Below are 115343 nucleotides of genomic sequence, written 5' to 3' on the forward strand. Positions count from 1 at the left end.
CGATTCGCAGACGTATTCATGTGCATCCTTGGAAAAGATGACATTTGCACCCGTTGGGCGACGTCCGTATTTTTCCAGAATTTCGCCAAGCTCGGTTTTCACGTGGATTTGTAGCGCTTCGCCGATGTCGATCTGTTTGCCACTGATTTGGTAACGCATCCTGTCTCCTTCATATTTTGGTACCAACGCACGGCATCCGAAGGGAGCGTGCGGTCCTGATGTCAGGTTTGGTGGACAGAGAATGACGTATTTGCAGATTGCAGACCGCCGGTCCCTGGTGAGACATGAAGCGGCCAAAGATACGAAATCCTGCAAAACATCATACCGTCAGTTGACGACAATCCGGGGCTGGCTGTCAATGAAATCCGAAGGATAGCGACAATAAAGTGATGAGACTTTTTACGAAATTTTAAAGTTGTCGCCAAGATAGACGCGGCGCACGTTTTCATTTTCAACCACATCTTCGGGTGTGCCTGACATGAGAACCTGCCCGTCATGCAAAATATAGGCACGATCTACGATTTCGAGCGTTTCGCGCACGTTGTGATCGGTGATCAACACGCCGATGCCGCGCTTTTTGAGGTCTGCAACAAGATGGCGAATGTCGCCAACTGAAATTGGATCAACACCAGCAAAAGGTTCGTCAAGCAGCAGGTATTTGGGATCAGCCGCCAAACAACGGGCAATTTCGACGCGGCGGCGTTCACCGCCCGAAAGCGCCAGTGCAGGCGCGCTGCGCAGATGTTCGATGGAAAATTCTGATAGCAGCTCTTCTAGCCGCTCGCGTCGTTTTTGGCGATCCTTCAGAGAAATATCGAGGATCGAGGCAATGTTGTCCTCGACGCTCATGCCGCGAAAGATTGACATTTCCTGTGGCAGATAGCCGATGCCGAGCTTGGCGCGGCGGTACATCGGAAGGTTCGTCACATCGCGCCCGTCGATAGAAACGGTGCCGCCTTCAGGATAGACGAGGCCCGCGATTGCGTAAAAGCTCGTGGTCTTGCCAGAGCCGTTAGGCCCAAGCAGTGCGACCACTTCGCCGCGTTCCAGCTTCATGGAAACGTCGCGAATGACCACTTTCTTCTTGTAGCTCTTGCGCAGGTTGTCGATGCGCAGGCCAGAGCCGCCTTCGGTGAGACGTAGATCCGGAGGGCTCATTCGTTGTCGCCGGTTTGTGGGTTGGAGTTGGTCCGCAACAGTGATTTTACGCGCCCGGTCATCAGCGCCGTGCCGTCTTCAAGGTCGATGGTCATTTTGTCGGCGGCAATCGCACTCAAGCGTTGGGTGACAAGAACATTGCCGCGCATAACGATGGTGTCCCCGGCGAGATCATAATCCGCCTCAGCGCCCTCGGCGGCTTCATCGCCTTGAATAAGCGTGACACCGTCACGCGCCTGCATATGCGAAATGCCGCTTTGATCCTCGAGGTAGAACACCTTCACCCAAGGCGCATACATTGTCATCGTGTCCTGCACGACGACGACGTCGCCGGTGAACAGCGCGGTATTCGCATCCTCGTCAATGGCAAGCTGCGCCGAGGTGACGTCGATCGGAGCGTCCGTGTCTTGCTGGCGATCGCCAAAGGCGATGGACGTGCCGCCTGTGGCCTCTTGCGCGTGAAGTGGTACGGCAAAAGTAAGAGGCAGCGCCAAGGACAGCACGAAAAGGATAAGGGAGGTTCTTGTGATCAACTGCACGCGGTTCGCCTATTCATCTTTTTTATTCTCATACACCAAATGCACACCTTGGGTAAAAAGTAAAAGGATGCGGCCGGTTTCATCGTCAGTGCGCACCAACATTTTACCCGCGTTCAGCGTGCCGGGGGGACCATAGCCAGTAATTGCACCAGCTGATTCCCCTTCTATTTTGGACAATAGGGACGACAATTGGCTGGTGCGGATATCATAGCCGTCTGTGGTAAGAATGTGCACATTTCCGCTCAAAACTGCGAGATCCTGGTTCTCATCGACGATTCCTGTGTCGGCGATGATGTTCATAACCTCACCGTTGTCGAGGTTGATGAATGCGTTGACCATCTGTCCGTAGGTCTTGCCGTCGATTAACGGATCGGGACGCGCGGAGCGGGCCGTGACGGACAGGCTTTTGCCACTGGTTGTATTGCCGTCATACTGTGGCTCGCTCAGTTGCGAGCGATCGATCCTGTCGCGAAAGGCTTGATCGGAGAGGGCGATGGCGGCGGTCGGGTCTACTTTGCGCGATAGCATGAACATCATCGACAAAAGCATCAGTGCGAGTAGCGGCAGCGTGACTTTGAGGCCCCTTATGATGCGTGTGTATACGTGATCCCCAAAGGCCATATGTCAACCAAGGCCTGCGCGCAGGCAGTCGTGGATATGCAGCAGGCCTTCAACCTTGCCGCGCTCGTCGGTGACGAAAAGGCAGGTGATCTTGCGCGCGTTCATGATGCCCAGCGCCTCTTCGGCAAGCGCGCCGGCGCGCACTGTGGTCGGCGCTTTGGTTTGCACGTCCGATGCGCGCAGATCAAGAAGCCCGTCCATATGGCGGCGCAAATCGCCGTCGGTGATGATCCCCTCAAGCGTTCCATCTGTGCAGGCGACGCCGACGACGCCAAAGCCCTTTTGCGAGATTTCCAGAAGCGCATCACCCATGCCCGTTTGTGGTGTCACCAGAGGCATCGCATCTCCAGCGTGCATCAGATTGCCCACCAAGGACAGACGCGCGCCCAGTTTTCCGCCCGGGTGGAAGTCGCGGAAATTGGCGGGGGTAAATGCGCGGTGCTCCATCAGCGCGACGGCCATCGCATCGCCCAGCGCTAGGGTCATCGTGGTAGAAGTTGTGGGCACAACGCCTGTGCCGCAGGCTTCCGGCGCGGCAGGCAGAACGATGGCGACATCGGATTGGGTGAGTAGGGTGGACGCGGCATTGCTTGCCACGCCGATCATTGGAATGTTAAAGCGCCGTGTGTGCGCGATCACATCGGCGAGTTCGGGTGTTTCGCCCGAGTTGGACAGCACCAGTGCCACATCGCCTTTTGCCATCATCCCAAGATCGCCGTGGCTGGCTTCGGCAGGATGCACGAAATGCGCGGGCGTGCCGGTGCTGGCGAAAGTCGCGGCAATTTTGCGAGCCACATGGCCCGATTTACCCATGCCGCAAATGATAATGCGCCCTGGTGCATCGAGGATCAATTGAACGGCGGCGGCGAACGGATCACCGATGCCATCGGCCAGAAGGTCAAGCGCATCGGCTTCAATACGGATCACACGGCGCGCGGTTTCGAGAAATTTGGATGTATCAGCCATCAGTGTGAAAAGATGTCCTGTTCAGGCCAGCCCGCAAGATCGAGGCTGGCGCGCATCGGCAGAAAGTCGAAGCAAGCCTGTGCCATCACCATGCGATCCTCGCGGATGAGGCGTTTGTTCAATTCAGTGCGCAAACGGTGAAGATAAAGAACATCGCTAGCCGCATATTCGATCTGCGCTTTGCTTAGCCTTGCAGCGCCCCAATCGCTTGATTGTTGTTGCTTGGAGATATCCACGTTCAGCAATTCTTGCAGCAGGTTCTTGAGGCCGTGACGATCCGTGTAGGTCCGGATCAGCTTGCTGGCGATCTTGGTGCAATAGACTGGCGCGGTGACGATGCCGAAGGTATTTTGCAGTGCTGCGATATCGAAGCGCCCGTAATGGAACAGTTTGAGCACATTGGGATCGCCGAGCATTCTGCAAAGATTGGGAGCCTCGGTCTGTCCTTTGGTCAATTGCACCAAATGCGCATTGCCATCGCCGCCCGACATCTGGATGACGCACAAGCGGTCGCGGTGCGGATGCAGCCCCATCGTTTCGCAATCAATCGCAACAACAGGACCAAGGTCCAGTCCATCGGGAAGATCGTGTTGATAGAGTGTGTTGGTCATGCGTGATCCGATTTAGGTGCCGGCATCAACATAGTGTCATTGCGGCAGTTTTATAAGAGAGCGTTTAGCCCACCTTGGCGTTGCCGCTCACTAATACGCGCAGTGTGGGCAAATTCAAGCCAAGTTCATTACGCGAAAATATGCTTGCGCGCCTAAATTATCGCAGCTTCAAGCAGGTCTGCATCCTCGAAAGCGGCGCTGGTTGGGTCTGCGGCATCCGCCTCGGGATCGCTGAGGGCGAGTATGATATCGTCCACGGCAGAAACTTGGACCATCGTGTCGTCGCGCATGACTTCAAAGGTCAAAAATTCACGCACGACCAGTGCGTCCGTGTCGTCGGCTGCGGTGCGGGTCAGGTCATATATATTGTCTTCGTTTTGATCCCATGGGTCGTCGTAGGTCGGGATGAACCAGTCCTTTAGCGTGACAGCGCCGGTGTACTGCGCCATTTCGAACAGGAACGCGTCTGGGCCGGACAGGGTGTAGGTGAGAGCGCTGGGCATGGGTGGTTCGGGATCTGGCAGATCGCTTGGTGGCGTGCCCTCGTCCTCCGGGTCCATCGGTGGCTCGTCGGGTGCGCCTGGATCATCGCCAGTATCGTCCACCAACGTCAGTACATTTTCGGCAGTTGTCTCAAAGGACATGGCCTGAGTCGTCACGGCGTTACCATCGCTGGATGTGGCGATAAGGGTAATGTCATAGGTGAAATCTTCGTTTGCATCCCAAGCATCCTGCAAGCTGGGCGCGAACCAGTCTTTCGTAGCGACCTGCCCTGACAGCGGGTCCACGTCGAAATAGAAACTGTCGGGCTGATCGCCGAGCGAATAGATCACTTGAGTGACTGGATCGTCATCGGGAACCACAGGATCATCTGGTTCGTTTTCGGGACCCGTGTCATCATCGCTAACAGGAACGCCTGGCGCGTCGAGCAAGGTCAGCACGCCTTCGGAGGTGGTTTGAAAGCGCAGCAATTCAGTGGTCGGCGCGCTACCGTTCAAAGGCGTGGAAATGCGCGTCACATCAAAGATGTAATCCGCATCGGCATCCCATGTGTCTTGCAAGCTCGGGCTGAACCAATTCTTCGTGGTCAAGTCGCCGGTGAGCGGGTCAACTATGAAATAGAAATTGTCGGGGTGATCGCCAAGCGAATAGGTGCTCTGATTCGCAGGGTCATCGCCGCTATCCGGTAGCTCGATAGGATCATCAGGGTCGGGATCATCCGGCGGCAGATCATCCTGCTCGCCCTCTATATAACTCTCGGCGATGTGCTGACGCGTGGTCCAGTCCACAAAAACAGGTAAAAGCGTGCCAAATTCGTCCGTGACGCCGGTATCGTGAGCCGCATAGGCCTGCATGACTTCCAGTGAAAATGCGGCCTCAGCATCCGTGAGGTTGGGTGCAAGTTGATCGGACTGATAATTAACGTAATGGGTGACTTGATAGCCCGTGCCACTGAACTCATCCATCGCTTCCAGCGCGAATTCCGTCGCATGCACGTGATCCGTATGTTCACCCTCTGCATAGTCACCTTCGGCAACTTGAAGGCGAAAGCCCTCGGGATCATGCGCTTCCATCATGCCACTCAGAACATTGACAAGATCTGTTCGGGTATAGCTTGCGTAGCCGTCCACGGTTTCGACGTTCAGGCGGGTTCCATCCTCAAGGCGTGCAAGAGATTGGTAATCGGCAGGGTCTGCGATCGCCCCTGCGCCGTCGGGAATTCGCAGAAAATAAAGCCGCACGTTCGGGGCGCTTTGCAAGTACGAGGAAGTGACGTTGAAACTGCTGCCCGCTTGCTCGATCGTGACGAATTCATCGACCCAATCCTCGGCACCGGCCATCACGGAGTAGGCCGCTTTCGCCCCTGTTTCGCGCCCCTGCCAATACTCCGCATCGCGCCCTGCATCGCCCGCAGTCACGTAAACGATGGTCGAAGTTTCGCCCTGCGAGATTGCGTTGGATATGTCGGGGTTCATGAACAGCAGATCATCATCTACGTGCGCCACGATAGTCATGGTGCCATTTTGATAAAGCACTGGCATGTGCGGACGTTCCAATCACTTGGGGTACTTTCAATGCTCTACCCTAGCGTGTTTCGCGCCTTTAACCTAGGGTGAATTGATTTTGAGCAGAGAGGATTGGGCAAAACTGTTCAAGTGAGCCCCACCACTACCTGTTCGGAATGAGGACGTCTTGGAGATGCAGGTTATCTGCGGTGTCGCGTTGATCAGTCTTGACTGAACGAACTTGACTAAACTTGGTGGTGAGGCGTAGGTGCTCCTCAATTAGAAGGAAGACCTGATATCTTAAGGCGTGTGTTGATTAGGTTGATTTGTGGCGGTAAAATCGTGTCTTTTTATAATTTTGCGAGAAAATCACATGTGGGCTGCGTCAGAATAAGCAGCAGTGCTCGTAATACTTGTAGGATGCGGATTAGCGACTGTTTAAATCTCCACACCTCCTTGGACGTGGCTGTCGCTGCTGCTTTGTCCGACATAGACACATCCCAAAACCTAGCGATGGAATAGTGTTTCACCGCAGCGAAGGACGAAAAAAATGGCAAATAAGACACTCGAACGCGTTGGCACAAAGGGCGTTCAAGTAGATGCGGCCAAAACGTCTACAGCTGATCCGAAACCGGCCCTGATCAATGCGGCACTAGCTGAGGGCGGACCGCAAAGATTGACGTTTACATCTGACAAAGGCGCTGCGCGGTCCACGTGGTTTGCCGCCTTTCTAGTACTCGCCATCGTTGGCTGGATGGGAAGTGGGTTCATCTTCCCGCAAGGGGGTACTGACCCCGTTGTCGTCCGAGAAGAACTGAAACCGGTTGCTGTTGCTGTCACGACGTCGGTGGCTGAAACCGTTACCCAGTTCTATCAGGCCGAGGGCCAAGCGCTTCCCGATCGCGATACGATGATGCGGGCTGAGACTTCTGGTGACATTGCCGAAGTGCTCATCAACAAGGGGGAGAATGTCGCCGCTGGTGATGTCATTGCCCGTTTCGACCCCACAGGGAACCAAGCCGATGCCAACCGCGCTTCTGAGGAGTTGGCACGAGCGCAGCGCGAGTTCGACAATGCGGAGCAGCTTCTTGAAAGGGGGGTCTCTACGGCAGACCGCGTCTCTCAAGCGCGGGCAACCTTGGCCTCGGCGCAAGCGCAAGTCATAGCGGTGAGCCAAGCTGCTGACGCACTCACGATCACCGCACCCTTTGCGGGTCGCGTAGAGACATTGGACCTTGATCAAGGAGAGTTTGTTTCCTCAGGTGACGAAGTTGGCCGTCTGGTTGATATCACGCCACTGACGGTTGCCATTCAGGTGCCACAACAGTCTCTTACGCGTCTGTCGGTAGGCCAACGCGCCAAGGTTCGCTTTATCACTGGCGAGGAACGGGCTGGCGTAGTCACATTTGTAGGCACGTCTGCGGCGTCCGAAACGCGCACATTTCTCGCTGAGATCGAGGTCGAGAACACGGATGGTGCAATTCCCGCAGGTATTTCAGCCGAAGTCATTATCCCGACAGGTGAAGCAACGGCACATTTTTTATCGCCATCAATCGTTTCGCTGAATACCGAAGGGGCTTTGGGCGTTAAGACTGTGAACGGCGACAACGTGGTCGAGTTTTACCCCATTCAAATCGTGAAGGCACAGATTGATGGTATCTGGGTTACGGGCCTGCCCGAAAGCGTGGACGTTATTACCGTCGGTCAAGGCTTCGTCAATGAGGCGGAAACCGTCTCTCCGCGTGCGGGTGAGTAAAGCAAATGAACAGCATCATCGATTTCGCATTCTCCCGCTCACGGGTCGTTGTCATGGCTTTGGTCTTGATCCTGTCGGTCGGCATTTACGCCTACGTTTCGATCCCCAAGGAAGCCAATCCAGAGGTGCCGTTGCCGCTGTTCTATGTCTCAACGGGACTCGACGGAATTAGCCCGACTGATGCAGAACGTTTGCTGCTGGAACCCATGGAGACCGAGTTCGGGTCAATCTCGGGCTTGAAATCCATGAACTCTGACGCGACTGAAGGCTTTGCATCGATACAGCTAGAATTCGAGGCGGGTGGTGACAATCAAGAGGCCTTGGACAAAGTGCGCGAGGCGGCAGATCGCGCACAAGGTGACTTACCCGATGATGCGCGCGACATCACGATCACCGAGATTAACACAGCACTGTTCCCGATTATAACAGCGATCCTTTCCGGCCCCGTACCGGAACGGACACTCAATAGTCTTGCTGAGCAAATGCAGGAAGAAATCGAAGGTCTTGGCGGTGTTCTCGAAGTGGACATTGGCGGGCAACGGTTCGAGTTCCTGGAAGTCCTTATCGACCCTACTGTTTTCCAAACCTACAATCTGTCATTCGACGAATTGATCGGGCAAATCCAGCGCAACAACCGACTTATTGCAGCTGGCGCGATTGAGACCGGATCGGGGCGTATCGTTCTGAAAGTTCCCGGCCTTATCGAGGACCTTGAGGACGTCATGGCAATGCCAGTCAAGGTGCGCGGCGATGCGGTTGTAACGTTTGGGGATGTCGCCACAATCAGGCGCACGTTCGAAGACCCCAACTCATTCGCACGCATCAATGGCCAACCGGCCTTGGCGCTGGAGATCACCAAGCGATCTGGTGCGAACATTATCGACACAGTGGACGACGTGAAAGCTGTGGTAGAGGCGTTGCGCGTTGATTGGCCGGAAAGTGTTGAAATAACTTACCTTCAAGATCAGTCCAAGCAGGTCAAAGACATGCTGAGCGATCTGGAAGCAAACGTGATTGCCGCGGTAATCCTCGTGATGATTGTAATTGTTTTTGCCCTTGGTACACGGTCTGCGATCCTGGTGGGTTTGTCGATTCCCGGTGCGTTTCTGGCAGGTGTCGTGGCCTTGTGGGTGATGGGCTATTCAATGAACATAATTGTTCTCTTTGCCTTGATCCTTGTGGTTGGGATGCTGGTGGATGGGGCGATCGTCACTGCCGAGTTGGCGGATAGAAAGCTACAAGAAGGTGCCGATCCGAAAGAGGCATATTCCTTCGCTGCCAAACGCATGTCATGGCCGATCATTGCATCGACTGCGACGACCCTATCGGTGTTCTTTCCATTGTTGTTCTGGAGCGGCATGGTCGGCGAGTTTATGAAATACCTTCCCATCACCGTGATCCTTACGTTGTCTGCATCCCTTTTCATGGCGTTGATCTTCATTCCGGTCATGGGCGGGCTGATTGGCAAGCGGCCGCCGCAAACTGCTAAGGCGAAAGCCGCGTTTCACGCTGCCGAAATTGGCGATCCGCGCGAGATGGGCGGATTTACAGGCGCCTACGTCCGTTTGCTGGAAAAAGCTATCACGCGGCCGGCCGCGACGCTCTTGTTGGCAATCGCGTTGTTGCTGGGCGGGTTTGGTGCATATGGGCAATTCGGCAAAGGCGTCAGTTTCTTCCCGTCGATCGAACCCGATTTCATGCAGGTGCAAGTCCGCGCCCGCGATAATTTTTCCATTTTCGAACGTGATGCGTTGGTGCGTGCGGTTGAAGAACGCCTTCTCGGCTATGACGAGATCGCTAGTATTTATGCGCGATCCATGATGTCGGCAGGGCAAGGCGACGAGGAAACCATTGGCACATTGCAGTTGGAATTGATGCCCTGGGATACCCGCCGCACTGCCGCTGAGATCGGTGTGGATATCCGCGAAAGCGTCTCTGACATTGCAGGTATTGACGTTCAGGTTCAGACTGAAAGTGGGGGCCCAGTAGCGGGTAAACCCGTGAATCTAAAAATTACGGCCCGCAATCCCGATGTGCAGAACGAAACAATCCAGCAAATTCGTGATATTATGGATCGCATCGGTGGATTTACCGATGTGACGGACACGCGTCCTGTGCCGGGCGTCGAAGTGTCGATCCTTGTGAACCGCGCTGAAGCTGCTCGTTTTGGAGCTGATGTGAGTTTGCTGGGCCAAGCGGTGCAGTTGCTGACCCAAGGTATAACCGTAGCTGACTATCGTCCTGATGATATTGATGGATCTCTCGATATTCGAGTGCGGTTCCCTCGCGAAGAGCGATCCCTTGCGGAGCTGGCAAGTTTGCGTGTTCCGACCAGCTCTGGTCTTGTTCCAATTTCGAATTTCGTGACCTTTGCCCCGGCCGAGCGTACAGGTGTGATCCGACGCATCGACGAAAAGCGCGTGGCGACGATTGAAGCCAACGTTGCGCCTGGCGTGCTGGTAAACGATCAGGTCATCGCCCTGACCGCTGCGTTGAATGGGGCTGATTTGCCCGAAGGCGTGGCCTTCAGCTTCGCGGGCGAAGCAGAGGACCAGCAAGAAAGCATGATCTTTCTAGTCGGTGCGTTCATCACGGCGATCTTCCTGATGTTCGTGATTCTAGTGCTCCAGTTCAACAACTTCTTCCAAGCGTTTGTCGTAATGTCGGCGATCATATTCTCTATCGCAGGGGTTCTGCTTGGCTTGATCGTCACAGGCCGCCCGTTCGGGATCGTCATGGGGGGTATCGGTGTGATTGCCTTGGCGGGCATCGTGGTAAACAACAATATCGTATTGATTGACACCTACAATGATCTGAAACGCTTAGGCCAATCCCCGCTGGAGGCCGCACTTCGCACCGGCGCACAGCGTCTGCGGCCTGTGGTCCTGACATCCGTTACGACGGCCTTGGGTCTCATGCCAATGGTTATCGGTGTAAATCTGAACTTCTTCACGCGCGAGATCGTCTACGGCGCCCCCTCAACCCAATGGTGGACCGAATTATCATCGGCGATCGCAGGAGGTTTGGTCATCGCGACCGTTCTCACGCTCGTGGTCACGCCCGCGATGTTGATGCTTGGCGAGAAGAGGCGCTCTCGCGGAGTATCACAACGACTGCTGGTTCCGGCAGAGTGAATTATAACCCGCGTGGGCGCGTGCATGCTGGCTAGAAAATCGGGGCGGTGGATTTTGATGCAATCAGGCAAAGACTGCAGTGAGCCACCTCACCAGCTTGTTTGTGTGCCCAATTTCTGGCCACGGTTTGATCTATCAGGTCAGCCGAGCGTGACGTGTTAAGCTTAAGAATGCCTGGATCTAATTTTTGTTGGGGAAGAGGAGATATTTGGTGCCCAGGAGAGGACTCGAACCTCCACATCCTTGCGAATACTAGCACCTGAAGCTAGCGCGTCTACCATTCCGCCACCTGGGCAGGTGGTTGTTCGCCGGATTTAGACTTGGGTGCCCATAGTGTCAACGAGATTCGCCTCGGAAATCGACACTCTTGCATCATCAATTTCACGTTTAATCCAAAATCCAGCATGTTTCGCCCAAAATGCCACGGATAAGCGTCTTGCCCGTGCGCGCGGGGGTGGGTACATCTGCACCAAGCATTAGACAAAGGATTACGTGCATGTCCAAACTTGTCACGATCTACGGCGGCTCCGGTTTCGTGGGCCGCTACATCGCCCGACGCATGGCGAAAGAAGGCTGGCGCGTGCGCGTTGCGGTCCGTCGCCCGAACGAGGCGATGTTCGTCAAGCCCTACGGTACGGTCGGCCAAGTCGAACCTGTGCTGTGCAATATTCGCGACGACGCATCCGTTGCTGCGGTGATGCAAGGTGCGGATGCTGTGGTGAATTGCGTGGGTCTTTTGACGCAAAACGGTAAAAATAAGTTTGATGCCGTACAGGCGGAAGGTGCCGGCCGTGTGGCGCGTGCCGCCGCAGCTGCTGGTATCGATACGATGGTGCAGATTTCTGCGATTGGTGCGGATGCGGACGCTGCTAGTGATTACGCGCGTACCAAAGCGCTGGGCGAAGCCAATGTGCTAGAGCATATGCCAAACGCCATGATCCTGCGTCCCTCGATCGTGTTTGGTGCGGAGGATCAGTTCTTCAACCGTTTCGCTTCCATGTCGCGCGTTGGCCCCGTCCTGCCTGCGATTGGCGCGGATACAAAGTTTCAGCCTGTCTATGTAGATGATGTTGCTGCCGCTGCTGTAAAAGGCGTGCTGGGAGAAGCGCACGGTGTATATGAACTCGGTGGGCCTGACGTGAACACGTTCCGCGAGTTGCTGCAAGAGATGCTTCATGTGGTGCAGCGTCGCCGTTTGATCCTGAACATCCCCTTCCCGATTGCGCGCCTTATGGCGTTCGGGTTTGATGTGCTGGAGATGGCGACGCTTGGCTTAATTAAAAATCCGGCTGCAACACGCGATCAGGTGAAGAACCTGCGCCTTGATAATGTCGTGTCCGAGGGCGCTAAAGGCTTCGCCGATCTGGGTATCGTCCCGACCGCGCTTGAAGCTGTTCTGCCCGACTACCTCTATCGCTTCCGCCCGTCCGGTCAGTACGCTGCGATCAAGGATTCAGCGAAGAACTTGAGGGCTTAAGCAGAAGTTAGAACTTTCGAAAAGGCGGCCCTTTTGGGCCGCCTTTTTTACGAGCTGTGCCCGATCCAAATTAGCACAATGCCCAGCACCACGCGATAGATCACATAGGGCGTAAAGCTCACTGATTTTAACAAGCGCATCATTAATGTCAGTGCCAGCATTGCAGCAACAAACGCGAAGACGGCGGCAATGGCCCCATCGCGGGCGAGGGCGGCATCTGCATTTGCAGCGACTTCCACGGCAAGCAAAGTGCCGCCCGCAAGGATCGTCGGGATCGACATGAGCATCGCGATCTTGGCGGCGTCCTCGCGTGCGTAGCCAAGATAGCGAGCGGCGGTGATCGTGATGCCGGAGCGCGACGTGCCAGGGATCAACGCAATGGCTTGCCATAGCCCCATGATGATTGTGTCCTTCAGGTTCCAATCCCCAGCAACCTTCGCTGTCGGTCCTTTTTGATCTGCCCAATAAAGAACAAGACCGAAGATCAGCATTGTCCAGCCAATCACCGTGATCGAGCGCATGGCATCATCGATGCCTGTGATTTTGAGAAGCAAGCCAAAGAGGATTACAGGAATCGTTGCGATCATCAGCAGAAAGGCGAGTTTCGCACCCGGGTCCTCCAGCTTGCCGCTCAGCATTTTCGGGATGCCGAGCAGGGCAAGGCGTACATCGCGCCAAAAATAGATCACCACAGCGAAGAGCGTGCCAACGTGAACAGCCACGTCGATGACCTGGCCTTGGTCCTTCATCCCCGTGAGGCTGGGCAATAGGATGAGGTGGCCAGAGGAAGAGACTGGCAAGAATTCGGTGATGCCTTGGATGATCGCCACGAGTAAAAGGTAAAAGAGGGACATATGTGTTTCCTGAAATTTCTATTCGCAGCCCTAACGCAGAGCGATTCGTGAGGGAAGAGAGAGGTTGGTTCCGTATCGGACCTTTAATTTTGATTTGAAGTGCGATTAGTGCGGAGGGCACGGTGAAATTTAACTATTTAGGTAACTCTTTCTGACTTTTATTTCGAAATGACTTTGGCTAAACAATCCTGACCGGGTCTGTGCCGGATTTATAGGAGTGCTAGATCATGGCAAAGCAGCCAATGCTGAAATTCATCTCGGTCGAGCGTGATATGCCGATCAAACGCGCGCCTGATCTGCGGAACAAGGATTTCGGCGAGATTTACGCTGAATACGCGAGCGACAAAGCCAAAGAGCAATCCAGCCGCTGTTCGCAATGTGGTGTGCCTTATTGCCAGACGCATTGCCCGCTGCACAACAACATCCCCGACTGGCTGCGCCTCACGGCGGAGGGTCGCTTGCAGGAGGCCTATGAGCTGTCGCAAGCGACGAACACTTTCCCTGAAATTTGTGGGCGTATCTGTCCGCAGGATCGGCTGTGCGAAGGCAATTGCGTTATCGAAAGCTCTGGCCATGGCACGGTCACCATCGGCTCTGTCGAGAAGTACATCACAGATACGGCGTGGGAGAACGGTTGGGTCAAAGCGATCAAGCCCGCTTGTGAGCGAACAGAAAGCGTTGGCATCATTGGCGCGGGCCCCGGTGGATTGGCTGCCGCTGACGTTCTGCGCCGCCAAGGTGTGCAGGTCACGATCTACGACCGCTATGATCGAGCGGGCGGTTTGTTGACCTACGGCATTCCCGGTTTCAAGCTGGAAAAAGACGTGGTCATGCGCCGCAATGATCAACTGGCTGAGGGTGGCGTGACCTTCAAGCTGAATTGCAACATTGGCACGGATATCTCGTTCGAGGACATCCAGGCGGCCCATAACGCGGTGATTATCGCGACTGGCGTTTACAAAACCCGCGACCTTGCTGGCCCGGGTTCCGGCGCGGCGGGGATTGAGCGCGCGATTGATTATTTGACGGCGTCGAACCGCAAAAGTTTCGGTGATGCTGTGCCTGAATTTGACAGCGGTCAGCTGGATGCCAAGGGCAAAAAGGTCGTCGTGATCGGCGGAGGTGATACTGCGATGGACTGTGTGCGCACGGCAATCCGTCAGGGTGCGACGTCGGTCAAGTGTCTCTATCGCCGCGACAAGGCGAACATGCCGGGCAGCCAGCGTGAAGTCCAGAACGCCGAGGAAGAGGGCGTGGTGTTCGAATGGCTCTCTGCGCCGAAAGGTTTCACCGAAGCAGGCGGCAAAGTCGCTGGTGTGATGGTGCAGAAAATGCGCTTAGGCGCGCCGGATATGACGGGCCGCCAAGCACCCGAAGTGATCGAGGGTGCAGACTACGTCGAAGAGGCGGACATCGTGATTAAAGCGTTGGGCTTTGAACCTGAAGACCTGCCGAAACTTTGGGGCGTCGAGGGCCTTGAGGTCACGCGCTGGGGCACTGTCAAAGCCGCCTTCACGACAGGTGCGACCGATATGCCCGGCGTCTATGCCGTTGGCGACATCGTGCGCGGTGCGTCCTTGGTGGTTTGGGCGATCAAAGACGGCCGTGATTGCGCCGAGGCGATTCTTGATCAGTTGAATGCAAGCGCAGCAGTGGCCGCTGAATGAGCGCGTTGAGCCCGATCGAGGGACGCTGCATGTGCGGCGATGTCACCGTGCAAGCTACGATGGTGGATCCGATCATGCGCGCGTGTCGCTGCGATATGTGCCGCCAGCATACATCAAGTATGTTCCTCTCCTTGACTGTGGACGAGGGTAGCCTTGTGTTTGACGGGCCGGTGAAAACCTACCGCTCAAGCGAATGGGCAGAGCGCGGGTTTTGCGAAACCTGCGGATCAACGCTGTTTTATGGCACGATTGGAGACGGTGTGCGCCGCCCCGCGGCAGGCCTGTTCAAGGACGCGGCAGGAGCGATGCTGACGGGGGAGTATTTCACCGACAATGCCCCAAGCTATGAGCTCAGTGGCACGCACACCAAGATGACGACAAAAGAAACACTTGCACTTTTCGCACCCGAGTTAGGAGAAAACCAATGACCAAGTATGATGCTGATTGGGTGAAGAACGAAGAAGCCAAGCGCGCGTATATGGCCGAGAACGGCCTTTACAACGATAGCGAAGAGCATAGCTCTTGCGGCGTTGGCCTTGTGGTGTCCATTGACGGCAAGCCGTCGCGCAAAGTGGTTGAATCCGGTATCGACGCGCTGAAAGCGATCTGGCATCGTGGCGCTGTTGACGCAGATGGCAAGACCGGCGATGGCGCTGGCATCCACGTGCAAATACCCGTGTCCTTTTTCTACGATCAGATCGAGCGCACAGGCCACACGCCGCGCAAGAACGAGTTGATGGCGATTGGCCAAGTCTTCCTGCCGCGCACAAACTTTGGCGCGCAGGAAACCTGCCGAACCATCGTTGAATCCGAAGTGCTGCGCATGGGCTATTACATTTATGGTTGGCGCCATGTGCCCGTGGACATCACTTGTCTTGGCGAAAAGGCCAATGCGACCCGCCCCGAGATCGAGCAGATCCTGATCTCCAATTCCAAGGGCGTCGATGAAGAGACGTTCGAGCGCGAGCTATACGTGATCCGTCGCCGCATCGAAAAGGCGGCAGCGGCTGCGAATGTCGGCCAGCTATATATTGCGTCGCTCTCGTGCCGCTCCGTGATCTACAAAGGAATGATGCTGGCCGAGCAGGTCGCCGTGTTCTACCCCGATCTTATGGATGAACGCTTCGAGAGTGCGTTTGCGATCTATCACCAGCGCTATTCCACGAATACCTTTCCGCAGTGGTGGCTTGCCCAGCCGTTCCGCATGTTGGCGCATAACGGCGAAATCAACACGCTCAAGGGCAACGTAAACTGGATGAAAAGCCATGAAATCCGCATGGCGTCCGGTACGTTCGGCGATATGGCCGAAGATATCAAACCGATTATTCCGGGCGGCTCTTCGGATTCCGCTGCGCTGGATTCAGTGTTCGAGGTTCTGGTGCGCGCGGGGCGCAATGCACCGATGGCCAAGACGATGCTTGTACCTGAGTCGTGGTCCAAACAGGCGGTGGAACTGCCGCAAAGTTGGCGCGATATGTATTCCTATTGCAACTCCGTGATGGAGCCTTGGGATGGTCCTGCCGCGCTTGCCATGACCGATGGTCGCTGGGTTTGTGCGGGCCTTGATCGCAACGGTCTGCGCCCGATGCGCTACGTGGTGACAGGCGATGGCCTTTTAATCGCCGGATCAGAGGCCGGCATGGTGCCGATCGACGAGGCCACAGTCGTCGAGAAAGGTGCGCTTGGACCGGGCCAGATTTTGGCCGTGGATATGCAGGCGGGCAAGCTGTTCCGCGATACGGAAATCAAGGATCAACTGGCCGCATCCCAGCCGTTCGGCGAATGGGTCGGCAAGATCAACGAATTGGATGAACAACTGGCCGCTGTCACCGAAAAGGCGATCTATTCCGGCGGCGAGTTGCGCAAACGCCAGATCGCGGCGGGTTACACGATTGAAGAATTGGAGCAAATCCTTGCCCCGATGGCGGAGGACGGCAAGGAAACGCTGGCCTCTATGGGCGATGATACGCCCTCGGCTGTGCTGTCCAAAAAGTACCGCCCGTTGAGCCATTTCTTCCGTCAAAATTTTTCGCAGGTCACGAACCCGCCGATTGATTCCTTGCGCGAATTTCGCGTGATGAGCCTCAAGACGCGCTTTGGCAACCTCAAGAATGTGCTGGACGAAAGCTCGGCCCAGACGGAAATTCTGGTGCTCGACAGCCCCTTCGTGGGCAATGCGCAATTTGAAGAATTGATGCAGAACTTCAATGCGGACCGCGTCGATATCGATTGCTCGTTCGAGCGCGGCAAAGGCGCGCTGCAAGCTGGCCTTGAACGTATTCGCGCCGAGGCGGAGGATGCCGTGCGCTCTGGTGCGGGTCACATCGTTCTGACCGATCAAGGACAGGGCGAGGGCCGCGTCGGCATGCCGATGATCCTTGCGACATCAGCGGTGCACAGCCACCTCACGCGCAAGGGTTTGCGCACCTTCTGCTCGCTCAACGTGCGCGCGGCAGAGTGTATCGATCCCCATTATTTCGCGGTTCTGGTCGGCTGCGGCGCAACTGTTGTGAACGCCTATCTGGCCGAGGATTCCCTCGCTGATCGCATTGAACGCGGTTTGCTGGATTGCTCCCTGACCGAAGCTGTCGCGCGCTACCGCGAGGCGATTGATCAGGGCTTGCTCAAAATAATGGCGAAGATGGGTATTTCTGTTGTTTCATCCTATCGCGGTGGTCTGAATTTCGAGGCGGTGGGCCTGTCGCGCGCCATGTGCGCCGAGTTCTTCCCCGGCATGACGTCACGCATTAGCGGCATTGGTGTCACGGGTATTCAGCATAAGGCCGAAGAAGTGCATGCCCTTGGCTGGCAAGGTGGCCGCGATGTTCTGCCGATTGGCGGCTTTTACAAAGCGCGCAAAACTGGCGAAACCCACGCGTGGGAAGCGCAGTCGATGCATATGCTTCAAACCGCGTGCAACACCGGCTCTTTCCAGATGTGGAAGAACTATTCGGCGAAAATGCAAAGCAATCCGCCGATCCACTTACGCGATTTGCTGGCGATCAAGCCGATGGGCGCGGCGATCAATGTGGACGAAGTGGAAAGCGTCACAGCGATCCGCAAGCGTTTCGTAACGCCCGGCATGTCGCTTGGTGCTTTGTCCCCCGAGGCGCACAAGACGCTCAACGTCGCAATGAATCGCATTGGGGCACGCTCTGATAGCGGGGAGGGCGGCGAAGATCCGGCACATTTCGTACCAGAGCCGAATGGCGATAACCCGAGCGCCAAGATCAAGCAGGTGGCATCCGGTCGCTTCGGCGTAACGGCTGAATATCTGAACCAATGCGAAGAGCTGGAGATCAAGGTCGCACAGGGTGCCAAGCCCGGTGAGGGTGGTCAGCTTCCGGGCATGAAGGTCACAGACCTGATTGCACGTCTGCGTCACTCGACCAAAGGCGTGACGCTGATTTCACCACCGCCCCATCACGATATCTATTCCATCGAAGACCTCGCGCAGCTGATCTATGATCTCAAGCAGATCAATCCGCGCTGCAAAGTGACGGTCAAGTTGGTTGCTTCGTCGGGCGTCGGCACGATTGCGGCTGGTGTGGCCAAAGCAAAGGCCGATGTGATCCTGATTTCAGGTCACAATGGTGGCACGGGCGCATCGCCTGCGACCTCGATCAAATATGCGGGTTTGCCGTGGGAAATGGGCCTGACCGAAGCGCATCAAGTTCTTGCGATGAACAACCTGCGGGATCGTATCACCCTGCGCACAGACGGTGGTTTGCGCACAGGCCGTGATATCGTCATGGCCGCAATGCTGGGCGCTGAAGAATATGGCATCGGCACTGCTGCTCTGATCGCGATGGGCTGCATCATGGTGCGTCAGTGCCAGTCCAACACATGCCCCGTTGGCGTGTGTACGCAGGACGACGCGCTGCGCGCCAAGTTCACGGGCAACGCAGATAAGGTTGTCAATCTGATCACTTTCTATGCACAAGAAGTGCGCGAAGTGCTCGCCTCTATCGGGGCGCGCTCCATGGATGACGTGATTGGACGTGCGGACCTTCTGCACCAAGTCAGCCGCGGCTCTGCGCACCTTGATGATCTTGATCTCAACCCGCTGCTTATCACCGTCGATGGCGCTGCGGATATTGTCTATGATCGCGCGCGCCCACGCACACCTGTGCCTGACACGCTCGATGCCGAGATTGTGCGCGACGCTGCGCGCTTCTTGGAGGACGGTGAAAAAATGCAGCTGAGCTACGCGATCCAGAACACGCACCGCACGGTTGGCACGCGCGTCTCCAGCCATATCGTGAAGAAATTCGGTATGCGTAACTCGCTTCAGCCGGATCATTTGACGGTTCATCTGAAAGGTTCTGCGGGTCAATCACTTGGTGCCTTTGCAGCGCCTGGTCTGAAACTGGAAGTCAGCGGCGATGCCAATGATTACGTGGGCAAGGGTCTGTCTGGTGGCACAATCGTCGTGCGTCCGCCCATGGCCAGTAAACTGAAAGCGTCCGAGAATACAATCATCGGCAACACAGTGCTTTATGGGGCAACCGATGGCTTCCTCTTTGCCGCGGGTCGCGCAGGCGAGCGGTTCGCGGTTCGCAATTCTGGTGCGCATGTTGTGATCGAGGGCTGTGGCTCTAACGGTTGCGAATATATGACTGGCGGCGTTGCTGTGATCCTTGGCTCGATTGGTGCGAACTTCGGTGCGGGCATGACGGGGGGGATGGCTTATTTATACGACCCAGACGGCCTTGCGCATAAGCTGATGAATCACGAAACGCTGGTCACTTGTGCTGTGATGACCGCACATTGGGAACGTCAGTTGAAATCGCTCGTCGAGCGTCATTTGGCTGAAACGGGTAGCCGCAAAGCAGAAGAGTTGCTGCAACATTGGGACTTGGAGCTGCAAAATTTTGTGCAAATCTGCCCAATCGAAATGCTGAACAAGATTCCGCATCCGCTTGGTATTGAAGAAACCGCTGTTCCTGCGGAGTAAGCGCAACTGAAATTATAAAAACGCCCGAAGCAGTGCTTCGGGCGTTTTGCTGTTGCAGTGCGCGCTGTAAGGTCGCTTTCATGGCACGCGCAGCAAAGAAAAAGACAGCACCCAATAAAACGACCAAAACCAAGGTGAAGCGCTCTCTTGCGGAGCGGATCACATTCGCGCGTTTGTTCGTGAGACGCTGGGCCTTGCGCACTACCATTCTTACCGCTTCCGCGGTTCTGTTATGGGTCTGCTTCTATGCTTGGGTGAACCCGAATAAGACGCCCTACATGCGCAGCGAAGAGTTGCGCATTGGTAGCGAAGTCGATCACGAATGGACCGACATGGAAGACATTGCGCCTGTGATGGCGCGCTCTGTCGTGGCGGCGGAGGATTCGAATTATTGTAATCATTGGGGTTTTGATATGACCGCAATCCGCGCAGCGGTGGATTCGGGCGGCGCGCGCGGGGCGTCTACGCTAAGCCAACAAGTTGTGAAGAACGTCTATCTTTGGCACGGACGCAGTTATGTGCGCAAAGCGCTGGAGGCTGTTTTGACGCCGCTCGTCGAACTTACATGGTCCAAGAAGCGCATCTTGGAAGTCTACCTGAACATCGCAGAATTTGATGAGGGCGTGTTTGGCGTCGAGGCGGCGGCGCGTCATTACTTCGGGGTTGGGCCAGAGCAACTAAGCGCGATGCAATCCGCGCGGCTGGCAGCGATCCTACCCTCGCCAAAGACGCGCAGCGCATCGCGTCCGTCAAATTATGTACGAAAACGCACGCGTCAGATTATTGATGGGGCGGCTACGATCCGCCGCGATGGGCGCGCTGCCTGTTTTCAGGATTGAACTCGGCGGCCAAGCGGGGCATTCAGAACTGCACACATCTTTGAGTAAGAACCTGTATCCTATGGCCCGTCTTTACCACGTTCCCCTTTCACCGTTCTGCCGCAAAGTGCGGCTGGTTCTGGCCGAGAAAAAGATCGATGTGGAGCTGATCGAAGAACGCTATTGGGAAGCTGATCCCGATTTTCTGCGCCGGAACCCGGCGGGCAAAGTGCCGATCCTAAAGATGAACGGGCGCACGATGCCCGACAGCATGGCGATCTGTGAATACCTCGAAGAGAAAAACCCGACTCCGCCGTTGATGCCGCAAAGCGCAGAAGGGCGTTATGAGGTGCGCCGTCTGGTGGCCTGGTTCGATGACAAGTTTCATCAGGAAGTGACATCCAAGCTGCTCTATGAGCGGGTGAACAAGAAGTTAATGAATCAAGGCTATCCCGATAGCCGTAATGTCAAAGAGGGTGCGAAGGCGATCAAGTATCACCTCGATTACATGGCGTGGCTCTTGGATCATCGTCGCTGGTTGGCTGGGGATAGCATGAGCATCGCGGATTTTGCAGCGGCCTCGCATCTGTCGGCGCTTGATTACAATTCGGATGTGGATTGGACGCGTTCGGATACGGTCAAGGACTGGTACGCGAAGATCAAATCACGCCCTGCGTTCCGCTCGATTCTCGCAGATCAGGTGCCGGGATTTCCGCCTGCGAAGCACTACAACGATCTTGATTTCTGATCTTAAAAACCGGCTCGCGTCACAGGCGCATGAGATTGGTTTTGACGCATGTCGCATTTGTCGCCCTTGGGACGTACCGCATGTGCCGGAGCGTTTAGAGACGTTCGTGCGCGAGGGCCGTCATGGCCAGATGGGCTGGATGGCCGAGCGCATGACGTGGCGGGGCGATCCAGCGGCGCTTTGGCCAAAGGCGCGCAGCGTGATTATGCTGGGCGAAAGTTACACGCCCGAACATGATCCACTGGATATTCTAGGCCACCGCGATCGCGGCGCGATATCGGTTTATGCGCAGAACAAGGACTATCATGATCTGGTGAAAAAACGGCTTAAACGGCTCGCGCGATGGTTGATTGATGCGCAGGCCTGTGAAGTAAAGGTGTTTGTCGATACAGCCCCTGTGCCGGAGAAGCCTTTGGGCGAAGCGGCGGGTCTGGGATGGCAGGGCAAACATACCAATCTTGTGAGCCGTCAATTGGGCAGTTGGTTTTTTTTAGGCTCTGTTTTCACCACGCTGGAGTTACCTGTCGATGCGGCGGAGGTCGATCATTGCGGATCGTGCCGCGCCTGTCTGGATGTCTGCCCGACGAAAGCCTTTCCCGCACCCTATCAACTCGATGCGCGACGCTGTATTTCCTATCTGACGATCGAGCATAAAGGCCCGGTTGACGAAGATCTGCGCGCCTTGATGGGCAACCGCATTTACGGTTGCGATGATTGCCTCGCGGTCTGTCCGTGGAACAAATTCGCGGTGGACGCGCGAGAGTTGCGCTACGCCGCGCGCGAGGAATTGCGCGCGCCGCGTCTTGCAGACTTGGCGCGACTTGATGACACAGCGTTCCGCGCCATGTTTTCCGGCTCGCCCATCAAACGGATCGGGCGCGATAGGTTCGTGCGCAATGTGCTGTATGCGATTGGCAATTCGGGCTTGGCGGAGTTGCGCGAAGTTGCGCAAGGCTTGGTGGGTGATCCTGATTCGGCAGTTGCGGATGCGGCGCGCTGGGCGATCGTTCGATTGGCTTGAGAGTGCAGGACGCTCCGCGGGAAGTTTATTTGGAAAGATGAAGGGCAATGGCGTGAACAGGCGGGACGTGTCGGGTTTGTTTGCTAGGTCGTTGTGGAACTAAGGGAGGCTGGTCATGGCGCTTTTGCTGGGTGTGGATACGGGTGGGACATATACCGATGCGGTTTTGCTGCGCGACGAGAGCGTCGTAGTGGCCTCTGCGAAGTCGCTGACGACCAAGCATGATCTGGGGGTTGGCATCGGTGGTGCGATTGAGGCGGTGCTGAAAGAAAGCGGCGTTGATCCAAGCGAGGTGGCGATGGCATCCTTGTCCACCACGCTTGCAACCAATGCGCTGGTTGAGGGGCAGGGCGGGCGTGTGGCGCTGGTCTATATCGGGTTTAAGGAGCGTGATCTTGATACGCATGGTCTTCGCGATGCGCTTAAGGGTGATCCAGCCTTGGTTATTGCAGGGGGCCATGATCATGCGGGTGGGCAGGCGGAGCCACTGGATATTCAGGCTCTAAAGCGCTTTTTAGAGACGCACAAGGACGTTTCTGCCTTTGCCGTCGCCGCGCAATTCGCCACGCGAAACCCTGCACATGAGTTGCAAGCAGCGGCGCTTATTTCCGAAGTGACAGGCGCGCCGGTGAGCGCCTCGCATCAGCTCTCGGCCAAGCTCAATGGTCCCAAGCGTGCGATGACGGCGGTGCTCAATGCGCGGCTGATCGGGATGATTGACGGGCTGATTGCATCGGCGCAAGGGACGTTGAAGCGGCTTGGAATCGACGCGCCGCTTATGGTGGTGCGCGGAGACGGCGCGCTTATTGGCGCGGACATGGCGCGGGAACGACCGATCGAGACGATCCTGAGCGGGCCTGCGGCCTCGATCGTCGGCGCGCGTTGGCTCACGGGGGCGGATCATGCGTTGGTGTCCGACATTGGCGGCACGACGACAGACATCGCAGTGCTGCGCGACGGGCGTCCTGCGATTGATCCGATGGGTGCACAGGTTGGACCCTACCGCACGATGGTCGAGGCGGTGGCGATGCGCACCCATGGACTTGGCGGCGATAGCGAGGTGCATTTCATCGGCTCAGGCCTGAGAGGCGGTGTCACGCTAGGGCCGAGGCGCGTCGTGCCTGTGTCTTTAGTGGCACTGGATGCACCTGACGTGGTGCACGCGGCGCTTGATGCGCAGATGCGCGCCGCTGTGCCGGGGGAATATGACGGGCGGTTTGTGCGCGCTGTTAAGGGCCTGCGCAGGGATGGTTTGGGCGCGCGCGAGGAGGCGCTTTTGGAGCGGATCGGCGGCGGCGTTTTGCCGATGGGCCATGCGCTGAAAAACCGGATCGAGGCGCAAGCGCTCAAGCGGCTGGTAGAGCGCGGTTTGGTGCAGATTGCAGCGCTGACACCGAGCGATGCAAGTCATGCGCTGGGACGCGTTGATGTTTGGGACGTGGAGGCCGCCAAAAAGGCGCTGTGCCTGATGGGGCGTCGGCGCACGGGGGCTGGCGATAGGCTTGCACCCGAGCAAGATGTGATGGCGCAGATTGTGATTGATCAGTTGACGCATCAAACGGCTTTGGCCCTGTTAGAGACGGCTTTTGCGGAGGAAGCAGAGAGCTTTGGCCTGCCCCCTGCTGATCTGGCGCGCCATGTTTTGACGCAAAGGGGGCTGCAAGGGCATCGCGGCCTGCTGCGCATTGAGGTTGGGTTGAACCTGCCGATTGTCGGCCTTGGGGCTTCTGCGATGAGCTATTATCCTGCGGTTGGCGAGCGCCTTGGCTGCGAGGCGATCCTGCCTCAACATGGCGGCGTAGCCAATGCGATCGGTGCGGTCGTCGGGCGCGTCACGATGCGCAGACAAGGGACTGTGACCGCACCAAGCGAGGGGCGCTACCGCGTACATTTCGAAACGGGGCCGGAGGATTATGCCGACAGCGCAGCGGCGCTTGGCGCGCTGGAGGATCATTTGCGCGCGCAGGCTTTGGCGGATGCGCAAGGTTCGGGGGCTGAGGATATCCACATCCATGCGACGCGCGACATTAAAAGCGTCGAGGCGGAGGCGCGTGAGGTGTTCATCGAGGCGGTGATTACGGTGGAGGCGTCAGGGCGCCCAAGAATCGCAGCTTGATAAAGTTGAAATAATGCTGCTGTTACGCACTTTCAATTTCATGTTTCAATGTTTCACAGAGCCGCGCGCACATTGAAATCTCGCTTTGATTTTTGCACATCGGCACCATGTAATACCAGACAGACATTTCAGGAGGATGCCATGGCTGAATATCGCAAGGATATGGACGTGATCGCGACGCTCGATCCCGAGCAGTATCGCGTCACGCAGGAAAGCGGAACGGAGCGGCCCGGTACGGGCAAATACCTTGGCAATAAGGAGCCAGGAATTTACGTGGATATCGTTTCGGGCGAGCCTCTGTTTGCCTCGTCGGACAAATACGAGAGCGGCTGTGGCTGGCCATCTTTCACCAAGCCGCTGGTGGATGAATTTGTGGCAGAGCTGAAAGATGTGACACTTGGCATGGTGCGCACAGAAGTGCGATCCTCGCACGGTGATAGTCACTTGGGCCATGTATTCAACGATGGACCGCCCGATTGCGGTGGCTTGCGCTATTGTATCAACTCGGCGTCTTTGCGGTTTATTCACCGCGACGACATGGAGGGTGAGGGTTATGCAAAATATCTGGATCAAGTGGAGGATGTAGTATGACAGAGCGCGCAGTTTTAGCAGGGGGGTGTTTCTGGGGTATGGAAGACCTGATCCGTAAAATGGACGGGGTGATTTCAACGCGTGTAGGCTACACTGGCGGAGATGTGCCGAACGCGACGTATCGCAACCATGGCACGCACGCGGAGGGGATCGAGATTATCTTTGATCCCGCGCGCATCACGTTCCGCTCGCTTTTGGAATTTTTCTTCCAGATACATGATCCCACTACAGAGAACCGCCAAGGCAATGACCGTGGGCTTAGCTACCGCTCTGCGATCTACTATGTGGGCGATGCGCAAAAGGCGGTTGCGCTGGATACGATTGCAGATGTTGATGCGTCTGGCCTGTGGCCTGGCAGGGTTGTGACTGAGGTTGAGGCGGTGAGCGATTTCTGGGAAGCAGAGCCAGAGCATCAGGACTATCTGGAACGCGTTCCAAATGGCTACACCTGTCACTTTATTCGCCCGGATTGGGTGTTGCCCAAGCGCGCGGCGGAGTAACCCTTTCAACACGTGCGATGCTGGTATAGCGATGGGGCATGTCCTCATTTACTGGCATCGCGCTCAAACTCGCCTCGGTCGTTCTGTTCGTCATTATGTCCGCCTTGATCAAGGCGACGACGGAGGATGTGCCCACAGGGCAGGCGATGTTCTTTCGTTCCTTCTTTGCACTGCCGGTCATCTTGGGTTGGCTCGTTTGGCGACGTGAGTTGTCTACGGGATTAAAGACGAAGCGCCCAATGGGTCATGTTTGGCGCGGGCTGATCGGTGTGTGTGGCATGGGTTTCGGGTTTTCGTCGCTTGCCTATTTACCTTTGCCTGATGTGACTGCGATAGGCTTTGCCGCACCGCTGATGACGGTGATTTTGGCAGCCTTGATCCTTGGTGAGCGCTTGCGCGTTTATCGCATGTCGGCGGTTCTGCTGGGTTTGATTGGCGTTATGGTGATCTTGTCGCCGCGCTTGTCGATCTTCTCTGGAGAGGCGATGGAAAGTGCGGCGCAGATAGGCGTGATGTTGGTGCTGGCCTCCGCGATGTTTCGCGCTTTGGCACAGATCCATATCCGCCGTTTGGCGCAGACAGAGCAGACATCCGCGATTGTGTTCTATTTCTCGATGACGACGACTATTTTGTCGCTACTGACGCTGCCGTTTGGCTGGACCCTGCCGGATGCGGGCGCGATCACAATGCTGGTTTTTGCGGGTTTGATTGGCGGCGTTGCGCAGATTTTCATCACATCGGCTTATCGGTTTGCGGATGCGGCGGTGATTGCGCCGTTTGATTATGCCTCGATCCTGTTTGCGATGATCATTGGCTATGTTTTCTTTGCAGATGTTCCGACGCCGCAGATGTTGGCCGGTTCGGCTATTGTGATTTTTGCAGGGCTGTTGATCATTTGGCGCGAGCGGGCGTTGGGGTTGAAGCGTGGCAAGGCGCGACCGAATTTAACGCCGCACGGGTAGGCTGACGTTAGGGATAGAGTTTATTTGGCAAGATGAAGCGGTTAGCGGTCCGCGATGCCCATAGCGGCGTAGATCGGCGGCAAGAGCCAGCGGCGTTTGGTGCCGAGCGGGATCTTGTTTGGAATGCTTTTAAGGATGTCTGGATACGGGTTTGTCGTTGGCTTTTCTTGTACGAGATCGGCGAGGAGCGCGCCGCAGTAGCTTGCCATGGCCACGCCATTTCCGTGGTATGAAAGCGAGGCAAACGCGCCGGGCATCTCCGGGATCGCACCTGTGAAAGGTGCGCGTTTGGCGTTCATGCAGACAAGTCCCGACCACATATGTGGGGTTTCCACATGCGACCACGCGGGGAATATCTGCTCGAAGTCCTTGCGGATAAGCGCCTTGATTCTTGCGTCAGAGCGCGCGTTCGCGAAGATGCCGCCGCGCATGCCGAACAGGAAACGACGGTTGGGCATCAGGCGGAAATAGTGCAGCAGATTACGGCTATCGAAAGCCATTTGATCGGACGTCCAGCCAGAGGCTTGGATTTCATCGTCTGTCAAAGGGCGAGTGACGAGGATACTGGATTGCACAGGCATGAAGCGTGCAGCGAGCCAATTCGGGACATCCTCGGAGGAATAGCCGTTTGTTGCGATGATCAGGCGCTTCGCGGTGAGTTTACCTTGGGGCGTGTGAAGTGTGAATTGCGTACCTTGTTCAATGCGTGTGACGGGGGTGCGCGCGTTCAGTTTTGCACCAGCCTTGATCGCTGCGCGCGCGATGCCAAGGGCGTACTTCAGTGGATTGAGTGCGTAGCCAATAGGGATCGTGAGTGCGCCATGGAAGGGGCCAGCGAGGCCGTGATCGGCGAGATCGCTTTCGGGTATCAACGTAGGTTCGGTATCATAGTCATTTGCAGCCTGTTCTGCGTGTGCTTGAAACATGGACCAACGAGCAGGTTTGTGCGCAAGGAGCGTTTCGCCCTTGGAATGGATGTCAGCGTCGATATTGTGTTCGGTGAGCAAATCTGCGACATGGCTGATTGCGCCTTTTTCGCACTGGCGCCAAGCGATGCGCGCGTCTACGCCGTAATGCTTGTCGATCTGGGCGTTCTCTAGGATGCCGCCACCGAGGCAGCAGAAACCTCCATTACGCCCACTTGCGCCCCAAGCGATTGTTTCGGTGTCCAGCAGGGTAACTTCGGCTCCATCCTTTGCCAATTGAAGTGCGGCGTTCAGCCCAGTGAAGCCAGCGCCAATGATGGCCACATCCGTTTGATGCGTGCCTTGCAAGGCGGGCTGATCAAGCGGCGGTGTCGTGGTTTGCCAATACCCATTGCGAATAGGCTTGGGGCCGTAAGCGTGCGGTTCATATATGCGTTTCATCCGCGTGCGGCGGCTTGTTCATCGCGCTGTTGTTTCAGGCTCGCTTGCTTGGAGATTAGCGATGCGCTTATGACGCCGACGGTGACGATTGCGATCATGATCGTAGAAAGCGCGTTTATTTCAGGGCTGACGCCAAGGCGCACTGCGGAGAAAATTTTGATCGGTAGCGTCGTGGCGGACGGGCCAGCGGTGAAGCTGGCGATCACCAGATCATCCAAGCTGAGCGTGAAGGCGAGCAGCCAGCCGGAGATGACTGCAGGCGCTATGATCGGCAGCGTGACAAGGCGGAAGGCCTGCCAAGGGGAGCAACCAAGGTCGAGCGCGGCTTCCTCCAGCGAACGATCGAAGCTGACGAGGCGCGAGGAGACGACGACGGAAACGTAGCACATTGCGAAGGTCGTATGCGCGAGGACGATGGTGAGTACGCCGCGATCAAGGCCGATGCCGATGAATAGTAGCAGGAGCGAGAGGCCGGTGATGACTTCGGGCATGACGAGGGGCGCGTAGATCATGCCGGAAAACAGCGTACGTCCCGAAAAGCGCCCGGCCCGGACGAGGACATACGCAGCCATCGTGCCGAGCACTGTGGCCAGTGTGGAGGAGAACACGGCAACTTTGATCGTGACCCAAGCCGCATTGAGGAACGCCTCGTTTTGCATCAACTCGGCGTACCATTTGGTTGAAAAGCCTGCCCAAACAGTGACCAGTTTGCTCTCGTTGAAGCTATAGATCACCAGAATGATCATGGGCAGGTAGAGGAACGCAAAGCCGAGCGTCAGGGCTGTGATGTTGAACCATGAAAAGCGCTTCATCCCTCCATCTCCCGCTGTTTCTGTTCGTTTCGCTGGAACAGGATGATTGGGATGATGAGAATCAAAAGCAGGATAATCGCAACGGCTGAGGCGACGGGCCAATCGCGGTTGTTGAAGAACTCTTCCCACAGGACTTTGCCGATCATCAAGGTTTGTGAGCCACCCAGGAGGGAGGGGATTACGAATTCACCCAAGGTAGGAATGAAAACGAGGAAACAGCCTGCGATGATTCCTGTTTTGCTGAGTGGAATAGTGACGAGCCAGAAGGCGGATGTGCGCGAACAGCCAAGGTCCTCGGCGGCTTCCAGCAGGCTGTCGTCCATTTTTTCCAGTGCGGAGTAGATCGGCAGGATCATGAAGGGCAGGTACGTGTAGACGATGCCGATGTAGACTGCAGTGTTGGTGTTCAAGATCGTTAGCGGCTCGGAAATGATGCCGGTCCAGAGCAGGAATTGATTGAGCAGACCCTCGTTCGCGAGGATGCCCATCCAAGCGTAGACGCGGATCAGGAAGCTGGTCCAGAACGGTAGAATGATCAGCATCAGCAGCGTCGGGCGCCATTCGGGTGCGGCGCGTGCCATGGAATAGGCGATGGGATAGCCAATGAGAAGCGCGAGTGAGGTTGATATCAGCGCGATCTTGAAGCTGGAGAGATAGGCTTTCCAATAGAGATCGTCGGTGGTGAGGAAGACGAAGTTCTCGAAATCCAGCTCAGACAGGAAAGTTTTGAGGCCGTTCCAGCCCTCGGCAATATCAAGCTGGGGCGTATAGGGCGGAATTGCCAAAGCGCCGTCACTGAGCGAAATTTTCATAACGATCAGGAACGGGACCAGAAACAGCGCCAAAAGCCAGAAGTATGGCACAGCGATGAGGGCGGCGCGGCGCATCTGCTAGCGGTCCAACAGGACACCGGCGGTGTCCGTGAAGCTGACCCAAACGTCGTCTTCCCAAGTGAGCGAGCGGCGCGCAAGGCGTCGGGTGTTGGCGGTTTGCGCCTTGATGATGTGACCTGTTGGCAGTTCAACATGGTAAGTCGAAATATTGCCGAGGTAGGCAATATCAAGGATCTTGCCGTGCAGCGCGTTGGGCGCATCGGGTTTGTCGGGCGAAATCGCCACCTTCTCGGGGCGGATTGCGAAATGGCAGGTCTGGCCTTCGCTAAAGTCGCGCGTTGTGCTGCCAATGATATCCGGCTGGCCTTCGGCCCAAGCGATGTGGGTCTTATCGCCTTTGCGCGTTGCTTTGCCTTCGATGATGTTCACATCGCCAATGAAATCAGCGACGTAAGTTGAATTTGGGGCCTCATAGATGGCATCAGGGGTGGCGACCTGAATGATGCGGCCCTCGTCCATCACCGCTACGCGGGAGGCGACGGTCATTGCTTCCTCTTGGTCGTGTGTGACGATCACAAAGGTCGTGCCTGTTTTTTCCTGAATATCCATCAACTCGAACTGGGTGTCCTGACGCAGCTTTTTGTCGAGCGCGCCGAGAGGTTCATCGAGGAGGAGGAGCTTGGGCGCTTTTGCGAGCGAGCGGGCGAGCGCGACGCGCTGACGCTGGCCGCCTGAAATCTGGTGCGGCTTGCGGCGGGCGAATTTTTCAAGGCGCGTGAGCTTGAGCATTTCTGCGACGCGCGCATCAATGGCGTCTTTATCCATGTCGGTGCGGCGCAAACCGAACGCGATATTTTCATAGATGGAAAGATGCGGGAACAGCGCATAACTTTGGAACATCATGTTCACCGCGCGCTTGTTCGGCGGGACTTTGTTCATATCCCGACCTGAGATGCTGATCTTGCCCTCACTGGGGGTTTCAAAGCCGCCGAGCATGCGCATCATCGTAGTTTTGCCACATCCCGAGGGCCCAAGAAGCGCGAAGAATTCCCTCTCGTAGATATGCTGTGTCAGATCATCAATCGCCACGAAATCACCAAAACGCTTGGTGACGTTCTGGAAGGTGATCAGAGGGGTTTGGGTTGGATCGTCCCAAGGGGCAAATACAGGTTGCTGCGCCATTCATGCACTCCGCAATAGGAGGAAGCCCCGCGCGCGCTGTGTTGGATGCGCGCGCGGGGGTCGATCGGCTTATGTGCCGGACTTGATCTTGGTCCACAAACGGGTAACGACGCGTTGCACCTTTGGGGCATAGGGCGATGTGGTGAACAGGTTGTTCAACGTTGCCTCATCCGGATAGATCGCCGTGTCGCCGATCACGTCTTCAACGAGAAACTCCTTGGAGGCCTCATTACCGTTGGCGTAATAGACATAGTTCGATGCCGCAGCCATGTTCTGTGCGTCCATGATGAAGTTCAGGAATACATGGGCTGCGTCAGGGTTTGGCGCATCCACGGGGATCGCCATCTGGTCAAACCACATCTGCGCGCCTTCCTTGGCGGCATGATATGCGATTTCAACGCCATTGTCGGCCTCTGCCGCGCGATCACGCGCTTGCAGAATGTCGCCAGACCAACCGATGGCCACGCAGATATCACCGTTGGCGAGCGCATTGATATACTCAGAGCTGTGGAACTTCTGGATGTAGGGGCGCACGGCGGACAGAACCGGCTCGGCCTTGGCGATCACGTCAGGGTCCTGGCTGTCGGGGTTTTCGCCGATATACTTGAGCGCCATCGGGATCATCTCGGCAGGCGCGTCGAGCATGTGGACGCCGCACTCGGCCAGTTTCGCCATATTGTCGGGGTTCAGGATCAACTCGAGGCTGTCGATGGGTGCATCTTCGCCAAGTGCTTCTTTCACCTTTCCAAGGTTCACGCCAATGCCTGTGGTGCCCCACATGTAGTTGATGGAGTAGGCGTTGTCCGGGTCATACTGCTCGGTGCGGGCCGAAACCACGTCCCACATATTCACAATGTTTGGCAGCTTGGACATGTCGAGCTTCTGGAACGCGCCCGCTGTGATCTGGCGCTGCAAGAATGTGCCGGAGGGTACGACAACGTCATAGCCAGAGCCGCCAGCGAGCATCTTGGTTTCCAAGAGTTCGTTGCTGTCGAAGACGTCATAAATCAGCTTGATACCGGTGTCGGCCTCGAACTTTTCCAGCAAGGCTTCGTCGATGTAATCTGACCAGTTATAAACACGGACTTCGTTGGCGTGTGCGCTGGCCGCGACTAGGGCAAGCGTTGCGCTTGCGAGCATTAGGTTCTTCATCTGGTTAACTCCCCAAGACATGATACGGGCCGCATTTCTGTGCCGCGGCATCCTGAACGGCATTGTTTTCATGCAGTTTGCAGAGTCGCAAGTTTTTATTGCGATGAACGGCGCTGATTGACATGGCAGAGCCGCCTCATATGCTGCGCGCAGCTTAGATAGAATGCCTCTTGCCCTGAAAAGGAGCGCCACATGAACAAGATTACCAATCACATGCCGACGGCAGAATTGCAGGCCCTCGATGCGGCCCACCACATGCACCCGTTTACGACGGGCGACGAAATTAACACCAAAGGCGCGCGCGTAATTACAGGGGCAAGCGGCGTGATGCTGCGCGATTCCGAGGGCAATCAGATTTTAGACGCCATGGCAGGCCTTTGGTGCGTCAACGTCGGCTATGGCCGCGAAGAATTGGCTGAGGTCGCAGCGCGTCAGATGCGCGAATTGCCGTATTACAATACGTTCTTTCAGACAACTCACGTGCCTGTCATAGCACTAAGTCAGCGCCTTGCGGAACTTGCACCGGAGGGCATGAACCATGTGTTCTATGCGGGCTCTGGTTCGGAAGCGAATGACACCAACATTCGCATGGTGCGGACCTATTGGGACATGAAGGGCAAGCCCGGAAAAAAGGTGATCATTTCTCGTCACAACGGTTATCATGGCTCGTCCGTCGGGTCCGGCTCGCTTGGTGGAATGTCGGGCATGCACGCGCAAGGCGGGATGCCGATTCCCGATATTCATCACATTGGCCAGCCGAACTGGTGGGCCGAGGGCGGCGATCACACGCCTGAAGAGTTCGGGCTTATGCGTGCGCAAGAGCTTGAACAGGCGATTGAAGCGATGGGCATCGACCGAGTTGCCGCCTTTATCGCCGAGCCTGTGCAGGGTGCGGGCGGCGTCATTGTTCCGCCCTCGACCTATTGGCCGGAAATTCAGCGCATTTGTGACAAATATGAAATCTTGCTGATCGCGGATGAGGTGATTTGCGGCTTCGGGCGCACGGGTGAATGGTTTGGATCAACCACCATGGGTATTCGCCCTGATATTATGACGATCGCCAAGGGCCTTAGCTCTGGGTATCAGCCTATTGGCGGCTCGATTATTTCGGACGAGATTGCGTCTGTGATCAACTCCGGTGAGTTCAATCACGGCTACACCTATTCGGGCCATCCCGTTGCGGCGGCTGTGGCGTTGGAGAATCTGCGCATCCTTGACGAAGAGGGGATCGTGACCCGTGTGCGCGAGAAAACCGCTCCCTATCTCAAGCAAAAATGGGACAAGATGCTGGATCACCCGTTGGTGGGCGAAGCGAATATGGTCGGAATGATGGGGTCGCTGGTTCTAACTCCGCACAAGGAAAGCCGCGCGGCGTTCAAATCGGACGCGGGCACGGTTGGTTTCATCTGCCGCGAGCGGTGTTTTGCGAATAATCTGGTGATGCGCCATGTGGGGGATCGGATGATCATTTCACCGCCACTTGTGATCAACGAAAAGCAAATCGACATGCTAATGGAGCGCGCATGGCAGTCCTTGGATGAATGCCATGCCATCCTTAAGCGCGATGGCCTGATGGTCGCGGCTTAGGCTATCCGTTGCGTGCTGGTTCATTCGGATCGCTTGAGAACAGAGCGATCTTGTTGCCCTGCGGGTCGCGCAGATAGCTGACGTAGAAATGAGCGCCATAGGTCGGGCGAAAGCCCGGCTGGCCCTCGTCTCCCCCGCCTGCGGCAAGCGCTGCCGCGTGCAATTCGCGCACTTGGCTTTGGCTGCGCGCCTCGAAAGCGATCATTGATCCGTTGCCTGCCGTAGCCGGCTGGCCGTTGAAGGTTGGTTTCACGTAGAAATCTGGCAGTAGAATGGTTTGCCCCTCTGCGACAGGTAAAACGTAGCTAAGCCCCTCACGCCCCTCTTTCAGCCCGTAGCCAAGCGCAGGCAGAAACGCGGTGTAGAACCGTTTCGCACGTGCGATGTCGTCGGCGCCGACAGTGACGTAGGCTATCATGCGTAAAATGCTCCCCTAGGTGAGGGTTTTCCAGAAGGTGACTTTGTCGTCGCCCTTGGCCCAGAAGTCACGAATGCGGGCTTCCTCGGTGTAGCCTGCTTTTTCATAAAAGGCGCGCGTTTTGGCGAACGCATCTGTGCCGGAGGTGTCCACGATGATGACGCGCCCGCCTTGATCTTCGATCTGCGCTTCCATTTGCCGTGTCAGCTGCGCGCCCGCGCCGTTGCCTTGACGCGCCGGATCAAGGGCCAAGGCGAGGATGCTCCACGTCTCTTCTGTCATTCGCTCGGGATTTGCGTAGCAAAAACCGCAAGCGGTGCCATCCACTTCCAGCGTCAACCAGAGATCGTCCGTTTCGCCGTCCAGAAACCCTTTGAGCATATCCCCAAGCATGTGGCTCGGAAAGAGGTCCGTTTGATCGAGAACCTGTTTCAACGCTGCGATATCGCCTTCTTGCGTATAGCGAATTTCCATGGCGCCAAGCCTTTCGTAGCTTTGGATTTGCACTCCGGTGTCGCGTAAAAGGACAGGGGATGCCAACCCCAATCGTATTTATTCGATAGAGTCCCTTGCTTTTGATTTCCGAATTTCCTAGCGTCGAACACAAATGTGAAATTGATTTCCGCATAGTGGAAATGAAGTGCTTTGGGAGGAGACACCATGACGTTCTATCGAAATATCGCTTTGTCTTGCGCAATGTCGGTTGGCCTGGTCGGCGCGGCAGTTGCTGAAACGACGCTGATTCACGGCGAAGCCGGCCCGAACCGCGGTGCACGCGCAGCGGCGCTGCAGTGGTTCGCGGATCAAGTGAGCGAGCGTTCCAGCGGCGACGTGAAGGTCGACATCCAGTGGGGCGGCGCGCTGTTCAAGGCGAACGCGTCCGTGCAATCCATTTCTGACGGCGTGGCCGACATGGGATCGGTGATTGCGGTCTATTACCCGCAGGAAATGGTTGGCTACGGCATCGCCGATCTGCCCGTCAACAACCCAGATGCTTGGGTTGGGATGCGCGCCACAGATGATCTGATGCGCTCGTCTGGCGCCATTCAGGCGGACCTCGCAGACAAGGGGCTGGTCTACATCGGCACCTGGACCACATCGGCTGTGAACATTGGCTGCAAGGATGCGGCGATCCGCACGGCGGAAGATGTGAAAGGCCTTAAAGTGCGAGGCGTTGGCGCATACGGTAAGGTGTTCGGTGAAATGGGCGCGAACATGGTGCGGATGTCGATCTACGACGCCTACCAAGGCCTCGACACAGGGCTGATCGATTGCTCGCAGGGATATTCTTATGCGGTTTCCGCGCTTAAGCAGGGCGAAGTCATGGACAGTTATACCCTGCTGGATTGGGGTCAGGTCGGTGGTCTGGGCATTTTCATGAACAAAGATGCCTATGATGATTTGAGCGAAGCGCAACAAGCGGTGCTGAACGACGTCGGCGCTGACATGGCGGACGAGTTCGGCCGTATGATCACCGCCGCCAACGACAAGGCGATCGCGTCGATGAAAGAGCAAGGTGTCGAAATCATCACGCTGCCGGAGGCCGAGCGCGCCAAGCTGGTATCCATGGGTGAACCCTTCCTCGGGAAATGGGTCGAAAGCGCAAATGCGGTTGGTCTGCAAGGCGATGCGCTGCTCGAAGAGTATCGCGGCTTGATCGCCAAATACACCGAAGAGCGCGACTCGATGGGCTATCCTTGGGCGCGTAACTAAGCGCTGTTGGCGAAAGGCTGCTACCCATGTTGAAACGTATCGAATCTGCATTGTGGTCGCTGGGCGCATTGGCGGTCATTGCCCTCGGGCTGATGATCACTGCCAATGTCGCCGCGCGCGCGATCTTTCAAACGGGAATCCCCGACAGTGTAATAATTGTGCGTGAATTGATGGTGGCAGCCATCGTCCTCCCTTTGGGCGCGGCCACAGCGGCGCGCGCCCATGTGGCGGTGGAATTCGTGACCAACGGCCTTAGCCCACGCAAACGGTCTTATCTGATCGTGCTCGGCTCGCTTATTGGGATGTTTGCGTTGATGCCCTTGCTGTTCGCAGGCTGGCGTGAACTTTCTGGCACATGGTCCAAGGGCAGTTTCTATTTCGGCGATCTTGGCCTGCCGAAATGGCCCGGGCGTTTGATTTTCCTTGTCGGTATTGCGGTTTGCTGGGTGCGCCTTGCAGAACTTGCGGTGCGCGACACGAAAACCATCCTTGGCGGCGGCGCTGTGGATGAAGACGAGGGGGCGGCACATTGATCGATCCAGCAACTCTTGGCCTGATCGCCTTTGGCTTCGTGCTTTTACTGCTTGCCATGCGTGTTCCGATCGCGTTTTCGCTGGCCAGCGTGGCGACGGTCAGTACCTTCCTCATTTTTGCGTTCCGCAGCGGCGATTTCGCCCCGGAGCGCGCGATCAAGGCGACATCCTCGCTGGTGTTCTCGAACTCCTTCGATCTGATCCATTCCTATAACCTTTCGATGATCCCTCTGTTTGTCGCGCTCGGCCATATCGCCTATCGCGCAGAAATCACGACCAAGATTTACTACGCTGCAAAGGTCTGGCTGGTGAAGCTGCCGGGCGGTGTTGCCATGGCGTCCGTTGTCGGGTGTGGCGGCTTCTCTGCGATCACCGGCAGTTCCATCGCGTGTGCTTCGACCATGGGCCGCATCTGCGTGCCGGAAATGCTGCGCATGGGCTATGACAACCGCCTCGCGACCAGCGCGGTAGCTGCGGGCGGCACGCTTGGCTCGCTCATTCCGCCCTCGGTGCTGTTCATCATCTACGGAATTTTCACCGAAACCTCGATTTCGCGCCTGTTCCTTGCAGGCGTGCTTCCAGGGCTTTTGACGCTTGCGGGCTTTTTGCTGGTGATCGCCGTCTGGGTGTGGCGCTCGCCCGAGATCGCGCCGGTGGGCGACACGGATATCGACGCTGCCGAACGTTGGCGCGCCGCGCGCGAGGCCTGGCCTGCGGTGTTCCTGTTTGTCGTCATCATTGGTGGCATCTACGGCGGTATTTTTACTGCGACCGAAGCTGCTGCCGTCTGTGTCTTTTTCGCCGCTGTGATCGGGTTCGTGCAGGGTAATCTGACATGGCAGGGCCTATGGGACAGCGTGCGCGAAACCTGTATCCAGACCACCGCCATCTTTTTCATCGCAGCCACGGCCAAGATTTTCGTAGCCTTTGTTGCGCTGACGGGCATTGCGCCAAGTATCGTGGAAACGGTGACTGCGGCAGAGCCTTCGGTTTTTGTTCTAATGCTCTGCATTGCGGGGATTTATCTGGTGCTGGGCATGTTCCTCGATCCCATTGGCATCATGGTTCTGACCCTGCCGCTGATGATTCCGCTGGTGGAAAGCTATGATCTGAACCTTATCTGGTTCGGTGTCGTCGTGATTAAGTTACTGGAGATTGGCCTGATCACGCCGCCTGTCGGCCTCAACGTCTTTGTCATCGCCAATGTGGTTGGCAAACAAGCGCCGATCGATCGCATTTTTGCGGGCATTGCACGTTTTCTAAGCGTCGATATCATCGTGTTGATTTTGATCATGAGCTTCCCGATGATTTCACTGTTACTGCCCATGGGGATGAAATGAGCGAAACCTTCGAAAAGGACCGCCGCTTTGCCAGCACTCTGGCGCGGGGCCTGTCGGTCTTGCGTGCGTTTCGCGCGAGTGATGACGGGTTGAGCCACATGGAGATCGCCGAACGTACAGGCCTGCCGAACGCGACGGTTTCACGGCTCACGTTTACTTTGCGAGAGTTGGGATATCTTAGCCACGCGGGCAAGAATGATCGCTATCGCCTTGGCCCTGCGGCGCTGGCGATCGGCAATGTGGCCTCTGCGTCTGTTTCGTTTCTTGAAACGGCAAGTGATCCGATGCAAAAACTGGCCAACGAGACTGGCACGCTTGCCCTGTTCGCGGTGCGCGACGGGGAAAAGATGCTGTTGGTGAAAACATGGCGTCCCCAGAACACCGCGTCGATCTGGCTAGAACCGGGGCACCGTATCCCTATTTTCGGCTCGTCCTCCGGCATGGCAGTCATGGCCTGCCTCAGTGACGCTGCGTTCGCAGCGCTGGAACCTGATGACGATCTGCGCAGCTTTCGCCAAACTGGGTACGAGCAGTTGCTTGCACGCGGTTTCGCCGTTGCGCCGAATGACACGCGCTACGCTGCATCGGTGAATGCCGTCAGCGTGCCGTTTCATGCAGGTGAATTTGGCGAACCCGCGTCGTTTTCCTGTGGCGCCTTGCCCGAAATGCTGGGCGACGCACGTATGGAGGAGGATGTCGGTCCCAAACTGCGCGATGCGGTGCGCGCGCTGGAAACACGGACTGGACGTAGCCCTGCGCTGCTGAAACGGGGATAAAAGGACAAGAGCATGAGTGATGCGATCGAGTATGAACTAAAGGGTGATATCGCCGTTTTGCGGGCGAACAACCCGCCTGTGAATGCGCTGGGACATGCGGTGCGAACTGGATTGATTGCTGGATTGGAGCGCGCCGAGGCCGAGGCGAAAGCGGTTCTGATTGTCGGCGCCGGACACACCTATTTTGCGGGGGCCGATATCAAGGAATTTGGTAAGCCTTTGCGGGAGCCGGGGTTGCCGGGCGTGTGTACGCGCATTGAAAATTCGCCGCTGCCGGTGATTTCTGCCATTCATGGCACGGCGCTTGGCGGCGGTCTTGAGGTCGCACTGGGCACGCATTACCGCATCGCGGTTCCGTCTGCCAAAGTCGGTCTACCCGAAGTGCACCTGGGTATTTTACCAGGCGCAGGCGGTACGCAGCGTTTGCCGCGCGTGATTGGCGCTGAAAAGGCGATCGAGATCATCACATCGGGGCGTCACGTCGGGGCGGCTGAAGCGCTTGAGTTGGGGATTCTTGATGAGGTCGAAGAGGGCGATGTCGAGACCATTGGCCTTGCTTATGCGCAGCGCATTCTGGATGCAGGTCTTGGCCCACGCCCTGTAGGTCAAATGCCTCGCCCAACGCCTGTCGATTTCGACAGCGCTTATGTCGCCGCTATGAAACGTGGACGCGGGCAGATCGCACCTGCCACGGCAATCCGTTCAATCGAGGGCGCGTGCCACTATGATATCACCGAAGGGCTAGAGCATGAACGCGCACTGTTCATGACACTTTTCAACTCACCCCAGCGTGAGGGGATGGTGCATGCGTTCTTTAACGAGCGTGCTGTATCCAAACTGCCCGAACTCAAGGGCGTCGAGCCGCGTGCATTAAAAACGATTGGCGTGATCGGCGGCGGCACGATGGGCGCGGGTATTGCCGTTGCTGCGCTGCTCGCTGGGCTTGATGTGACGATGGTAGAACGAGATGCCGAGGCAGCGAAAGCGGGCGCCGCGCGCGTGAACGTTATCCTGCAAGGTTCCGTGAAGCGTGGTAAGCTGAGCCAAAGTAAATACGATGCGATCATGGCAAGCGGTTTCCGGGCGCTCGATAGTTGCGATGCGCTCAGCGAAGCGGATATGGTGATCGAGGCGGCATTCGAGGAAATGGGCGTCAAGAAAGCGATCTTTGCAGAGCTGGATCGCGTGTGCAAAAAGGGTGCTGTTCTGGCGTCCAACACTTCCTATCTCGATGTGAACGAAATCGCCGCCAGCATCTCGCGTCCGAGGGACGTTCTGGGTCTGCATTTCTTCTCGCCCGCGCATGTGATGAAGCTGCTTGAAGTGGTGGTCGCAGATGAAACTGCGCCTGATGTGGTCGCTACTGGTTTTGCTCTGGGCAAGGCTTTGCGCAAGATCGCTGTGCGCTCTGGCGTGTGTGACGGGTTCATCGGCAACCGTATTCTGAAGACCTATCGCAGTTGCGCCGATCACATGATCATGGACGGAGCATCACCTTATGAAATCGACAAAGCCATGACTGATTTCGGCTTTGCCATGGGGCCTTATGAGGTCGCTGATCTTGCGGGCCTTGATATCGGATGGGCCACCCGCAAACGCCTTGCGCCGACGCGTGATGTGCGTGAGCGCGTTGCGCGTTATGCCGACAAAATGTGCGAGGCGGGTAATTTTGGGCAGAAGACGGGCAAGGGCTATTACGTTTATGAGGCGGGCAAACGTGGCGGTACGCCGAACCCCGAGGTGATAGCTTTGATCGAAGCAGAACGCGCTGATCTTGGCGTCACTGCGCAAGACTTTACCCACGAAGACATCCAGCGCCGTTATATGTGCGCCATGGTGAACGAGGCAGCGATGGTCGTCGATGAGGGAATCGCGCGCCGCCCACTGGATGTGGATATGGTGCTACTCTTTGGCTACGGATTTCCGCGCCACTGGGGTGGTCCTTTGAAGTGGGCCGATCTGCAAGGGCTTGATGGCATTCTGGCGGATATCAAGCGCTACGCAATGGCAGATGATTTCTTCTGGCAACCCTCTGCATTGCTGGAGCGCCTGGTTGCCGCGGGCAAGACATTTGATGATCTGAACAAGGGAGACACGGTATGAAACAGGCAGTGATCGTATCCACCGCACGCAGCGGTTTGGCCAAGTCGTTTCGCGGCTCTTTGAACATGACGCATGGTGCAACGCTTGGTGCGCATTCGGTTCAGCACGCCGTTGCGCGCGCTGGGATTGACCCCGCAAGCATCGAGGATTGCCTGATGGGCTGCGCCACGCCAGAGGGCGCGACAGGCGGCAACATAGCGCGCCAGATCGCGCTGCGCGCGGGCTTGCCTGTGACAGTCTGCGGCGCGACTGTGAACCGCTTCTGCTCATCGGGTCTGCAAACAATCGCTATGGCGGCGCAATCTATCCAGAATGGCTCTGGTCCCATGGTGGCTGGCGGCGTCGAGAGTATTTCGCTGACGGGCAACCACCGAGTGCCGTCGCATGATCCGTGGATCGCAGAGCATAAACCAGCTATCTACATGAGTATGATCGAAACGGCTGACATTGTGGCGGAGCGCTACGGCATCTCGCGCGAAGATCAGGACGCCTATGGGTTACGTTCGCAACTGCGCATGGCTGCGGCGCAAGAGGCGGGCTTGTTTGCGAACGAGATCGTGCCGATGGCCGCTACCATGGCCGTAAAGGACAAGGAAACAGGTGAAGTCACGCATCATGAAGTGACGGTTGACCGTGATGAGTGCAATCGGCCAACGACCAAAATCGAGGGTCTAAATGGGCTAAATCCTGTGCGCGAGGGCGGTTATGTCACTGCTGGAAACGCCAGCCAGCTTAGCGATGGATCGGCTGCGGTTGTGATGATGGAAGCAAGCGAAGCGGAGCGTCAAGGCATCGAAGCGCTCGGTGCGTTCAAGGGCTTTGCCGTCGCTGGTTGCGAGCCTGACGAAATGGGTATTGGTCCTGTTTTCGCTGTGCCGCGTTTGTTGGAACGGCATGGGCTGACGGTGGCTGATATCGACCTGTGGGAGCTGAACGAGGCCTTCGCGTCCCAAGCGCTTTATAGTCGCGATCGGCTCGGGATTGATGACGAGAAATGCAATGTGAACGGCGGCTCTATCGCGATCGGGCATCCGTTCGGTATGACCGGTGCGCGCATGACGGGTCACTTGCTGCTTGAGGGCAAGCGGCGTGGTGCGAAACTGGGCGTTGTGACAATGTGCATTGGCGGCGGCATGGGGGCGGCGGGCCTCTTCGAAATATTCTAGGGAGTTTGAAATGGACCTGAGCTACAGCAAAGACGAGTTGGCGTTTCAAAACGAAGTGCGCAGCTTTTTGAAAGAGAAACTTCCCCAGCGCATGTCGGAGCGTGTGCGCTCGGGCGGTGAGTTAACCAAAGATGACGCCGAAGAATGGCACGCCATTCTGAACGATAAGGGATGGCTTGCGCAAAACTGGCCAAAAGCCTTCGGTGGCGCGGAGTGGGATGCCGTGCAGCGCCACATCTACGACGAAGAGGCCGCGCTTGCAGACGCGCCGCGCATTGTGCCGTTCGGCCTTTCGATGCTGGCGCCCGTGTTGCAGAAGTTCGGCTCCAAAGCGCAATGCGACCGCTGGTTGCCGCGTATTCTGGACGGGTCCGACTGGTGGTGTCAGGGCTATTCCGAGCCGGGTGCAGGATCTGATCTGGCGTCATTGCGGACCGCCGCCGTGCGCGAGGGAGATCACTATATCGTCAATGGTCAAAAGACCTGGACGACGCTTGGCCAGCACGCGAATATGATATTCTGCCTTGTGCGCACCGACAAGGATGTGAAGCAGCAAGAGGGGATTTCCTTCCTGCTTATCGATATGGACACGCCCGGGGTAGAAGTGCGTCCTATCGTGCTTCTGGACGGCGGCGCAGAGGTGAACGAGGTCTGGTTCACGGACGTCAAAGTGCCCGTTGAAAACCTTGTGGGCGAAGAGAACAAGGGCTGGACCTACGCCAAATATCTGCTGACCCACGAGCGCACGAATATCGCGGGCGTCGGGTTTTCCAATGCGGGGCTTGAGGCGGTCAAGCGCATTGCCAAAGCGGAAATGTCAGGGGGTAAACCGCTGATCGAAAACCCGCATTTCGCCGCACGCATTGCGCAGGTCGAAATGGAGTTGATGGCGCTGTCCCTGTCCAATTTGCGCATCGTATCGAAGGCAGCCAAAGGCGGTGCGCCGGGGCTCGAGGCGTCGATGCTCAAGGTTAAAGGTTCGATCATTCGCCAAGAGATCAACGATCTGGCGCGCCGCGCTGTTGGTCCCTACGCATTGCCATTTGCATCCGAGGCGATTGAAGGCGCGAACGAGCCGCCCATCGGACCGGATTATGCGGGGCCTGTGGCGGCGCAGTATTTCAACAATCGTAAACTTTCGATTTTTGGTGGCTCAAACGAGGTGCAGCGCGAGATCATTGCCAAGACCACTTTGGGGAGAATGCAATGAACTTCGAGCTAACCGAAGAGCGGCAAATGCTGCAAGACACACTCCGCCGCTTTCTGTCTGACAAATACGATGTGGCCACGCGCAATAGTATCTTGGAAAGCGACGCTGGCATGAGCGCCGATATTTGGGTGCAGCTTGCTGAACTTGGTGTTCTGGGCGCGCTTTTCAGCGAGGACGATGGCGGCTTTGGCGGTGCTGGTTTTGACATCGCGGTGGTGTTCGAGGAGCTTGGGCGCGCAGGCGTTGTAGAGCCCATTCTGGAGACCTGTATCTTGGGTGGCGGTCTGATTTCCGCGTTTGGGAACAAGAGCCAAAAAGGCATTTTGGAGACTGTTATCGGTGGAGGGACTCGCCTTGCGCTGGCCCATGGCGAGCCGCGCAGTCGCTATGACCTCAGCCGTGTCGAGACGGTTTGCAGGGGTGGCAAGTTGGCGGGTCACAAGTCCATGTCACTTGGTGCAGGGAACGCAGATCACGTTATCATTTCAGCACGTGAAAGTGGCGCGGTGGATGACAAGGAAGGCTTATCGCTTTTCCTGATGAAGACTTCTGATTTGGATTTGCGGGCCACACCTGTGATGGGCGGCGGCATGGCGGCGGACATCTTTCTTGACGGTTTTGCAGTCACAGACGACATGCGCCTTGGCCCCAAGGGCGGTGCGTTTGAAGCACTGGAAACTGTCCAGGCGGCGGCGATCACAGCGATCTGCGCGCAGACGCTGGGCGGTATGGAAACAGCGGTTCGACTTACTGCGGAGTATTTGCAAACGCGCAAGCAATTCGGCAAGCCGATTGGAACGTTCCAAGCGCTACAACATCGCCTCTCGGACATGCTAATCGAGATGGAGCAAGCCCGCTCTGCGGTGATTGGCGCGGCGGGATACCTCGAAGCAGACCCTAAACAGCGCGATCGCCATGCAAGTGCTGCGAAAAACTTGCTGGGCCGCATTGGCCGCATGATCGCAGAGGACGCGATCCAGATGCACGGGGGCATTGCGATGACGCAGGAATATGAACTTGCCCATATCGCGAAGCGCATCGTCATGGCGGATCATATGTTCGGCGATACGGACCATCATCTCGAGCGTTTCATTGCGCTAAGCGCCGCGTAAATGAGCAGCGAAATTCGCAACGAAACCGGAACGCAAAAGCTGGTGGGATATGTTATCGATGTGGGCCACAGCGATGGCTGCGCGCGCTGTTGGCTTGATCTGGAAGCGCGTCATCTGAACCGCCACAACGTGCTGCACGGGGGCATCGCAACGATGCTTCTGGATAGCGCGAGCGGCGCGACGGGAAGCATGACGGTCGATCCCACAGGGCTTGTTCCGTTTTTGTCGGTTTCCTTGAACGTGCAGTTCATCGCCCCCGGACGCCCCGGGCGTGTGAGTGCGGTGGGTAAAATCACTGGCGGTGGCCGTTCGCTCAAATTCATTTCGGCTGAGTTGCATCACGAGGATGGCACGTTGATCGCGACCTCCACAGGCGTGTTTAAACGTGTGCCACAGGAAAAGCTGGCATGACCCTCGCACGCGTGGATCAACAGGGATCGACCCTTACAATCATGAACGCCAATCCTGCGCGGCGCGGGGCCTTGTCGCCTGATCTATATGCGGCAATCCGCGAAGCGCTGGAGCGCGCGCAAGACCCCAAAGTGCGTGCGATTATCTTCGCCTCCGAGGGTGGATTTTTCTGCTCTGGCGGGGATCTGAATACGCTCAAGGAACGCGCTGGTCTGAGTCTTGAGCAGCGCCGCGCCAAAGTGCAGGAGTTGCACGACCTGGTCGCAGGTCTGCGCGCGGCCCCCGTGCCGATTATCGCGGCGGTCGAGGGTGGCGCAGCGGGGGCTGGCCTCTCCTTGGCGCTTGCGTGCGATATGATCGTTGCCACTCAAGGCGCCAAGTTCACGGCCTCTTACGTCAAGGCGGGCGTTGTGCCGGATGCGGGTCTAACATCGGCACTGTCGCGCATGTTGCCCCGTCAACTGGTTAGCGAAATGTGCCTTTTGGCGCGCTCGGTCGCGGCAGGGCGTTTGGCTGACCTCGGCGTGGTGAACCTGATCGCGGAAGATCCATTAGCAGAGGCGCAAGCGTTGGCAGATACATTCGCCAAAGGTCCGCGCAAAGCGCAAGGCATCATCAAAGGCCTCGTCAGCAGCGCGTATGAGCTTAGCGAAACCGAGCAGCTAGTGGCAGAACGTGAGGCCATGATTCGCGCGGTGGTCGATACCGAGGCGCAGATCGGTATCACCGCGTTCCTTGGCAAGCAAACACCGGAGTATCCATGAGCCTGACAACGCCCCTTAGCCAGAAATTCGGCCTGCGGATGCCGATCCTCGCAGGGGGCCTTATGTGGCTCGCCGATGCGGAGTATGTCGCCGCTTGTGCGCATGCAGGGATCATGGGGTTTGTCACGGCGGCCTCCTTTCCCGATCCTGCTGATTTGCGCGCAGAAATCGCAAAGGCGCACAGGCTTTGCGGCGGTAAGCCGTTCGGCGTTAATGTTTCCATGTTGCCCAAGCTGGTTCCGGGCGAGCAAACGGCAGATATCTTCAAGCTGATCGCACAGACGGGCGTCGACGTCGTTGAAACCTCAGGCCGCAATCCAGAGGAATACATGGCGCAGCTTAAAGCACAGGGCACTTTTGTCATTCACAAAGTTCCGTCGGTACGGTTTGCCATGAAGGCCCAAAGCATCGGTGTCGATATGGTCGCTATCGTGGGCGCGGAATGTGGCGGTCATCCGGGGCTCGATCTGATAGGGACGATGGTTAACAACGCGCTCGCGTTGGAGCGTCTCGACATCCCTTTCGTTATTGGTGGCGGCATTGGGCACGGCGCACAAATCGCGGCTGCGATCGCCATGGGGGCCAGCGGCGTCGTCATGGGCACGCGGCTACTGGTGGCGGAAGAACTCAATGCGCATCACGGTTACAAACAGGCGCTCGTCGATGCGAGCGAGCGCGACACTGTGTTGACCATGCAATCCGTGCGCAACACGATCCGCACGCTGAAGAATGACACGACCACGCTGGTCGCGCAGATGGAAGCAGAGAACCCCGAGATCGGCTTTGAGGGCCTGCGCCCCCATGTGGCAGGCGTGATCGGGCGCAAGGCCTATGAGACGGGCGATGTGTCCAAGGGCATGCTCTCTGCGGGGCATGCGCTCGGGCTGACGGATAGGATTGAACCGATGGCGGATATTGTGACGCGGCTGGAGATGCAGGCAGATGTGGCAGCGCTGCGTCTGAGAGGGGCAAGCGATGCACATTCATGAATTTCTGAGTGCTGAGGCACAGGCGCGGCCCCAAGCGATTGCCGTGCAGGATTGGGACGGCGCGGAATGGTCCTTTGCAAAAGAGTGGGCGGCGGCAGAGGCGGGCGCAGAGCTTTTGAAACTGGCGGGCGTGCAAAAGGGTGACCGCGTTTTGATGGTCACGGAGAACTGCGTGACGCTTTGCGTTTTCATCTACGCGTGTTCGCTGATCGGCGCATGGGCAGTGCCTGTGAACGCGCGCCAGACGGAAGCGGAACTTGCGCGCATCATCAAACACGCGACCCCGCGCGCGGGGCTGTTCATGTCGTCGGTTTCACCCGATGCAAAAGCGCATGGCGATCGCTGTGATGCGCGCGAAGTAAAGGGGGCGTGGGGCGATGTGATGATGGCAGAGCTTGGCCCAAGCGACCCTGCGTTCGACCCCGATGTTGCCGTCATGCTCTATACCACGGGTACGACCGGCACGCCCAAAGGTGTCATGCTGACCCACTCCAATCTGGTCTATGCTGGTAAAACCTCCGCCGATACGCGCGGTATGACGCGCGATGATACAGTCTATGGCGCGCTGCCTATGACCCATGTGTTCGGGCTTGCTTCAATGCTCATGGCGGCCACATTCGCAGGCGCGACGATCAGGCTTGAGGCGCGCTTTACAGCGGCCAAGCTGCACGCGGCCTTGATCAGCGGTGTGACTATCCTGCCGGCGGTTCCCCAGATGCACGCGCTGTTGATGCAATACACCGCCGAGCAAGGGATCGAGAGCATCGCAGGTGGTCCGCTTCGCTTCGTTTCCTCCGGCGCGGCTCCGCTCGATCCTATGTGGAAACGAAAAGCGGAGGCGTTCTACGGCATCGCTTTGCAGAACGGGTATGGCATGACCGAAACCAGCGCGGGCGTGTGTACCACTAAAAGCGAAATGGGCGATCCCGATATCTCTGTCGGTCCGCCGCTCAAGGGCGTCGAAATTCGCATCGACGAGGGCGCAGAGGGCGGCGGCAATGGTATTGGCGAAGTCCTGACGCGCGGCCCGCACATCATGCTGGGCTATTTCCGCAACCCGGAAGAAACCGCCAAAGCGCTTGACCAGGACGGGTGGATGCACACGGGCGATCTGGGCAAAATCGACGAAAACGGCCTGCTGCACATCTTGGGCCGCTCCAAGGAATTGATCATACGAGGCGGTTTCAACATCTACCCACCCGAAGTAGAAGCCGCGATCAACGATCACCCCGCAGTCGTACAATCCGCAGTCATCGGGCGCCGTACGGTCACCGGAGATGAGGACGTTCTCGCTTTCGTTCAGCTTCCCAACCTCGATGCCGTCACGCCCGAGGAGTTGCGCGCTTTCGTTGCGCCGCGACTATCGGCCTACAAGCGCCCCAGCCAGTTCGTTCTTGCGCTTAGCCTGCCCGCTGCGCCTACCGGCAAGCTGTTGAAACACAAGCTGCTCAATACATTCGCCGATCAGTTAAGCTAACCCCTGCTTCATCTTGCCCTTTAAACTCATCCACGCTCATAAGCCGAGCGTCGGGTCGATCCTGATGTTCGATACGCCCGAAAAATCCGCCATCAAATCCAACTCGCGGTGCAAACGATCCAGCCGCGCGGGCGTTACTTGCACACCCTTTTCCCACCAAAGACCCGTGACGTTTAACACATCTTCAGCCCGCAGCGCTTTCATATCGATGCGCCCGGTCAAACGATCGCCCTCCATGATTGGAAAGACGTAATAGCCGTATTGGCGTTTGGCCTCGGGCACGAAAATTTCAATCCTGTAGTGAAACCCGAACAGACGCTCGGCGCGTTTGCGATCCCTTAAAGCAGGATCAAAGGGGCTTAGAATGCGCAGGCGGTTTGTGGGTTTGGGCGGTGTTTCTTCCATGATCCCATCGCGCGCAAAGACGCGTTTCAGGCTGCCGTCATGGCCCTCGATATCCACTTCGATCACCCCGGCGTTGACGCACCAGTCTTTGGCTTCTTGCAAGGTCACATGATCCCAGAACGCTGCAATTTCATTCGGGCTGGCAAAGCCAAGGCGATCGAGAGCCGCGTTGCAGAGCCAATCTATACTGTCTTCCTCGCTTGGCGTCTCAGCGATCAATTCCGCGTCCAGAACACGTTCCGTCAGATCGTAGAATTTCTTGAACGAGACCCTGTGCGTCACGCTTAGATCGCCCGTGCGCCATAGATATTCCAGTGCAGTCTTGGACGGGTGCCAGTCCCACCAGCCGCCTGAACTGCGCTTTTCACCCTTGCCGACGCATGCGGAGGATTTCGGGCCTTCCACGGCGATCTGATCCAAGAGGGCATCGACTTTTTCCTCAAACCCGGCACGCCGCCAACTGCGCCATTGGCGCTTTAGCTTTTCCGCATCGCGCGCGAAACGCAGTTTCCAATGCGGGAAGAATTGCGATGGAATGACCGACGCGTCATGGGTCCAATGCTCGAATAGGGAGTGTTCTGTTTCCAGCAATTGCGAGAGGTTGTTGGGGCGATATTTCGTGCGCCGTGCGCGCAAGATCATGTGATGGGCGCGCTCAACCGTGTTGATGCTATCGACCTGAACAAATCCAAGGCGTGTGATCAGGTCAAGGAGATCATCGCCCTTGCCGCTGCCTGTGGGCGCACTGCTCAGCAAATGACGATCGAGAAAAATGGCGCGGGCAGTCTTGTTGTCAAGGACTGGAACGCACACGCCCTAGCGCCGTTTCAGCGTGTCGCCAAAACTGATCGTCGGAGTGAGCTCTACCCGCTTTTCCATCTCTGCGCCCGGGCTTTCAACGCGCCCTGCGATGATTTGAGCAGCTTTGCGCCCGATCTCCAGACGGCAGGCATCCATCGTTGCCAATTGACGCGGCAGCCCTTGCAAAAGCTCGACCCCGTTAAAACCCGCAAGGCCGATCTGGCCGGGGATGTCGTAGCCTTTTTCCATGAGGTATAGCAGTCCACCAGCACCAATCATGTCGTTGGAATAATAAAGAAAATCAAGTTCTGGATTGCGCTCCAGCATCGCCGCCGTCATCTCGCGGCCCTTGGCAAGAGCAGAGCCGCCGGAGTAAAATTCGCGCTCAATAATCTCGACACCCGCTTTGCCAAGCACCTCTGTGAAGCCCTCGAAACGTTTGCGCGCACGGTGATCGAGCGGCATTTTTGTGCCCATGAAACCGATCTTCTCGTAGCGCCCTTTGAGGATCGCTTTGGCCATTTCGCGCCCTGCACGGCGGTGGGAAATTCCGACTGACGTGTCGATGGGTGTGCCGTCCACATCCATTATTTCAACGACTGGAATGCCTGAGGCTTTGAGCATTGCGCGCGACGCATCCGAGTGTTCGAGACCGGCAATGATGATGCCAGACGGACGCCATGATAGCATCTCGAACAGGACGCGTTCTTCTTTTTCGGGCAGATAGTCGGTGACGCCGACGACGGGCTGAAGTTCCGTATTTTCAAGGACTTGGCTGATCCCAGTCATCACTTCGGGGAACACCATGTTGGACATTGACGGGATAATGACCGCTACCAGATTGACGCGCTGCGACGCCAGTGCGCCTGCGATTTTGTTGGGCACATAGCCAAGGTCTTTGGCCGCTTTCAGCACTTTTTCGCGGGTTGTCGTCGACACGTCCCCGCGATTGCGCAAAACGCGACTTACGGTCATTTCGGACACGCCAGAGGCTTCGGACACATCGCGCAGGGTGAGCGGGCGGCTATCGGTTTTGGACAAGGGAATTTCCTCAGCGCGGGATTATGTTATCGCGAACATAATTCGATTTCCTCACAAGCGCCATGGGGTGAATTTCATCCTGACATTTTGCTAAGAACGGGCTAAGGCTTTTCGGCGTGGCCCCGTGGCTCAACTGGATAGAGCAGCCCCCTCCTAAGGGGCAGGTTGCAGGTTCGAATCCTGCCGGGGTCACCAAATCTGCCAATAAATACAGGTGCCAGAAAAAGCATATGTTTGCGCAAAAGAAAGTAATAGCGTGGGCAAAGTTATGGAAAAATCAGCAAAAATAGTCCATATTAATAAATAATTACAGAGACTTACGGTCATGAGCATGCGCTTTCTTTATGGGCTTAGATGCGCACTTTCATCGGCGATTTGACAGTTGTTCTCAAATCCCCTTTCTAGGGATTCATTGGGTTCCGGAACCTTCCGTAACTTATCTGCCTATCGGTCAGTGATCGTTGGGCGGCAGCGCAGGGTAACGCCCGCGCTATGAAAGGACTCTGCAATGCGGCTTGCCCGTCGCACATATCGCCACAGAGCACGAGGCAGATGAGTTCGCTACGGGTTTGCACGAAGAAATGCCTTGGATGGCTCCAGCGACCGAGTCTGTTTGGCATGGACTGCGCGCATCGGCGCGAGAAGGGCTGCCTGGGCTGCGATTCAATCCGCTGGTTTTAGTTGGGTCCCCTGGTATCGGCTAAAGCTATTGGGCGCACCGCGTTGCACACCATCTGACGGTGCCAACGACCCTCATTGATGCTACGGGTGAGCCATCAACTTTTGCATTGGTTGGCGCTCAACGAGGGCGGTCCAACGCCACGCCAGGAAAGCTGATGCAGACCGTCCGGAGAGATCGTCAAGCCGGGCCCTTGGTCATCATCGACAAGGTGGAAAAGCCTGGCGATGTCCACTCAAGCAAAGGGACGCGCCATACGCTAACGGACGCCCTTTTGCCGCTGTCCGACCCTCTCCTGATTTGTGCGACAAAGACTTTTCAACGCCATGTTTGCTTCATGTACTTCGATAGCCTCTTCGATATTGTCGAAATAGGTCAATGTTCCGTTTTCCAATACTGCACCGGCGCTGCACAATTGTCGGATCATGCCCATCCCATGGGATACCACAATTGCGCCTGACTGCTGGGTTCTTGCTTTCAACATGTTGCGGCTGCGCGTTTGAAAGGCGGCGTCGCCGACAGAGGTGACTTCGTCGATGAGATAGGTATCAAATCGGACACCCATAGAGACGCCAAAGGCTAGCCGAGAGCGCATGCCGGACGAATAGGTGCGAAACGGCAAGTAGAAATGACTGCCAAGCTCGGCAAACCCATCGACGAATTCTAACAGTTCTTCGGTGTCGCAGCCATAAACGCGGGCAATAAAGCGTGTATTTTGTGCGCCGCTCAATTCTGGATGAAATGATCCGGCAAACCCCACAGGCCAAGAGACTGTACCACTGTGAAAAATCCGGCCTTCGCTTGGGGCAAGTGTGCCGGATATCATTTTCATCAAGGTGGACTTCCCCGCCCCGTTGCGCCCTAAAAGCCCGACGCAGGCACCCGTTGGAATGAGCATCGAGATATTTCGTGCGACGTTTTTTCGGATACCGCCAAGGACAAAAGTTTTGCTTACATTCTCGAAACGGATCATCTGTCTAGCGCCTATCTAAAGAACTGAATCCGACAAGTGATATCAGTGCCCATAGCAAGAATGTGCCAAGTGCAATGAACGAAAGGATCAAGCCGCGTTTCGGAAAGAGAGACTTATCAGCTTTGGTCGGCAGAATGTGGGCTGCAAGATACCGTGTATTGCGCCGCGCGTCCGAAATAGCAGCGTCGAAGCCTGCACGCGCGATCTGGTAGCTTTGCTCGGTAAATTCGACTTCGACAATCAATTTTTCATATTCGCCAAACAGACGTGCCATGCCTTGCTTGCCCGCTTCACCGGTTCCAATGGTTCGTTTGCTGCGCTCTTGGTCAATCCTTGATTGCAACACATTCTGGCGCTGAATCGCTTGATTAAGCCGTGTGTCCGAGCGCCGCGTGTTCGCCGAAAGCATCGCAATCTCGATCAGTGTTTCAGTCAATTGCGCTTCCAATGTGGCCACCAAAGAGGTTTGGGTACTGATATTAACGCCGGGGTCGACCATCTCGTTAAGCACACGAAATTCTGTGAGGGCAGTGCGTGCTTGTGACAGCCTAGCCTTGGTGCGTTGTAGATCGTCAAGCGCATATCGCACGGCGTCTTCATGCGCGATATTGTTGATTTGGTTTATCAATTCGCCGCTATGATCCAGAATTTCCTCGTTGATAAGGCGCGCGTCTTCGGGGCTGAATGCACGGGCGCGCACTTCGATAATTCCGCGTGTGCTATCGTGGGAAATATCTATCATTCGATCCCAGTGCTTATGCAGATCTTCAATCAGGCCAGTCTTTTCGAAAGCAAAGATTGGATCGCGTTCGGGGAGCGACCAGAGGTTCGCCAAATCAAGCGAGGTTTGCATCTTTTCGACAAGGTGCTGACTGCGTAAATAGTCATACAGGATGTCGCTATCATTGGCGCCGGAGCCTGATAGATCAGCGATGCCGCCCAGAAGTTCTATCCCGCTACTTGCTTCCTCGCTGCGGATGCTGAACGCAAAAGTCGAGGCATATTGATCTGAGGCCCGCGTCCAAAGGTACACTGCACTCACGATAACAGGAAGAAGGACCATCATTGCGAAACTAACAGCTGCCGCGATGTGACGGAAACGCAGGTGCGCAGATCGAACAGGCGGCGCAAATGCGTGACTTGAGCCGGGACCGGCCTTCAGAACAGTGATGTTTTCAGCTAATGCCACGGCTCTACCTTTTTGCTAAGCCGTGTTTCGCAGAACCTGTTAAACAATAGGTAAACATTCGGCGCCATTTAGAGCCCAATGAGCGATCAAATATTTAAAACACGAACTATGCGATCCCTGCGTGTGCCGCGTGCGATGCAGACTATAATGGCGTTGGTGCTGCGCGAAATGGCGACCAGCTATGGACGATCGCCCGGCGGCTATCTTTGGGCGGTGGCAGAGCCAGTCGCGGGTATCGCGCTTTTGACCTTTATCTTTTCGCTTGGATTTCAAGCACCGCCGCTGGGCACCAGTTTTGCACTTTTTTATGCCTCGGGGCTGGTTCCTTTTTTGATTTACTCGGATTTAAGTGGAAAACTCTCGCAGTCGATCAATTTTTCCCTGCCTTTGCTGGGGTATCCTAGGGTTACGCTCGCGGATGCGGTGCTGGCCCGGGCCTTGCTCAATATCATTACGCAAACCTTGGTAAGTTGTCTGATATTGGGCGGGCTGCTTGTGTTGATCGCTACTCAGGCCACGCCCAACATTGCAATCCTGGCCCAAGCCATCTTGCTGGCGTTTACGCTCGGATTTGGGGTGGGTACGCTGAACTGCTTTCTGGTCACGCGCTTCCCCGTCTGGCAACGCATTTGGAGTATCGCGAACAGGCCAATGTTTCTTTTATCCTGCATCGTTTTCACGTTCGAATCCATTCCAATGCCCTTTCGCGATTGGCTTTGGTTCAACCCTATCGTGCATGTCGTCGGTGTGATGCGCCAGGGTCTCTATTTCGGCTACTCCGGTGCCTATGTTTCCGTGACCTATGTCCTGTTTCTATCGCTTGGATTGAGTGTGCTGGGTTTCTTCCTGATTTGGCGCTTCAAGGATAGATTGCTGAACCGATAAAGGGCCAAAATACTTTGCTGAAAATCACCCCTATTAGGCAATGATTCAGGAATAGCCGCTAAACAGCGTAAAACAGCTTCATTTTGGGTGCGTGCGACGTGTTTTCTTTGATCTCTCGATTGTTTCATCTCTATTGCGATCATCATTTCGCTCTTTTGCTTCCTGGGTTTGAAATTATTGATGGGGATGGTGAAAAACGTGGCCAGATTGAGCGGATTTGCTACGGGCGTCATAGTTTGCGAGTGGAGGGCTGGTGCGCAAAGGGGCGCGTCGCCCTTACCCATCCCGGAGATGTACATTGGGAGACGCCGAATATTCTTCGTGCTGACGTGAACGCGGCATTAGGGCTAAGGGCAGAGCAAAGATGTGGGTTCAACCTTGCATGCTATGGTAAAACGCAAGGCGTATTTCTGTTGTTGAAAAAAGATAACACAACCCTGCAAATACAGTGTCCACACCCAGCGTGGCGTCAACGGGTCAGTGCGCAAATCCATATTCGAATCAGTTTTGCCAGAGACGTTATTCGCGCGGCTCCTGCCCTGATACGTGCTTATTTTTCCCCCAACAGTGTGAGCCGACAAAAAGCCAAACGCGCGATGCGGATAGGTGATTGCGCGTCAAGCCTAATCCTTGATGCCAGCGTTTTTCATAAGTCAGTCGCTGCGAAAAATCCGAAGAAGTTGACGCTGATTTTGCCGATCTTCAATGCTGCAGATGTCTTGGGGCTGGCTCTCACGCGGATTGTCGAAAATACGGATGTGCCGTGGCGGTTGATTTTGGTCGAAGACTGCTCGACGGACCCGGCGGTGCGTCCGATGGTGCGCCGATGGCGTGATACGCACAGCATTTTGGGGCATGAAATATACCTTCTTGAGAATAGAGAGAATCTTGGCTTTATCAAAAGCGTAAACCGCGCATTCAAGGTTGCGCTCGAGCATAGTGATCATGCGGTTTTAATAAATTCGGACGCTCTGGTTCCCAAGGGTTGGGCATCGCGTTTGATCCATCCCATCATGACGAATGCTAGTGTTGCAAGCGTGACGCCGTTGTCAAACGATGCCGAGGTGTTTTCCGTCCCCGTGATCTGCAAGAATGGTGATATTATCGAGGGTGCAGGCGATCAAATTGATCGTAGCCTGCGTGCGCATATTTCGATTGATGCCTGCAAATCGGCTCCGACCGGCGTCGGGTTTTGTATGGCGATAAATAACAGGTTTTTACGCAAATTGCCGGAGTTCGACACAGCTTTTGGGCGTGGCTATGGTGAAGAAGTAGATTGGTGCCAGAAGGCGCTTGCGCTAGGTGGACTGCATATGTGTCAGCCCGCATTGTTCGTCGAGCATCGCGGTGGCGCATCCTTTGGAAGTGTGGAAAAGCAGGCCTCGATCGCGCGCAATAATCAGCGCATCACAAAACGGCACCCCCAGTTTGATCAAGCAGTGCAACATTTCATTGCCACTGACCCCCTTGTAAGTGCTCGGCTCTTGGCCGGCATTGCGCATCTGGATGCGTCGCAAGATCGCGTGCAAATATATATCGCGCATTCTTTGGGCGGTGGGGCAGAGCTTTACTTGCAGGAGAAAATTACCGTGGCCAATGCTGGTGGTCAGGGCATCATCGTATTGCGGGTCGGGGGTACGTTGCGTTGGCGGATCGAGCTATATACGGGCCAAGGTAAAGTGTTTGCGGATACAGGTGATTTTGGCCTGTTGAAAACTTTATTGTCACCCATCAGCTGCGGAGAAATTTACTATTCTTGTGCGGTGGGTGACAGTGATCCGGTAGGTTTGAGCCACGAAATCACGGTGCTTCAAGATGCGACGAACGCCAATCTGATCGTCCTTGTGCACGACTATTTCCTGATTAGCCCGTCCTATTGTTTACTAGACTCCGACGGCACCTACGGCGGCATCCCATCCCTTGATCACCTTGATGCAGCGCATGAGTTTTCGGGATCGGACGGTACGTTGGTCAGAAATGTGACATGGCGGAGCACATGGTGCGCAGTCTTGCAGCGCGCTGATCGAATCGTGTGTTTTTCCGAGAGTAGTAGAGTGATTATGTCTCAAGCTTTTCCACAGCTATCGACCGAGATCGAAGTCAGGCCTCATCGAATTGCGCCGATGCGCAATGCCAAGATTGCGGATCACGTAAATCTAACCTCGGTTGGCATCCTAGGTGATATCGGCTTTCAAAAAGGCGCGGATGTGCTTTGCCGTTTGTCGCCTCTTTTGCCGTTGGGTGGCGTCCGAAACCTTGTGATTGTGGGGCGGGTTGACCCCAGTTTCCCGCTGGGTGAGCGTTGTGTCGAAACCGGTACTTACGAGCGAACGGATATTCCATTGCTCATGGAAAAACACGGCATCGCGGCTTGGGTGATTCCAAGTATTTGGCCCGAGACCTTTTCCTACACGACCCACGAAGCCCTTGCCACCGGTCTTCCGGTTTTCGCATTCGATATCGGTGCGCAAGGCGAAGCTGTTGCACGGGAGGCAAATGGCTACCCAATGCCCTTTGCCTGGGCAGCGGAGCCGGAAAAAATATTGACGTTTATTCATAAGGAGCTTGCCGATGGCGCACTCAATCAATGTGTCGATCCCAGCCTTGAAGGTGGCGGGTATCGAGGTTTTGCCGCGTAGCTCTAACAGCCAAATGAAAATCCCGATCGGTGCGCGCCTTGAGGCACCGAGCAGCTTGAAGTGGACCGAATATCATCATTCTCTGGAGTTGGGTGCCTTTTCCTATCAAGTTTCCGGCTACGCATTTGCTACGCGTGTTGGCCGGTATTGTTCATTTGGAGAAGAGGTTCAGATCGGTCGGCAAAACCATCCAACAAGCTGGTCCTCCACGAGTCCTGCATTCTATTTGAGGGATCAGTTGTTTGATGTCGGTAGGAGCTTTCGCGGTGCACACGAATTTCACACTGACGAATCCGTTGCCGAAGGCCCCGCGACGCAGGTGCGAGTAACCCAGATCGGCAACGATGTCTGGATCGGTCACGGCGCTTATGTTGCAGCAGGCGTAACCATTGGCCATGGAGCCTTGGTGGCCGCGCATTCTGTAGTTGTCAAAGATGTGCCACCCTATGCTGTGGTCGCAGGCAACCCTGCTGTGATCAAGAAATGGCGCCTGAAACCTGAACTGATTTCACCGATGCTTCGATGTGCATGGTGGAAATTCGCACCATGGCAACTTAAGGCATTGTGCCCTGCAGATCCGGCGCGATTCATCCATAATGTTATGCACCTGCCGAGCGCAGAAGAATTTGAGCCAAGTGTTTTCGTCGTGAGTGAAACAGGTGGCCTTGGTCACTAATTCTTTAAAATTCTAAATGTTGAGTACCCGTTAAGAGTTGCAATGCTAATCTCCACCTGGGTGAAAAATAGGTGGTGAATATGGCGACGGGCAATGCAGTTGCGCCAATTATCATCAAGAGAAAGAAAATCATCAGCGGCGGTGGGCACCATGGCGGTGCCTGGAAAGTGGCTTATGCAGACTTTGTGACTGCAATGATGGCGTTCTTCATGTTGATGTGGCTCTTGAATGCAACGACGGAAAAACAACGAAAGGGTATTGCGGATTACTTCAATCCGAATGTCCCGATAAATCGCATTTCTGGCGGTGGAACAGGTGCGTTTGGAGGCGACTCGATTTTTTCGGAAAATACACTGGCGAGATCGGGAACCGGGTCTTCCGGGGCCAAGGAACCTTGGATCAAGGCCGACGAAAGTGCCAAAAGCCAAGGCGAGGCCAAACGTGAAGCTGAGGAGTTGGTTAAAACCCTAAATGCGACTCTGCTCGGCAAGGGCGGGGAAAGCGATTTGCTTGATAGCGCTCTCAAGCACGTGATTTCTCGAATTTCGGACGAAGGCGTAGTGATCGAAATTTTCGATCTTCCGGACCGCGCGCTCTTTGATGGCTCGAACAAGGCCAACCCGGTTTTGAACAATCTGATCAACAAGGTAGCGCATATAGCAGCCGGCGCGCAGAACCGGATAGCGATAGCCGCACATGTTCGGACGGAACCAATCGTTCGCGCGGATAATGACCCCTGGCGCAGGTCAATGCAGCGAAGCCTGACCATTAGAAGCATGTTGGAGTTCTCGGGCACGAATGAAGACCGGTTTGAGCGGATTACAGGAAATGCTGACACAAGCCTGACTGCAAGTGATGCTCTTGCTGTTAGAAATAACCGTATCGAGATCATTTTCCTGATCGAGGAATAAACAAGTTGGACTCAATTTGAGCTGTTAGGGGGGTTTTAAGTTCTGGGCTTTATCTGTGTCGCAACGTGGCGGCATAGAAAGGCAGAGTATGACAATTTCTTCATCATTGAACGCGGGTGTGGCGGGGCTGAACGCCAATGCAACTAGACTGGGCACGATCTCTGACAATATCGCGAACGCATCAACGTTCGGTTACAAACGAGCGGCGACAGACTTTCACTCTATGGTCATCTCGTCGCAAGGTGCCACATATTCGGCGGGTGGCGTTCGAACGACGACGCAAAGATTAATCGACGAAAGGGGTTCGCTTGTTTCGACCTCAAACCCGACTGATTTGGCGGTGCGGGGCGGTGGGATGATTCCGGTTGCTTTGGCGTCTGAAGTGCAGGGCAAAAACGGGTCGCCGCAAATGTTCCTTTCGACGACCGGATCATTTCGCACCGATGCAAATGGATACTTGAAAACGCCCTCTGGTATGGTTCTCATGGGTTGGCCGGCGCAACCGGACGGCACAATTCCTGCATTCCCCCGTGACACACAAGATGCGCTGGAACCGGTAAGACTTAATGTGAATCAATTTACTGGTGAGCCAACGACGGCGATCGATATCGCGGTCAACCTGCCCGCGACTCAAACAGAGGAAGGCGCAGATGGTGAGCTACAACAGCTTTCTATCGAATATTATGACAATCTGGGAACCTCGGAAAATGTAAAGCTGGAATTTGTGCCAACAGTGCCGGGCACGGGGTCTTCCAACGAATGGACGCTCACGCTGAAGGACACTGCGCAAGACGATGCTATTATCGGCGAGTATACGCTTCTCTTCGATGATGGCAGAACCTCTGGTGGTACACTTCAATCCGTTACGAGCATAAGTGGTGGTGCATATGATCCCAGTACCGGCGCTATGATTGTGAACGTCGCGGGTGGGCCGCTCGAGTTGAATATTGGCCGCGCCGGGAGTTCTGAGGGCTTGACGCAGCTTTCGGATAGCTTTGCCCCAGTTTCGATTTCCAAGGATGGGTCCCCAGTTGGAAATATGACAGCGGTGGAAGTCGATGCGAATGGCTTCGTCCACGCCTTCTTCGACACGGGAATTACCCGAACCATCTATCAGGTGCCATTAGTGGACGTTCCAAATCCGAACGGGATGGTGTCGCTCGACAATCAAACCTATCTGCCGTCACCGGAAAGCGGTTCGTTTTTCTTGTGGAATGCCGGGGATGGGCCCACCGGTGACATTGTAGCCTATGCGCGCGAAGAAAGTACGACGGATGTCGCGGCCGAGTTGACTTCGATGATCCAAACGCAGCGCGCCTATTCGTCGAATGCAAAGGTTATCCAGACCGTTGACGAGATGCTTCAGGAAACGACGAATATCAAACGCTAATTAGAGGAAATCTAAGATGAGCCTTTCAAGCTCCATATCCAATGCGCTGTCCGGTTTGTCGGTGTCTTCTCGCGCTGCGCATCTCGTTTCGTCTAATTTGGCGAATGCGATGAATGAAAACTATAGCCGCCAGGAAATCGAACTCGGGAGTTCGCGCGAGGGTGGTGCGACTATTGCCGGAGTCAGTCGAGTTGTTGACACGGCGCTGCTTGCGGATGGCAGAAGTGCGCGTGCAGGTATGGAGCTCTCGTCCGGGCGGGCGGATGGCGCCCGCGCACTCGAGGACATCATCGGAACGCCGGATGATCCATCCTCCCTGCCTGCGCATGTGAACAGGTTTGACGCTGCCTTGCGATTTCTTGAAGGCGACCCGGGTTCGCGAATTCGGCTGCAAGAGGTAGCTTCGAGCGCAAGTGCCCTGAGCAACAGTTTGGGTGCGGCACAAGCAAGCATTCAATCGCAAAGGCTAAGCGCGGATCGACAAATTTCGCAAGAAATCAAAGTGCTTAATGCAAGTTTGGAACAAATCGTAAAGTTGAACGGGCAAATCCTTTCGGCAAATGTGAATGGGCGCGATACCAATGTGCTTTTGGATCAACGCCAGAGCCTCGTTGATCAGGTGAGCGCATTGGTTCCCGTTCGAGAGATGCCAAGGGCACATGGTGCCGTGTCATTGGTAAGCGCGACGGGAATGATGCTTCTTGAAAGCACTGCGGTTGCAATCGAATTTACGCGCACGAACCAAATTCTACCGCACATGACGCTTGAGGATGGGCAGTTGGGGGGAATCAGCATTGATGGCGAGCAAGTCAGCACGACTGCAGAAAATGGCCCTTTCGCAGGTGGGCGCTTGCAAGCGCTTTTCGAAATACGCGATGAAATGGCACCGAAGGCACAAGACAAAATAGACGCTTTCGCTCTCGATCTTGCTGTGCGCTTTCAGGATATTCCTGCCGATGGCTCCATCGGTGTGGGTGATCCGGGGCTATTTACCGACAGCAGTGCGCGCGCTGAATTTGCAACCCAGACCGGGCTTGCGGGTCGGCTTTTGCTGAATGCAAATGTTGATCCTCAAGTTGGTGGAGAGCCTTGGCGCTTGCGTAGCGGTTTGAACGCAGGGACCGAAGGTGCGCCGGGCACTGCAACTTTGATTGCTAACATGATTTCATCATTGTCGAACCATGCGCCTGATGCTGGGTCGATATTTGATCACGCTGTCTCGCTTACCTCATTTTCTGCTCAGCTCACATCAAACCATGAGCGCCAGGAAAGTTTTTCCAGTGCACAATTTGAGCAGATGACTCAATTGAAGCTACAAAATGGTGTTGATACTGACGCAGAGCTTCAGAAACTGCTCGTGATCGAAACCAACTACGCCGCGAACGCAAGGGTGCTTCAGGCGATTGATGAAATGTTCGATACGTTGATGAGGATGAACTGATGCCTTTCAACTCAATCGGCGACCTTGCCAGCGGCTTGTTGCTGAACCAATCCAACCTGCAAGCCAAGCGAAACATGCTTCAGTTGTCCAAAGAACTGACGACGGGCGTCACGTCGGACGTCGGTGCGACCCTCCGCAATGATTTTGCCCAACAAATGAGTTGGGAGCATCGCATAGGCTCATCTCAAATACGCGAGAAAACTCTTTCTGAAGCGTTGACGAATATCCAAGTCAAACAATCTGTGCTGGGCGCGATTGGCGATAGCGTGTTGGCCCTTTCAAATGACATTGATTTGACTTTGGGTTCTGGCACTAGCATTGCGATGGATGCCGTGGCTGCAAACGCGAAGGATGTGTTCAATCAAGTTGTTTCGCGGCTGAACGTTCAATCTGGTGGAAAATCACTTTTTTCGGGCGCGCGAAACGACAAACAGGCGATTGCCTCAGTGCAAGACATACTCACTTCTGTCAAAAGCGCTCTCGGCAGCACGGCTACTGTGTCCGACATCATCGACGAAGTACAAAGCTGGATGGATGATCCGGTAAGTGGCTTTTCTAGCCATGGGTATTTGGGTGGCAACGAAGATGCGGCGGCAATTCGCGTCGGCGCTAACCGCTTGATCGATGAGAGCACCCGCGCCGATGATCCGGCATTGCGGGCTACCGTGCAAAACCTGATCTTGGCAAGTCTCTCGGCGGATCAGGACCTCGCTTTGTCGGTTTCAAATAAGGCCGCATTGCTCAAGGTTGCCGCAGACGGATTGCGAAGTGCAGAAGGGCAAATCATTGGGTTGCGTACCTCGGTGGGCTATGTCGAAGCGGAGGTAACAAAAGGAAAAGTTGCCGCAGGTGCAGAGATTGCGACGGCAGAATTACTTCGTGCAGATACGCTTGGCATTGATGAATATGAGGTAGCGAGCAAGTTGCAACAAGCCGAGCTGCAATTGGAAAAAATCTATACCTTGACCGCACGCTCAGCGCGCATGAGTTTGTTGGAGTACCTGCGATGATCCGAATTCTCTTGATCGCATTGATCAGCTTGATGTTGGTGCCAGAGGCAAAGGCCAATAGAATTCGTATTAAGGATCTTGTCAGTTTCGACGGTGTGCGGGGCAATGATCTGGTGGGATACGGGCTGGTTGTAGGTCTAAATGGGACCGGTGATGGTATTCGAAACGCGCCCTTCACCGAAGAAATTATGTCTAATATTCTTGAGCGCCTTGGTGTGAACATCACTGGCGAGCAGTTTCGCCCCAAGAATGTAGCAGCCGTATTCGTCACTGCCGAGTTACCGCCGTTTGCGCGCGCAGGTGGATCGATCGATGTGACTGTCTCGGCGATTGGTGACGCCAAAAGCCTGCTTGGCGGCACGCTAATAATGACACCGCTTAATGCCGCTGACGGGCAAATTTATGCTGTTGCGCAAGGCACGATAATCGCGGGTGGTGCAGCTGGCGAAGGTGATGGCGCGGTGGTCGTTCAAGGGGTTCCAACGTCTGGCGGCATCCCGTCCGGAGCAAGGGTAGAGCGAGAAGTAGATTTTGACTTTGGCGGATTGAAAATTCTGCGGATGGCTTTGCGAGAACCTGATTTTACCACCGCAAGGCGTGTCGAAAGGGCCGTTAACCGTGCATTTGGCAGGCGTGTCGCAGAAATGATTGATTCTGGAACCGTCTCGATTGATGTCGTAAAATCTGGTGCGAAGTCACCTGCGCATGCGATAAGCCAGCTTGAAAATATTCTGGTGCAGCCCCAACGTAAGGCGAAAGTCGTGGTTGATCAAAGGTCTGGCACAATCGTCATGGGCGAAGATGTGCGCATCTCTCGGGTTGCGATCTCGCAAGGGAATTTGACGATCCGCATTCAGGAACAACCGCTTGTGCAGCAACCTAATCCTTTCTCGCAAGGTGAAACAGTCGTGGTGCCGCGCACCGAGGTCGAGCTAGAGGAAGACGAAGGGATCAGTATGGCGGAGTTGCGCGGAGGAACGTCCCTTTCCGAAGTTGTCGCAGGGTTGAATGCGCTGGGCGTTGCGCCCCGCGATATGATCGACATCCTGAAAAGCATCAAAGCTGCAGGCGCGCTGCACGCTGAGTTCGTCGTGCGTTAAGCACTTGCCGCGATGTTGCGCTGCTTTTCCAGATCGATCTGCTTTTGCCGCTCGCGAAAGCGCGCTTTATCATCAGCACTGGTTTCGTCGAAACATTGATGGCATGAAACGCCCAGTTCGAATTTTTCGTTCTTCACGTCCTCGGGCATGATCGGGCGCCGACACCCGAAACAAAGCTGATGCGGGCCTATTTTCAAGCCATGTCCTACCGAAACGCGACCATCGAAAACGAAACATTCGCCGTTCCAGCTTGTCTCTTCTTCTGGCACGGTTTCCAGATACTTAAGAATACCCCCCTTGAGATGATACACTTCTTCGACGCCTTGGCTTTTCAGAAAGCTCGTTGATTTTTCACAGCGAATACCACCCGTACAAAACATCGCGACGCGCTGGTTTTCGAAACGGGTTTTGTTTTCTTCCCACCAGGCGGGAAATTCACGAAAGCTCTTGGTCTTGGGGTCGATCGCACCCTCAAATGTGCCAATTGCGACTTCGTAATCGTTGCGCGTGTCGATCACCACGACATCCTGGGCGCGGATGAAGCCGTTCCAATCCTCAGGCTCGACATAATGACCGACCGCGCCCAGCGGATCGACGTCGGGCTGACCCATCGTGACAATCTCTCGTTTGAGGCGAACCTTCAGTTTGGCAAAAGGCTCATCTGGGCTGAAACTTTGCTTCGTTTCCAGACCAGCAAATTCAGGCAGGTTCTTGAGGAAGTGCAAAATACTCTCGACGCCGTCTGCCGATCCGGCGATCGTGCCGTTGATCCCCTCTGGGGCGAGCAAAAGCGTTCCCTTAATGCCAAGAGTTTCGCATTTTTCGCGAATGTGTTTCTGCCGCGCTACAAGGTCGTTAACGGGGGAGAAATGATAGAGTGCAGCAATTGTAAACATGCGCGTGGGCGTAACGGATTTTGACCCGCTAAGGCAAGTGCTCTATGAACGGCCTAGTGCCGCATGGCCGTGTTCAAGGAGATTAACATGCCGGGATCACCTGCTCTTATCATCATCGACGTTCAAAATGATTTTTGCGAAGGTGGCGCTTTGGCCGTGCCGGGCGGAAGCGAGATCATCGCGCAAATCAATGCGCTACAGGCGGATTTCGATGCGGTTGTGCTGTCGCAGGATTGGCATCCGCAAAGTCATACATCTTTCGCGAGTAATCACGTCGACAGTGTGCCATATGATCTGGTCGAAATGTCCTACGGCGCGCAGGTTTTGTGGCCGGATCACTGTGTGCAAGGCAGCATGGGGGCAGAGTTTCACGTCGATTTGGCAACGAACCGTGCACAAATGATTGTGCGTAAAGGGTTTCGCACCGAGATCGACAGCTATTCTGCGTTTTTTGAGAATGATCAGACCACGCCCACAGGGCTAGATGGCTACCTAAAAACGCGCAGTATTTCTGAGGTAGTTTTGGTGGGCCTTGCCTTGGATTTTTGTGTGCAGTTCACAGCGCTCGACGCGCGCAAACTCGGTTATGAAGTGACGGTCATCCAATCTGCGTGCCGTGCGATCGATTTGAACGGATCCCTTGCGGAGGCACTTGTCGCGATGAAGCGGGCGGGAGTTACATTGGCATAGCGCTACACCCGATTCGTTAAGACGTTTGCGCAATAACCGCTGCGAGCAGAGACGCGAGTAGCAGGGGATGGCCCAGCCAATTTCACAATCAAGTGTTGATCCGCCGCGCCTTGACGTGCCGGTTGAGCGATTCCGGCGCTACGCACGTGGTCGCATCGTTCATTTTTGGAAACGTCAGATACTGACGATGATTGGATCGGCCTATTTAATGGTGATGATTTCGCCGTTGATGGGTTTTCTGGCGGGCGCGATCGCCGTGCTTGGCGAGATCATTGATTACGTAAACTTGAATCATCAACTCAAAGCATTGGACCGTGGGCGCGCATTTGGCAAAGTGAGCGATCGCGCAAGCCTGAGCGCAACGGTCCAAGCGCTTAGCATTTCGATCTGCATTCTCATGGCGTGGTTCATGCCGCAAACGGTTAATGGATCGCAGTTTGCTCTGGTTTTCTTGATGTCAGCGGCTCTGAACGCAGGGCTCGTCTGGCCCTATCACAAGCCAAGCGCGTCCTCGCGGCTTTTGGTTTACGGCATAACCTTTGTCGCTGGCGCCAGCGCAGAATTCTTCACCTCGAATGGTGGGTTTGATGCGTATCTTTCAGAAGCGATTTCGATGCTGTTAATGTGTTACATCGTTACAATTGTTCTACAATTTGTTATCGGTAGTTACGCTCGGCAAACGCGTAGCGCGCAACAAATTTTGTCGGCGTCCAAGGCGCTGGAAGCCTCTGATCGGCAAAAGCGAAAATCTCAAGAACAGCTGCGCAGACTATCGCTTGTAGCGCGTTACGCCAACGACAGCGTGGTGATTTTGACACCCAGAGGCGAGATTGAATGGGTTAACGAAGCGTTTACGCGCATCACAGGTTACACCCGTGAAGAGGCGATTGGTCAATTGCCATCACAGTTATTGAACGACCCTGATACTGATCCCGAGGTGTCCAAAAGCATCGGCAAACATGTCCGCGAGGGCAAGCCGATCCGTGCGGAGGTACTTAACCGGTGCAAAGATGGTGCGAGAATCTGGATGGAAACCAATATTTTTCCGGTTAGAGCGGAGGATGAAAGTGTCGAAATGATCGTCGCGATAGAGCGTGATATCACAGCACTGAAAGAGCACGAGGAAGAGCTTGCTGCCGCTAAACACCTCGCGGAGCGTGGAGAGCAGTCCAAATCAGAATTTCTCGCAACAATGAGCCATGAAATTCGAACGCCGATGAACGGGATCATCGGCCTTTCCGATCTTTTGGTCGAGCATGATCTACCCGATGACGTGCGCTCTTACGCATTGACGATCAAAGATTCTGCCGGGGCGCTGTTGTCGATCATTAACGATATTTTGGATTTCTCCAAACTTGATGCGGGAAAGCTCACGATTGATCCTGTGGAGTTTGATCTGCGCGCTTGTCTCGCCAGCTCTATCGAATTATTCGTCCCACAAGCGAACGGCAAGGGGATTTACCTTGATGTGGTTGAAGACAGGCCGCTGCCAAACCATGTCATTGGCGATGATGGCCGTGTGCGGCAAATCCTTTTGAATATGATCGGAAACGCGATCAAATTTACCGCGCAAGGCGGCGTGACGATCAAGACCCGCCTGACAGAGGAGGTGGGTGCGTACCGTTTGGTGATCGATATCAAGGATACGGGCATTGGGATCGCGCAGGATAGAATTGCGCAGGTCTTTGAGAAATTCCAACAAGCGGACGGGCGCACAACGCGCAAATTTGGCGGCACTGGTTTGGGCTTATCGATTTCCAAGCAACTGGCCGAGCACATGGGCGGGGGGATTGTGGTGCAATCCACTCTTGGGCGGGGCTCTACGTTTTCGATCAGCTTGACGTTTGGTATGCCAAGGCGCGCTAGTGATCGTGCCAAACCAGTTGCGGCGCAGAACGCTGAAATCCAACCGATGTCCATTCTGATTGCAGAGGACAACAAGACCAACCGGTTCCTGATCAGTAAATATTTACAAGGTTTGCCCTTGGATATTTGCTTTGCCCACAATGGGCGCGACGCGGTGGAGCACACGCGCGAGCATAAGCCTGATTTGATTTTCATGGACATGTCTATGCCCGAAATGGACGGGCTCGAAGCAACGGAGCATATTCGTGCGATGTCCGATATTCGACCGCATATCATTGCGCTGACCGCCAATGCCTTTGCCAGTGACCGTGAGGCCTGTTTTCAGGCGGGAATGGATGATTTTCTCGCGAAACCAGTGAAAAAAGCTGATCTGCTTGGTAAGCTGTCGAAATTCAGCGCGGCCCGGCAGGCGAATCCGCTTTGATCCGATCACCGACATGACGTATCAAGTCACAACAATCGTAAACGAGGGCTGGTTTTGGATATTGCAACACGCGTGTGGAACCACAAATGGAAGATCGATCCTATCGTCCGCTCTCTGATTGATGACGACTTTTACAAACTTCTGATGTGCCAGTCGGTGTTTCGCAATCATCGCGACACTGACGTCACTTTCAGCCTGATCAACCGTACCAAATCGGTGCGCCTTGCAGAGTTGATCGATGAAGGTGAACTACGTGAGCAGCTTGATCACATTCGTTCGCTTTCGCTGAGCCGTGGGGAAAGCACATGGCTGCGCGGCAACATGTTTTATGGTAAGCGCCAGATGTTTACCTCCGAGTTCATGCAGTGGTTCGAAAACCTGCGTTTGCCAGATTATCACCTTGAAAAGCGCGATGGCCAATACGAGCTGACATTTGAGGGAAAATGGCCCGAGGTCATGCTTTGGGAAATTCCTGCGCTTGCAGTTTTGATGGAACTGCGCAGCCGCGCGGTGCTCGACAGCATGGGCAAGTTTGAACTTCAGGTTCTTTATGCGCGCGCGATGACGCGGGTTTGGGAAAAGGTCGAACGCCTGCGTGCGGTTGATGGGCTGCGTATTGCGGATTTCGGTACGCGGCGGCGCCATTCGTTCCTGTGGCAGGACTGGTGCGTTCAAGCGATGCAAGAAGGGCTGGGCGAGAAATTCGTTGGCACCTCGAATTGCAAGATTGCGATGAAACGTGACATCGAAGCGATCGGCACCAACGCCCATGAATTGCCTATGGTCTATTCGGCGCTGGCCGAAAACGATGACGCGCTGCGCCAGGCCCCCTATCAGGTGTTGGAAGATTGGCACGAAGAGCACGAGGGCAATTTGCGTATCATTCTGCCCGACACTTATGGCACCCAAGGGTTTTTGAACCATGCGCCGGATTGGCTTGCCGGCTGGACAGGTATTCGCATCGATTCCGGCGACCCCGCGACAGGCGCCGAAATCGCGATCAAGTGGTGGAAAGAGCGCGGTGAAGATCCGCGTAAAAAGCTGGTAATTTTCTCTGACGGACTGGACGTGGACAAAATTATCCAGCTGCACAAACAATTTCATGGTCGCGTGCGTGTCAGCTTTGGTTGGGGTACGCTTTTGACAAATGATTTCAGAGGCTTGGTCCCAGAAGAAGGGCTTAACCCGTTCTCCATTGTGTGCAAGGCAGTGCAGGTAAATGGCCGGCCGACGGTGAAATTATCCGATAATCCTCGCAAAGCGATGGGTCCTACGGAAGAAATCGATCGCTACAAGCGCGTGTTTGAACTGGGCGAGCAAGCCGATGAAGAGGTGATCGTCTAGTCTTCACCAGTGACGCGGCCACGCAGTGATTTGACCTCGCCGCGTTCCTTCTTTGATTTCAGGCGGCGTTTTTTACTTCCCAAAGTCGGCCGCGTCGCGATGCGCCGCTTCGGCGCGACTAGCGCTTTTCGGATCAATTCGATCAATCGCTCGCGCGCGATGGCTCGGTTGCGCGCTTGGCTGCGTTCTTCTTCCGCGCGGATGATGAGCGCGCCGTCCAGCGTCCAGCGCCGTCCTGCCAATCGCTTGAGCCGCGCCTTCACCGGTGCGCTTAGACTCGGGGAGCGCTCTGCCTCAAAGCGCAGTTCGACTGCGGTCGAGACTTTGTTCACATTTTGCCCGCCCGGCCCGGAGGCGCGCGTGAAGGTTTCGGTGAGCTCCCAATCGGCAATCTCGAGGGTAGGGGTGATTTGCAACATGTCCCTTCATGCCACGACGCGCCGCCAGACGCAAAAAGGGCCACCCGGTTAAGAGCGGCCCAATCAAGAGTTTCGGAGGCGGGGTTGGTTAGGCCGACGCCAATTCGCGCGGAGCAAGTCCGCCAGGGTCTGCCGCTAGAGGCGTGCCTCGCAAGTTGTCCCAACACTACTCTCCAATACCACTTTAGACACTGGATCACCTCCTCTCGTTTGTTTCAATCAAGGGTAGGTTTGCACAGATTGTCCGATCCGCAAAGGAAAAATATCAGAGCGTTTGTCCACGATTTTGCAACCATCGTGATACGATCGCCTTGAAGGGCAGCAATGCAAGCAGAGCGAGCGAAAGCTTCACGCCCCAATCCGCAAACGCGAGCGACACCCAAAGCGGCGCGATTGGTCCAAGCCCCAAAAGCGGCAGTGCTTCGTTCGCCCAGGTCACATCGTTTTCCGGCTCCAGATAAGAAAGCGCGCTGGAAAAGGCGATGGTGAAGAACAAAAGCGTATCGACGGACGAGCCGATAAGCGAGGAAGCAAGCGGCGCGCGCCACCATTTACCGTTTTTAAGCGCGTTGAAGATCGACACATCAAGCATTTGCGCGATCAAGAAGGCTGTGCCAGATGCGAGCGCGATGCGGAACGTCACGAGTGGGCCGAATTCACCATGAATCTGCGTTCCGATCAGCGAACAAAACACGCCGACGATAAAACCTGCAAAAATCACCTGACGCGCAGGGCCAGAGCCGTAAATGCGGTTCATCAGATCAGTGACGAGAAAGGCGAAAGGATAGGTGAAGGCCCCCCAAGTGAGCCATTGGCCAAAGAGAAACTGGACCAGAATGTTGGAGGCGACGACAATCGCTGCCATGGCAAGGATGCCGGGAAGATGTTTACGTGTCATAGGTTTAGCCCGTTTTTTACAAGGTTGCGGCGACTTGGTTCCAGAATTGGAATCTGCGGCTGTTTAGGCGTGGCGCGGCGGCGTGGCAAGTCAATCATGTACCCTGAACTCAACTATTTGTGTGCGTTGTGCGCGGCTGAAATTATCGTCCGAAATTGCGTAAAGGCGCAATTCACCCGGGCGAGGGCTCCAGACAGACAGGCCTTCGAGGTTATCGAACTGTCTGAAACGGCTGGAAAAAAGGTACTCTTGGCGGACTGGATGAGCGTTTTCGAATAAGATACGCTCTATATGGGTCATGAAACCGAGGCCGTTGAACGCGCGGCTTAGAACGTAAAGATGCCCATCGGGGCCGAAATCTGCGCCCACGGGTCGAAATCCACCGCTGCGCTTGAGCTTGAAAACAGGGGTCCATTCGCCCGACGCACTGCGTTTAAAGATGCGATAGGGCGTGCGGATGTTGGAAGAACCTTCCGCGACCGCGAATAAATCGCCCGCTTCTGAGATGGCCAGTGCCTCAAAGCCCATATTGGAGGGTGCTTGCGGATCGAGATGCGGCAAGGGGGAGATTTGCGCGCGTCTGTCGCCTGCGTCATAGGTCAAAAGGCGGCTTTTAGATTCGGCTGAAATGTAGCGGGTTCCGTTTGCAGAGATGGCGAGACCTTCGGTATCGCGATCCATTTTTTTGGTGGGAAATAGGCCATTTTCAAACGAAAGCGCTTCTGCGCTCGTAAGTTGTGCGCCGCTCAGAGTGCTGTCAAGATCACGTATAAAATTGCCCTCAAAAATCATGCCGGTATCGGATACGGCAGTAAATGAGGTGCCACTCTTGTTGACTTCAAGCGCGGAAATGCCGCCGAAACCGTTAACCGCAGGTTCCCATATGAACTGCGCCAGCACCTCCACGCGTGGCTCTGCCGCGAGGGGCAGAGCGTAAGCGAAAGCGGCGCAGGCGATCAGCGTGATTGCAGAACTTGTGCGCATTGTTGTGGTAAATCCGCCAAAATCAGCTCGCGCCGTGGCTTGGGTTTGGGCGTGTTTGGATCACGCGGTTTGGCCTTGGGCGGATTAAGAATATCGTTCACCCACTTTTGCGCATCGGCGCAGCCATCGCCCGCAGGGGGCGGGTTTTGATCGACGCATCCGCGCGCGCCGCGAGGGCAGGCAAGGCGCACGTGGAAATGGTAGTGATGCCCGTACCATGGGCGAATTTTGCGCAGCCATTTGCGGTTTCCTTTTTCAGCGTTGCACATGGCGACCTTCGCGCCTGGAAAGACGAAAATCCGCGCTGTGCGCTTGTCCTGCGCTGCCGCTTTCATGATTTCCATGTGTTGCCGCGTGAATTTATCGTTGATATAGGCACCTTTAGAGCGTCGTAGCGAAATGGAGCTTATGTTCTCGCGGTCGCGCTGCGACAGTCGCAAGTTGGTGGCAGGTCGCATCCAGACATCGATGTCCAAACCGATCTGATGGCTCCGATGGCCAGAGAGCATAGGGCCGCCGCGCGGCTGGCTGATGTCCCCGATATAGAGCCCGTTCCACCCTGGCAAACGTGCGGCTTTGGCCGAGAGCGTCTCGATAAAATCTATCGTCTCTGGGTGTCCCCAGTTGCGATTGCGCGACAGGCGCATTGCCTGCCACGTGGGCCCCGTTTCTGGCAATTGCACAGAGCCTGCTGCGCAGCCATTGGCGTAGGAACCGATAGGTGCAGCGCGCTGCGCCGATCCGGTTTTGGCCGCACCGAACAGCTGTTTGGCCTCTGGCGCAGCGGCGAGGGGAAGGACGATGAAGCAAGTTAACACAACCGAGCAAATCAAACGTAACACTACTTAAAATCTCCACGTTTATTAACGAAGTAGAGCAGGATAAGGCCGATCAGGAATAGCCCGATCACGGGGGAAACGCCAAGCCGCGCACTTTGTGTGACGGTCGTGACGATGCCGATCAGCAGGGGCGCAAGAAAGGCCGTCGCGCGGCCCGACAATCCGTAAAGTCCGAAATATTCGGTCGCCGTGTCCGCGTCCGTGTGGCGCACCATGAGCGAGCGACTGGCCGATTGCAGCATGCCCCCCATGCCGCCGATCAGGATACCGCAGACGATGAAGACCAGATCGGGCGTGCCTGCAGCAACGGAAATACCGTAGATCATTTCGGGCGTTATGTTGATGATTGTCAGGCTGACGAATATCAAAACCACGATGGCAAACGTAACTACAGGCTTGGGGCCAAACCGCCGATCCGCGAAACCGCCAATATAACTGAATACTGCGGCGCCAATGGCTGCGACGACGCCGAACACGCCGATTTGCGTGACTTCCCAGTCCAGCACCAGTTTGGCGTAGACCCCGCCGAAGGTGTAAAGGCCGTTCAACGCATCACGGTAAAACATCGAGCCAAGTAGGAAAAAGCCAAGCGATTTGCGTTTCTTCAGACCTCTGAGAGAGGCGGTGACCTGCGCGACGGCCTCGGAAAAGCTGGACCTGATCTGATCCGTGCGCACTTCGCGCACCCAGAGGAAATAGGGGATCATGAAAAGTAAAAACCAAAGTGCGGCAAACGGCCCGGTCGAGCGTGTGCCCTCGCGATCCGCAGGGTTCAGGCCGAACAAGGGATCGAGGCCCGCAATGGTTTTGCCGTTGCTTTGCTCCACGAGCAGCAAGAGCGCAATTGCGAGCGACAGAACCCCGCCCATATAACCAAAGGCAAAGCCGGAGCCGGAAATTTTACCAATCTGCTCGCGCGTGCCAAGGCCGGGAAGCTGCGCATTGGTAAAGATCAGCGCATATTCCGCCCCGATAAAGCCGATGCCGAAAAAGGCGAGCATCCAGAACAGGTTGCTCGCGTCGGGATTGGTGAACCAAAGCGCGCTGGCACCGATCACATACATCGCACTGAAGGATGCGATCCACGGCATCTTGCGCCCTGTGCTATCGGCCATCGCGCCGAAAATGGGTGCGGAAAAGGCGATGATCAACCCGATCAGCGCTGTTGTCCAGGCCCACATGGCCTGCGCATTCGCGTCTGCGATCCCCTCGTCCTGGCCAAGGCCAAGGTAGTAAACGGCAGCGATGGAAACGAAGAAAGGGCCGAAAATAAAGGTGTTGAGGACAGTGTGGTAGGGCTGGCTTGCCCAATCGAAAAAGTACCAGCCCCAGATGCGCTTGCGCAAAGTCGTGTCAGCCGTAGCGCTTGTCATGTATTATGTCCCTCGTGTTCGACTTTGTTAGACCAGACAGAGGGACATCCACGCAAGTTAATCCTGTGACAAATCTTGCATGGGTGGCCAAGAACGGGTTGCGTCGGCTTTTACCCAGTTGGCGATCCAATCGGGCATGGGTGGCGATTTTGCATCGCTCCCCATCATTTCGAGTACGCGAGTGGGCGAAACGATGCCGTTCTTGTCGGTCACTGCGGCGCGGTAAAGTGCATGGTTCGCGACCTCACCGCTGCGTTTGACCATCGCCTGTTCGAGATACATGAATTTGTCGTCCCAACAGACTGCGCGTGATTTTATCGAAAACGCTTCAAACGTGCGGATGCGGCGGCGATAGCGAACGGAAACGCCGGCCATGGTTAACCCCCAGCGTTGCGTGCGAAGCGCGCCGATTAGCCCAGTGCGTTTGGCCAGTGGAATGCGCCCCAGATCATAAAGCGTCAGCGTGCGTCCGTTGTTCAACTCCATCCACAGGTCGATATCTTGCGGCCAGCAGCGATGCTGCGAGATATGGGTCTCGTGAAACGCCATGGGCGGTGCGCTGCGCACTTGCCACAAGGCTTTGAACATACGAATAAAAGGGTACATGGCCGCGCTCCTGTTTCACGCGACCTTGGCCATGCTGCGGTGCAGCGTCAAGTCGCGACCCCACGGCACTTGCCGATGCGTGCGGGGACGACTACCTAGAGGGCAACCGCAAACTCGGAGCCTGCCCATGTTGTCCATTTTCCAAATCCTGATGCTGATCCTCGATATCGCATGGTTCTTCATCATCGCGCATGTGATCATGAGTTGGTTGATCAACTTTCAGGTGCTCAATCTGGGCCAGCCGCTTGTCGCGCAAATCTGGCAGGGGCTGAACCGCATTCTTGAGCCGCTTTATTCGAAAATTCGCAGTATTTTGCCGAATATGGCTGGAATTGACCTTGCGCCATTGATCGCGCTGGTTGCTGTTTACGCGCTGCGTATCATTCTGGCGAACAACATCCAATCTTTCTACTAACGCTTCATCTTGTGCCAGTTGTTAACCTATGGGACATATCCTGTAAGAGCAGCCTAATGCCACTACAGGATATCCCATGGATCGCGCCGTATCGCTGTTAAGCGACGTTTTCGGATTTGATGAATTTCGCCCTGGTCAGCGCGAGATCGTGGATGCCGTCGCGAATGGTGAAAACGTGCTTGCGATCATGCCGACGGGTGGTGGTAAATCGCTTTGCTATCAGCTTCCCGCACTTATGGATGAAGGACTGACAGTCGTTATTTCGCCGCTGATCGCCTTGATGCGGGATCAGGTGACGGCGCTGAAAGCGAGCGGCGTCAATGCGGGCGCGCTTACCTCCGGCAATACCGAGGAAGAAACCAGTGAGGTGTTCGAGGCGATTGATGCGGGCACATTGCGTCTGCTTTACATGGCCCCAGAAAGACTTGCCTCTGGCGGTGCGCTTAACATGCTGCGCCGCGCTGGCGTGTCGCGGATCGCCGTGGACGAAGCGCACTGCGTTAGCCAATGGGGTCATGACTTTCGCCCTGATTACCTGCGCATTGGTGATCTGCGCCGTGCGCTGAACGTGCCTGTTGCGGCCTTTACGGCGACTGCCGATGCAGAAACGCGCGAAGAGATCGCGACACGGCTGTTCGATGGAGCGACACCGCAAACTTTTCTGCATGGTTTTGATCGTCCGAACATCCATCTTGCCTTCGCCTCCAAAGATGGACCGCGCCAGCAAATTCTGGCCTTCGCTGCAGCGCGAAAGGGTCAATCTGGCATCGTTTATTGCGGCACGCGCGCCAAGACCGAAGGGCTTTCCGGCGCGCTGGCTCAGGCCGGGCATAGCGCCTGTTATTACCATGGCGGCATGGATCCGGATCATCGCCGCGAGGTCGAAGCGCGCTTTCAACGCGAGGACGGTTTGATCGTTGTGGCCACCGTTGCCTTTGGCATGGGCGTTGATAAACCTGACATCCGCTGGGTCGCGCATGCCGATTTGCCCAAGTCGATCGAGGCTTATTATCAGGAAATTGGTCGCGGTGGACGTGACGGCGCGCCCGCTGAAACGCTCACGCTTTATGGGCCTGATGACATCCGTTTGCGCCGCTCTCAAATTGACGAAGGGCTTGCCCCGCCCGAACGCCGCGCGGCGGATCATGCGCGTTTGAACGCTTTGCTCGGGCTGGCCGAAGCGCTGGATTGTCGCCGTGCCAGCCTGCTCGCTTATTTCGGTGAGACCAATGTGAAATGCGGCAATTGCGATTTGTGCGATACGCCCGCAGAAGTGTTCGACGGCACCACGGCGGTGCGCAAAGCGCTTTCGGCGATACTGCGCACAGATGAATATTTCGGCGCGGGGCATTTAATCGACATTCTGATGGGGGTCGAAACCGACAAAGTCAAAGCGCGCGGCCATGATGGTTTGCCCACATTCGGCGTCGGCACGGAATATGGTAAACGCGAATGGCAGGCGGTGTTCCGTCAGATGATGGGGCATGATCTGGTGCGCCCCGATCCCGAACGCCATGGCGCATTGCGTATGAACGATGAAGCCCTGCCGATTTTGCGCGGTGAGGCGTCTATCCGCTTGCGCCGTGACACCATTCGCAAGGCCTCGAAATTCTCGCCTGCCGTTAAGACGCTGGTGAGTGAGGAAGACGCGCCGCTGCTTTCCGCGCTCAAAGCCAAACGCCGTGCGTTGGCCGAAGCGGCGCGCGTGCCGGCCTATATCGTGTTCAATGACAAGACCCTGATCGAAATGGCGCAGGTCCGGCCAACCACGCTGGACGGTATGGCAGGCATCGGCGGCGTCGGCGCGAAAAAGCTGGAAACCTACGGCGATGCGTTTCTTGAGGTGATCACGGGCGCGGTTGAGGCGGTTCACCCCGCGCGTCGCAAACTGGCGGGGCGCGAGAGTGGCACGCTTTATGATCGCTTGCTGGAAGTGCAGGCCGATTTGGCGCGTGGCAGCGAGGGCCATGACAAACCGCTGAGTTGCTCTGCATCTCTATTGGCTAAAATCGCAGCGCAAAAACCGCAGAACGAGGGCGCGTTGGAGCGGATTTTGGGCGAAAGGCGTAGTGAACGATTTGGCGCGGCTTTTCTGGACGTGCTGCGTGAAGCGGGCTAGATCAATTGTCAGATTTATGAGGGGGCTGATATGCTTGTAGTGATTTCACCTGCCAAACGGCTAGACTGGGACGTGCGCGATGTAGAAATGACAGCGCCTGATTTGCAAGAAGACGCTGTGCGCTTGGTGAAAACGGCCAAGAACCTGACCCTTGGCGATTTGCAAAAATTGATGCACCTCAGCCCTGATTTGGCGCGTCTCAATCACGACCGTTTCCAGACTTTCGAGGCAGACCCAAGCGCAGATGCAGTGCGCCCCGCCGCATTGGCCTTTGCTGGCGACACGTATCAAGGCCTTGAAGCGGCGACGTTGGATAGCGATGAATTGCACTGGGCGCAGGATCATTTGCGCATTTTATCAGGGCTTTACGGACTTTTGCGACCGCTTGATGCGATCCAACCCTACCGTTTGGAAATGGGGTCCCGTTTGAAAACCCGTCGCGGCGCGTCGCTCTATGACTATTGGCGTGACGATCTGTCCAAGATGCTGAACGCGCAGGGAGAGGTAATCGGCAGCGATATACTGGTGAACTGCGCCAGTCAGGAATATTTCGGGGCGGTTGCGCCCAAGGCGCTCAAGCTGCGGGTGATCACGCCGGTGTTCATGGAGTTGAAGGACGGCAAGGCCAAGATCGTCAGCTTTTTTGCCAAAAAAGCACGCGGCGCGATGGCGCGGTATGTGATCCAGAACCGCTTGAATGAAGCGGAAGCGATCAAAGGTTTCGACACTGGCGGCTATGCCTATCAGCCGGAGTTGAGCGAGGGGGACCGTTGGGTCTTTCTGCGTGATTACCCAAGCTGATCGGGCACGGCCGGGCGCACGCCCTCAAGTTGAACCGCTTTGATTTGCTCGATCACTAGTGACTTTTTCAAAGGTTTGGTGAGGTAGTGGTCAAGACCTGCCGCCAATATCGCCTCTTGATCGCCAGCCATGGCATGCGCGGTCATGGCGATGATCGGCACATGGGCGCCGCTTTCCTTTTCGAGTGCGCGAATATTGCCCGTCGCTTCCTTCCCGTCCTTTTTGGGCATTGAAATATCCATAAAGACCACGTCGGGTTTGATACTTTGAAAAAGTTCGACCGCTTCAATGCCGTTATTGGCGAACGTCAGTTCGATATCCAGAGATTTCAACATTTTACCAAAGACAAGCTGGTTGGTTTTGTTATCCTCCGCCGCCAGAACGCGCAGTGCGCGCCGGCTGTTTTCATTCGGTATCATGGGCCGTGGTGGCGGGGCCGGAGCAGCACTGCGCGTATGAACGAACATGGGCGCTTTCGGGTGAGGGGGGGCTTTGGTTTCGGGTGCGCCAAGCGACATCAGATGGCGAAACAGAATTTGCCGTGGTACCGGTTTTTGCAAGACCGCGTTGACCGATGCGCGCGCGGGGTCCGCTTCGGCCAATCCTGCATTGGACGTCATCAACAGGATCGGTAAATCAGGCCGTTTCGCCCGCATTTGACGAGCAAGATCAAAGCCGTCCATCGCCCCTTGCAGATCATCGAGCACGGCAAGGCCGAAGCCTTCGTCCAACATGGCGAGCGCATCATCGGCAGAGTTTGCGCTACTGCATGTGATCCCCAAAAGCGCGATCTGCTTTTCGAGGATGCCGCGCGTCAGCTCTCCGCTGTCGACCACCAAAGCCTTGGCGATATCAGGTTTGACGATTTCCAACTCATCTGCCGGATCGCTTTCAAGACTAACCTGAAATCCAAAACACGTGCCTGCGCCCTCTTCGGAAGTGACCCAAATGCGCCCCCCCATCAATTCAATCAACCGTTTGGTGATGGCAAGGCCAAGACCGGTTCCTTCAAATTGTCGGTTCTTTTCATCCTCGACCTGGTTGAATTCACCGAAAATATGACCAACCTTATCCTCTGGAATGCCGATGCCCGTGTCCTGAATGGTCACATGCACGTCGCAAACGCCGTTTTGGGACTTTCCGGTGATGGAAATCAGGACGTGACCTTCGGTCGTGAATTTGACGGCGTTGCCGATCACATTGGTTAAAATTTGGCGAATGCGCCCTGGATCACCAACCAACTGGGTCGGCAGAAAAAGATCGTAATCCACCAGAAGCGCGACACCTTTGTCGCGTGCAGATGGCTGTAGTAGGCGCATAACTTCGTGTATGCACTGCTCGAAATCAAAGGTTGTGGGACGCAATTGCAGCTTTTCTGCTTCGATCTTCGAATAATCGAGCACGTCGTTAATGATGGTTAACAGGGCTTCGCCCGAATTGCGGATGGTCTCGACGAAAAGCTGCTGCTCCTCGCCGAGACCCGTTTCAACCAAAAGATCAGCCATGCCCACAATCCCGTTCATCGGCGTGCGAATTTCATGGCTCATGTTGGCAAGGAAAGCGGATTTGGCGCGGCTTGCCGCCTCTGCCTGATAGCGCGCCTTCTTGAGCTGGTTTTCGTAGCGGATCGTGTCGGTGATATTAAGCGCAAGACTGACCACATCGCCGTCTGGTCCGCGTTCGTCGATCAACTTGGCGTAAAGCCCGTTCCAGAAGCGCACGACACGCGGCTTCGGATTTGGCTCATTCCATCGCTCTAGCATTGTGGCGCGCCACTCGGCGGGGCTTAGATCTTGGGTGTCAATGATCCCCTCGTCGGTCAGAACGAGCAGCATTTCAGGGTAGGTCACCCCCGGTTTCATATCCTCGAGGTCGTCGAAAATGCTTAGGTAGGCATCGTTCGCGCCCACCATTTCGTTGTCGGCATTGAAAAAGGCGAAACCATCCTGAATCGTGCGAATGGAATGCCATAGCCGCCGCTCTGCAATTTCGATCTTTTGATGGGCGACGCTTAGATCGGACTTCACCTGCCTGTTTTCGTTGCGCACGTTGACGACTTCGGCTTCCGTCCGCTCGATCCGGTCGGAAAGTGCACGCGCATGGCGCCCGAGCTTGCGGTTGGCCGAAAACAATTCGGCCTCTTTCATCTCGAGCAAGCGCTGCGCAGCCAATCTGGCGCGACGTTCCTCGGCGAGTTTATGTGCGAGCGTCATGCTGCAATCACTAGAATCAGGGTTAGGTTCAATTGCGACAATCTGCCGAGGAGGTGAAGATAGCTTTAACCAGCCACCAGAAAACTTGCCAAAACAGCGCGCAGCGTGTCACCCTGCACATATTGATTTCAAGGAGCGTTCAATGCGCCGTGTTTTTTCAGCCACTCTTTTCGCCCTGTCACTCGCCGCCCCTTTGCTTGGCCAAAGCGCCGCGTCAATCCCGGAGCAGCGCTTGGTTTATTCCAAGGACATCGACTTTTTCGGCGCTGATCTGACGAACCTTTTCGACACGACGCTCGACGCGTGCGAGCGCGCCTGCCTGAGCAATGCGCAGTGCACCGCATTTACCTTTAACGAGCGCTCCAATGCGTGTTTTCCTAAAAGTGGCGTGAGCGAAAAACAGCCCTACGAGGGGGCGCTTTCCGCCGAAGTTTACCGTGCGAGCGCGGGCGTTCTCAGCACTGCACCCGCGCGCCTGCGCGAGCTCGGCTTTTTGTCCGAGAGCGATCATTCGGCGGTTCTGGCGCAGGCCGAAGGGCTTGGTAAATTGCACCCCGGCGGGCAGTGGAGCGTTCAGGTTCTGCTAGACGCCGTGCGTGATCGGCGCAACGAGAATAACCTGCTGAGCGCGATGCACTGGCAAGGTGCGGCAACGGCGCAAAGCGACGCGAGCGATATGTGGGCGGAATATGCGCGTCTCGCGCTTGAGGTGACGGGCACGAACAGTTCGGAAAACCGCAAATATCGCCAGCGCGCGTTGAACGCGGCGAGCAATGCGTATCTGCGCGCCGTGACCCCGGCCGCGCAGGTGAGCGTGCTACAAATCATGGCCGACGCGATGGAGCAGATTGGGCGCGGGCGCGACATGGTCCCCGCGCTGCGATTGGCGCAAGATATTCAGCCCCGAGACGATATTGCAGCCGCCCTCGATAAGGCGATCGGCAAATACGGATTCCGGATAACGGAGCATCGCGTTGACAAGGATGCCGCCGCCCCACGCATCTGCGCAGAATTTTCTGAACCTTTGGTTAAGGTCGGTGTCGATTACGCGCCTTTCGTTAAACTGCCCAGCCAGAGCCTTGTGGTGCAAGCTGAAGGAAGCCAATTGTGCATCGACGGCGTTGAACATGGTGCGCGCTATCAAGTGACCTTCCGCGCTGGCCTGCCTGCGGCAAGCGGTGAAAGTTTGTTTAAGGATGTTCCCCTGACGCTTTATGTGGGTGATCGCGCCGCTGCCGCGCGCTTCCCGGGTCGTGCTTATGTGCTGCCTAAGGCTGCCGATGCTGCGATTCCGCTCGAAACGGTTAACCTTGATAAGGTCGATTTGCTGTTGCGCCGCGTCAGTGATCGCAATGTGCTGCGTACTATGCAGGAGGACATGTTCGGTCGCCCGCTTAGCCAGTATGAGGACGAAATGTTCAAGCGCGACATTGGAGAGGATGTCTGGAGCGGCACAGGTGTAGTCGAGAACACGCTGAACAGTGACATGACAACGCGCTTGCCAATGGGTGACTTGGTTAAGGACCTGCCTGCGGGTCTTTACGCGTTAACCGCGCGTGTGCCGGGTGTTAGCATTTACGATGATGCAGGTGCGACGCAGTGGTTTATCCTCTCTGATCTGGGCCTTAGCACGCTTATGGGGGTTGATGGGGTGCATGCCTTTGTGCGCGGTCTGTCCGATGCGCGCGCCAAGGAGGGGATCGAGGTAACTTTGCTGTCCCGCTCTAACCGTGTTTTGGGCGTTGAGCTGACCGATTCTGACGGCTATGCGCGCTTTGCTGCGGGCCTTTCGCGCGGTACAGGCGGCGCCGCCCCTGCGCTGGTTTTGGCCAAGCAAGGCGAGGACGATCTGGCGTTTATGTCTTTGACAGAGCCTGCTTTTGATCTATCCGATCGCGGTGTTGAAGGGCGCGAACCCGCTGGTCCGATTGACTTATTCCTGACCACAGATCGCGGCGCGTATCGCGCAGGCGAGACAATTTACGCAACAGCCCTTGCGCGTGATAGCACGGCAAAAGCGCTGGGCAATCTGCCGATCACGGCGATCCTGACGCGCCCTGATGGTGTCGAATATACGCGTGTTCTGTCAGCGGATGACAGCGCGGGGGGGCATGTTTTCACGCTACCTTTGGGCAATACAGTGCCGCGCGGCACATGGACGCTGGACATGAAGGCCGATCCAGATGCGCCTGCACTTGCCTCTCAAAAGCTGCTGGTCGAGGATTTTCTGCCAGAGCGTATCGATTTTGAACTGACCCTCCCGAACACGCCGATCCGTCAAGGTGACACGCCGCCGTTAACCATTTCTGCGCGCTATTTGTTTGGCGCGCCCGGGGCTGATTTGCCGATTGAAGGGTCCGTGCGGTTAAGTGCGATCCGCGAGCTTGATGGCTTCAAGAGCTATCGTTTTGGCCGCTATGATGAGCCGGTGAACCCGCGCACGCGCTTTCTGTCTGAAACGGGTCGCACCGACGCAAGCGGGACGGCGGTTGTTGGTTTGGAAATGCCTGAGATGAGCGCGTCTGGCGTGCCCCTGGAACTGCGCGCAACGATCCGTGTTTCCGAAGGCAGTGGTCGCCCTGTCGAGCGCCAAATCACCCAAGCGCTTGCGCCGAATGGTCCGATGATCGGGATCAAACCGATGTTCGACGATGTGGTCCCCGAAGGGACCGAAGCGCAACTGCAAGTGATCGCAATTGGCGCTGATCTAAGCCCCGAACCAATGCAGGTGCGCTGGACCGTTAACCGTGTTGAGACACGTTATCAGTGGTATCAAATCTACGGCAACTGGGACTGGGAGCCTGTCACGACGCGCAAACGTGTTAAGAGCGAAGTTGCCACGCTTGGCGATGGACCGTTAACCATCAACGCGCCCGTTGAATGGGGCCGCTACGAGGTGATTGTGGAGCGTGTCGGCGGTGAATACCTAGCCGCGTCTAGTGATTTTTATGCAGGTTGGTATGCGCCTGCGGATGTGTCCTCCACGCCCGACACTTTGGAGCTTTCGCTTGACCAAGAGGGATACAAAAGCGGCGATACGGCGCAGCTTCGCCTTGTGCCGCGCTTTGCGGGAACTGCGCTGGTTACAGTGATGTCCAACCGTGTGATCCATATGGAAACGGTGCAGGTGACGGAGGGTGAAAACCTGATCCCGCTTAGCGTGACCGATGAATGGGGTGCGGGCGCTTACGTGACTGCGAACGTGATCCGCCCGATGGACGTTGCAGCCGGCCAAAACCCTGCGCGCGCACTTGGACTGTCCTACGCAAAGATTGATCCGGGGATGCGTCAGCTCGCTGTTTCTATTGACGCGCCCGAGGCGTCGCAGCCGCGTGGAGCGTTGGATGTAGCCGTAAATGTAAGCGGTATTTCCGCGGGCGAAACAGCTTACGTGACTATTGCCGCCGTTGATCTGGGCATCCTTAATCTGACGGCTTTTGACAGCCCTGATCCGTCCGATCATTACTTTGGCCAACGCCGCCTTGGTATGGAAATGCGCGATGTTTATGGCCGCCTGATCGACGGGATGAACGGCGCAATGGGGCAGGTACGCTCTGGCGGCGATGCGGCCTCGCGTCTACGTTTGCAAAGCCCGCCCCCCACGCAAGAGCTGGTTGCCTATTTCTCTGGCCCCGTCACTGTGGGCGCAGATGGAAAAGCCAACGTTTCCTTTAATATACCTGCCTTCAATGGCACGGTTCGCCTGATGGCCGTGGCATGGTCTGACACAGGCGTTGGTCAAGCCGAAGCTGATGTTTTGGTGCGCGATCCTGTGGTTGTCACAGCCTCCTTGCCCCGCTTTTTAGCGCCCGGCGATCAATCAACAGCGCTCTTGGAAATAGTGCATGCGAGCGGTCCGAGTGGTCGCATGGGGCTTGATGTGTCCGCCTTGGGTGTTGTGCTGGATGCGTCCCTGATCCCGTCTGGTCTGACGCTTGGGGATCTGGAAAAACAGACTCTAACAATACCGATCAGCGCTGCGGTCGTGGGTGATCACACTATGCGCATCGCGTTGACCACGCCTGATGGACAGCAGCTAGTGCAGACCCTTGTTTTGCCCGTGCGCGCCAACGATCCCGAGGTCAGCGAGGTACGCCAAGTCAGCATTGCGGCGGGCGAGGTTTTCACGCTGGATGATGCCGTTTTTGCAGGTTTCAAAGGCGGTACAGGCTCTGCTGTTCTCGCCGCTGGCCCACTTGCCAAGCTAAATGCGCCGGGCCTATTGCAAGCGCTTGATCGCTATCCCTACGGCTGCACAGAGCAGATTACATCACGCGCGCTACCGCTTTTGTATTTCGATGAAGTGGCTCAAGTGATGGGTCTGAATGAGCGGCAAACGGTGCAGAAGCGTGTCGATGAAGCCATCGCGCAAGTCCTAACACGGCAATCCTCGAATGGCGCGTTTGGTCTCTGGCGTCCTGCGTCTGGTGAGTTCTGGCTCGATGCCTACGTCAGTGATTTTCTGTCGCGCGCCAAGGCGCAGGGCTATGAGGTTCCAGCCCTCGCCTTCCGCATTGCGATGGATAATTTGCGCAACCGCATTAACTACGTTGCCGACTTCGATGAGGGCGGGGAAGACGTTGCTTATTCCTTGATGGTTCTCGCGCGCGAGGGGGCGGCGTCTATGGGCGATTTGCGCTATTATGCAGATGTGAAGGCCGATGCGTTTACCACGCCGCTCGGCGCTGCGCAGCTGGGTACGGCGCTGGCGTCCTACGGTGATCAAACGCGCGCGGATGCGATGTTCGCTCGGGCCGCGCGCCTGATGATCCCGCGCATGGGGGAAGAGGCGCGTGTATGGCGCTCTGATTTCGGCACGAACCTGCGCGATGCGGCGGGTGTTCTGACGCTCGCGGTCGAGGCGGGTAGCAGTACGGTTAACACCGCCGCTTTGTCCGATCGAATCGCGAATGCGGGGCGCGCAATGTCTACCCAAGAAGCATCGTGGGCGCTGCTCGCGGCACATGCTTTGGCGGAGAATCCGAATGATAACGGATTTACGGTTAATGGCGAGGTGAACACTGGCCCGATGATCCGCCGATTTGAGGCTCGCGGTGCGCCTTTGCAGATCACCAACACCTCAAGCACTGCGATGGATGTCACGCTTAGCACCTTTGGCATCCCGGAAATTGCACCGGATGCGGGGGGTTATGGCTACAGCATCACGCGCGAATATTTCACGATGGACGGCGCGCCGGTGAATGACATGACTTTGCGCACAGGGGATCGTCTCGTCACCGTGTTGACCGTGACCCCGTTCGAGGATGGTGCATCGCGGCTTATGGTGAATGACCCGCTGCCTGCGGGGCTGGAGATTGATAATCCAAACCTGATCCGTGGCGGCGATATTCGTACGCTGGACTGGTTGAAACCTGCGCGCGCGGAGCATTCCGAATTCCGTTCTGACCGCTTTCTGGCGGCGGTGGATTCGCGCGGGAGCGATCCTTTCCGCCTCGCTTATATCGTGCGAGCCGTATCGCAGGGAACGTATCATCATCCCGCCGCCTCGGTCGAGGACATGTATCGCCCGCAGTATCGCGCGCGCTCGAGCACGGGCCAGATGATTGTGACCGAGTAAACAATGCGCCGCTTTGCGCCTTTCGCTTTGGTTCTGGTGCTGTTTCTTGCGGCGCTGGGGCGGGATGCGTTGGACGACTGGGTCGCGGCGACCGACCTGCCTGGCCTCTTGCCAGAGACCTCTGACGAAGTGCGCGATCACGCTGGTATCCTGCTGCGGGCGTATACCGTCGAGGATGGGCGCTGGCGCTTGAACATCACGTCAGATCAGGTTGATCCGCGCTTTGTCGAAATGTTAATCGCCTATGAGGATAAGCGGTTTTTTCAACACGGCGGTGTTGATGGCTGGGCGGTTCTGCGAGCTGGAAAGCAGGCTCTAACACAGGGGGAAGTTGTCTCTGGCGCATCTACTTTGACAATGCAGGTCGCGCGTTTGCTTGAGCAAAGTGGAACGGGGGCATGGCATGGTAAGTTGCGTCAAATGCGCGTGGCGTTGCGGCTGGAACAGGTCTTGGGCAAGGATGAAATTCTGCGGCTCTACCTGACCCTAGCGCCCTATGGCGGTAATATTGAAGGAGTGCGCGCAGCGAGCCTCAGCTACTTTGGCAAGGAGCCAAGGCGTCTGACGGCCGCACAAGCCGCGTTGCTGGTCGCGCTGCCCCAAGCGCCTGAAACGCGGCGCCCTGACGTGAACCTGAGCGCCGCGATCAAGGCGCGCCAAGTGGTTCTGGACCGTCTGATCGAGAGTGGCGCAGTAAGCGGCGAAGAAGCCCGAACAGCCCATTTAGAGCCTGTTTCCGAGCAAAGAGTACCATTTCCAGCCTATGCACCGCACCTATCGGACCGCGCGCGCAGCACTATGCCTGATCTGGATGTGCATCGCTTAACCTTGGACGCGCAGATGCAAGCGCGCGCTGAAACACTGGCCGCATCCAGTGTTCGGGGCAAGGCAGAGAACTTGTCGATTGCGATGATCTTGGCGGATCACCAAAGCGGTGAAATTCTGGCTCATGTGGGGTCGGGCGGCTATTCTGATCGTGAGGGACGGCAGGGGTTTATCGACATGACCCGTGCGCTGCGCTCGCCTGGTTCGACGTTGAAACCGTTGGTTTACGGGCTGGCGTTTGATCAGGGCTTGGCGCATCCCGCAACGATTATCAACGATCGTCCGGTCGCCTTTGGTAACTATGCGCCGCAAAATTTTGATGGCGCGTTTCACGGGGAATTGCGGGTGGATGATGCGCTGCGCCTGTCGCTGAATATCCCTGTGGTGCTGTTGACCGAAGAACTTGGCCCCGCGCGCCTTATGCAAGGGCTGGAACGGGCTGGGGTCCGTGCGAAAGTACCAGGTGGTGCGCCGGGATTGGCGGTTGCTTTGGGCGGTGTTGGCACATCGCTTGAGGGATTGGTACAGTTCTATGCGGGGCTGGCGCAAGGGGGTCAAAAGCGGAGCCTAAATTGGCGTTTAGGGTCTGGAATTGACGATACAGAACATTTTATAAGCCGCGCGTCGGCTTGGCAAGTCAGTCATATTCTTGCTGGCCTTGCGCCGCCAGCGGGGGCTGCGCAAATGCGGCTGGCTTATAAAACGGGCACCTCCTACGGGCATCGCGATGCTTGGGCGATAGGGTTTGACGGTCGTTATGTGGCGGGGGTCTGGATCGGGCGACCTGACGGGACGCCTGTGCCAGGTGCGTTTGGCGGTGAATTGGCTGCGCCAATCCTGTTTGAGCTGGTTGGATTGGTCTCGGATGAAGCGGTTCCGCTGCCCCCGCCACCGCCTGAAACACTTTTGTTAGAGACTGCTGATTTGCCTCAACCGCTGCGCCATTTCATTGGGCGACGTGCGGTGTTTCAGGCAGCGCCGGATGCGCCGAAATTGGCCTTTCCTCCGGATGGCGCACGATTGGCGCTGAACAACGCTGGATTGGTCGTAAAGGTGCGTGACGGACGACCGCCGTTTACGTGGATGGCAAACGGTGCGCCCGTCCTGCGCAGCGTTCAAACGCGGGAAGCGCAACTGCCGCTCTTGGGCGAAGGGTTTGTGCAGCTATCGGTGATTGATAGCGATGGCCGCGCAGCACGCGCGACCATCCGGCTAGATTAAAGTGCCTCGATCGCGATTGCGATTCCTTGGCCGCCGCCGATGCACATGGTGATCAGCGCGCGTTTACCGCCGATGCGTTCAAGCTCGTAAAGGGCTTTGACGGTGATCAAAGCGCCGGTTGCGCCGACCGGATGACCCAGCGCGATTGCACCGCCGTTGGGGTTCACCTTGGCGGGGTCAAGGCCGAGGCCTTTGTTTACGGCAAGGGCCTGCGCGGCGAAGGCTTCGTTACTTTCAATCACATCGAAATCGGTGATGCTGAGCCCCGTGCGTGCAAGCAGGTTTTGAACGGCGCGGACGGGACCGATGCCCATGACTTCGGGGCGCACGCCAGCATGAGCGTAGCCCAAAATACGGGCGCGCGGTTTGAGGCCGGCTTTGGACGCGGCAGAGGCGGTCGCCATAACAATTGCAGCGGCGCCATCGTTGATGCCCGATGCGTTGCCAGCGGTGACTGTGCCGTCTTTCTGGAATACCGTGCGTAGGCCTGCGAGCGCCTTTGTGGAGGTCGCTTTGGGGTGCTCGTCGACCGTGAAATCTACCATGTCGCGTTTGATTTTGACTTGCACGGGGGTGATCTGGCTGGCGAAATAGCCATTGGTGATGGCGTTGGCTGCCCGCTCTTGGCTGGCCATTGCGAAGGCGTCTTGCGCTTGGCGTGAGATATCGTGCTCTGCCGCGACATTTTCTGCTGTGACGCCCATGTGACCCGTGCCGAACGGGCAGTTGAGCGCGCCGAGCATCATGTCGAGCGAGCGTGTATCGCCCATCTTAGCACCCCAGCGTTGATCGGGCATGATGAACGGGGAGCGGGACATGTTTTCTGCGCCGCCCGCGAGGGCAAAGTCAGCATCGCCCAGCATGAGGGATTGCACCGCGGAAACAATCGCCTGCGCGCCGGAGCCGCAAAGGCGGTTCACGTTCATCGCGGGGGCTGTGTCAGGGATACCTGCGTCAATGGCAGCCACGCGAGAGAGATACATATCGCGTGGTTCTGTGTTGATGACGTGGCCGAAGACGACGTGGCCGACTTGTTTGGGATCAACACCTGAGCGGGTCAGCGCGGCTTTGCTGGCGATGGCCGCAAGTTCGATCGGGGGCGTAGTTGCAAGCGCGCCGCCGAATGTGCCGATGGCCGTGCGTGCGCCGTCTAGGATAACGATATCATCAGGCATGTGGAATCTCCGTTTAGGGGTGTTTGGTAGAGTATGCTTTTGAAGTTTTGGATTGTCAGGTGAAACTGAACGTCAAAATGTGCTGCGCGCAGGTTTAGCCTGCCCTGAAGGGCAGGCGGAATGGGGCTCTGCCCCAAACCCCGAGGTATTTAAGGACCGAAGAAGAGTTAATAGTGCGGCGGAGTCATGGCCCAAACGATGGAGGTTTCCGTGTTCGCGGGGTTGGCATAGCGGTGGGGGCGACTTGATAGGAAGTGGAAGGCATCGCCAGGATGGAGGGTCATGATTTTGTCCTCGACGGTGAGCTCGAGTGTGCCTGTGACCACATAACCGCCTTCTTCACCCTTGTGCGAATAGAGCGTGTCGCCGGAGCTGGAGTGGGGGGAGAATGTGGTGAGGATGAGTTCTAGTTGACCCGACAGGTTGGGGCTGATGAGTTCATCGCGCACACCTGATTCAAACTTGAGTGAGCGGCGTTTATTGGCGCGTACCACGATGTCTGCCTCGGGGTTATCTCCCTCGTCCGGGTCGGGAAAGAACCAGCTGATACCAACGCCTAGCGCCTTGCCGATCATGTTGAGCGCGCGCACGGAGGGGTCGGCATCCTGCCGTTCCAACTGGCTGAGATAGCCGATGGAGAGGTCTGTTGCAGCAGCAAGTTGCTTGAGCGTCATGCCTTTCGCTTTGCGAAGTTCGCGCATGCGTGTGCCGATAATGGGCTGTGTTGCGCGGCTCATCACAATTTGAGCTCCATGGTTATGATAAAGGGCGATATGTTTGCTTAAAATTGAGATTAAGTCGCCACAAAGGTCGCGTCAAACTGGAGGCTCCTATGCCTTTCCTTCGCAGTAAATTCTTTGGCGCATACGGGTTATGGCATTGGGGTGATTGATACGTTAATTCCAGAAGCCACGCCGAGGTGTGCGCAGGAGAACGGGCTTTTGGCGGCGACGGCGCATAATCTGGCGAAGCTGACGGGGACGATTACGGCGCTGGCCTCTTGCCTCTCCGCGCGGATCACGAAACCCGGACTGGCGGCGCTTTGGGTCTGGGGGCTGTATGGCGCGGGACTGTTGTTGCTGACGCAGGTGGGTAGTTTCGGGATGCTTTGTGCGTTGATCGTGTGTTTTGGCGGGGTAAAACTGTGCAAGGCGCTGGTGTACGGGAAGTATCTGCATAATGCGCCGAACGCGCAACGCGGGGTGTTGATCGCGGTGGATCAAACGGCATTTTGGGGGCTGGCGACGCTGGGCACGTTCGGGATGGGTGTGTTGATTGACATGATCGGCCTGAACCAGACGATTTGTGCGGTGTCTGCCGTGGTCGTCAGTGGTGTCTTGTTGCTGGCGTATCGGGGTCATCTTGCGCAGATGACCCCTGCTTGGGAGCGCTATTCGCCGTAGGGAACCCAGATTGTTTTCGTCTCGCTCGCGGCGCTTAGATGCTCGCGCGGGCTCGGGGTAGAAGTCTGGGCATTGTTGACCCATGTACGCTTGAGATTGCCAATGGATTTACGTTCGATCACGGCTGAAAGATCGCTGGAAGAAAAGCTCCAGACCGCGTCGATATCGTTGTGTGCGGCCATGTGCGGGGCGAGGTCTGTGTGGCTGCCCGTGAGGACATTAACGACGCCTGCGGGTACATCGGACGTTTCTAGAACTTGGATCAGATCGGTCGCCGCTAGGGGGTATGGCTCGCTCGCGACCAGCACGCAGCGGTTCCCCATTGCCATGTTCGATCCCATCGCGTGAACGGTGCCCAACAGTGGTGTATCATCGGCGCAGAACACACCGATCACGCCGACAGGTTCGTTCATCGCGAGCGCAATGCCCTTGATCGGAACGCCGCGCGCAGAGCCATCCCATTTGTCGGCCCATGCGGCGTAGGTAAAGAGCGCGTTCAGGCTATTTTCGACTTCCACTTTGCCAGTGCGTTTGCCTGTCATCGCGTCGATGCGTCTCGCTAATTCGTCCGCACGGGCGGACAGGTTTTCGGCGATGTAATAGAGGATTTGCGCGCGCAGGTGGCCTGTGGTTTTGGACCAGCTTTTTGCGCCATGTGCTGCCTCGACCGCGTTGCGGATATCCTTGCGATTGGACAGCGGGACTTCGCCAAGTTTCGCGCTTTGCTTGGAGTAGATGGCTTGGGAATAACCGCTATCGGGGCGTGCTTGTTTGCCGCCGATATAGAGCTTGGCCGTGCGATCAATCGGGTCCGTGTTTGCGTCATTGCCAGTGAACGGTTCGATCTGTGCCAGCGCTTTGCATTTTGCTTTGGGTTTGGTGTAGGCGGCAAGGCCTTCCCAGCCACCCTCGCGGCCAAATCCGCTTTCGCGCACACCGCCAAAGGGGGCAGCAGCATCGAACAGGTTGGTGGCGTTGATCCAGACCACGCCAGCGACGAGTTGCGGCGCGATATCGAGCGCGAGATTGACGTTTTCGCTCCAGACCGTTGCGGCCAAACCGTAGCGCGTATTGTTGGCGATTTGAACCGCTTCTGCGGGGGTGCGGAACGTCGTAGCGCACAAGACGGGACCAAAGATTTCTTCCTGCATCAGGGTTGCAGACGGGGTCAGCCCAGTGATCAAAGTCGGGGGGTAGAAACAGCCGCCCTCGGGCATGTCGCACTTAGCCTGGTGCATCTGTCCTTCGGTATTGGCGTTAACCATTTTGGTGATCTGATCGAGCTGAACTGGGTCCACGATTGCGCCAACGTCGATGCATTTGTCTAAGGGGTCGCCCATGCGCAGACCATCCATGCGCGCGCGCAGCTTGGCATAAAAACGCTCGGACACGCTTTCCTGAACCAAGAGGCGCGATCCAGCGCAGCAGACCTGGCCCTGATTGAACCAGATTGCATCAACCAGTCCTTCGACGGCGCTATCCAGATCGGCGTCATCGAAAACGATGTAGGGGGATTTTCCGCCCAGTTCTAGCGTTAGGGATTTGCCCGACCCAGCGGTTGCCTCGCGGATGCGGCGACCCACGGCGGTGGAGCCTGTGAAGGCGATTTTATCGACGTCCGCGTTAACGATCATTTCGCCGACGGCACCATCGCCTGTGAGGATGTTAACGACACCCTTGGGTACGCCTGCTTGGCGGCAGATGTCCGCAAACAAGAGCGCAGTTAGCGATGTGTATTCCGCCGGTTTCAGAACCACTGTATTGCCCGTGGCGAGCGCTGGCGCAATCTTCCAAGACAGCATCAACAGAGGGAAATTCCATGGGATGATCTGACCGCAAACGCCAAGTGCTTCGCGATCTGGTAACTCGTCGCCCATCAACTGCGCCATGCCCGCATGATAGTAGAAATGGCGGTGCACAAGCGGGATATCTATGTCGCGGCTTTCGCGGATGGGTTTGCCGTTGTCGAGCGTTTCAAGAACCGCGAACAGGCGGGAATGTTTTTGGATCAACCGCGCAATCGCATAGAGGTAGCGCGCACGCCCTGCGCCGCCGAGTTTCGCCCATTTGCCTTGCGCACGGCGCGCAGCAGCGACTGCGCGATCTACATCGCTTTGCTTGGCTTGGGATAGGTTCGCGAGCACGTTGCCGTTGGCTGGATTGCGGCTCTCAAAGCCATCAATTGGAGTAGTGAATTCACCGTCAATGAAGTGACCAAAGCGATCACCTTGATCCACGAGCCAAGCCAGTGCGTCAGAGGCATCCTCAGGGGCGGGGCCGTAGTCCATTTTGTCGAGGCGTTCGGAAATTGTCATGGGTGTCTCCTTACGCAAGCGCGTGACGGTATGTGGCGGAATATGCGCCAGTGACGTGGTGTTCTAGCTGGCGTTCGATATCGTTCAAAAGGGATGATGCGCCAAAGCGGAACAGATCGGGTTGCAACCAGCGATCGCCGAGTTCGTCCTTCATCAGGGCAAGGTAAACGAGTGCATCCTTGGCCTTGGAAATACCGCCAGCGGGTTTGTAGCCAACGCGGTAGCCCGTGCGTTCATGATAATCGCGGATAGCGCGTATCATAACGAGGGACACAGGCAGAGTCGCGTTAACCGATTCCTTGCCAGTGGAGGTCTTGATGAAATCAGCGCCCGCCATCATGCACACCAGCGAGGCGCGCGCGACATTTCGCAGCGTGCCCAGCTCGCCTGTCGCAAGGATCGCCTTGACGTGGGCATCGCCGCAAGCGGCGCGAAAGGCGCGCATTTCATCGTAAAGGGCTTGCCAATCGCCAGCCAGAACAAGGCGGCGGGAAATCACGATATCGATCTCGGCTGCGCCTGCTTTCACGCTTTCTTCAATCTCTGCGATGCGCAGATGAAAGGGGGACAGACCCGCAGGAAAACCGGTGGACACGGCGGCGACAGGGATGCCAGAGCCCTTGAGCGCATCAACAGCAGTTTCGATCATATCGTGGTAAACGCAGATTGCTCCGGTTTGCAGATTGCTGACACCAAGCGCTTCAGCGATATCACGGCGCAAGGGAGCGCGCGCTTTGGCACATAGCCGGCGCACGCGTTCGGCAGTGTCATCGCCCGATAGCGTGGTCAGGTCGATACATTGCATCGCGCGGATCAGCCATGCCGCCTGATATTCTTTCTTAACGCTGCGCCGACCGGGCAGGGTTTTTGCACGCCGCTCAATCGCGGATGTATTGGCCTGAACCGAACGTACCCAACTTAGATCAAGGTCCATCCCGGGGTTACGCGGCTCTACCGTTTGGGGCAGATGCGTGGTGGTTTGAGCGGTTTCAACAGACATATGCGGACTCTCCCAGCTGCGCTTAATCTGTCCCATGCGCGCGGGGGCTTGGCAAGTAATGGCTTGGTATCAGTATGGCTAATTTGACCGGATAGTCAGAAATTAGCGATCTTTCTTGCGAATAAGTCGCAAACGCATTGACTTTTTGCGAATGACTCTCATATTCATCTCAACACAGAGGAGAATCCATGACCATCGGTCGCCGACACTTCCTAGCCCTGACTGCCGCAAGCGCGTTTGCCCCGCGTTTCGCGTTGGCATCGGGCATCCTTAACATCGTCGCAACGACAGGCATGATTGCCGACACAGCGCGCCGTATTGGCGGAGCGCATGTCACGGTCAAGGCGTTGATGGGCCCCGGTGTTGACCCCCATGCTTACCGTCAAACGCGCAGCGACATCACGGCGATGACGCGTGCGGATCTGGTGTTGTGGCATGGTCTTTATCTGGAAGCGCAGATGGAGGATTTCTTAGTTAAGCTAGAGCGTCGCCGTACTTCCGTTCCGGTGGCCGAAGCAATGCCGCGTGATGTGCTGATTTCCCATGCGGACTATGAGGGTCGTTATGATCCGCATGTGTGGATGGTGCCTGACCTCTGGGTCAATGTGGCGCGCGAAATCGCCCGTGTTCTAAGCGAAGCGCGCCCTGAGCTGGCGGCTGATTTCGTAATTAACCTTACTGCATTTGAAATAGAGTTAACCACGCTGCAAAGCTATGGAAAAATGGTGCTGGCAACTGTTCCTGCGCAATCGCGCGTTTTACTGACGGCGCATGACGCGTTCGGCTATTTCGGCCGCGCCTTTGATATGGAAGTCATCGGCATCCAAGGGATATCCACGGAAAGCGAAGCAGGTTTGAACCGTATTTCAACGCTGGTTGATTTGCTGGTTGAGCGCAAGATTGGGGCGGCTTTTGTTGAAAGCTCTGTCTCTGATCGCAACATTCGTGCGTTGATCGAGGGGGCGGCTGTGCAGGATCATACGGTCTCCATCGGGGGGGAACTCTTCTCTGACGCGATGGGCGCTGATGGCACGTATGAGTCCACGTATATCGGCATGATTGATCACAACATCACAACCATCGCGCGCGCTCTTGGCGGCACTGTGCCCGAGCGTGGTATGAATGGCAAATTGGCGGTAGGATCTTAAGATATGACACCCCTTGAACTGGCGACATCGAACGGAGCGCGCTTGCAGAACGCACATGCTGGCGCGGCGCTTGCAATCCGTGGAATGACTGTGAGTTACGGTCAGAAACCTGCGGTTTTTTCCGTGGATATGAGCGTGCCTGTTGGCTCTATGACAGCGATTATTGGCCCCAACGGCGCTGGTAAATCGACACTGCTCAAGGCCGCGCTGGGCGTGATCAAACCGCTGGCGGGTACAGCGACTGTGTTCGGCCAGCCCGTAGCGGATGCCCGCGCGCGCATCGCTTATGTGCCCCAGCGCGCGAGCGTTGATTGGGACTTCCCGACGCGCGTTCTGGATGTGGTACTCATGGGTCTGTACCGTGAACTTGGCCTCTTGGGTCGCTTGCGCGGCACGCACAAGGCCAAAGCAATGGACTGCCTTGCGCGCGTTGGTATGCAGGACTTTGCGAGCCGTCAGATCGGGCAGCTTTCTGGCGGTCAGCAGCAGCGTGTTTTCCTAGCGCGTGCACTAGCGCAGAACGCTGATCTGTATTTGCTGGATGAGCCGTTTGCAGGTGTCGATGCCGCCACGGAGAAGGCAATTATCGACGTGCTGAAATCCCTGCGCGCAGAGGGCAAAACAGTTGTCGCCGTTCACCATGATCTAAGTACGGTTGCGGACTATTTTGACCGTGTGTTCCTGATCAACACCACCCGCGTCGCTGAAGGCACGGTTGAAGAGGCGTTCACGCCGCAGACCCTGCAAGAGGCTTATGGCGGTCGCCTTGCAACAGGCCAGCTCGGTCAAACGGCGCTTGGCGCGTAAGCGATGCTTTGGCATGCGCTGACCTTGCAGCTTGGCTATAATGCCACGCTCGTGACCCTTGGCGCGATGCTGCTTGGTGTTGCGGCGGGTGTTACAGGAACATTTCTTTTCTTGCGCAAACGCGCGCTTGTCAGTGATGCGATTTCTCATGCGACCCTGCCCGGCGTGGGGATGGCGTTCATTATCATGGTCGCGCTTGGCGGCGATGGTCGCAGCCTGATTGGTTTGATGCTTGGCTCTGCGGCGTCCGCGTGGATTGGCCTTTTGTGCATCGGTGCTTTGACACGGCGCACGCGGCTGGCCGAGGATGCTGCGATTGGTGCGGTTCTGTCGGTTTTCTTTGGAATTGGCATCGTTTTTCTGACGTTTATTCAAACAATGAGCGAGGGGCGTCAAGCGGGGCTTGAGGGGTTCTTGCTTGGCTCGACGGCTGGGATGCTTTACTCGGATGCGATGATTATTGCGGTTGGTGGGGCCTTGGTTCTTGCGGCTGTGATTGCGTTTCGACGTCCCTTAAGCGCTGTTGCGTTCGATCCTGAATTCGCGGCCTCAAGCGGGCTGAATGTGCCGCGTCTTGATCTGATTATGATGGGCCTTGTCATGGCGATCACGGTTGTGGGTCTCAAGATTGTGGGTCTGATCCTGATCGTTGCCTTGTTGATTATCCCCGCTGTTACAGCGCGCTTTTGGAGCGAACGAGTGACGGGCGTTCTATGGGTCGCCGGAGTTGTCGGGGGCGTTGCGGGTTACGTTGGCGCAGCGCTTTCTGCGATCGCGCCCGCGCTGCCTACGGGGCCTGTAATCGTTCTAGTGCTGTTCGCTATGTTCGCTCTGTCGCTTTTGTTTGCACCCGCGCGCGGGGTTTTGGCGGCAGTTCTTAAGCATCTCTCATTCCAGAAACGTGTGCATATCCGCCAAGGGCTTTTGGCACTGGCGCAGGGCCAGCCCATCTATGAGAAACTCACGCTGCGCCTGCTGCAACGCGCGGGTTTCGCGCGCGCTGACGGGGTTGCGACCACTGACGGGAAGGCGCGCGCGGCCAAAGCGCTGCGCGATGAGACCCGATGGCAAATGGCGCGTTCGCGCGAAGAGTTTGCGCTGGCGGCGACCTTTTACGATGGGCTGACAGAGATCGAGGGCGTTTTGACCCGCGATCAAATCAATGAGTTAGATCGCCTCATTGGCGCGCCTAGAGGAGTGCCCGTATGATGGGCGAGGAATTTGTAGCGCTGTCTTTGACACCTATTTTGATCGGTACATTGGCGGCGATCGCTTGTGCGCTGCCTGGAAATTTCCTGTTGCTGCGCCGCCAAGCGCTGATTGGCGATGCGATCAGCCATGTGGTTTTACCGGGCATTGTCGTGGCGTTCCTGATCACGGGCGTTGTCGCCGCAGTTCCCATGATGCTGGGTGCGGCGGGTGCGGCTGTGGTCGCGGTGGTGATGATCGAAGCGATCCGCCGCCTTGGTAAGATTGAGCCGGGGGCTGCGATGGGTGTGACGTTTACGGCCATGTTCGCAGGGGGTGTTTTGTTGCTGGAGCAGTCCGACACAAGCACGGTTCACCTAGATGTTGAACACGCGCTGTTCGGGAACTTGGAGAGTTTGATCTGGCTCGACGCAACGGGCTGGTCCTCACTTTGGGATCGGGACGCGCTGGCCTATTTACCTGTGGAACTGCCGCGCTTGCTTGCGGTGTTAATCGTTGTTGCGCTGTTTACGTGGATTTACTGGCGACCTTTGAAACTATCCACTTTCGATGAAGGCTTTGCACAAAGCATGGGCATTCGAACGGGGCCTTTGGGCTTTGCACTGGTGATCGTGGCGGCCCTGGCGGCGGTGGCGGCATTTGATGCGGTCGGCTCGATCATCGTGATCGCGATGTTCATTTGCCCGCCCGCCGCCGCGCGCCTGATGACAAATTCGCTTGGTGCCCAAGTCGCGTGGAGCGTGCTTTTTGCAACCCTTTCGGCGGTTCTGGGATATGTGTTCGCAGGCTACGGCCCTATCTGGCTTGGCGCGAATAATGCGGTCAGCGCGGCGGGGATGATCGCGGCGGTGTCGGGTGTCATTCTTGCGATAACGGCAGTCGCAGGGCCGTGCAGATCACGCAGTGGCGCGCCAGCCGAGGGTTAGATCGGGCTTGTGTCACTGACGACGCGGCCCTCCTCGAGAGTGATGATCCGGTCCGCCAATTCCAATATGCGGTTGTCATGTGTGACCATCACGGTGGTCGTACCGCGCTCTTGACCAAGCTGTTTGAGCATCCTCACGATGGACACGCCAGACACTTTGTCCAGCGCGGCAGTGGGTTCGTCCGCGAAGATCACGTCAGGGTTGGACACCAGCGCGCGCGCCACGGCGACGCGCTGTTTCTGCCCGCCTGATAGGTTTCCGGGGAGGTAGTCGAGCCGGTCCGAAAGCCCCACTAGCCCCAACATATGATGGCTCGCTGCGCGTTGCAGGCGTGCATTGCCTTTGCCGTGCACCTGCAGGCCCATCATCACGTTTTGCGTGGCGGTAAGACTTTCATGCAGGTTATGCGCCTGAAAGATGAACCCGAGCTTGCGGCGTAGCGCGACCAGCACCGCCTCGGGCGCGTCGCGCAATTCTTGATCCAGCAAATGCACGCTGCCCTCCTGCACATCGCGCAGGCATCCGATCAGCGTCAAAAGCGTGGTCTTGCCAGAGCCGGATGGCCCCATGAGGATCGTCAAACTACCTTTGCGGATGTTAAGATTAACGTCCCAAATCGCCTGTTTGCGCGCTTCGTCGTGGCCGAAATAGTGGTTTAGCCCTACCACCGTGATCGCGTGCTCCGGCCCCATCAGAACAGGTCCGCCGGATCAGCAGCCGCAAGGCGCCGCGTGGCGATCGCGCCTGATAGCGTGCAGGCGGCGAGCGTGCCGAAGAACACGAGGATCGCCGTGCCAGCCTGCATTTCGACGGGCAGATTGGTGACGCTGGCCAGTGCTTTGTAAAGCACCGACGAGGCCAGAAAACCCGGTATGAAGCCGAAGATTGCCAGCACCAGCGCTTCTTCGAACACGATACCCAGAAAGAACGGTTGATCGTATCCCATCGCCTTGAACGTCGCATATTCCTTGAGGTGGTCGGCCACGTCGGTGGACAGGACCTGATAGACGATCACGATGCCGACGATGATGCCGATCAAAACGCCAAAGCCGAAAATGATACCCGTCGGGCGCTCTGTGGACATAAACGCCAGATCAGCGGCGGCGGCGTCCTGCATGATCTGAACCTTCACGCTTTCGGCGGGCAAAGCGGCCTCTAGCCGCGTTTTGACGGTTTGAACACTGGCGCCATCATCGACGTTGATCAGAATGTGACTGGGCGCGCCACCACTGCGTTTGGGGTTGAAGCGCAGGAATGTCTGATCGGACACAACCAAAGTACCATCGGCCAGAAATCCGCCGCCTACATCGACGGTGCCAATCGCCGTCATGGTGCGTCCGTTGATTTCGAAGGCATAAGGTTCGCCGCGCTCAAGGCGTTCGAAAACGCTGGCAGACACGCCGCGTGATCCTTTATCAAGCAAGGCCGTGCTTTCGATATTGAGCGCGTCCAATTCGCGCGCGACCCAAGGTGCTGCGAATTCTGGTTGGGCGGTGTCCATGCCGAAGGTGAGCAAAGCGGCAGAAGTGCCATCCCCCATGCTAAGCGGCAGCGTGCCGATATAGAGCGGCACCGCGCTTTTGACGCCCGCGATGCCAAGCGCCTGAAACATGCGCGTGCGCGCGATATTGCCACTATCAGTGAGCGTGTCGCCCTCGGTCGAGGACACCAGAATATCGCCGCGAATGAGCGTGTAGGGCGCGACGGTCGAGTTGTTCAGCGCACCCAGAATGCCAAGCTGCATGAATACCAGAAGATTGGCGAAAGCGACGCCCGCAAGCGCGGCCGCAAGGCGGGTTTTGTTGTGCGACAGTTGCAGCCAGCCAATAGGCAGGCGGCCGAACAGCCATGTGAGAAACCGGCTCATTCAATGCGGCCTGCGTCGATCCGCACGATGGTCTCGAGATTGGTGAGCGCGCGTGCGCGTGCGCTCGAGTCCGCATCAAGCGAGATGATCACATCTACGACGCGTGCATCGGTATTGGCGGCGGGATCGTCCGAAGTGATGGATTGGCGGCCAATTTCAAGACCGATCGCAGCGACGACACCCGTCAAAGGCTGGGGCAAAGCATCGGCGCTGGCGCTGATCGGATCGCCAATGGTGACGCGCGCTATCATGGATTGATAAACCTCTGCCTCGATCGTCATTTGCGATGTGTCGCCCAGATCGATGATGCCGCTGGCCGAGGGCCGCTCGCCCGGCTGTGCGTGGATTTGTAGGACTGTGCTCTTGGTGGGCGCTCGAACATATCCGCGTTCGATATCCTGCTCTGCGCGGGCAAGTTCGGCCTTGGCCGCAGTTAGGTTCGCCTCTGCGACAGCGATATCGGCCTGAACCGTGTCGGAACCGGCGGCGTAGCGCGAAAGGGTGGCGATATTGCGCTCTACATCGCGCGCGGCGGTGTTGGCGCTCGCAATCGCGCGGTCCATTTCGGCGCGCGTGGTCACGCCGCGCTCGAACAGGGATGTAACGCGGCTCAGCTCTGCGTCGGTTTCTGTTGCGCCAGCTTCGGCCTTGCTGAGAGAGGCCTGCGCTTCGGCGCGGCTCGCGTCGATAGAGGCGCGGGTTTGCGCAAGCGCTGCGTCGCGCACGGCGACATTTGCCTGAGCGGTGCGAATGGCGCTTTGTAGCTGCGGCAGGTTGTCGAGCTCGGCCAGAATATCGCGCCGTTCGACCGTATCACCGACGTTGACGTTTAACGCCGCAATACGCGCATCGCCTGCGCCGGAGGGCGTTGCGACATTGATCACATCGCCGCGCGGAATGATGCGGCCAAGGGCAAGCACGTCGCCTTCGCTGATCACGGCGACTTCTTCTTGGGCGCTGACCTTTTGAACGGCGATCGCGATGGGCATATCACTGCCTGCGCCCGGCTGCAGGCCGGTGGCGTTGAAGAACACGCGCAGGCCGGGGGGCTGGAAATACATGCCAATCACGGCACCTGTGAACAGCGTCAGCATCAATAGCGGAATGATATAAAGATGCCCAAGCCGCGACGTGCGCGCAGGCGCATTGGACGTTTTTGCGATGCCGTTGTCTTGCAGGGGCAGTTTGCCTGCTGCTTCGTTGTCTTGCTTACTCATCACGAACCTTCGGGGAAGTCTTTCCCTTTACGCACTCTAAACTTGGTAGTTCAGAATAGGAAGATGGCAGGTGCGAGGTGCTCTGTCGCAACCTACTTCTTTTTGATCTTTATTTCGATACGCGCGCGATCGACGTCTTTGCGGTTGGGCAAGCGATCGATGCTGCCGATCTCAAGCACGAGTTTATCGTTCTTGGGACGGCGCTTGGGCTGATAATAGAATTGATAGGCGTTCACCGCGATTCCTGCGCATGGGCCGCTGGTAAGCACTTTGATCGTGCGGGTCGCGGTGAAAGTGCCGTGTTTGGGCTTTTTCTTAACTTTCACGGTGAAATAATCATCCTGATAACAGCCACCTGCCGGATTTTCCTTAACCCAGAAAAAGCTGGTGTCCTGATCGAAATTGCCGCTGCTTATCGTGCGCTTCCAGTTGTATTTGAACTCTTTAGCATCGGCGGTTTGCGGTGCGGCGAAAGCTAACGCGCCAAGTAGTGCGAATTTAAATAAATTGGTCATAAAAAAGGCCCCCTAAGGTGTTGCCAGCTTAGGGGGCTTGATCGCAGATCGCAACTAGGCGGCGCTAAGGCCCGTATCGAGCGCATTCAGAATGGTTTGCACTTCGCCCTCTGAAATCGTCAAAGGGGGCGACATCAAGATGTTGGGTGGCCCCATGCGCACCATCGCTCCCGCCTCGTAGGTGGCTTGCTGGATGCGTTTGACGATTGCGGGATCAATAGGCGTTTTCGTGGCCTTGTCGGAGACCATTTCAAAGCCTGTCATCAAGCCTTGCCCCCCGCGCACATCGCCGATGATATCGTGTTTTGCGGCAAGCGCTTGGCAGCCCTCATAAAGTTGCTTGCCCCGCGCCGCAGCATTTGCGCGCAGATCAAGGCGGACCGTTTCCGCGAGGCAGGCCGTGACCGCAGCCGCGCCAACGGGATGGGCGCTGTAGGTGTATCCGTGGTAAATGCCGCCCTCTGCGGGGTCGGATTTTTCAAACACCTCGGCGACCTTTTCGTTGAATAGCGCCGCGCCAACGGGGAAATAGCCAGAGGTGATGCCCTTGGCTGTGCTCATCATATCGGGCTGGACCCCGTAGTGACGCGAGCCGGACCAATTGCCCAAGCGCCCGAAGCCTGTGATGACTTCGTCCGCAATCATCAGGATGCCATGGCGATCACAGACTTCGCGCATTAACCTCATGAAGCTGTCGTCGGGCACGATCACACCACCTGCGCCTTGGATTGGCTCCATGATGAAGGCTGCGATGGTGTTAGCGCCTTGGAACTGCACCTCGTCCTCGAACGCATTCGCGATGTTCTGGGCAAGCTGCGCAGGGTCCGTTTCATTGAAGGGGTTGCGATAGGGATAGGGGCTGGGCAAATGGAAGCAGCCGGGCAACATCGGCTCGTAGGCGATGCGGAAACGGTTGTTGCCATTGACGGACGCGCCACCAAAATGTGTGCCGTGATAGCCCTTCTTGAGGGAAATGAATTTGGTGCGTGTCGGCTCCCCGCGAAGGCGATGGTACTGGCGTGACAGGCGCAAGCAGGTTTCAACACTGTCCGAGCCGCCGGAGGTAAAGAACGCGCGCACCATGCCATCGGATTCAAAAAATTCGCGCACCGCATAGGAGGCTTCGATTGCGGGTGGGTTGGACGTTCCTGCGAAGGCGGAATAATAGGGCAGATCATAAAGCTGCTTGGCGATCGCGTCTTTAATGACATCGTTGGAATAGCCAAGGTTAACGCACCATAGGCCACCCACGGCATCGACCGTCTTATGCCCGTCGAGATCCTCGATAACCACGCCCTCCGCCTTGGCGATGATCGCGGGCGCATTGGCCTGCACATCTCCCGGATGACCCATAGGATGCCACAGGTGGCGCGCGTTGTTCTCGCGCAGGAAATTGTCGTCTTTCATAGCTGTTGCTCGCCTTTCGAATTGCGTTGCAGTATCTGTGTCATTTGCTCTCTCACCTCGGCTTTGCGGCGCGGGGCGACTTCGCGAACTTTGGTCATGAAAGCCTCGTTCTCAAAGGGCGGAATATTGACGTCGTAAGTATCGGCCACCTCAACCATGCCTTCGCGGTCAGATATGTCAAAGACATCGACCATATCGCTGGCCTTGTCGCTGGGAACGCCGAGCGCCTCGAAGGCGGAGCGCGCCATGCGCAGCGAGCTGTCATAGGTTTCGCGGATGATATCGCGGCAGCCCGCGGAATAAAGCTCGTAGACGTGGTTGCGATCCATCGCGCGGGCCATGATGTGCACGTTTGGATGGGTTGAATGGATGTAGTGCACCATTTCCGTAATCTGTTCTTCATTGTCGATTGCGATCACAATTAGCTTTGCGTCATGGATGCCTGCCGCGTGCAAAAGGTCCGGGCGGCTGGCATCGCCAAAGTAGGCCTTTACGCCAAATTTTTCCAACATATCAAGTTGCTTCGAGGAATAGTCAATGACGGTAGGGGTGTGCCATGCCGCACGTAGAACGCGGGCGACCATACCGCCGACCCGGCCATGGCCTGCAATAATGATGTTGGACCCTGCGTCGATTTCATCGGTCTCGCGGGTTTCCCCCATGACGTAGCGCGGCGCGATGAGGCGGTCGTAGATGATGAACAGCGCAGGTGTCAGAAGCATTGATAGCGCGACGACGAGTAGGAGAATATCTGCGATGGAGGACGGGATAATTTGCCCTGCGACTGTGAAAGACAGCAGCACAAACCCGAATTCACCCGCCTGTGCCAGACCGAGTGCAAAGAGCCATTTGTCCGCTCCGCCAAGTTTGAAGATGTGCGCAAGAACCAGAAGTACCAGAACCTTGATCGCAATCAGGCCAAGCGTCATTGCGACGATGTTAAAAAGGTTCTCAGAAAGCAGTACAAAGTTGATGCCTGCGCCCACGCTCATGAAGAATAGGCCAAGAAGGAGGCCACGGAACGGATCGATGTCGCTTTCGAGTTCATGGCGGTAGGCAGAGTTGGCCAGCACCACGCCTGCGATGAACGTGCCGAGTGCGGGTGATAGACCGACAAGCGACATCAAGAGGGCGATCCCTATAACGATGAGTAGCGCACCAGCTACGAAAAGTTCCCGCAGACCTGCGCCCGCAATAAAGCGAAAGATCGGCGCGGTGAGAAAGCTACCGCCAAGGATCACGGCGGCGACTGCACCGACGGTGACCAGCGTGGTCTGCCACCCGTTCAGCCCCGCGACGAGGCTCATGGCGGCACCGTGATCGCCCTCGCTCGCGTGCGCCGCGTCAGCGCCATGGGCTGCGACGCCCATCAATTCGGGTATCGCCAAAAGCGGCAAGAGCGCGAGCATCGGAATGACCGCGATATCCTGCGTGAGCAGAACCGAGAAACTGGACTGCCCGCCGTCCGATTTCATCAGCCCTTTTTCATTCAGCGTTTGCAAAACGATCGCCGTAGAGGACAGCGCCATGACGAGGCCAATGGCGAGCGATATCGACCAAGGCTGCCCCAGCGCCATACATGCGCCCATTACGATTATTGTGGTTAACCCAACTTGCCCGCCGCCTAGCCCAAGAAGTTTGGCGCGCATCGCCCAAAGCATTTTCGGCTCTAGCTCCAGTCCCACGAGGAAGAGCATCATTACGATGCCGAATTCTGCAAAATGCTGGATTGCGATCACATCCACATGCAGTAGCGCCAGAATCGGGCTGATGATGATCCCTGCGATCAGATATCCAAGCACGGAGCCAAGCCCGAGGCGCGAAGCGGTCGGCACTGCGATCACGCCCGCGCAGAGGAATATGAAGGCGAGCAGCAGAAAATCGGTCATCATGGGCCTTCCGAGCAGGGCAATATCGCGCGACTCTGCGCAGGAGCGTGCATCAAGTCCAGAGCGTTTTCTCATATGGCCTTGGAGTGCGCGCGGATCGGGCCTATGTAGAGTGCTCAGATTTCAGAAAGACGACACGCGCCATGGCCAAGCCGAAGGAAAAAGAAAACTACAAGGTGATCGCCGAGAACCGGCGCGCGCGTTATGATTACGCGATCGCGGACGACATCGAATGCGGCATCATCCTGCAAGGCTCCGAAGTCAAATCGCTGCGTGTGAACTCCGCCAATGTTGCCGAAAGCTACGCAGAGGTGAAGGATGGCGAGCTGTGGCTGGTGAACAGCTACATCGCGCCCTATGAGCCTGCGAAAACATGGGGGCACGAATTGCGCCGTCGCCGCAAATTGCTCGCCTCCAAAAAAGAGCTGTCGCGCATGTGGTCCGAAACGCAGCGCAAGGGCATGACGCTGGTGCCTTTGGTGCTGTATTTCAATCACAAGGGTTTCGTGAAGCTGAAGATCGGCATCGCCAAGGGCAAGCAAAACCATGACAAACGCGCCAGCGACGCCAAGCGCGATTGGGGTCGCCAAAAGCAGCGCCTGCTCCGGCACGCGGAGTAACGCGCACCCACCTTCCCCTTCTCAAACGGGGAGTTTTCCCTACCTTTCCCCATGACGCGCGAGCACGCTTGCAGTTAGTGATCGCTGCGCATGGGCACGGGCCGCGATTGCGCGCACATAAAATGGCCCGACGGGAAGGAATACTATGGAACTCTTGATTGGTCTGATTTCGGGCGCGGTCGGCGGCAATGTCGCGGGCGGTGTATTGAAGAACCTGAACCAGGGCACGCTCATCAATTCGATCTCCGGCATTGTAGGCGGTGGTTTGGGCGGCACGGTGCTTGGCATGATGGGCGCAGGCGGCGCAGCGGGCGGTCTCGATATCACGTCGATCCTGACGCAGGTTGCCGGCGGTGGTATCGGTGGCGGTGTGGTTCTGGCGATCGTTGGGGTTGTTAAGAACATGATGGCGAAGTAGCTCGCAGCATCCGGGCATCGCGATAGTGCGGTGCCCACTCTTGCGCCGAACACGTGCCCCAAACACTTGCCACTGCGCGCCCTCGGCAGTAAGCAAGTCATGACATTATGAGGGGGCTTTTCACATGGCATTGGACGACCCGAAGACCTTGGTTTCAACCGATTGGCTGGCAGCGCATATGCGTGATCCCGATTTGCGGATCATTGATGCGTCGTGGTACATGGAGGCTGAAAACCGCGATGCCAAGGCGGAGTATGATGCCGGCCACATTCCCGGTGCGCGTTTCTTCGATATTGACGAAATCAGTGATGCGCGTTCATCCCTGCCTCACATGGTTCCGAGCGGCGAGAAATTCATGTCCCGTATGCGCGCTATGGGCATCGGCGACGGACATCAGGTTGTCGTCTATGATGGCGCGGGTCTTTTTTCTGCGCCGCGCGTGTGGTGGATGTTCCGGCTGATGGGCCAGATGAATGTCGCGGTGCTGGATGGTGGTTTGAAGAAATGGCTGGCTGAGGGCCGCGAAGTCGAAGACCTGCCCCCTGTCATTCGCGATCGGCACATGATGGTGCGCTTTCAGAACCAGATGGTGAAGGACGTCACGCAAGTTGCGGCCGCGGCCAAACTGGGTGCGCCCCAGATCGTCGATGCGCGTCCGCCGGAGCGGTTTGCTGGTAGCGTGCCCGAGCCACGCGCAGGTCTGCGCGCAGGCCATATTCCCGGATCGCGCAACGTCTACTACAAGGACTTGTTGAGCGAGGATGGCACCATGAAAGCGCCCGACGCTTTGAAAGCGGCCTTTGCCGCAGGCGGCGTTGATATGAGCAAGCCTGTCATCACCACATGCGGCTCTGGCATCACGGCCTGTATCCTTGCGCTTGCGCTGGAGCGGATCGGCAAGAGCGATCACGCCGTCTATGACGGGTCCTGGACCGAATGGGGCTCTGTCCCGACCATGCCAATCGAAACCGGAGAAGCCTGATGTTTGCCAATCTTAAAGCACAACCTGCCGATAAAATTCTCGCGCTGGTCAAAGCCTACCGCGAAGACCCGCGCGCGGAAAAGATCGACCTTGGCGTTGGAGTCTACAAAAACGCAGAAGGCGTCACGCCCGTCATGCGGGCCGTGAAAAAGGCAGAGCAGCAGCTTTGGGAGCTTGAGAGCACCAAGTCCTATGTTGGCCTTGCCGGTGATCCTGCGTTTTCCGATGTGATGATCGACATGGTCTTGGGCGATGCGGTTGCGCGCGGCAATGTTGCAGCGGCGGCGACCCCCGGGGGGACCGGCGCGTGCCGCCAAGCGTTTGAGTTGATCAAGATGGCCAACCCGGGTGCGCGCGTTTTCGTGTCCAACCCCACATGGCCGAACCACACCTCAATCCTGAATTATCTGGAAATAGAGGTCGTGCCCTACCGCTATTTCGACGCCGACACGCGCGGTGTTGATTTCGACGGGATGATGGCTGATCTGAAAACCGCAAAAGCGGGTGATATCGTGCTCTTGCATGGTTGCTGTCACAATCCGACGGGCGCGAACTTGAACGCGATGCAATGGCAGATCGTCGTTGATATCTTGCTTGAAACAGGCGCGATTCCGATGATCGACATTGCCTATCAGGGCTTTGGCGATGGTCTGGAGCAGGACGCCGCTGGCACGCGCCTTGTGGCCTCCTCCGTACCGGAATGCCTGATTGCAGCAAGTTGTTCGAAGAATTTTGGCATCTACCGTGAGCGCACGGGTATCTTGATGGCGGTTTCCGCCGATGCCTCGCAGCACGCGTTGAACCAGGACACGCTGGCGTTCTTGAACCGTCAGAATTTCTCGTTCCCGCCAGATCATGGCGCGCGTTTGGTGACGATGGTTCTAAGCGATCCTGATCTGCGCGCGAATTGGGCGGCCGAGCTTGAAGAGGTGCGCCTTGGCATGCTTGGGCTGCGCGAGCAGTTGGCGGGCGAGTTGCAACGCCTTGGTGGCTCGGACCGATTTGGCTTTCTGGCGCAGCATCGCGGCATGTTCTCGCGGCTGGGCACGACGCCTGAGATGGTCGAGAAACTGCGTGCGGAGCATGGAATTTATATGGTCGGGGACAGCCGTATGAACATTGCTGGCTTGAATGCGCAGTCCGTGCCGATCTTGGCGAAAGCGATTGTAGACGCCGGGATTTGAGGGGTTTCGTCTCAGCCGTACCGAGCCGACAGGCTGGGGGCTAGCCCCCAGACCCCCAGAGTTTAAGGGCAAGATGAAGGGTTACGCAGGCTTTAAGGGCTTGCGTCCATCTTTTGTTATGACGTGGATATCTGTGCCCTCAAACACTGCGGCGGTCAGAGGTTTTCCGTAGCCCGCACCTGTATCGAGATTGACGTGATTACCTGCGTGAAGCGGAGCATCAACCGGTGTGTGCCCATGCACGACGAGTGCGCCATGATCGCTGGTGTCATGCGAGAAATCTTCCCTGATCCAGACCAGATCGTTTTCGGCCTGCTCGGCAAGCGGCACGCGGGGACGCACGCCTGCGTGGCAGAAGAATAGGGGCCCCTGCGAGATTGAGATTTCGCAGTCTTGCAAGAAGCGTTGATGACTTAAAGGCACGGCTTTGCGCGCTTCGTCGTGCACATCGAACAGGCGACGGCGGTTGCCCACATCGACGCCGTAGGACGCCAGAGTCGTCGTGCCGCCGAGGCGTTCGTGCAGCCAGTGATAGCCTACAAGCAGGTGGGAATCGTGGCGCGGGGTCGGCTCCATGAACCACTCGAACATGCGGTCATGATTGCCTTTGAGGAAGCGCCATGGCTTGCCTGCGGATTTGCCGTCCATGAGGCGGGCGATGACGGCTTTGCTATCGCTGCCGCGATCCACATAGTCTCCAAGGAAAATGATGGGAGCGTTCTTGCCGCCGTCCGCTTCGATGCGTGCGAGCGCGTCTTCCAGCATCTCTAACTGGCCGTGAATGTCGCCGATGGCGTAAATGGGATGTGTCATGCGCGCAGGTTTATGCGAGAAAGGCCGCCCTGAGAAGAGCGGCCTGTCATTTGTCTAAGCGACGTCGAAGGCGAGCGGCTTGACTTGTTGGAACATGCCTGTGCCCTCGAGTGTTTTCAGCACATTTGCAGGGATCGGATGGTCTACGTAGAGCAGCGCAATCGCCTCGCCGCCCGCATCCGAGCGTCCGAGCGTAAAGTTCGCGATGTTCACGCCATTTTTGCCCATCGTGTTGCCCAAGAGGCCGATGATGCCAGGCACGTCTTCGTTGGTCGTATAGAGCATATGGGCTCCGATTTCCGCGTCGATGTTGATGCCCTTGATCTGGATGAAGCGCGGTTTACCGTCGCTGAAAACGGTTCCGGCGACAGAGCGTTCGCGTTTATCCGTGACGACCGTGACCTTGATATAGCCGTCAAACGTGCCGGACTTATCCTGATTGGTCGTGCTGATCTTGATGCCGCGTTCTGCTGCGATAACGGGGGCGGACACCATGTTCACATCGGGGTTCACGCGTTTCATGATACCTGCGATGGACGCGCAATTGAGCGCATCGAGGTTCATGGAAGCGACGTTTCCATCATAGAGGATGTTGATCGCTTTGATCGGTTCATCCGTCATTTGGCCGATGAATGCACCAAGGTGGCCTGCCAAGGAAACCCAAGGGCCCATGATTTTGGCCTCTTCGGCGGTTACAGAAGGCATGTTGAGCGCGTTTTCAACCGCGCCTGTGTTGAGGTAGTTGGACATTTGCTGCGCCACTTGCAGGGCCACGTTTTCCTGCGCCTCGCTTGTCGCCGCGCCAAGGTGAGGCGTGCAGACCACGTTGGGGAGGCCAAAAAGCACGTTCTCTTTCGCAGGCTCAACAGCGAACACATCAAGCGCGGCGCCAGCCACATGACCCGATTTCAGCAGATCAGCCAGCGCTTCCTCATCAACAAGACCACCGCGCGCGCAGTTAATGATGCGGACACCTTTCTTGGTTTTGCCCAGGTTCTCGCGGCTGAGGATATTGGCGGTCGCTTCCGTGAAGGGCACGTGCAGCGTGATGAAATCGGAGCGTTTTAGCAGATCGTCGAGTTCGACCTTCTCAACGCCCATCTTTGCGGCTTTTTCCTCGCCAAGGAAGGGATCATAGGCGATCACTTTCATCTTGAGGCCGCGCGCACGGTCGCACACGATCCCGCCGATGTTGCCTGCGCCGATCACGCCGAGGGTTTTACCTGTCAGCTCAACGCCCATGAATTTGGACTTTTCCCATTTGCCTGCGTGGGTCGAGGCAGAGGCTTCGGGGATCTGACGCGCAACGGCGAACATCATCGCGATGGCATGTTCAGCGGTGGTTATCATGTTGCCGAAGGGCGTGTTCATCACGATCACGCCCTTCTTCGAGGCGGCGACCTTGTCGATGTTATCCGTGCCGATGCCTGCGCGCGCGATGACCTTGAGGTTGGTGGCGGCGTTCAGGATCTTTTCGGTGACTTTGGTGGCAGAGCGGATCGCAAGGCCGTCGTATTGGCCGATCACTTCGGCGAGCTTGTCTTTGTCCTTGCCAAGGTCGGGTTGGAAATCAACCTCGATACCGGCATCGCGGAAGATTTGAACGGCTGTTTCGCTGAGCTTGTCAGAAACGAGTACTTTGGGGGCCATGGTGTTGGTCCTTTTGAAATGGGGTGGTGTGCGAATTTTCTGGAAAATTCGAGATGTCAGGTTGCTGTGATTTCACTCTCGAACGCATAGGCGAGCCATGGGAGCATCGCTGCGATGTCCGATGTTTCGACCGTACCGCCGCACCAGATACGCAGGCCCGCAGGGGCGTCGCGATATCCGCCGATGTCTAGCGCGACATTCTCGGCTTCCATGCGTTTCGCCACTGCTTTGGCGAAGGTTGGGCCGTCCGAAATGCGTGAATCTGTGAACTTGAGGCAAACAGATGTGTTGGAGCGTGTCGCCGGATCAACCGCAAGAAAGTCGATCCAATCATTCTGTTCAACGAACTCTGTAATTGCAGCCGTGTTGGCGTCTGCGCGTGCGATGAGACCCGTGAGGCCACCAACAGAGCGCGCCCATTCGAGCGCTTGCAGGTAATCCTCAACCGCCAGCATAGAGGGCGTATTGATCGTCGCACCTGTGAAGATGCCATCAATCAGCTTGCCGCCCTTGGTGAGGCGGAAAATCTTGGGCAAGGGCCATGCGGGCGTGTAATTCTCAAGGCGCTCTACGGCGCGCGGAGACAAGATCAGCATCCCGTGCGCCGCCTCACCGCCAAGAACCTTCTGCCAAGAGAAGGTCGTTACGTCTAGTTTGTCCCAAGGCAGGTCCATCGCGAAAGCAGCGGATGTTGCATCGCATAGCGTGAGACCTGCCCGATTCGCAGGGATGATACCGCCATCGGGAACGCGCACACCGGAGGTCGTGCCGTTCCATGTGAAGCACACGTCATGATCAAAGTTCACGGCGTTCAGATCAACGATTTCACCGTACTCGGCGGTTTTCACGGTCGCGTCGAGCTTGAGCTGCTTCACGGCGTCCGTGACCCAGCCTGCACCGAAACTCTCCCATGCGAGCATTTCTACAGGACGCGCGCCCAGAAGGTTCCACATGGCCATCTCGTACGCACCGGTATCAGAAGCAGGCACGATGCCGATTTTGTAATCGGCGGGGATGCCAAGGATCGCTCGCGTCTCTTCAATCGCCGCCTTCAGTTTGTCTTTACCAATGGCAGCGCGGTGCGAGCGGCCAAGGGCGGCGTCGCTCAGATTGTCGAGTTTGAAAACGGGGGGCTTGGCGCATGGGCCAGACGAAAAACGCGGATTTGCCGGTCGCGTTGCCGGAATACTGATAGCCATCACTGGTATCCTCACAGATATATGCCCTTCGTTGGGGAAGGGTGTCCCACCGCTGCGAATACGGGGCGGCGTGGGCTGGCACAATGGGTGAAACGAAGCTATAGCGCCGCTTGAACGCCCAAATGCGCCATGAACGACTACGATAGGAAACTTGATGAGCCAAATCGCGACACTCATTGGAGCGCCAGATGCGGGGGCGGTCACGCCTGCTTTGGTCGAAACGCTGCGCAATGCTTGGGGTGGCGGTGACGCGATTTGGCTGAGCGGCGGCGATGCAGCGGAGTTCGGGCTTGAGGCCGTGCCGGACAATCTTTGGGCGGTTTGGAGCGAGTTGCAAGCGCTCGGCGTGGACCTTGTGGTGCAGCCCGAAGAGGGGCGCCGCAAGAAGATGTTGCTCGCGGATATGGACAGCACCATGATCCAACAAGAGTGCATTGACGAATTGGCGGACGAGGCGGGCGTCGGCGCGCACGTGGCGGCGATAACCGCGGCGGCGATGAACGGCGAACTGGACTTTGACGGGGCGCTGCGTGAGCGCGTTGGTTTGCTGAGAGGGCTGCCCGAGAGTGTGATTGGCGATGTTTTGAAGACGCGGATTACGTTGATGCCGGGGGGGCCTGTTTTATTGGCGACAATGAAGGCGCATGGAGCGTATGCCGCGTTAGTGTCAGGTGGGTTTACCGCGTTTACAGCAGCGATCGCAGCGCGACTTGGATTTGATGAAAACCGCGCGAATACGTTGATTGCTGTAGGCGGCGTTTTGACAGGCGAAGTCGGGATGCCGATCTTGGGCAAGCAGGCCAAAGTTGATGCGCTGGAGGAGATTACGACGCATTTGGGAATTTCCGAAGCAGACGTGTTGGCGGTCGGGGATGGAGCGAATGATCTAGGGATGCTTTTGCGCGCGGGTACCGGGGTCGCGTTGCACGCGAAACCATCCGTCGCGGCGGAGTGCGATGTGCGGATCAATCATGGGGATCTGACGGCGCTTCTATATGTTCAGGGCTATGCGCGGGATCAGTTTTCCGATTGCTAACGCAATCGGACTGGTTGGGGGCTAGCCCCCAAACCCCCAGAGTTTAAAGGCAAGATGAAGGATCAGCCGATAGTGCCTTGGTTTTCGCCGATCTGGCCACGGTGCAAAAGCAGGTGATCGAGGATCACGCAGGCCATCATCGCCTCTCCTACGGGAACCGCGCGGATACCAACGCAGGGGTCGTGACGGCCTTTGGTGATGATTTCGGTGCTCTCGCCTGATTTGGTGATTGTCTTGCGGGTGGTCAGGATGGAGCTGGTAGGTTTTACAGCGAAACGAATGACGATGTCCTGGCCCGTTGAGATGCCGCCAAGAATACCGCCAGAGTGGTTGGAGCTGTATTCGGGGCCATCAGGCCCCATGGTGATTTCGTCTGCGTTCAGCTCGCCTGTGAGCATAGCGGCTGACATGCCCTCGCCGATTTCGACGCCTTTGACGGCATTGATGCTCATCATCGCGGCGGCAAGGTCTGTGTCGAGCTTGCCGTAGACCGGCGCGCCGAGGCCAGCGGGAACGCCGCGCGCGGTGACTTCGATAATGGCGCCAACGGAGCTGCCTGATTTGCGCAGGCCATCGAGGTAGCCTGCCCAAGTGTGCGCCGCTTTCGCATCAGGGGTCCAGAACGGGTTCTGTTCGATCTGGTCCCAATCGAAGTTCTCTCGATCAATCTCATGCGCACCCATGCGGGTCATGTAGCCAGTGATTTCTATCTGCGGCGCGAGTCTCGCCAGTGCTGCGCGCGCCAAGCCGCCAGCGGCAACGCGCGCAGCAGTTTCGCGTGCCGACGAGCGGCCACCCCCACGATAATCGCGGTTTCCGTATTTTTGGTAGTACGTAATGTCCGCATGGCCCGGGCGGAATTTCTCGATAATGTCGCCATAGTCCTTGGAGCGTTGATCGGTGTTTTCGATCATCAGCTGAACAGGCGTGCCGGTTGTTTTACCCTCGAACGTGCCGGAGAGGATTTTGACTTTGTCCGCTTCCCGCCGCTGAGTGGTGTATTTGGAGGTGCCCGGTTTGCGTTTATCGAGCCACTGCTGGATCGAACCCTCGTCAATCGCCACATTCGGCGGACAGCCATCGACCGTTGCGCCCAATGCAGGCCCATGGCTTTCGCCCCAAGTGGTGACGCGGAAGAGGTGACCGAAGGTGTTTAGGCTCATGGGAAGGCTCCTTTTTCCCCCTGTTACCGAGGCAGCGCGCGGCTCTCAAGGGATTTCGCTGGACATGTTGCTGGGTGCGTCCTACGAACGAGGCACCTCGGGGGGCCAATCTGGCTGAGATACGCGAAAGTGTGACCCGTTGAACCTGAACCGGTTAGGACCGGCGGAGGGAAGGTCTGGACACACTATATCCAACCCTATCCAACCGTCCGCCTACATTTATTGGAGGATGCGATGAAGTATCTTGGATGTATTGCGGGTGTTTTTGCAGCGAGTATGGCTACGGCAGAGACGCCTGAATTGGTCGTTTACACATACGACAGCTTTGTTTCTGACTGGGGCCCCGGTCCTGCGGTAGAAAAAGCGTTTGAGGCGAAATGCGCCTGTGATTTGAAATTCGTTGGTGCAGGCGACGGCGCGTCCCTTTTGGCACGCATCAAGCTGGAAGGCGCGCGCACAGAGGCGGATATTGTGCTGGGCCTAGATACGAATCTGACGGCTGCGGCCACGGCGACGGAGTTGTTTGCGCCCCATTCGGTGAGTGCGGATTACAGCCTGCCGATTGAATGGACGGATGCGAATTTCGTGCCGTTCGATTGGGGCTATTTCGCGTTTGTTCACAAGGATGATCTGGACGCGCCAACCAACTTCAAAGCGTTGGGCGAGAGTGATCTGAAGATTGTTATCCAGGATCCGCGGTCTTCTACACCCGGACTTGGCCTGCTGATGTGGGTGAAGGCGGCGTATGGCGATGAAGCGCCTGCGATCTGGGAAAGCCTGTCAGACAATATCGTAACCGTGACCAGGGGCTGGTCAGAGGCTTACGGGCTGTTCCTAGAAGGTGAAGCGGATATGGCGTTGTCTTACACGACATCGCCTGCGTATCATTTGATTGCCGAAGAGGATGCGGGCTTTGCGGCGGCCGCATTCGAGGAAGGGCATTACTTGCAGATCGAGGTTGCTGGCAAATTGGCAGGTTCGGATCAGCAAGAATTGGCGGATCAGTTCCTCGCGTTCATGGTGGGCGAGGGGTTCCAAGCGATCATCCCGACCACCAACTGGATGTATCCGGCGGTCACACCAGCGGATGGGCTGCCAAAAGGGTTCGACACGCTCGTAACGCCTGTGAAATCCTTGATGGTTCCAGCGGCGGATGCGCCTGCGATCCGCGATGAAGCATTGGCCGAATGGCTTACCGCGCTCAGCAAATAGCCCCCCCCATACCTTCGGGTTTCGGGCTTGGGGCAGCAACGCTGGTTGCTGCCCTGATCTTGGGAACTTTGGGTGTGGTCGCATCCCGGGCGCCCGAGGCTGGACAGCTAGGGCCGAGTGATTGGGCGGCGGTTCGCTTTACTGTTAGCCAAGCTGTGTTGTCTGCGTTCTTGAGTGTTTTGTTCGCCATTCCCGTTGCACGGGCGCTCAGCCGGCGGCGATTTAGAGGGCGCGGATTGCTCATCACGCTGCTGGGCGCGCCGTTTTTGTTGCCTGTTATTGTTGCTGTGATGGGACTGCTGGCCGTGTTCGGGCGCTCTGGCTGGGTGTCTCAAGCGCTAGAGCTTTTCGGACTACCGCCGATCCCGATCTACGGGTTTCATGGCGTGGTCATCGCGCATGTTTTCTTCAATCTTCCGCTAGCGACGCGGGTTATTCTACAAGGCTGGGCTGGTATTCCTGCGGAGCGGTTTCGCCTGGCGGCGCAACTCGGGTTTAGCGCGCGCAATGTGGCGCGGCATCTGGAATGGCCGATGTTGAAACGAGCGGTTCCGGGGGCCTTCGCGATCGTATTTGCGATTTGCCTGTCGAGCTTTGCAGTCGCTTTGACGATGGGCGGTGGCCCGCGCGCGACGACCGTGGAATTGGCAATTTATCAGGCGTTTCGATTTGATTTCGATCTGGGCAAGGCTGCGTTGTTGGCGTCGATGCAATTGGCTTTGGCAGGCTCTGCGGCGCTCTTGGCGTTATGGATGAGCCAGGGGCAAGGCGGTTTTGGCAAGGGGTTGGACCGCAGTGTTGAGCGTTGGGACGAGGGATCGCGCATCGTGGATTTTATCGCGATTTTCCTCGCCGTCTTGTTCCTGCTGGTTCCGATGCTTGCGGTCGGATCGCGTGGATTAGCCGCGTTGCCTGACTTGCCGATGACGGTTTGGGCCTCTGCCTGGATGTCGATCAAAGTGGCGCTGTTGTCTGCTGGTTTGGCGTTTGCGCTGAGCCTGCCGATTGCGCTCACAGCGGTGCGCTTCGCGTGGATCGAGAGTGTCGGCTTGCTGACAATCGCGGCCTCGCCCTTGGTGATCGGGACGGGGCTGTTCATCTTGGTTTTCCCCTTTGCTTCGCCGCAGGACTGGGCGTTTGTTGTGACGGCCTGCGTAAACGCGGTAATGGCGCTGCCCTTCGCGTTGCGCGTATTGATCCCTGCGGTGCAGGACGTGTGCGAAGGGTATGGGCGGCTATCGCTTTCACTAGGGTTATCGCGCTGGGCGATGCTACGTTTGGTGATCCTGCCGCGTATTCGCGCGCCTCTGGGCTTTGCAACAGGACTGGCGGCTGCTTTGTCGATGGGCGACCTTGGTGTTGTGGCCCTGTTTGCGGGGACTGGCGAGGCAACATTGCCCTTGCAGATTTATCGTTTGATGGGGGCCTACCGAATGGACGCTGCGGCCGGGGCGGCGTTGTTATTGGCGCTACTGTCCTTCGGGGCGTTTTGGATGTGCGATGCTTGGGGACGGCGAAATGCTTGAGATGAAAGAAATCGTGCTGAAGCAAGGCACGTTTGAAATGCGCGCTAATTTGGGTTTGGAGCCGTCTGCGCGTGTGGCTGTGATTGGCCCGTCAGGTGCAGGAAAATCGACGCTGCTGATGGCGCTGGCGGGGTTTTTGACGCCAGTAAACGGAAGAGTTTATTGGCAAGGTGAAGAGATCACTGGCACGACGCCGAATGTACGACCATTTTCGGTGTTGTTTCAGGACAACAACCTGTTCCCGCATATGACTGTTGCACAGAACGTTGGTTTGGGACTTCGTCCATCCTTGCTGTTGTCGGCAGAGGAAATCGAGCGCGTGGAGTGTGCTTTGACCTCTGTCGGGCTGGATGGCATGGGCGCGCGCAAGCCTGCTGAACTATCAGGTGGCCAGCAAAGCCGCGCCGCGTTGGCGCGCGTGATGGTGCAGAGCAAACCGATGATCCTGCTAGATGAACCGTTCGCAGCGCTGGGGCCTGCGCTCAAAATCGAAATGCTCGATCTGGTGGCTAGGTTGTGCACTGATACAGGCGCAGGTTTGTTGATGGTGAGCCATGACCCGAG

The 115343-nt window shown here is 56.6% G+C and carries 96 protein-coding genes, 2 tRNA genes and 1 riboswitch (2 of these 99 only partly in view); of the genes, 56 read left to right on the forward strand and 42 right to left on the reverse strand.

Translation table 11 applies throughout. The features are described 5' to 3' along the window. The 7 genes from hpf to B9P63_RS05280 form a co-directional block, all read right to left on the reverse strand. Positions 1-159 carry the start of a ribosome hibernation-promoting factor, HPF/YfiA family gene (hpf, locus tag B9P63_RS05250; protein ID WP_085307515.1) on the reverse strand. Its footprint begins 408 nt before the window's first position, so the window shows 159 of its 567 coding nt (coding positions 1-159); the start codon lies at positions 157-159; its stop codon lies off the left edge, out of view. A 240-nt stretch (positions 160-399) separates the two neighbouring features. After that, the gene (lptB, locus tag B9P63_RS05255) at positions 400-1158 is read right to left on the reverse strand and encodes an LPS export ABC transporter ATP-binding protein (RefSeq protein WP_085307516.1); all 759 of its coding nucleotides are present in this window, start codon (positions 1156-1158) and stop codon (positions 400-402) included. Next, the gene (locus tag B9P63_RS05260; protein WP_245830557.1) at positions 1155-1697 is read right to left on the reverse strand and encodes an LptA/OstA family protein; all 543 of its coding nucleotides are present in this window, start codon (positions 1695-1697) and stop codon (positions 1155-1157) included. Before B9P63_RS05260 ends, lptB begins: the two co-directional genes overlap by 4 nt. A 9-nt stretch (positions 1698-1706) precedes the next feature. Continuing rightward, complete coding sequence (gene lptC / locus B9P63_RS05265) at positions 1707-2318, reverse strand: LPS export ABC transporter periplasmic protein LptC (RefSeq protein WP_085307517.1); 612 nt, start codon at positions 2316-2318, stop codon at positions 1707-1709. Positions 2319-2321: 3 nt separating this feature from the next. Beyond that, positions 2322-3284, reverse strand: coding sequence for a KpsF/GutQ family sugar-phosphate isomerase (locus B9P63_RS05270; RefSeq protein WP_085307518.1), 963 nt, complete (start codon positions 3282-3284; stop codon positions 2322-2324). Beyond that, the gene (locus B9P63_RS05275) at positions 3284-3895 is read right to left on the reverse strand and encodes a ribonuclease D (RefSeq protein ID WP_085307519.1); all 612 of its coding nucleotides are present in this window, start codon (positions 3893-3895) and stop codon (positions 3284-3286) included. The genes B9P63_RS05270 and B9P63_RS05275 overlap by 1 nt, the downstream gene beginning before the upstream one ends. A 152-nt stretch (positions 3896-4047) precedes the next feature. Next, the gene (locus B9P63_RS05280; RefSeq protein WP_085307520.1) at positions 4048-5937 is read right to left on the reverse strand and encodes a PIG-L family deacetylase; all 1890 of its coding nucleotides are present in this window, start codon (positions 5935-5937) and stop codon (positions 4048-4050) included. Between the two features lie 514 nt (positions 5938-6451). Here B9P63_RS05280 and B9P63_RS05285 point away from each other — a divergent pair. Then, on the forward strand, positions 6452-7657 hold the full coding sequence (locus B9P63_RS05285; protein WP_085307521.1) for an efflux RND transporter periplasmic adaptor subunit: 1206 nt from the start codon (positions 6452-6454) through the stop codon (positions 7655-7657). A gap of 5 nt (positions 7658-7662) precedes the next feature. Beyond that, entirely contained in the window at positions 7663-10791 is a 3129-nt protein-coding gene (locus B9P63_RS05290; protein WP_085307522.1) for an efflux RND transporter permease subunit, read from the forward strand. A 209-nt stretch (positions 10792-11000) separates the two neighbouring features. On the opposite strand, the gene B9P63_RS05295 is transcribed toward B9P63_RS05290, so the two are convergent. Next, a tRNA-Leu gene (locus B9P63_RS05295) sits at positions 11001-11086 on the reverse strand. A 201-nt stretch (positions 11087-11287) separates the two neighbouring features. Between B9P63_RS05295 and B9P63_RS05300 the strand changes: the two genes are divergently transcribed. Beyond that, entirely contained in the window at positions 11288-12268 is a 981-nt protein-coding gene (locus B9P63_RS05300) for a complex I NDUFA9 subunit family protein (RefSeq protein ID WP_085307523.1), read from the forward strand. Positions 12269-12315: 47 nt separating this feature from the next. Here B9P63_RS05300 and B9P63_RS05305 read toward each other — a convergent pair whose 3' ends face one another. Next, positions 12316-13122, reverse strand: coding sequence for an undecaprenyl-diphosphate phosphatase (locus tag B9P63_RS05305; RefSeq protein ID WP_085307524.1), 807 nt, complete (start codon positions 13120-13122; stop codon positions 12316-12318). A gap of 227 nt (positions 13123-13349) precedes the next feature. On the opposite strand from B9P63_RS05305, the gene B9P63_RS05310 reads away from it, so the two are divergent. The 10 genes from B9P63_RS05310 to B9P63_RS05355 all read left to right on the forward strand — a co-directional run bounded on the left by B9P63_RS05310 (position 13350) and on the right by B9P63_RS05355 (position 26502). Continuing rightward, positions 13350-14789, forward strand: coding sequence for an NAD(P)-dependent oxidoreductase (locus B9P63_RS05310; RefSeq protein WP_085307525.1), 1440 nt, complete (start codon positions 13350-13352; stop codon positions 14787-14789). Beyond that, positions 14786-15217 carry a GFA family protein gene (locus tag B9P63_RS05315; protein WP_085307526.1) on the forward strand — a complete coding sequence of 144 codons (432 nt, stop codon included), beginning with the start codon at positions 14786-14788 and terminating at the stop codon, positions 15215-15217. The genes B9P63_RS05310 and B9P63_RS05315 overlap by 4 nt, the downstream gene beginning before the upstream one ends. Next, positions 15214-19746: a glutamate synthase large subunit gene (gene gltB / locus B9P63_RS05320; protein ID WP_085307527.1), complete on the forward strand. Its 4533-nt coding sequence runs from the start codon at positions 15214-15216 to the stop codon at positions 19744-19746. Before B9P63_RS05315 ends, gltB begins: the two co-directional genes overlap by 4 nt. 80 nt (positions 19747-19826) lie before the next feature. Further along, positions 19827-20585, forward strand: a complete 759-nt coding sequence (gene mtgA, locus B9P63_RS05325) for a monofunctional biosynthetic peptidoglycan transglycosylase (protein WP_085307528.1) — start codon at positions 19827-19829, stop codon at positions 20583-20585. Between the two features lie 61 nt (positions 20586-20646). After that, entirely contained in the window at positions 20647-21312 is a 666-nt protein-coding gene (gene fzlA, locus B9P63_RS05330) for an FtsZ-binding protein FzlA (protein WP_085307878.1), read from the forward strand. Beyond that, positions 21302-22333, forward strand: a complete 1032-nt coding sequence (gene queG, locus B9P63_RS05335; protein ID WP_085307529.1) for a tRNA epoxyqueuosine(34) reductase QueG — start codon at positions 21302-21304, stop codon at positions 22331-22333. Before fzlA ends, queG begins: the two co-directional genes overlap by 11 nt. Positions 22334-22448: 115 nt before the next feature. Further along, positions 22449-24449 carry a hydantoinase/oxoprolinase N-terminal domain-containing protein gene (locus B9P63_RS05340; RefSeq protein WP_085307530.1) on the forward strand — a complete coding sequence of 667 codons (2001 nt, stop codon included), beginning with the start codon at positions 22449-22451 and terminating at the stop codon, positions 24447-24449. Positions 24450-24590: 141 nt separating this feature from the next. Continuing rightward, on the forward strand, positions 24591-25040 hold the full coding sequence (gene msrB / locus B9P63_RS05345; protein WP_085307531.1) for a peptide-methionine (R)-S-oxide reductase MsrB: 450 nt from the start codon (positions 24591-24593) through the stop codon (positions 25038-25040). Continuing rightward, a complete protein-coding gene (gene msrA / locus B9P63_RS05350) occupies positions 25037-25540 on the forward strand; it encodes a peptide-methionine (S)-S-oxide reductase MsrA (protein ID WP_085307532.1) in 504 nt (167 codons plus the stop codon). Before msrB ends, msrA begins: the two co-directional genes overlap by 4 nt. 38 nt (positions 25541-25578) lie before the next feature. Continuing rightward, the gene (locus tag B9P63_RS05355) at positions 25579-26502 is read left to right on the forward strand and encodes a DMT family transporter (RefSeq protein WP_085307533.1); all 924 of its coding nucleotides are present in this window, start codon (positions 25579-25581) and stop codon (positions 26500-26502) included. A gap of 41 nt (positions 26503-26543) precedes the next feature. On the opposite strand, the gene B9P63_RS05360 is transcribed toward B9P63_RS05355, so the two are convergent. The 5 genes from B9P63_RS05360 to B9P63_RS05380 all read right to left on the reverse strand — a co-directional run bounded on the left by B9P63_RS05360 (position 26544) and on the right by B9P63_RS05380 (position 31848). Next, positions 26544-27869, reverse strand: coding sequence for an NAD(P)/FAD-dependent oxidoreductase (locus B9P63_RS05360; RefSeq protein WP_085307534.1), 1326 nt, complete (start codon positions 27867-27869; stop codon positions 26544-26546). Next, positions 27866-28681, reverse strand: coding sequence for an ABC transporter permease (locus B9P63_RS05365; RefSeq protein ID WP_085307535.1), 816 nt, complete (start codon positions 28679-28681; stop codon positions 27866-27868). Before B9P63_RS05365 ends, B9P63_RS05360 begins: the two co-directional genes overlap by 4 nt. Further along, the gene (locus tag B9P63_RS05370; RefSeq protein WP_085307536.1) at positions 28678-29568 is read right to left on the reverse strand and encodes an ABC transporter permease subunit; all 891 of its coding nucleotides are present in this window, start codon (positions 29566-29568) and stop codon (positions 28678-28680) included. The genes B9P63_RS05365 and B9P63_RS05370 overlap by 4 nt, the downstream gene beginning before the upstream one ends. A 3-nt stretch (positions 29569-29571) precedes the next feature. Then, entirely contained in the window at positions 29572-30696 is a 1125-nt protein-coding gene (locus tag B9P63_RS05375) for an ABC transporter ATP-binding protein (protein ID WP_085307537.1), read from the reverse strand. A gap of 69 nt (positions 30697-30765) precedes the next feature. Next, positions 30766-31848: a polyamine ABC transporter substrate-binding protein gene (locus B9P63_RS05380; RefSeq protein ID WP_085307538.1), complete on the reverse strand. Its 1083-nt coding sequence runs from the start codon at positions 31846-31848 to the stop codon at positions 30766-30768. A 192-nt stretch (positions 31849-32040) separates the two neighbouring features. Here B9P63_RS05380 and B9P63_RS05385 point away from each other — a divergent pair, with 192 nt between their 5' ends. Next, positions 32041-33435, forward strand: a complete 1395-nt coding sequence (locus B9P63_RS05385) for an aspartate aminotransferase family protein (protein WP_085307539.1) — start codon at positions 32041-32043, stop codon at positions 33433-33435. 1 nt (position 33436) lies between these two features. Here B9P63_RS05385 and B9P63_RS05390 read toward each other — a convergent pair whose 3' ends face one another. Together B9P63_RS05390 and B9P63_RS05395 are read right to left on the reverse strand one after the other, a co-directional pair. After that, a complete protein-coding gene (locus B9P63_RS05390) occupies positions 33437-33853 on the reverse strand; it encodes a VOC family protein (RefSeq protein WP_085307540.1) in 417 nt (138 codons plus the stop codon). Between the two features lie 15 nt (positions 33854-33868). Beyond that, positions 33869-34327: a GNAT family N-acetyltransferase gene (locus B9P63_RS05395; protein ID WP_085307879.1), complete on the reverse strand. Its 459-nt coding sequence runs from the start codon at positions 34325-34327 to the stop codon at positions 33869-33871. Positions 34328-34513: 186 nt separating this feature from the next. On the opposite strand from B9P63_RS05395, the gene B9P63_RS05400 reads away from it, so the two are divergent. The 12 genes from B9P63_RS05400 to B9P63_RS05455 are packed head-to-tail and all read left to right on the forward strand — an operon-like array spanning position 34514 to position 47447. Continuing rightward, positions 34514-35566: a C4-dicarboxylate TRAP transporter substrate-binding protein gene (locus B9P63_RS05400; RefSeq protein ID WP_085307541.1), complete on the forward strand. Its 1053-nt coding sequence runs from the start codon at positions 34514-34516 to the stop codon at positions 35564-35566. Between the two features lie 26 nt (positions 35567-35592). Next, positions 35593-36099, forward strand: a complete 507-nt coding sequence (locus B9P63_RS05405; RefSeq protein ID WP_085307542.1) for a TRAP transporter small permease — start codon at positions 35593-35595, stop codon at positions 36097-36099. Further along, complete coding sequence (locus tag B9P63_RS05410; protein WP_085307880.1) at positions 36099-37439, forward strand: TRAP transporter large permease; 1341 nt, start codon at positions 36099-36101, stop codon at positions 37437-37439. Before B9P63_RS05405 ends, B9P63_RS05410 begins: the two co-directional genes overlap by 1 nt. Beyond that, the gene (locus B9P63_RS05415; RefSeq protein WP_085307543.1) at positions 37436-38215 is read left to right on the forward strand and encodes an IclR family transcriptional regulator; all 780 of its coding nucleotides are present in this window, start codon (positions 37436-37438) and stop codon (positions 38213-38215) included. The genes B9P63_RS05410 and B9P63_RS05415 overlap by 4 nt, the downstream gene beginning before the upstream one ends. A gap of 12 nt (positions 38216-38227) precedes the next feature. Beyond that, positions 38228-40318 (forward strand): 3-hydroxyacyl-CoA dehydrogenase NAD-binding domain-containing protein, encoded by a 2091-nt coding sequence (locus B9P63_RS05420; RefSeq protein ID WP_085307544.1) that lies wholly within the window; start codon positions 38228-38230, stop codon positions 40316-40318. Beyond that, on the forward strand, positions 40315-41484 hold the full coding sequence (locus B9P63_RS05425) for an acetyl-CoA C-acyltransferase (RefSeq protein ID WP_085307545.1): 1170 nt from the start codon (positions 40315-40317) through the stop codon (positions 41482-41484). Before B9P63_RS05420 ends, B9P63_RS05425 begins: the two co-directional genes overlap by 4 nt. 10 nt (positions 41485-41494) lie before the next feature. After that, positions 41495-42694 (forward strand): acyl-CoA dehydrogenase family protein, encoded by a 1200-nt coding sequence (locus tag B9P63_RS05430; RefSeq protein ID WP_085307546.1) that lies wholly within the window; start codon positions 41495-41497, stop codon positions 42692-42694. Then, positions 42691-43806, forward strand: coding sequence for an acyl-CoA dehydrogenase family protein (locus tag B9P63_RS05435; RefSeq protein ID WP_085307547.1), 1116 nt, complete (start codon positions 42691-42693; stop codon positions 43804-43806). The genes B9P63_RS05430 and B9P63_RS05435 overlap by 4 nt, the downstream gene beginning before the upstream one ends. Continuing rightward, the gene (locus tag B9P63_RS05440; protein ID WP_085307548.1) at positions 43807-44217 is read left to right on the forward strand and encodes a PaaI family thioesterase; all 411 of its coding nucleotides are present in this window, start codon (positions 43807-43809) and stop codon (positions 44215-44217) included. Beyond that, complete coding sequence (locus B9P63_RS05445; protein WP_085307549.1) at positions 44214-44981, forward strand: oxepin-CoA hydrolase, alternative type; 768 nt, start codon at positions 44214-44216, stop codon at positions 44979-44981. Before B9P63_RS05440 ends, B9P63_RS05445 begins: the two co-directional genes overlap by 4 nt. Beyond that, on the forward strand, positions 44978-45970 hold the full coding sequence (locus tag B9P63_RS05450) for an NAD(P)H-dependent flavin oxidoreductase (protein ID WP_085307550.1): 993 nt from the start codon (positions 44978-44980) through the stop codon (positions 45968-45970). The genes B9P63_RS05445 and B9P63_RS05450 overlap by 4 nt, the downstream gene beginning before the upstream one ends. Beyond that, the gene (locus B9P63_RS05455; protein WP_085307551.1) at positions 45957-47447 is read left to right on the forward strand and encodes a class I adenylate-forming enzyme family protein; all 1491 of its coding nucleotides are present in this window, start codon (positions 45957-45959) and stop codon (positions 47445-47447) included. Before B9P63_RS05450 ends, B9P63_RS05455 begins: the two co-directional genes overlap by 14 nt. Before the next feature lie 36 nt (positions 47448-47483). On the opposite strand, the gene B9P63_RS05460 is transcribed toward B9P63_RS05455, so the two are convergent. Both B9P63_RS05460 and B9P63_RS05465 read right to left on the reverse strand, forming a co-directional pair. Continuing rightward, the gene (locus B9P63_RS05460) at positions 47484-48665 is read right to left on the reverse strand and encodes a winged helix-turn-helix domain-containing protein (protein WP_085307552.1); all 1182 of its coding nucleotides are present in this window, start codon (positions 48663-48665) and stop codon (positions 47484-47486) included. 3 nt (positions 48666-48668) lie between these two features. Then, positions 48669-49694, reverse strand: coding sequence for a LacI family DNA-binding transcriptional regulator (locus B9P63_RS05465; RefSeq protein WP_085307553.1), 1026 nt, complete (start codon positions 49692-49694; stop codon positions 48669-48671). A gap of 118 nt (positions 49695-49812) precedes the next feature. Here B9P63_RS05465 and B9P63_RS05470 point away from each other — a divergent pair. After that, positions 49813-49889: transfer RNA gene (locus B9P63_RS05470), tRNA-Arg, on the forward strand. Between the two features lie 743 nt (positions 49890-50632). On the opposite strand, the gene B9P63_RS05480 is transcribed toward B9P63_RS05470, so the two are convergent. Continuing rightward, entirely contained in the window at positions 50633-51346 is a 714-nt protein-coding gene (locus tag B9P63_RS05480) for an ABC transporter ATP-binding protein (protein WP_085307554.1), read from the reverse strand. A gap of 4 nt (positions 51347-51350) precedes the next feature. Then, a complete protein-coding gene (locus B9P63_RS05485) occupies positions 51351-52535 on the reverse strand; it encodes a KpsE/RkpR family capsule polysaccharide export protein (RefSeq protein WP_139816210.1) in 1185 nt (394 codons plus the stop codon). A gap of 147 nt (positions 52536-52682) precedes the next feature. Here B9P63_RS05485 and B9P63_RS05490 point away from each other — a divergent pair, with 147 nt between their 5' ends. The 8 genes from B9P63_RS05490 to B9P63_RS05525 all read left to right on the forward strand — a co-directional run bounded on the left by B9P63_RS05490 (position 52683) and on the right by B9P63_RS05525 (position 62587). Beyond that, the gene (locus B9P63_RS05490; RefSeq protein ID WP_085307881.1) at positions 52683-53420 is read left to right on the forward strand and encodes an ABC transporter permease; all 738 of its coding nucleotides are present in this window, start codon (positions 52683-52685) and stop codon (positions 53418-53420) included. 680 nt (positions 53421-54100) lie between these two features. Further along, positions 54101-56059: a glycosyltransferase gene (locus B9P63_RS05495; RefSeq protein ID WP_176219104.1), complete on the forward strand. Its 1959-nt coding sequence runs from the start codon at positions 54101-54103 to the stop codon at positions 56057-56059. 13 nt (positions 56060-56072) lie between these two features. After that, entirely contained in the window at positions 56073-56735 is a 663-nt protein-coding gene (locus tag B9P63_RS05500) for a CatB-related O-acetyltransferase (protein WP_217806497.1), read from the forward strand. Between the two features lie 80 nt (positions 56736-56815). After that, positions 56816-57646 carry a flagellar motor protein MotB gene (locus B9P63_RS05505; protein WP_085307558.1) on the forward strand — a complete coding sequence of 277 codons (831 nt, stop codon included), beginning with the start codon at positions 56816-56818 and terminating at the stop codon, positions 57644-57646. 88 nt (positions 57647-57734) lie between these two features. Beyond that, positions 57735-59036, forward strand: coding sequence for a flagellar hook protein FlgE (locus B9P63_RS05510; protein WP_176219115.1), 1302 nt, complete (start codon positions 57735-57737; stop codon positions 59034-59036). A gap of 16 nt (positions 59037-59052) precedes the next feature. After that, positions 59053-60477: a flagellar hook-associated protein FlgK gene (gene flgK, locus B9P63_RS05515; protein ID WP_085307560.1), complete on the forward strand. Its 1425-nt coding sequence runs from the start codon at positions 59053-59055 to the stop codon at positions 60475-60477. Then, positions 60477-61487: a hypothetical protein gene (locus B9P63_RS05520; RefSeq protein WP_085307561.1), complete on the forward strand. Its 1011-nt coding sequence runs from the start codon at positions 60477-60479 to the stop codon at positions 61485-61487. The genes flgK and B9P63_RS05520 overlap by 1 nt, the downstream gene beginning before the upstream one ends. Then, entirely contained in the window at positions 61484-62587 is a 1104-nt protein-coding gene (locus tag B9P63_RS05525) for a flagellar basal body P-ring protein FlgI (protein ID WP_085307562.1), read from the forward strand. Before B9P63_RS05520 ends, B9P63_RS05525 begins: the two co-directional genes overlap by 4 nt. Here B9P63_RS05525 and trhO read toward each other — a convergent pair. Then, entirely contained in the window at positions 62584-63483 is a 900-nt protein-coding gene (gene trhO, locus B9P63_RS05530) for an oxygen-dependent tRNA uridine(34) hydroxylase TrhO (RefSeq protein ID WP_085307563.1), read from the reverse strand. The genes B9P63_RS05525 and trhO overlap by 4 nt on opposite strands. A gap of 87 nt (positions 63484-63570) precedes the next feature. On the opposite strand from trhO, the gene pncA reads away from it, so the two are divergent. From pncA to pncB, 3 genes are all read left to right on the forward strand, one after another. After that, positions 63571-64173: a bifunctional nicotinamidase/pyrazinamidase gene (gene pncA, locus B9P63_RS05535; protein WP_085307882.1), complete on the forward strand. Its 603-nt coding sequence runs from the start codon at positions 63571-63573 to the stop codon at positions 64171-64173. A 67-nt stretch (positions 64174-64240) separates the two neighbouring features. Beyond that, on the forward strand, positions 64241-66463 hold the full coding sequence (locus B9P63_RS05540; RefSeq protein ID WP_085307564.1) for a PAS domain-containing hybrid sensor histidine kinase/response regulator: 2223 nt from the start codon (positions 64241-64243) through the stop codon (positions 66461-66463). A gap of 54 nt (positions 66464-66517) precedes the next feature. After that, entirely contained in the window at positions 66518-67807 is a 1290-nt protein-coding gene (pncB, locus tag B9P63_RS05545) for a nicotinate phosphoribosyltransferase (RefSeq protein ID WP_176219105.1), read from the forward strand. Here pncB and arfB read toward each other — a convergent pair. From arfB to B9P63_RS05575, 6 genes are all read right to left on the reverse strand, one after another. Next, positions 67804-68226: an alternative ribosome rescue aminoacyl-tRNA hydrolase ArfB gene (gene arfB / locus B9P63_RS05550; protein ID WP_085307566.1), complete on the reverse strand. Its 423-nt coding sequence runs from the start codon at positions 68224-68226 to the stop codon at positions 67804-67806. The two genes, pncB and arfB, sit on opposite strands and share 4 nt — an antisense overlap. 265 nt (positions 68227-68491) lie before the next feature. Further along, a complete protein-coding gene (locus B9P63_RS05555; protein WP_085307567.1) occupies positions 68492-69124 on the reverse strand; it encodes a queuosine precursor transporter in 633 nt (210 codons plus the stop codon). Between the two features lie 90 nt (positions 69125-69214). Further along, positions 69215-70108: an esterase-like activity of phytase family protein gene (locus tag B9P63_RS05560; RefSeq protein WP_085307568.1), complete on the reverse strand. Its 894-nt coding sequence runs from the start codon at positions 70106-70108 to the stop codon at positions 69215-69217. Beyond that, positions 70081-70941: a penicillin-insensitive murein endopeptidase gene (gene mepA / locus B9P63_RS05565; protein WP_245830576.1), complete on the reverse strand. Its 861-nt coding sequence runs from the start codon at positions 70939-70941 to the stop codon at positions 70081-70083. Before mepA ends, B9P63_RS05560 begins: the two co-directional genes overlap by 28 nt. Positions 70942-70949: 8 nt before the next feature. Further along, positions 70950-72320, reverse strand: coding sequence for an MFS transporter (locus B9P63_RS05570; RefSeq protein WP_085307570.1), 1371 nt, complete (start codon positions 72318-72320; stop codon positions 70950-70952). 57 nt (positions 72321-72377) lie between these two features. After that, the gene (locus B9P63_RS05575; RefSeq protein ID WP_085307571.1) at positions 72378-72926 is read right to left on the reverse strand and encodes an acyl-CoA thioesterase; all 549 of its coding nucleotides are present in this window, start codon (positions 72924-72926) and stop codon (positions 72378-72380) included. 127 nt (positions 72927-73053) lie between these two features. Between B9P63_RS05575 and B9P63_RS05580 the strand changes: the two genes are divergently transcribed. The 3 genes from B9P63_RS05580 (at position 73054) to yaaA (ending at position 76261) form a co-directional block, all read left to right on the forward strand. Next, positions 73054-73341: a YggT family protein gene (locus tag B9P63_RS05580; protein ID WP_085307572.1), complete on the forward strand. Its 288-nt coding sequence runs from the start codon at positions 73054-73056 to the stop codon at positions 73339-73341. A 76-nt stretch (positions 73342-73417) separates the two neighbouring features. Next, positions 73418-75460, forward strand: a complete 2043-nt coding sequence (recQ, locus tag B9P63_RS05585) for a DNA helicase RecQ (protein ID WP_085307573.1) — start codon at positions 73418-73420, stop codon at positions 75458-75460. Positions 75461-75490: 30 nt separating this feature from the next. Then, the gene (gene yaaA / locus B9P63_RS05590; RefSeq protein WP_085307574.1) at positions 75491-76261 is read left to right on the forward strand and encodes a peroxide stress protein YaaA; all 771 of its coding nucleotides are present in this window, start codon (positions 75491-75493) and stop codon (positions 76259-76261) included. Here the strand turns inward: yaaA and B9P63_RS05595 are convergent. Further along, on the reverse strand, positions 76249-78474 hold the full coding sequence (locus B9P63_RS05595; protein WP_085307575.1) for a response regulator: 2226 nt from the start codon (positions 78472-78474) through the stop codon (positions 76249-76251). The two genes, yaaA and B9P63_RS05595, sit on opposite strands and share 13 nt — an antisense overlap. Before the next feature lie 142 nt (positions 78475-78616). On the opposite strand from B9P63_RS05595, the gene B9P63_RS05600 reads away from it, so the two are divergent. Continuing rightward, positions 78617-84052 carry an alpha-2-macroglobulin family protein gene (locus tag B9P63_RS05600; protein ID WP_085307576.1) on the forward strand — a complete coding sequence of 1812 codons (5436 nt, stop codon included), beginning with the start codon at positions 78617-78619 and terminating at the stop codon, positions 84050-84052. A gap of 3 nt (positions 84053-84055) precedes the next feature. After that, a complete protein-coding gene (pbpC, locus tag B9P63_RS05605; RefSeq protein ID WP_085307577.1) occupies positions 84056-86098 on the forward strand; it encodes a penicillin-binding protein 1C in 2043 nt (680 codons plus the stop codon). Here pbpC and B9P63_RS05610 read toward each other — a convergent pair. Together B9P63_RS05610 and B9P63_RS05615 are read right to left on the reverse strand one after the other, a co-directional pair. After that, a complete protein-coding gene (locus B9P63_RS05610; RefSeq protein ID WP_085307578.1) occupies positions 86095-87273 on the reverse strand; it encodes an acetyl-CoA C-acyltransferase family protein in 1179 nt (392 codons plus the stop codon). The two genes, pbpC and B9P63_RS05610, sit on opposite strands and share 4 nt — an antisense overlap. A 167-nt stretch (positions 87274-87440) precedes the next feature. Beyond that, complete coding sequence (locus tag B9P63_RS05615; protein WP_085307579.1) at positions 87441-88010, reverse strand: helix-turn-helix domain-containing protein; 570 nt, start codon at positions 88008-88010, stop codon at positions 87441-87443. Between the two features lie 147 nt (positions 88011-88157). Here B9P63_RS05615 and B9P63_RS05620 point away from each other — a divergent pair, with 147 nt between their 5' ends. Further along, positions 88158-88676, forward strand: coding sequence for a hypothetical protein (locus B9P63_RS05620; protein WP_139816211.1), 519 nt, complete (start codon positions 88158-88160; stop codon positions 88674-88676). On the opposite strand, the gene B9P63_RS05625 is transcribed toward B9P63_RS05620, so the two are convergent. Both B9P63_RS05625 and deoC read right to left on the reverse strand, forming a co-directional pair. Continuing rightward, positions 88664-90991 (reverse strand): aldehyde dehydrogenase family protein, encoded by a 2328-nt coding sequence (locus B9P63_RS05625; RefSeq protein ID WP_085307581.1) that lies wholly within the window; start codon positions 90989-90991, stop codon positions 88664-88666. The two genes, B9P63_RS05620 and B9P63_RS05625, sit on opposite strands and share 13 nt — an antisense overlap. A 10-nt stretch (positions 90992-91001) precedes the next feature. Continuing rightward, on the reverse strand, positions 91002-91991 hold the full coding sequence (deoC, locus tag B9P63_RS05630) for a deoxyribose-phosphate aldolase (protein WP_085307883.1): 990 nt from the start codon (positions 91989-91991) through the stop codon (positions 91002-91004). Between the two features lie 188 nt (positions 91992-92179). On the opposite strand from deoC, the gene B9P63_RS05635 reads away from it, so the two are divergent. Genes B9P63_RS05635 through B9P63_RS05650 form a run of 4 tightly spaced genes read left to right on the forward strand, consistent with a single transcriptional unit; the run spans position 92180 to position 96081 of the window. Continuing rightward, positions 92180-93139: a metal ABC transporter solute-binding protein, Zn/Mn family gene (locus tag B9P63_RS05635; RefSeq protein ID WP_085307582.1), complete on the forward strand. Its 960-nt coding sequence runs from the start codon at positions 92180-92182 to the stop codon at positions 93137-93139. A gap of 3 nt (positions 93140-93142) precedes the next feature. After that, positions 93143-93946 (forward strand): metal ABC transporter ATP-binding protein, encoded by an 804-nt coding sequence (locus tag B9P63_RS05640; protein ID WP_085307583.1) that lies wholly within the window; start codon positions 93143-93145, stop codon positions 93944-93946. 3 nt (positions 93947-93949) lie between these two features. After that, positions 93950-95155 carry a metal ABC transporter permease gene (locus B9P63_RS05645; RefSeq protein ID WP_085307584.1) on the forward strand — a complete coding sequence of 402 codons (1206 nt, stop codon included), beginning with the start codon at positions 93950-93952 and terminating at the stop codon, positions 95153-95155. Continuing rightward, a complete protein-coding gene (locus B9P63_RS05650) occupies positions 95152-96081 on the forward strand; it encodes a metal ABC transporter permease (RefSeq protein ID WP_085307585.1) in 930 nt (309 codons plus the stop codon). Before B9P63_RS05645 ends, B9P63_RS05650 begins: the two co-directional genes overlap by 4 nt. On the opposite strand, the gene B9P63_RS05655 is transcribed toward B9P63_RS05650, so the two are convergent. The 6 genes from B9P63_RS05655 to B9P63_RS05680 form a co-directional block, all read right to left on the reverse strand. Continuing rightward, positions 96078-96773, reverse strand: coding sequence for an ATP-binding cassette domain-containing protein (locus B9P63_RS05655; protein ID WP_085307586.1), 696 nt, complete (start codon positions 96771-96773; stop codon positions 96078-96080). The two genes, B9P63_RS05650 and B9P63_RS05655, sit on opposite strands and share 4 nt — an antisense overlap. Then, the gene (devC, locus tag B9P63_RS05660; RefSeq protein ID WP_085307587.1) at positions 96773-97948 is read right to left on the reverse strand and encodes an ABC transporter permease DevC; all 1176 of its coding nucleotides are present in this window, start codon (positions 97946-97948) and stop codon (positions 96773-96775) included. Before devC ends, B9P63_RS05655 begins: the two co-directional genes overlap by 1 nt. Beyond that, on the reverse strand, positions 97945-99165 hold the full coding sequence (locus tag B9P63_RS05665; RefSeq protein ID WP_085307588.1) for an HlyD family efflux transporter periplasmic adaptor subunit: 1221 nt from the start codon (positions 99163-99165) through the stop codon (positions 97945-97947). The genes devC and B9P63_RS05665 overlap by 4 nt, the downstream gene beginning before the upstream one ends. A 92-nt stretch (positions 99166-99257) precedes the next feature. Next, positions 99258-99680 carry a hypothetical protein gene (locus B9P63_RS05670; protein WP_085307589.1) on the reverse strand — a complete coding sequence of 141 codons (423 nt, stop codon included), beginning with the start codon at positions 99678-99680 and terminating at the stop codon, positions 99258-99260. Positions 99681-99734: 54 nt separating this feature from the next. After that, complete coding sequence (locus B9P63_RS05675; RefSeq protein WP_085307590.1) at positions 99735-101087, reverse strand: aminotransferase class III-fold pyridoxal phosphate-dependent enzyme; 1353 nt, start codon at positions 101085-101087, stop codon at positions 99735-99737. Further along, complete coding sequence (locus B9P63_RS05680; RefSeq protein WP_085307884.1) at positions 101084-102976, reverse strand: cation:proton antiporter domain-containing protein; 1893 nt, start codon at positions 102974-102976, stop codon at positions 101084-101086. Before B9P63_RS05680 ends, B9P63_RS05675 begins: the two co-directional genes overlap by 4 nt. A 143-nt stretch (positions 102977-103119) precedes the next feature. On the opposite strand from B9P63_RS05680, the gene smpB reads away from it, so the two are divergent. The 4 genes from smpB (at position 103120) to B9P63_RS05700 (ending at position 106180) form a co-directional block, all read left to right on the forward strand. After that, positions 103120-103596: an SsrA-binding protein SmpB gene (smpB, locus tag B9P63_RS05685; RefSeq protein WP_085307591.1), complete on the forward strand. Its 477-nt coding sequence runs from the start codon at positions 103120-103122 to the stop codon at positions 103594-103596. Between the two features lie 145 nt (positions 103597-103741). Continuing rightward, a complete protein-coding gene (locus B9P63_RS05690; protein WP_085307592.1) occupies positions 103742-104014 on the forward strand; it encodes a hypothetical protein in 273 nt (90 codons plus the stop codon). Between the two features lie 124 nt (positions 104015-104138). After that, the gene (gene sseA, locus B9P63_RS05695; RefSeq protein WP_176219106.1) at positions 104139-104996 is read left to right on the forward strand and encodes a 3-mercaptopyruvate sulfurtransferase; all 858 of its coding nucleotides are present in this window, start codon (positions 104139-104141) and stop codon (positions 104994-104996) included. Continuing rightward, the gene (locus B9P63_RS05700) at positions 104996-106180 is read left to right on the forward strand and encodes an amino acid aminotransferase (RefSeq protein WP_085307593.1); all 1185 of its coding nucleotides are present in this window, start codon (positions 104996-104998) and stop codon (positions 106178-106180) included. The genes sseA and B9P63_RS05700 overlap by 1 nt, the downstream gene beginning before the upstream one ends. Before the next feature lie 81 nt (positions 106181-106261). On the opposite strand, the gene B9P63_RS05705 is transcribed toward B9P63_RS05700, so the two are convergent. The 3 genes from B9P63_RS05705 to B9P63_RS05715 are packed head-to-tail and all read right to left on the reverse strand — an operon-like array spanning position 106262 to position 109842. Beyond that, positions 106262-106993 carry a metallophosphoesterase gene (locus B9P63_RS05705; protein ID WP_085307594.1) on the reverse strand — a complete coding sequence of 244 codons (732 nt, stop codon included), beginning with the start codon at positions 106991-106993 and terminating at the stop codon, positions 106262-106264. Positions 106994-107047: 54 nt separating this feature from the next. Then, on the reverse strand, positions 107048-108643 hold the full coding sequence (gene serA / locus B9P63_RS05710; RefSeq protein WP_085307595.1) for a phosphoglycerate dehydrogenase: 1596 nt from the start codon (positions 108641-108643) through the stop codon (positions 107048-107050). A gap of 56 nt (positions 108644-108699) precedes the next feature. After that, complete coding sequence (locus B9P63_RS05715; protein ID WP_085307596.1) at positions 108700-109842, reverse strand: phosphoserine transaminase; 1143 nt, start codon at positions 109840-109842, stop codon at positions 108700-108702. A gap of 154 nt (positions 109843-109996) precedes the next feature. On the opposite strand from B9P63_RS05715, the gene serB reads away from it, so the two are divergent. After that, positions 109997-110878 (forward strand): phosphoserine phosphatase SerB, encoded by an 882-nt coding sequence (serB, locus tag B9P63_RS05720; RefSeq protein WP_085307597.1) that lies wholly within the window; start codon positions 109997-109999, stop codon positions 110876-110878. Positions 110879-110940: 62 nt separating this feature from the next. On the opposite strand, the gene aroC is transcribed toward serB, so the two are convergent. Then, complete coding sequence (gene aroC / locus B9P63_RS05725) at positions 110941-112041, reverse strand: chorismate synthase (RefSeq protein WP_085307598.1); 1101 nt, start codon at positions 112039-112041, stop codon at positions 110941-110943. 88 nt (positions 112042-112129) lie between these two features. Continuing rightward, a riboswitch (TPP riboswitch) is annotated at positions 112130-112230 on the forward strand. 45 nt (positions 112231-112275) lie between these two features. Here aroC and thiB point away from each other — a divergent pair. The 3 genes in view from thiB to B9P63_RS05740 are tightly spaced (each overlapping or abutting the next) and all read left to right on the forward strand, a layout consistent with a single transcriptional unit that may run on beyond the window. Next, entirely contained in the window at positions 112276-113253 is a 978-nt protein-coding gene (gene thiB / locus B9P63_RS05730) for a thiamine ABC transporter substrate binding subunit (RefSeq protein WP_085307599.1), read from the forward strand. Continuing rightward, on the forward strand, positions 113229-114779 hold the full coding sequence (locus B9P63_RS05735; protein WP_085307600.1) for a thiamine/thiamine pyrophosphate ABC transporter permease ThiP: 1551 nt from the start codon (positions 113229-113231) through the stop codon (positions 114777-114779). Before thiB ends, B9P63_RS05735 begins: the two co-directional genes overlap by 25 nt. Then, positions 114772-115343, forward strand: partial view of a thiamine ABC transporter ATP-binding protein gene (locus B9P63_RS05740; protein WP_085307886.1) — the 5' portion only. It continues 124 nt past the right edge of the window; only the first 572 of its 696 coding nucleotides appear in the window; its start codon is at positions 114772-114774; its stop codon lies beyond the right edge, outside the window. The genes B9P63_RS05735 and B9P63_RS05740 overlap by 8 nt, the downstream gene beginning before the upstream one ends.

The sequence above is a fragment of the Planktotalea arctica genome, from assembly GCF_002105285.1.
Taxonomy (GTDB): domain Bacteria; phylum Pseudomonadota; class Alphaproteobacteria; order Rhodobacterales; family Rhodobacteraceae; genus Planktotalea; species Planktotalea arctica.

Excerpts from the sequence above, each read along its gene's own strand:
- B9P63_RS05520 (WP_085307561.1), top strand. The coding sequence starts at position 60,477 with ATGCCTTTCAACTCAATCGGCGACCTTGCCAGCGGCTTGTTGCTGAAC.
- B9P63_RS05445 (WP_085307549.1), top strand. The coding sequence starts at position 44,214 with ATGACCCTCGCACGCGTGGATCAACAGGGATCGACCCTTACAATCATG.
- aroC (WP_085307598.1), bottom strand. The coding sequence starts at position 112,041 with ATGAGCCTAAACACCTTCGGTCACCTCTTCCGCGTCACCACTTGGGGC.
- pbpC (WP_085307577.1), top strand. The coding sequence starts at position 84,056 with ATGCGCCGCTTTGCGCCTTTCGCTTTGGTTCTGGTGCTGTTTCTTGCG.
- B9P63_RS05700 (WP_085307593.1), top strand. The coding sequence starts at position 104,996 with ATGTTTGCCAATCTTAAAGCACAACCTGCCGATAAAATTCTCGCGCTG.
- B9P63_RS05510 (WP_176219115.1), top strand. The coding sequence starts at position 57,735 with ATGACAATTTCTTCATCATTGAACGCGGGTGTGGCGGGGCTGAACGCC.
- B9P63_RS05435 (WP_085307547.1), top strand. The coding sequence starts at position 42,691 with ATGAACTTCGAGCTAACCGAAGAGCGGCAAATGCTGCAAGACACACTC.
- B9P63_RS05385 (WP_085307539.1), top strand. The coding sequence starts at position 32,041 with ATGAACAAGATTACCAATCACATGCCGACGGCAGAATTGCAGGCCCTC.
- gltB (WP_085307527.1), top strand. The coding sequence starts at position 15,214 with ATGACCAAGTATGATGCTGATTGGGTGAAGAACGAAGAAGCCAAGCGC.
- B9P63_RS05280 (WP_085307520.1), bottom strand. The coding sequence starts at position 5,937 with ATGCCAGTGCTTTATCAAAATGGCACCATGACTATCGTGGCGCACGTA.
- flgK (WP_085307560.1), top strand. The coding sequence starts at position 59,053 with ATGAGCCTTTCAAGCTCCATATCCAATGCGCTGTCCGGTTTGTCGGTG.
- pncA (WP_085307882.1), top strand. The coding sequence starts at position 63,571 with ATGCCGGGATCACCTGCTCTTATCATCATCGACGTTCAAAATGATTTT.
- yaaA (WP_085307574.1), top strand. The coding sequence starts at position 75,491 with ATGCTTGTAGTGATTTCACCTGCCAAACGGCTAGACTGGGACGTGCGC.
- sseA (WP_176219106.1), top strand. The coding sequence starts at position 104,139 with ATGGCATTGGACGACCCGAAGACCTTGGTTTCAACCGATTGGCTGGCA.
- B9P63_RS05640 (WP_085307583.1), top strand. The coding sequence starts at position 93,143 with ATGACACCCCTTGAACTGGCGACATCGAACGGAGCGCGCTTGCAGAAC.
- B9P63_RS05380 (WP_085307538.1), bottom strand. The coding sequence starts at position 31,848 with ATGAAGAACCTAATGCTCGCAAGCGCAACGCTTGCCCTAGTCGCGGCC.
- B9P63_RS05625 (WP_085307581.1), bottom strand. The coding sequence starts at position 90,991 with ATGACAATTTCCGAACGCCTCGACAAAATGGACTACGGCCCCGCCCCT.
- B9P63_RS05655 (WP_085307586.1), bottom strand. The coding sequence starts at position 96,773 with ATGGGGCCGGAGCACGCGATCACGGTGGTAGGGCTAAACCACTATTTC.
- B9P63_RS05560 (WP_085307568.1), bottom strand. The coding sequence starts at position 70,108 with ATGCGCACAAGTTCTGCAATCACGCTGATCGCCTGCGCCGCTTTCGCT.
- B9P63_RS05360 (WP_085307534.1), bottom strand. The coding sequence starts at position 27,869 with ATGAAACGCATATATGAACCGCACGCTTACGGCCCCAAGCCTATTCGC.
- B9P63_RS05400 (WP_085307541.1), top strand. The coding sequence starts at position 34,514 with ATGACGTTCTATCGAAATATCGCTTTGTCTTGCGCAATGTCGGTTGGC.
- B9P63_RS05375 (WP_085307537.1), bottom strand. The coding sequence starts at position 30,696 with ATGGCGCAGCAACCTGTATTTGCCCCTTGGGACGATCCAACCCAAACC.
- B9P63_RS05480 (WP_085307554.1), bottom strand. The coding sequence starts at position 51,346 with ATGATCCGTTTCGAGAATGTAAGCAAAACTTTTGTCCTTGGCGGTATC.
- B9P63_RS05290 (WP_085307522.1), top strand. The coding sequence starts at position 7,663 with ATGAACAGCATCATCGATTTCGCATTCTCCCGCTCACGGGTCGTTGTC.
- B9P63_RS05705 (WP_085307594.1), bottom strand. The coding sequence starts at position 106,993 with ATGACACATCCCATTTACGCCATCGGCGACATTCACGGCCAGTTAGAG.
- B9P63_RS05405 (WP_085307542.1), top strand. The coding sequence starts at position 35,593 with ATGTTGAAACGTATCGAATCTGCATTGTGGTCGCTGGGCGCATTGGCG.
- msrA (WP_085307532.1), top strand. The coding sequence starts at position 25,037 with ATGACAGAGCGCGCAGTTTTAGCAGGGGGGTGTTTCTGGGGTATGGAA.
- B9P63_RS05500 (WP_217806497.1), top strand. The coding sequence starts at position 56,073 with ATGAAAATCCCGATCGGTGCGCGCCTTGAGGCACCGAGCAGCTTGAAG.
- B9P63_RS05390 (WP_085307540.1), bottom strand. The coding sequence starts at position 33,853 with ATGATAGCCTACGTCACTGTCGGCGCCGACGACATCGCACGTGCGAAA.
- B9P63_RS05285 (WP_085307521.1), top strand. The coding sequence starts at position 6,452 with ATGGCAAATAAGACACTCGAACGCGTTGGCACAAAGGGCGTTCAAGTA.
- B9P63_RS05370 (WP_085307536.1), bottom strand. The coding sequence starts at position 29,568 with ATGCGCCGCGCCGCCCTCATCGCTGTGCCATACTTCTGGCTTTTGGCG.
- B9P63_RS05525 (WP_085307562.1), top strand. The coding sequence starts at position 61,484 with ATGATCCGAATTCTCTTGATCGCATTGATCAGCTTGATGTTGGTGCCA.
- B9P63_RS05715 (WP_085307596.1), bottom strand. The coding sequence starts at position 109,842 with ATGGCTATCAGTATTCCGGCAACGCGACCGGCAAATCCGCGTTTTTCG.
- B9P63_RS05580 (WP_085307572.1), top strand. The coding sequence starts at position 73,054 with ATGTTGTCCATTTTCCAAATCCTGATGCTGATCCTCGATATCGCATGG.
- B9P63_RS05675 (WP_085307590.1), bottom strand. The coding sequence starts at position 101,087 with ATGAAAGACGACAATTTCCTGCGCGAGAACAACGCGCGCCACCTGTGG.
- B9P63_RS05600 (WP_085307576.1), top strand. The coding sequence starts at position 78,617 with ATGCGCCGTGTTTTTTCAGCCACTCTTTTCGCCCTGTCACTCGCCGCC.
- B9P63_RS05690 (WP_085307592.1), top strand. The coding sequence starts at position 103,742 with ATGGAACTCTTGATTGGTCTGATTTCGGGCGCGGTCGGCGGCAATGTC.
- B9P63_RS05450 (WP_085307550.1), top strand. The coding sequence starts at position 44,978 with ATGAGCCTGACAACGCCCCTTAGCCAGAAATTCGGCCTGCGGATGCCG.
- B9P63_RS05415 (WP_085307543.1), top strand. The coding sequence starts at position 37,436 with ATGAGCGAAACCTTCGAAAAGGACCGCCGCTTTGCCAGCACTCTGGCG.
- B9P63_RS05650 (WP_085307585.1), top strand. The coding sequence starts at position 95,152 with ATGATGGGCGAGGAATTTGTAGCGCTGTCTTTGACACCTATTTTGATC.
- B9P63_RS05315 (WP_085307526.1), top strand. The coding sequence starts at position 14,786 with ATGAGCGCGTTGAGCCCGATCGAGGGACGCTGCATGTGCGGCGATGTC.
- serA (WP_085307595.1), bottom strand. The coding sequence starts at position 108,643 with ATGGCCCCCAAAGTACTCGTTTCTGACAAGCTCAGCGAAACAGCCGTT.
- B9P63_RS05310 (WP_085307525.1), top strand. The coding sequence starts at position 13,350 with ATGGCAAAGCAGCCAATGCTGAAATTCATCTCGGTCGAGCGTGATATG.
- serB (WP_085307597.1), top strand. The coding sequence starts at position 109,997 with ATGAGCCAAATCGCGACACTCATTGGAGCGCCAGATGCGGGGGCGGTC.
- B9P63_RS05570 (WP_085307570.1), bottom strand. The coding sequence starts at position 72,320 with ATGACAAGCGCTACGGCTGACACGACTTTGCGCAAGCGCATCTGGGGC.
- lptC (WP_085307517.1), bottom strand. The coding sequence starts at position 2,318 with ATGGCCTTTGGGGATCACGTATACACACGCATCATAAGGGGCCTCAAA.
- B9P63_RS05575 (WP_085307571.1), bottom strand. The coding sequence starts at position 72,926 with ATGTACCCTTTTATTCGTATGTTCAAAGCCTTGTGGCAAGTGCGCAGC.
- deoC (WP_085307883.1), bottom strand. The coding sequence starts at position 91,991 with ATGTCTGTTGAAACCGCTCAAACCACCACGCATCTGCCCCAAACGGTA.
- B9P63_RS05610 (WP_085307578.1), bottom strand. The coding sequence starts at position 87,273 with ATGCCTGATGATATCGTTATCCTAGACGGCGCACGCACGGCCATCGGC.
- B9P63_RS05430 (WP_085307546.1), top strand. The coding sequence starts at position 41,495 with ATGGACCTGAGCTACAGCAAAGACGAGTTGGCGTTTCAAAACGAAGTG.
- B9P63_RS05395 (WP_085307879.1), bottom strand. The coding sequence starts at position 34,327 with ATGGAAATTCGCTATACGCAAGAAGGCGATATCGCAGCGTTGAAACAG.
- B9P63_RS05365 (WP_085307535.1), bottom strand. The coding sequence starts at position 28,681 with ATGAAGCGCTTTTCATGGTTCAACATCACAGCCCTGACGCTCGGCTTT.
- arfB (WP_085307566.1), bottom strand. The coding sequence starts at position 68,226 with ATGTTGCAAATCACCCCTACCCTCGAGATTGCCGATTGGGAGCTCACC.
- B9P63_RS05275 (WP_085307519.1), bottom strand. The coding sequence starts at position 3,895 with ATGACCAACACACTCTATCAACACGATCTTCCCGATGGACTGGACCTT.
- lptB (WP_085307516.1), bottom strand. The coding sequence starts at position 1,158 with ATGAGCCCTCCGGATCTACGTCTCACCGAAGGCGGCTCTGGCCTGCGC.
- smpB (WP_085307591.1), top strand. The coding sequence starts at position 103,120 with ATGGCCAAGCCGAAGGAAAAAGAAAACTACAAGGTGATCGCCGAGAAC.
- msrB (WP_085307531.1), top strand. The coding sequence starts at position 24,591 with ATGGCTGAATATCGCAAGGATATGGACGTGATCGCGACGCTCGATCCC.
- B9P63_RS05595 (WP_085307575.1), bottom strand. The coding sequence starts at position 78,474 with ATGACGCTCGCACATAAACTCGCCGAGGAACGTCGCGCCAGATTGGCT.
- B9P63_RS05355 (WP_085307533.1), top strand. The coding sequence starts at position 25,579 with ATGTCCTCATTTACTGGCATCGCGCTCAAACTCGCCTCGGTCGTTCTG.
- fzlA (WP_085307878.1), top strand. The coding sequence starts at position 20,647 with ATGGCCCGTCTTTACCACGTTCCCCTTTCACCGTTCTGCCGCAAAGTG.
- B9P63_RS05425 (WP_085307545.1), top strand. The coding sequence starts at position 40,315 with ATGAAACAGGCAGTGATCGTATCCACCGCACGCAGCGGTTTGGCCAAG.
- B9P63_RS05420 (WP_085307544.1), top strand. The coding sequence starts at position 38,228 with ATGAGTGATGCGATCGAGTATGAACTAAAGGGTGATATCGCCGTTTTG.
- B9P63_RS05555 (WP_085307567.1), bottom strand. The coding sequence starts at position 69,124 with ATGACACGTAAACATCTTCCCGGCATCCTTGCCATGGCAGCGATTGTC.
- B9P63_RS05680 (WP_085307884.1), bottom strand. The coding sequence starts at position 102,976 with ATGACCGATTTTCTGCTGCTCGCCTTCATATTCCTCTGCGCGGGCGTG.
- recQ (WP_085307573.1), top strand. The coding sequence starts at position 73,418 with ATGGATCGCGCCGTATCGCTGTTAAGCGACGTTTTCGGATTTGATGAA.
- B9P63_RS05735 (WP_085307600.1), top strand. The coding sequence starts at position 113,229 with ATGGCTTACCGCGCTCAGCAAATAGCCCCCCCCATACCTTCGGGTTTC.
- devC (WP_085307587.1), bottom strand. The coding sequence starts at position 97,948 with ATGAGCCGGTTTCTCACATGGCTGTTCGGCCGCCTGCCTATTGGCTGG.
- B9P63_RS05340 (WP_085307530.1), top strand. The coding sequence starts at position 22,449 with ATGGCGCTTTTGCTGGGTGTGGATACGGGTGGGACATATACCGATGCG.
- B9P63_RS05270 (WP_085307518.1), bottom strand. The coding sequence starts at position 3,284 with ATGGCTGATACATCCAAATTTCTCGAAACCGCGCGCCGTGTGATCCGT.
- B9P63_RS05305 (WP_085307524.1), bottom strand. The coding sequence starts at position 13,122 with ATGTCCCTCTTTTACCTTTTACTCGTGGCGATCATCCAAGGCATCACC.
- B9P63_RS05635 (WP_085307582.1), top strand. The coding sequence starts at position 92,180 with ATGACCATCGGTCGCCGACACTTCCTAGCCCTGACTGCCGCAAGCGCG.
- trhO (WP_085307563.1), bottom strand. The coding sequence starts at position 63,483 with ATGTTTACAATTGCTGCACTCTATCATTTCTCCCCCGTTAACGACCTT.
- B9P63_RS05540 (WP_085307564.1), top strand. The coding sequence starts at position 64,241 with ATGGCCCAGCCAATTTCACAATCAAGTGTTGATCCGCCGCGCCTTGAC.
- B9P63_RS05490 (WP_085307881.1), top strand. The coding sequence starts at position 52,683 with ATGGCGTTGGTGCTGCGCGAAATGGCGACCAGCTATGGACGATCGCCC.
- B9P63_RS05300 (WP_085307523.1), top strand. The coding sequence starts at position 11,288 with ATGTCCAAACTTGTCACGATCTACGGCGGCTCCGGTTTCGTGGGCCGC.
- B9P63_RS05615 (WP_085307579.1), bottom strand. The coding sequence starts at position 88,010 with ATGAGCCGCGCAACACAGCCCATTATCGGCACACGCATGCGCGAACTT.
- B9P63_RS05665 (WP_085307588.1), bottom strand. The coding sequence starts at position 99,165 with ATGAGTAAGCAAGACAACGAAGCAGCAGGCAAACTGCCCCTGCAAGAC.
- thiB (WP_085307599.1), top strand. The coding sequence starts at position 112,276 with ATGAAGTATCTTGGATGTATTGCGGGTGTTTTTGCAGCGAGTATGGCT.
- mtgA (WP_085307528.1), top strand. The coding sequence starts at position 19,827 with ATGGCACGCGCAGCAAAGAAAAAGACAGCACCCAATAAAACGACCAAA.
- B9P63_RS05645 (WP_085307584.1), top strand. The coding sequence starts at position 93,950 with ATGCTTTGGCATGCGCTGACCTTGCAGCTTGGCTATAATGCCACGCTC.
- B9P63_RS05505 (WP_085307558.1), top strand. The coding sequence starts at position 56,816 with ATGGCGACGGGCAATGCAGTTGCGCCAATTATCATCAAGAGAAAGAAA.
- B9P63_RS05670 (WP_085307589.1), bottom strand. The coding sequence starts at position 99,680 with ATGACCAATTTATTTAAATTCGCACTACTTGGCGCGTTAGCTTTCGCC.
- B9P63_RS05455 (WP_085307551.1), top strand. The coding sequence starts at position 45,957 with ATGCACATTCATGAATTTCTGAGTGCTGAGGCACAGGCGCGGCCCCAA.
- B9P63_RS05440 (WP_085307548.1), top strand. The coding sequence starts at position 43,807 with ATGAGCAGCGAAATTCGCAACGAAACCGGAACGCAAAAGCTGGTGGGA.